Raw genomic sequence first — 115,343 nt, 5'->3', positions numbered from 1 at the left:
ATGACAGAGATGACGGAGATGGCGGCTGTGAGAGAGCAGCGGCCAAATCCGGAGAGGTCGTTGATAACGGCTATTTTTTTTGTCATTTTTTTCAATCCTTTCCGTTTTATGGGGCATGTACCATATGTCAAGCTACTCTATTGTATACCTGCACATGAGGGCAAGTCAAACGAAAACAGTATAAAAAGACCAGAGTGAAAACACTCTGGCCGGAGGGGGAAATTATGAAAAAGAAAATTGAATAAAGGTTTTGTTCCTTTGTTCGATTATTACTATACAGAGAAAATGTGATAAAAATGTGACTGTGATATTAAATATATGTGAAATGAAAAGCTGAAGAATATAAAAAACGAGTTCCCTTGCAGGAACTCGTCATTCAACGTGGGCAAGAGGATTCGAACCCCCGACCTTCTGGTCCGTAGCCAGACGCTCTATCCAGCTGAGCTATGCCCACATTTGCTGCGTATCTCTCACAGCAAAAATTATTATATTATACTTTGGCAGGACTGTCAAGAAAAAAATAAAAAAACTTAACTGTCCGCTGCAAACTGGCTGTAGTACAGGTCTGCGTAGAAACCCTGCTTTGCCAAAAGCTCCTGATGGGTGCCCTGCTCGATGATGCGTCCCTTGTTCATAACCAGGATCACATCCGCCGTCTGGATCGTAGAGAGGCGGTGGGCCACCACAAAGCTGGTGCGGCCCCGCATCAGCGTCTCAAAGGCCCGCTGGATGCGGATCTCTGTCATGGTGTCTATGGAAGAGGTGGCCTCGTCCAGGATCAGCATAGGAGGCAGGCAGAGCATGATCCTGGCAATGCACAGAAGCTGCTTCTGCCCTTGAGACAAGTTGCCGCCGCCCTCGGTGATGATGGTGTCATATCCCTCCGGCATACGCATGATAAAGCTGTGGGCGTGGGCCTTCCTGGCTGCCTCGATGATCTCTTCCAGGCTGGCGCCGGGCCGGCCGTAGGCGATGTTGTCCCGGATGGATGCGGATTTCAGCCAGGTCTCCTGGAGGACCATGCCGTAGCTGGTGCGAAGAGAGTGGCGGGTAATCTGGCGGATGTCGTGGCCGTCCACCTGAATGGAGCCCTTCTGCACATCGTAGAACCGCATAAGCAGGTTGATGAGGGTGGTCTTTCCGCAGCCTGTGGGCCCCACGATGGCGATCCGCTGCCCCGGCTTTACGGAGAGATTCAGATCCTGGATCAGGGGCACGCCCGGCGTGTAGGAGAAATCCACATCCTTCAGGAGAATGCGTCCCTCCGGCTCTGTCAGCACCACTGCGTCTGCAGGTTCCGCCGGAGCAGTCGGCTCGTCTATGAGCTCGAAAACCCGGGCGGCGGAGGCGATGGAGTTCTGGAACTCGGTCAGCACGCCGGTGATGTCATTGAACGGTTTGGTGTACTGGTTTGTGTAGCTCAAAAAGCTGGAGAGCTGTCCCACAGTGAGCATGCCCCCCATGACAGAAAAACACCCCGCAATGGCTACGCCTGCGTAGATGGCCGAGTACATGAAGCGGGTGGCGGGGTTGGTGATGGAGGAGAAGAAGGTGGCCTTCAGCGAGTACTCGGAGAGCCTTTTGTTGATCTCATCAAACTCTTTATTTGCCTCGTCCTGGTGGCCGAAGGCCTGGACCACCTTGATGCCCCCCAGCATCTCGTTGGTGAAACCGGTCAGTTCGCCCCGGGTTTCAGACTGCTTTTTGAACATGGTGAAGGATTTCTTTGAGATGAAATCTGCCACCAGAAAGGACATGGGGCTTAAGACGACAACCACCAGGGTGATCCATGGATTGATGCCCAGCATGAAAAGGATCGTTCCCACAATGGTGGCCACGCCTGTAAAGAGCTGGGTAAAGCCAAGGAGCAGGCCATCCGAGAATTGATCAATATCTGTGATGACACGGCTTAATAGATCGCCCGAGGAGTGCCGGTCTACATAGGACAGAGGCAGCTCCTGCAGATGGTTGAAGGCCTGAACGCGAAGGTCGCGGACAATGCGGTAGGTGATCTTGTTATTGATGTGGTTCATGATCCACTGGGCTGCGGCGGTGACAGCAATGGAGAGGAGGATCCCTGTGATCACGGCCATAAGTCCCGCGAAATCTACCTGCCCCTCCCCCACGATGTAGTCCACGCCCCGGCCGGTGAGGATGGGGATGTAGAGGGTCAGTCCCACGGTCAGTGCCGAGAGCAGGAGAGAGAGGACTACAAGAGCGGTGTAGGGCCGGATGTAGTGGAGGATCCGTCTCAGCGTTTTTTTGTTGTTCTTCTTTTTGTCTGATGTCTCTTTATGCATTTGCAGATGCCTCCTTTCCGGCAGACTGGGATGCGCAGATCTCCTGGTATACATGGTTGGAGGAGAGAAGCTCCTGGTGGGTGCCGTACCCGGCGGGACGCCCGTCATCCATGACAAGGATGTGGTCTGCGCTCTGTATGGCAGATACCCGCTGGGAGATGATGAAGACGGTCATGTTCCCTGTGTTCTCCCGGATGGCTTTGCGGAGCCTTGCGTCGGTGGCAAAGTCGAGGGCCGAGGCGCTGTCGTCCAGAATCAGGATATCCGGCTGCCCCACAAGGGCCCGGGCGATGGTAAGACGCTGCTTCTGCCCGCCGGACAGGTTGCTGCCTCCCTGCTGGATCACAAGGTCAAGCCCCTCCCTTTTGCTGTCCACGAACTCCCTTGCCTGGGCCGTGTCCAGCGCCCGGTAGATCTCCTCATCTGTGGCATCCCGTTTGCCCCACTGCATGTTTTTGCGGAGGGAACCGGAAAAAACAGTGGCCTTCTGGGGCACGATGCTTACCCGCTTCCGGATGGAGGAGGGCTTAAGGGACTGCACATCCTGTCCGAAAAGCCGGATGGTGCCGGAGGTGCAGTCGTAGAACCGGGGGATCAGGCTTGCCAGAGTGGATTTGCCTGAACCGGTTCCCCCGATGATGCCGATTGTCTCTCCGGGCATGGCGGAAAAACTGATGCCGTGGAGTGTCTCCTCTCGGGCCCCGGCATAGGTGAAGCCCACATTTTCAAAGGAAACAGCAGGCTGTCCCTCTTTGGCAGGGGAGAGTAAGGGGGCCTCCCCCTCGTCGGAAATGGAGGGCTCCACATCGAAGATGGCGCCTACCCGGGCGAGACTGGCGAGAGCACGGGATAAAAGTATGATGAGGTTGGCCAGCTTCACAAGCTCTGTCAGGATCTGGGACATGTAGTTGATGAGGGCGATGACCTGCCCCTGTGTCAGATCCCCTGCATCCACCTGCCGTCCCCCAAAATAGAGGACTGCGATGATCCCCAGGTTGATGATGACGTAGGTGAGAGGATTCAAAAGAGCAGAGATCTTCCCCACAAAGAGCTGTTTTTTGTACAGCCCGCACGTCTCCTGGCTGAACCGTTCTTTTTCCTCCTCCTGCCTTGCAAAGGCCCGGACAACCCGGATACCAAGGAGATTTTCGCGGGTCAGAAGGAGAACCCTGTCAAGCTGCCTCTGGACTTTCTTGTAGAGGGGCATGCTGACAAGGAGGATGGTGAAAACAACCACAAGAAGCACAGGGATAGTGACGGCAAAGGGAAGGGCCGCATGGACATCCACGGTGAAGGCCATGACCATGGCGCCCAGAACCACAAAGGGGGAGCGCAGGAACAGCCGGAGGAACATGTTTATTCCATTCTGCACCTGATTGACGTCATTGGTCATCCGGTTGATGAGGGTGGAGGTGCCGATGGTGTCGATCTCCTGGTAGGAGAAGGTGCCAATGTGGGCAAACAGGTCGCTGCGCATGGTCATCCCGGCACTGACAGCGGACTTGGCCGCAAAGTACTGGGCAGTCAGGGAGAAGGAAAAACCCACGATGCCCAGGAGGATGAGGAGAGCCCCCATCTTCCAGAGGTAGGGGACATCGTTTCCTGCAATCCCCACATCGATCATCTGGGCCACGACCAGAGGGACAAAGAGTTCAAAGGTCGCCTCCAGCATCTTGAAGAGAGGGGCCATGACGGTGATAAAAGGATGGGGCTTTAAATAACTGAGTAGACGCTTCATTGTTGTGATCCTTTCTCTGTTGGTATCAGTCTGCTTTTCTGCATGTTTCTTTCAGTTCTTCGTACATTTTTTCAGAGACAGGGGCAGCTGTGCCGAGCCGCCGGGCTTCCCGGACGATATAGCCGCTGAATGTTTCAAGCTCTGTGGGCCGGCCGGCATTGACGTCCCGCTGCAGGGAGCTGGTGGCATCATACTGGAGTTCGTAGTGGAAGCGGTGAAGGATAGCATCCCGGTGCGCCTTTGTGACGTGGATGCCTTTGGCCAGAGCCACATGCCAGGCCTCGTCCACGAGAGCCTCGTAGATAGCGGCTTTTTGTGGATCATCCCGGAGCTGGCCGATGGAATTGTTGTAGAGGGCTGTCTCTACATTGTAAGCGCAGTTTAATATGTATTTTTTCCAGATCTCTGCCTGGATATCCCGGGAGGCAGTGCAGTCCACGCCGGCTCCGCCTAAGAGATCTGTCACATCACAGCATTTCTTCCAGTCGGCAGGATCCGCATCCTGGATGCCCACATAGAGGTTGGCAAACTTATCCTGCTGGGTGACAGAGTAGTCGGCATTGGCAAAAGCCACGATGTAGATGAGGGAGTCAATGACAGTGGCCCGGGGCAGATACTCCCGCACCCGGTCGCCGGGATCAGCCCCGTTCATGACCGGGACGATGACCGTATCTTCAGACACACAGCCGGCCAGGGAGCGGCAGGCCTCCTCAAGAGAGTAGTTCTTCACACAGATAAAAATGTAGTCCTGGGTTTCCAGATCCGCCGCTGTCTCCACTACATTTTCCGGGTGAACGGTGCGCTCGCCCCGGTAGTCACTGTGGAGGATAAGCCCGTTCTCCCGAATAGATTTTCCCCGTTCTCCCCTGGCCACAAAGGTGACGTGGGGGTAGGCGTCCGCCAGCAGGGCTCCCACGTAGCCGCCTACGCCGCCCAGCCCCAGGACTGTGATCTTCTTGTCGTCTGATGCTCTCATAGGTACATGCCTTCTTTCCCGTTTTTTCTTTATTAAAATGAAAGTCCGAAAGCGCCGCCGCGCCTTCTGCCTGCATTTACATACGCATGAATTATAACACAGGCAGGGGCCGGCGGGGAATATTTTTTGGAAGGGGGAAAAGAGCGCTTGCAATTCCGGGCGGCTTGCCATATACTATATGTAATCCTTTCGGGCCATTCCGGCCTGGAAAAGCATTCTGTATGAAATCTGATCGTATCTGACTGTCAGAAACATCTTTCAGAAATCCAAAAGAAACCAGGTCAACCAATTAAAAAGAGAAACGCTCCCTGGCAGTTGGCAGAAGGCGGGAGATACAGGGGATAAAAACTGTCTTGTTTTTCCTGAGTTATGTTGATACAATGGCACTGTAGATATGTCCCGGAATGTGCTCCCGGCAACCCTGCCTGTCAGGAGAAGCTGTGAAAGGAGGAGCAATGGGGGACGCAAACAACAGAATACGGAACACGAAGCCAAAAGACAGCAGTGCAAAGCTGATCTTTGACGACCATGTCCTGTGTGCACAGTTCCTGCAGGACTATGTAGACGTGGGGATACTAAGAAATGTGGAGCCGGAGGATATTGAGGACATCTCGGAAAGATTTCCGCTATCCACCTATTCTCCCGGTAGTCTTTTATGATGGCTCCGGTGGATGGACGGCGTCCGCTGATTTTAAGGAGAGAGTGTATCTGGGTGATGTGCTTGGAGAATATATCCCGTCATTTCGCTATATGGTGGTGCGCCTGTCGGGATACTCGAACCAGGAACTGCTGGACAAGAGAAATGAGCTGTCGCTGATCATGCTGGTGGACAAGCTGCGGAGCGCAGCGGATTTCCAGACTCTCAAAGATATCCCGGAGGAATACTTTGAGGATATCAGCCAGAAAGCGCCTGAGACTGTCTTAAAACTGATCGGGAAGATCATTTCTGTCCTTTTGCTGCGGCTGAATGTTCCAAAAGGAGAGGTGGAGGAATTCACCGATCGTATTGAGCGGAGGGAGTTTCATATGCTATTTGAAAATTTTGAGGCATACGATGTGCAGGAGACCCGGAGAGTCAGCAAGGCAGAGGGAAAAGCAGAGGATGTGCTAGAGCTTCTGGAAGAGCTCGGCCCTGTGCCGGAAAAGGTCAGGGAGCAGATCATGAAAGAACAGGATCTGCCGACTCTCAGCAAATGGCACAAAGCAGCGGCAAAAGCCGGCAGCGTGGAGTGCTTTTTGGAGGAGATGGGGCTGGAGTGATCCACTCTTTTGATCCCGGTGCTGTGGAAGCGGGATAGACCAGGCGGGAAAACTGCCAGATAGACAAAGAGAGATGCCAAATGGACAGTCTGCATTGACGGCTGTCCATTTTTCTTTTACTTTATGCAGATAGATGCCGGGACTCAAGCGCTGCAAGGAGACATATCACCCCCTCTGGAAATCAGTTCTCTTTGCAGACAGCTTCTCCCGGCATCTGGATAATGGAGAGAAGTTTGAAAGAAATAATGACACAGTAAGGAGAAAAAAGGATGGACCTGAAAAGACAGAAGACAGAGCAGGCGGCTGCGGCCCACGGCTTTGTCATAGATACAAGGAGAGAGCTGCCGCAGATAGGGGCTGTTCTCTGGCAGATGCACTTTGCGAAAAACGGCGCCCGGCTTCTGTGGCTGGAGCGAGGGGAGGAGAACAAGACGTTTGCGGCGGCATTCAAGACGCTGCCGTCGGACGATACGGGGGTCTTCCACATATTGGAGCACTCGCTTTTGTGCGGATCCCGGAAATACCCGGTGAGCAAGCCCTTTGTGGAGATGATCAAGAGCTCCCTGCAGACATTTATGAACGCCTTTACCTTCCCGGACAAGACCATGTATCCGGTGAGCAGCCGCAACCAGAAGGATTTCCTCAATCTGATGGACGTGTACCTGGACGCTGTGCTGCACCCGCTCTGTCTGGAGAGGGAGGAGATCTTCCGACAGGAGGGCTGGCACTACGAGCTGGACAGCCCGGAGGGAGAGCTCTCCTGCAACGGCGTAGTCTACAACGAGATGAAGGGGATGTACGCATCGCCTGACACGCTGATCGACAGCGCCCTGAACCGGGCCCTCTTCCCGGACAACTGCTACCAGTTCCAGTCAGGAGGCGATCCTGCCTGCATACCCGCGCTCACCTACGAGGAGTACAGGGCACAGTACCGGAAATACTATCACCCGTCCGGCGCGTGGTTCCTCCTGGACGGGGAGATGGATATAGAGCCGGTGCTGGAAAAGATCGGGCAGGCGCTGTCCGGCTTTGAGCCGCAGCAAGAGGATCATCCCATCCCCCTTCAGAGCCCGGTACACCCAGATGAGACGCGGCTTCCCTATGAGACCGGGGAGGAGGATATCGCAAAGAAGACGATCCTGGCCAAGGGGTGGGTCTACGGGCGCTATGACGAGCCGGAGAAGGACCTGGCCTGCCAGGCTCTCTGCGAGATGCTCTGCGGCTCCAACGAGGCGCCTCTTAAGAAGGCGCTGCTGGAGAGAGGGCTGGCTGAGAACGTGGAATTTTCCAAGGTGGACGGCGTCCAGCAGCCCTTTGCCGTCCTGGTGGTGAGAAATGCTGCCGGAGACCAGGAGCAGGCGATCTGGGACACTGTGCAGAGCGTGCTGGAGAAGCTGGCCGACGGGGGACTGGATCACAGAAGGCTGGAGGCTGTCATCAGTCGGATGGAGTTCCGCTACAGGGAGAAGGAGACAGGAGGTTTCCCACAGGGGCTTGTCAACTGCATGAAAATGCTGGAGAGCTGCCTCTACGGCGGGGACCCGGCCCAGAACCTCTGTCTGTCCGGCGCCTTCCTGCGCCTGCGGGAAGGGATAGAAGGAGGTTATTTTGAGCAGTTTATCCGGGAAAATTTCCTGGAGAACCGGCACTGCGCCCGGCTGGCGCTCGTTCCCTCCAGGGAGCTGGGGGAGAGGAAGAGGAAGGAGGAGGCGGAGCGTCTCCGCAGGATAAAAGGCCGCTGGAGCAGCCAGGAGACGGAGCAGGTCATCCGGGGGCTGGCGGCTCTCAGGACGTTCCAGAGCACGCCGGACCGCCCCGAAGACCTGGCCTCACTGCCTGTGCTGGCCCTCGCGGATATAGAGGAGGAGACGCCGGACATCCCCCGGCAGGTGACAGAGGAGGCGGGAGTCACAGCCCTTTATCATCCTCTGGAGACAGAGGGGATCGCCCACCTTGTCTGGTATTTCTCCGCAGAGGATCTGACAGAGGAGGAGCTGCACCTTCTCTCCTTCCTGCAGACTCTGCTTGGGCAGACAAGGACAGCGCACCTTGACGTCCTGGAGCTTACGGCGGCGCTGGACGGGGAGCTGGGACGTTTCCAGACAAGCGCGGACGTGTTCGCGCAAAGGGGGGAGACAGAAAAGTGTAAGCCCTGCTTTACTGTCCACGTATCGGCCCTGGAGGAAAAGCTGGAGGAGGCAAAGGAACTGACAAAGGAAGTGCTGCTTGACACAGATTTCAGCGACCTTGCCTGCCTGAGAGCCCGCCTGCGCCAGCTCAGGCTGTCCCTGGAACAGCACGTCCTCATGCAGGGCGACAGTTACGCCTCCCTGCGCATTGCCGCCGGGTGCTCGGCGAAAGGGGCGGCCAGGGAAGCGCTGCGGGGCATCAGTATGCTGGACTGGCTGCGGGAGATGGACAGTCGGTTTGAGGAGAGAGGCAGAGAGCTTGCGGCCAGGCTGAAGGAGCTGTGCCAAAGGCTCTTTGTGAGAAGGCGGGCCGTCCTTTCCGTCACAGGGCAGATCCCGGACGAGGAGATCGCAGGGCTGGCCTCCAGCCTGCCTGAGGGGGAGGCCCCGGCGGAGGCGGCCTCCTGGTTCAGGAGAAGGCAGGTGAGGGAGGGCATCCTTGTCCCGGCCCCGGTGGGATTTGCCGGGAAGGGAGGGCACCTTGCCCAGTGCGGCGCCGGATACGGCGGAGCTATGGCAGTGGCGGCCCGCATCCTGTCCTACGGCTATCTGTGGAACACTGTCCGGGTCAAAGGGGGCGCCTACGGCACCCGGCTTGCCATCACGCCCGGCGGGGATGTGGCTTTTACCAGTTTCCGCGACCCTTCCGCCGCCGTCTCCCTGGCCGCATTTGACAAGGCCGGGGCGTCCCTTCGCGAGCTGTGCGCCGGCGGGCCGGAGCTGGTCCCCTATATCATCAGCGCCATCGCGGCCTCAGAGCCCCTTCTTACTGCGAGGCAGAAAGGCATGCAGGCGGCGGAGGACTACATGGAGCAGGTGACCGAGCAGATGCGTCGGGAAGACCGCAGGCAGATCCTTGCCACCACACCGGAGGATCTGGAGAAGGTCAGCCGCCTCCTGGATGAGATCTGCGAAAAAGGAGGCTCGTGCATCGTGGGCGGCCAGGAGATCCTTGCGGCGGCCGGGGATACCCTGCCCTGCAGAAGAAACCTGTAAAACTGCCAAACAGACAGCAAAAACATCCGAATAGACATGTCGTATTGTGCGGAAAAATGGAGACGTGTTAAGATTGTTAAAATTATTTCAGAAGGAATATGAGCAACAAAAAAAGATACAGTCGTCTAAGGAGAGTGGCAGAAGTGGAAAAAGAGGAAAAGGTTCAGGTGCAGGCAGAACAGGAGAAGCAGCCGGATGGACAGAAGAAGAAAATGAAGACAAGGACAAAGGTCATTGCAGGTGTCGCCGTAGCTGCCCTGGCCTGCGGCGTGGGGACAGGGGCGTACCTTATCACCAAGAACGGCGGGATAGAAGAGCTCCTGGAAGACTCGCCCCTGGCCGACCTGGCGGACAAGATCAAGGGAGATGACGTGGACGCCGGGAGCGCAGGAAATCAGGATAAAGACGGAGCCGACGGCGCGTCGGGAGCCGGCGGGGCCTCCGGAACAGACGGAGCTGTACAGCAGACAGGCTATGTGGACAACGGGGGCGCACAGGTGGGAGGCACCAGCGCCAGCAACAGCTACCCCATCAAGATGAGTGATCTTTGTACGTTCTCGGATCCGTCCGGGCTCAGCTTTGACACCAGGTACGTGCTCCATGGAGGCTCCGACTGCATCCCGGCCAAAAGAGCGAATGCGCAGGGGTATAGCTGCAAAGAAGCGTATGTGGTCCTTTATGCGAAGGGGGGCCAGGCGGCAGGCGAATATGTCTGTTACGTCATGAGTAGCGAGGCGGAGGCACAGAGGATGGCTTCGGCCTATGCGGGAGTATATAATGGAGGCGGACAGAGCGCCGGACGCTGGGGGGATGTCGTGTATGTGTACTCATCAGGAGACTACGTGCAGACTTCGATCCGGACATATTACGATCAGGGCGTTATCAAGTCCGAGACTCCGGCAGCTTACCTCGGCATGCAATTCTACTTCGGCGGCATGAGCGAGTACCAGCCGCCGGCATCCTCTGGAAACGGCGGCAATGGCGGGGGAGGCGGAGGAAGTACGCCGGGCGGCTCTACTCCAGGCGGAACCACACCGGGCGGCAACACGCCCGGAGGAAATACACCGGGAGGGGACACTCCGTCAGGCCCGGAAGGACCTGACCAGCCGGATGAGCCGGACGACCCGGATACACCTGATCCCTCCGGGGAGACGAGCGTGGCCGTGACGGATGAGCAGCTTACCGACAAGCTGGAGGAAGCTCTGGCGACGGCGGACAGCACCTTCCCGGTGGAGATCACAGACAAATATACCTTTGAAGATCCGGAAGGATTGGAGTATGATACAAGATATGTGCTCTACGGCGGAGAGGGCAGCGGGGCGGTCACCGCAGCAGGTCAGATCGGAAGTCAGGTCAATGGAGTCTATGAGATCTATTACCTGAAAGATGGGAAACTGGCGGCTGTATACCGGTGCTATGACGCGGCCAGTGCAGATGACGCAGCCCAGATCGAGAGCATGTACGGCGGCATGGGAGAAGTCAAAGTCACAGGCAGGGTGGCCTGTATCAACATGGATCTTGCCATGATGAAGAGCATGATGGAGATGTATGTGCAGATGGGCTACGCGGACGAGGCGACCCCGGAGGCGTATATGGCGGCCATTTGCGAGAACGAGGGCTACCAGTATTTTCGCAATCCCAACCCGGCAGAGGAGCCGGGGGAGCCGTCAGACGGACTGACAGGGACCACGCCGGAGGAGACATTCCCAATAAAGGTTACAGACCAGTATAGCTTTGAAGATCCGAAAGGACTGGCGTATGATAAGAGATACGTATTATATGCCGGAGAGGACAGTGGAGCGGTTACGGCAGCAGGGTATATAGGAAGTACCGTCAATGGGATATACGATATTTATTATCTCGCAGACGGAGAAATCGTGGATGCCTACCGTTGCTATGACGGGGCAAGCGAGACGGATGCGGGACAGATTAGCGCAACCTACAACGGTACCATGGGAGAAGTGGTGACCTATGACAATGCAGCGGTCCTGAAATGGGATTTGTCTATATTGGAGATGATGATCCCGGCCTATTCCCAGGACGGAACAGTGGAAGGATATATGAAAGGCCTGATGGAGACTGATGGCTACCAAGAATTTCAGCAAAGCCAGACAGAGGAGCCAGAAGAACCTCAGCAGCCATCAGGCGGCCTGACAGGCACCACGCCGGAAGAGGCGTTCAGCGTGAAAGTGAGCGACAGCTACACGTACGATGAAGCGCAGGTGCTGCCGCAAGATCTGGTGTATGATACGAGATATGTGATATACGGTGACTCCACTTGCCCGTGGGCAGCGCCGCTTCAGGGATATACAGCGCAGAACTATTATGAGATCATGTACTGTCTGGACGGAAAAGCTGTATATGAAGTGAAGATATACGGCATGGCAGATGAGAGTCAGGCAGTAGATTTAACAGAAGCTATGGGGATGGGAACCCTGGTATCTGGAGACGCCGTCCTGGTTACCAGTGACAGTATACAGGAGACGATCGATATGTATGCGGCTTATCTGGAGGAGCCTACCCCGGAGGCATATCTGAAAGCTCTGTTCCTGGACATGGGCATGACCGAAGTGACGGCGGACACAGGCACAGCCACAGTCTCCTGCGCGTCGTTACCCCAGGCAAAACTGAACCGCCTGCTCTACGAGGCGGAGGGACTGCTGGAGACGGGCGACGCACAGTGGGCGGAGCCGGAGCTCACGCCGGTGATCCCCGTGACGGGCGTTCTGGATCCGGAGGCTGAGAGCGTGGCCCGGGCCGCCGAGGAGGCGGAGGATTTTGATCCGGCAGACGCAGGAGTCGTCGCAGGGGAGACCGGCCAGCAGGAGGGCTTTGACCCGGCGGCAGCCGGAAATGCAGGCCAGGCGGCAGATGGTCAGCAGGCAGACAGTCAGCAGGCGGATGGCCAGAGCGAGGCAGGCCAGAGCGGAGACAGCGGGGCCCAGGCAGAGACATTTGATCCCTCCACGGCGGGCAGCGTGCCGGCAGGAACTGACGGGACGGGAGCAGCAGGAGCGGCGGCCGGGGCCGGCAGTGAGACAGCGGCAGACGGCGGGATGGCCGGAGAGTCCGCCGGGACAGCGCTGGCGGTCGGCAGCACGGCACAGTGGAGCGATGCGGACTTTGACGATGCGGCGGACCGGCTGATATCCGGCAGCACAGCAGCGCCTCAGGAGCTTCTGATCGCCGGGGGACTTGGCTTTGCGGATCCCCAGGATCTGGATTTTGACACGCGGCTTGTGTTCCGGGGAGATGCCCGGAGCGCCCTGGCGGCCCAGGTGGCAGGCCAGCGCCAGATAGCGGTGACCCAGGTGTACGAAATCCTTTACGCGAAGGATGGCCAGGCGGTGGCCCAGTACCGGTGTATCGTGGCGGGAGATCATATCTTCTGCCAGAGGATGAAGCCGGAAAAGCTGGCGGAGCGCATCAGCGCCCTGCCGGCCGGACAGCCGGCCTTTGAGGCCTCCTTGCAGGGATACACAGGATGGATGCAACAGATAGAACAGCTTGAGGAATATAAGGAAGGAGAGGAAACAAGATGAAGAAGAAACTGATCACAGTCCTGCTCTGTCTCACCCTTGGCCTGGCGGCCACAGCCTGCGGCGCCGGCAAAGACAAAGGGAGCTCTGACGCGGGAGACGCGGGGCAGGAGACAACGGTGGACAAGGATTTCAGCCTTGCCATGACGGACACTTATACTTACACAGACCCCCAGGATCTGGACTTTGACCAGCGCTTTGTGCTGAAGGGGGATGAGAGCTGCAAGCTTCTGTCAGATATGAAGAACTTTGGCTATACCGCTACGAATGTATACCAGATCATCTACGCCAAGGACGGGGAGGGCGCGGCGGAATACGACTACTACGTGACGCCGGACGAGGCGTCCGCCCAGGCGCTGGCCCAGTTCTACACCTCCCAGGGGCAGCAGGTGACGCAGGAGGGCAATGTACTCTACTCGGTGATGGACGGCGACACACTCCAGGCGACCATCATTACCCTGTCATCCCAGGGGGCTATGTCCGGTGACACAGTGGAGGACTATGCGGAGATGATGAAGAGCTCTTACGGACTGACAGATTATTAGGCACCTTCCGGACGGCGGGCAGAAAAAAAGAATGTTCTGTCTGCCGTCTTTTCATATACGGGATCTGAAAGGAGATACGACAGTGAGTAAAGTTAAAAAAGAGGGACACAAGGGCGGGGGAAACTGGAAGGATTTCTTCCATGTGATCCGGAAGATGCGCCTGCCGTGGCACTGGATCATCATCGCCTTCCTGTGCAATTTCCTGTACAACAGGGTCATGCTGGACCTTCCCACGGTGACAGCGGGCCTGATGAGCGGCAGCACGGACAGCCAGGCTCTGGTGGACGCGGTCTGGTTCTATGTGTTGTTCACCCTGGTGCTCTGCGGGGATGTGGCCCTGCGCTCGCCTGCCAGGCATGTGGCGGCCAGGAATATAAGGAGAGTGATCTGGAAGAAGATGCTCCGCATCCGCATGGATTACTATGACGGACACAATCCTTCGGATCTGATGAGCACTATGACAAACGACGCTACGACGGCGACAGAGTATCTGGTGGAGTTCCTGGTGGGCTTTCTTCCCACGATCTACTATGTGGCGGCAGCTCTGCAGACCATCTCCTCCTACAATGTGTGGCTGATGGTGTCGGTCTTTCTCCTCCTTCCTCTGAAGCTTATTTACGCAGTCTTTGTGGGAAGATGGCAGTACAGGACCCAGTTCGGCGTGTTTAAGGAGATTGGCAGCCTGACCGCGTACCTGGCGGAGAGGGTGCGCAACCTGATGCTCATCAAGACCTACACCAACGAAGAACGGGAGCTGAAAAACGGGGAGAAGACCTCTTACGGGCTTTTTGACGCCAACATGAAGGTCAATAAGCTGAACTGTGTGATCACAGCCCTCACCACCCTCCTTGGCATGGCCCAGGTGATGGTGGTCATGGTGTTCGGCGTATTGCTCCTGAAAAGAGGGGACATTGACATCCAGCAGTGGGTGGCTTTCTATATGTTTTCCGGCACGCTGTCTACTTCCTTCAGCAATCTGATCGACTACTGGATGAAGCTTAAAAGCGTGCAGGGAGCCATGGCCCGGACGGCGGAGCTTCTGCGGGCTCCTGAGGAGGAAGAACAAGAAGGAAAAAGGGAAGAAAAAGGCGCCGGCACCGAGGTGTGCTTTGACCATGTCTCCTTCTCCTACGGGGACAAGGAGGCTTTGAAGGATGTGTCCTTCACCATCCCGGAGGGCAGCTCCGCAGCGGTGATCGGCCTGTGCGGCAGCGGCAAGACCACCTCTTTAAGCCTGCTGGAGCACTTCTATGAGCCCCAGGAGGGGACGGTGTCCTTAGGCGGCGTATCGGTGGCGGACATCCCGCTTCAGGCGCTGCGGGGACGCATGGGCTACGTGCAGCAGGGGGCGGATATCTTCAGCGGCACTGTGCGGGAGGCTCTCACCTACGGGCTCCACCGGGAGGTGCCGGATGAGGAGATCTGGGCGGCAGCCCGCAAGACGGGCTTTGCGGAAATCCTGGAGAAATGGGACGCAGGCCTTGACACGCCGGTGGCCCCAGGCGGCACTTCTATGTCCGGCGGACAGAGGCAAAAGCTGGTGCTCACCAGGGAGTTCATGCGGGGCGCAGACGTGCTCCTCTTTGACGAGCCCACCTCAGCTTTGGACGCTGCGGCGGCCAGGATGGTACAGGATACGATCTTTGATACATTTCCAGATCAGACGAAGATCATTGTCACCCACGACCTGTCCCTTATCAGGCGGGTGGACCAAATCATTGTCCTGGACAGAGGCGTACTGGCCGGGTGCGGCAGCTACAGTGACCTGTATGGGAAGTGCGGGGCTTTCATGGAGCTGATCGCAGCCTGTCAGGCAGAGAAGGAGGCGGCAAAATGCTAAGACAGATCAAAGACTACACGAAGATATTTAAGGGGATCCGGCTGCCCTGGTTCCTCATCCTCCTGGTACTTGTCATCTCCATGATCAAGTCCCATGTGGAGGTGGAGGCCATCACGATCACGGCCTCCATCATCGACGGGACCCAGAACTCCATCAAGACAGACGAGCTGATCCGCTATATCGAGTTCCAGCTCATCACAGGGGGCATCACCATCGCTTTTACCTACCTGACCGGACTGCTCCTGCAGAAGATCAACCTGGCGGTGAGGCTGCGGATGTGGAACAAGATGATGCGCCTGCCCACCAGCTACTACGACTCAGACAATGTAAATGAGCTGGTGACCCGTGTGACCACGGACGCGGAGAGCGCGGGAAACTATTTCCAGCTCCTCATCGATATTTTTACCGCTGTGTACGCAGGCATCGTGGCCTACCAGAAACTGTTTGATTTCCAGTTCCAGATGGCTCTTGCCAGCCTGCTGGTGATCCCGGTCATGGTGTTTATCACCTGGCTCTACGGAAGGCTGACCTACACGGCGGGAGCTGCCGCCAGGACAAGGCTGGCCTCTGTCATGGGGTACCTGGCAGAGCACGTGCGCAGCATCCGCCTTATGAAGTCCTTCTGCATGGAGGGCGAGGAGCAGAAAAAGGCCAGGGGGCTTTTTGGCAGGCAGTGTAAGGCGGACATCCTTTTAAGCTACACGTCTATGATCCAGCTTGCCGGCATGGAGGTCATGGGATGCCTCAACATCGTCATCTCCTTTGTGCTGGGGAGCCGCATGATCGCCTCCGGCGACCTGACCGTGGGCAAGCTGATCGGTTTCTACACCCTGTGCGGCCTGGCGGTGACCCGGCTCGCCAGCCTGTGCACCAGCGTGGGGACTTTCTCCCAGAACGCGGGTATCATGAAGAAGATCGGGCAGGTCTTAGATGTGCCTGACGAGAAGGAGGAGGGCTGCGAGATGGACGTGGCGGACGAGGACATTGTCCTGGACCACGTGGACTTCTCCTACCAGAGCGCCAAAGTGCTGCGGGACCTGAACTGCTCCATACCAAAGGGCAAGGTCACAGCCATCGTGGGCACCAACGGCGCCGGCAAGACGACCCTCTTTAAGCTGCTGGAGCGGATGTACGACCCCACAGAAGGGACCATCCTCTTTGGAAAGCGGGATGTGCAGGACTTTAAGCTGTCCGCCTGGCGCAAGAGCTTTGCCATCGTGTCTCAGGATAAGCCCCTCCTATCCGGTACTGTGCGGGATAATATCCTCTACGGCGTGGAGCGGAAGGTGACAGAAGAAGAGCTTATCCATGTGGCGAAGATGGCCAATGTCTATGACTTTGTCATGGACACGCCGGGACAGTTTGACGCCCAGGTGGGGCCAGGCGGCTCCAACTTCTCCGGCGGCCAGCAGCAGTGCATCGCCATTGCCAGGGCCATGATGCGCAACCCGGATTACCTGCTCCTTGACGAGGCTACCAGCAACCTGGATGTGAAGAGCGAAAAGACGGTGACAGAGGCCTTAAGCAACCTGATGAAGGGCCGCACCACCATCCTCATCGCCCACAACTATTCCGCCACTGTGTTCGCGGACCAGGTGATCGTCCTGTGCGACGGCCAGATCGAGGCCTGCGGCACGCCAGAGGAGCTGCTGCGGACAAACGACTACTATCGGACCTTTGCCCACCAGGCGGCAGAGGCGGGGAAATAATATAGACAGACGGAAGGCGAACAGCAGAAAGGAAAGGATACAAGATGAGATCAAAGTTGACACAGTGTTATGACTACCGGCAGCTTGCGGTGCCGGAGGAGTTAAAGAAATGGCGTTTCCCGGAGAGCCAGATCGACGAAGAGCTTGAGGCCCTGGCCAGGGACCACTCCAGCGAGCAGCAGATGGAGGGGCCTGTGAAGGACGGGCACAGCGTGCAGTGCACCTGTCTGAAGGATGAAAAAGGAAACTGGGAGGGGCGCACGGTGCTCCTCTATCCAGGCCGCAGCCTGCCGGGGGCCCAGGAGGCAGAGCAGGCCGTGCTGGGCAAAAGACAGGGGGAGACCTTCTCCTGCCAGCTGAAAGCAAGGACCCTTGTGCTCAAGGTGGAAAAGGTAGTGGAGAAGCGCACCCTTACAGTGGGCGATACGCTGGTGGGCCTTTTGGGACTGCCAGGCGTGGAGACTGTGGAGGACTACCGGCGCTGGTACCACGAAAAGCACGACCAGGCGTACCGGGACAAGGCCAGCATCCGTATCTGCCAGTTCTGGCTGGAAGCGATCCTAAGGGAGAGCACCTTCGATGTGGACGAGGCAGAGAAGGCGGCCTGGTGCCATCACCAGGCCAAGACCCACTACGACGCCCTGGAGGCGGCAGGTGTGGACCCGAAGAAACAGCCGGACGGCACATCCCTCACAGAGGAGGAGACTATGAAGGTCATGGAACAGGAGCAGGAGAAATACTACCTTCCCAATGTCATCTACTGCTATTTCTGTGAGAAGGACGGCTTTTCTGTCACAGAGGAGGACATGGAAGAGATGGTCCGGCAGATGGCGGCAGAGAGAAAGGAAGATGTGGAGGAGCTTAAGAAACAGGCGGATTTTGAGATATTTAAGAGCGTGAAGCTCCAGGAGCACACATTCCATATGCTGATGAGAGAGGCCAATACATATCTGGAGGTGTAAGAAGATGGCAGTGATAGAAGCGACAGAGGAAAATTTTGACCAGCTGGTACAAGGCGCAGAGTACGTGATGGTGGATTTCTATGGGGACAACTGCGGGGCCTGCGTCGGCACGGCTCCCTACTACCGGGAGGTGGCGGACGATATGGCGTTCATCCGCTTCATCCAGGTGAACACGTCTGTGTACCGGAAACTGGCCAGGAGATACAAGATCATGGGCATCCCGGCCTTCCGCTATTTCCACAACGGGCAGGTGGTCCACCAGTCCGTAGGCGGCATGGACACAGAGAGGATCCACAGGGAGCTGGCAGAGCTTTTGTACCATGATGAAACGATTGAAAAGTAGCAGAGGGGATGCTATACTAAAACAGATTTAAGACAACGATCACAAACGAAGGAGGAGGTACCATGCTGATCGCCGATTATGCACTTCTTGGACTGGGCGGGGCCGTGTCATGCTTTGCGGCCCTGCGCTGGGAGAGGGAGAGAGCAGGGCGCAGCCTGGTACTTTCTTTTATAGGCGGAGCCGTCTGCGGGCTGGCCTGGTGCCTGGACGCAGGGATACGGCTAGGCAGCGTGGCCTGCCTTCTCTTTCTGGCCTCCTACATGGCGGTGCTACTGCGCCATGGGGCGGAGCAGGAGAAATCCCTGGTCGATATCCTGGCCGCTGTCTCCCTCTCCTGCGGCTGCTTTGGCATGCTGCGGGTGGTGGCGGAGGCGCTCCTTGGGATTTCCTACCTCTCCCCCTTCTTCCGGGTGATGCTGGCGCTGATGGCCTTTTTGGGGGTCTGCGCAGGCCTGGCCTATTTGTCCCGGGAGTTCCCGGAGGAAGGCTGGCAGCAGTACTTCTGTAAGGAGGGGACGCAGGATGGGGACAGGCCGGGGAGGCGTGCGCTGCTCTTTGCAGCCTTTGGCCTGTGCCTGTCGCTCCCCGTCCTGGGAAAATGCTCTCTGCCCACGGCAGCCCTCGCCCTTTTCGCCTTCTTCGGAGGCCTGCGGCTTTTCTGCCTGGTGGCGGCAGCCAGCAGGGAGAGGGAGTCCCTGCGCACGGAGAAACAGTACCGGGATGACATGCAGACCTACATGAGCGTGGTCCGCTCCCAGAGGCACGACTACAATTTCCACGTGCAGACCCTCCACGGCCTGCTCCTCAGGAAGGACTACGAGGCCTGCGAGAAGTATCTGGAGGAGCTTTTGCAGGATTCAGTGGCCATGAACCGGCTGCTGCCCCTAAAAGACGCCGCGGTCAGCGCCCTCATCCTCTCCTTCCAGAGCCGGGCCCAGCAGGAGGGCATCCGCCTGGAGATCACGGTGGAGAACGACCTGTCCCAGATCGCCACCAATGTCTATGAGACAAACAAGATCATCGGAAACCTTCTGCAGAATGCCTTGGACGAGACGGAGCGGCTGCCGGACCGGTCATTTGGCATCCATCTGACGATCCTAAAAAGAGGCGAGTTCTGCATCATCAATGTGGCCAACATGACGCGGCAGGGGGACCCCATGGCCTCCTACCAGGCAGGCGCCTCCTCCAAGAGCGGGCACGAGGGCATCGGCATCGCCTCCATCCAGGCCCTGGCGGCCAGGTACGGGGGCGTGGTGTACTCCCGCATGGAGGGCCAGGTCATCCATTTTGTGGCAAAGATCCCGCTTAGACTAGTGAAGGAGGCATCGTGATGTTTGAGGGAAAGATACTTCTGGTGGACGACCAGCCTGTGGCGGCGCAGGACTCCATCGCCGCCTTAGAGCATTTTGCAAAGCCTTCCCAGATCCTCTTTGCCGGGGACGCCAAGGCGGCCAGGCAGATCCTGGATACAGAGCCGGTCCGGCTGGCCTTCCTGGATATAGAGATGCCTGGCGGGGACGGCTTTTCCCTGGCGGCTTACATGGAAGAGAGGCATCCGGGGCTGCCCTATGTGTTCCTCACCGGGCACGCGGATTTTGCCCTGGAGAGCTACGAGTATGAGCCGGTGGATTTCCTCACTAAGCCAGTGGATATCCGGCGGATGGAGCGGACCTTTGAGAAGGTGCGGAAAAAGGCGGGCGCACCGAGAAAAGAGAAGATCGCTGTCAGGAGCGGGGCAGACTACCTGTTCCTGGAGCCGGATCAGATCCTCTACATCTGTAAGGAGAAGCGGAAAGTGCAGATCCACAGGAAGGACGGGGAAATCTGCCAGACCTCCCACACCCTGGAGGAGCTGGAGCGGATCTTCCTGGACTACCACTTCTTCCGCTGCCATCAGTCCTTCCTGGTGCCTCTTGCCAATATACAGGCAGTGGGCGCCAGCCGTTTCGGCCAGACCTACGAGGCCAAGTTGGAGGGAGGGACATCCGTCCCGGTCAGCAGAAGCCGGTACGGAAAGCTTAGGGAGGAGATGGAAAAACTGGGCATTTCCTTCCTGAGAGGAACGGGAAGAAAAGGAGAGACAGGACAAGATGGACCACATTCTGATCATAGACGATGACACAAATATCAATAATCTTTTAAGGGAGGCCCTGGAGAAGGGAGGCTATAGCTGCAGCCAGGCCTACTCCGGCACTGAGGCGCTTTTGCGCCTGGACATGGAGCCCTTTGACCTGGTCCTCCTGGACCTGATGCTGCCGGGCATGTCCGGGGAGAGGGTGCTGGAGGAGATACGCAGAAAGAGGGATATCCCGGTCATCGTACTGACTGCGAAGGACCGGCTGGACGACAAGGTGGACCTCTTAAAGAGCGGGGCGGACGACTATGTGACAAAGCCCTTTGAGATACGGGAGGTGCTGGCAAGGATCGAGGTGCAGCTGCGCAGGCGTGGGACAGCCGAGGCTGCCGGGAACACTCTGAGCCACAGGGAGATGACCCTGGACAAGGAGACCTTTAAGGTCTTTGTGAGGGGAAGAGAGCTGCCCCGGTTTACACGCCAGGAGTTTGCCATCCTGGAACTCCTCCTGTCCCACCCGGGGCGGGTCTACAGCAAGGAGGAGATTTTTGAGTACGCCTGGGAGGAGCCCTACATGGGGGAGACCAAGACACTGGACGTGCACATCAGCAATATCCGCAGGAAGATAAAGAGGGAGACGCAGGAGGAGTACATTGAGACTATATGGGGTATCGGCTACCGTATGCCCCGGTAAGCTTTACCTTTTCTTTAGATTTTATTTGCGAAGGATTAAGGAAAGGTCCTTAGAATGTAAGACAGATCGAGAGAAAAGGAGTGAGAAATATGAGTGAGATGCTGCTGCAGACAAGAGCATTGACAAAACAGTACGGCAGGCACAGGGCAGTAGACCAGGTGAGCATGCATATAAAGAAGGGGGCGATATACGGTTTTATCGGCAGGAACGGAGCGGGCAAGACCACTACCCTGCGGATGATCAGCGGTCTGGCCTCCCCCACGGCGGGAGAGATCGAGCTGTTCGGGTGCAGAGGCCGCGATCTGAGCCGGATACGCTCCAGGGTAGGCTGCCTCATCGAGGGGCCGGGCCTCTACGGAAGCATGTCTGCCAGAGACAACCTGAAAATGAAGAGCATGCTCCTTGGCGTGTACAAGAGGGGATACGAGGAGGAGCTTCTGGATATCGTGGGCCTTGGGGGCGTGGGCAAGAAGCCGGTGAAGAGGTACTCCCTGGGCATGAAGCAGAGGCTGGGCATCGCCCTGGCCCTGGTGGGAGAGCCGGACCTGCTGGTCCTCGACGAGCCCATCAACGGCCTGGACCCACAGGGGATCGCGGAGGTGCGGGATACGGTGCTGAAGCTGAACAGGGAAAGGAATATGACGATCCTCATTTCCAGCCATATCCTGGAGGAGCTCTCCAAGATAGCCACAGACTACGGGATCATCCACAACGGGACTCTTCTCCAGGAGTTGACGAACGAAGAGCTGATGGAAAAATGCAGCGAGAGGCTGGAGGTCACACTGGATGACCCGGAGCGGGCTGTTCCGGTGATGGACCGCCTGGGAATAAAACGATACCAGGTGGCAGACAGGGAGCACATCTACATTTTTGAGAGGCTGGAGGAGAGCGCGGCGCTCAACATGGCCTTCGCAAAGGCAGGAATCCCTGTGCGGGGCATCTCTGTCACAAACGAGGAGCTGGAGACCTATTTCTTAAAACTGACAGGAGGCGGCGCAGATGCTTAATATGATAAAAATGGAAATATATCGGATGCTCCACACAAGGAGCGCCTATGTGATCCTCATCGTGCTGACGGGGTGCGTGCTTTTTACTAATATCATGAGCCGGGATGAGTATCGGGCAGACACAAGGAAGGCGGCCGAGGCATCGGTGGATATGGTGCAGGTGAGTCCCTCCTCGCCGGATGAGAGCGGGGAGGAGACGCCCAACCTGGGTATGACTGTCACTCTCCCCACCACACCTGGAGAGCAGGTGACTGTGTTTGACCTGTTTGCGGCAAATATACAGGGTCGATTTATAGCTCTTTTTATTGCTATATTCACGATTTTGTTTTCCGGGGCGGACATGAGCAGCGGCTATGTGAAGAACACAGCGGGGCAGGTGAGGAGCCGGGCGGCCCTTGTGGCGGCCAAGGCGGTGGCTGTGATGGTGTACACAGTGTTTACCATCCTCTTTTTCGTGGCCATTGAGGCGATTTCTGATGCCTTGCTTTTTGGAACCCTGGCCTGGGGTGACCCGGGAGAGTTCCTCCCTTATCTGGGAGCGCAGACAGCACTGCACTGTGCCTTTATGGTGGTCCTGTGTGCCCTTACAGTGATCATACGGAGCAGTGTGCTGAGCATGGTGCTGGGGGTGCTGCTCTGCCAGAACCTGGCTATCATCCTGTACGGTGGGGCGGAGACACTGCTGCGCAGGATGGGGGCGGGAGATGTGGACATCATCTCCCACACCATCACAGGAAAGATTGCCATGCTCCCTCTGTCGCCCTCTGCGTCAGACGTGACAGGAGCGCTGCTGACAGCGGCCCTGTTCCTTGTCCTGGCGGCAGGCCTGGGGGCTCTCGTGTTCCAGAAGAGGGATGTGTAGGGGACAGGAGAAGTCAACAGGAGGAGCATTTACAGAAGGAGAGACAGGATGCTGACTATTATCCTTATAACAGGTATCGTGATCCTGGCGGCAGTGCTGTGGAAATACCAGCGGCAGATGAAGGACATCTGCCGCCAGATCGCGTTCCTGCGGGAGCACGACAGCAATATGCTCATCACGACCCAGATCCGGGCCGGCGGGGTGGGTGAGCTGGCAGAAGAGCTCAATGAACTATTGCTGGAGATGAAAAGTGAACACAGAGAGTACATGGAAAAGGAGGGAGAGATTGCCCGCATCTACACGGACCTGTCCCACGATATCCGCACGCCTCTCACCTCCCTGGACGGGTATTTCCAGCTCCTCCGGGAGACCAGGGACCCGGAGGAGCTGGAACGGTATATCCGCATCATCCAGGAGAGGATCGGCAGTCTGAAGGAGATGCTGGAGGAGCTGTTCACTTACACGAAGCTCCAGGACGGGCGCTATGAAATGGAAATGACGGTCTTTCGGCTGAACCGTATCCTGAAGGAGACGCTGCTTTCCTACTATGAGGAATGGCTGGCGCTTGGGATCAGACCGGAGTTTTCCATTCCTGAGGAGGAAATCTGTGTGGAGGCAGACCCCCGTGCCCTCAGGCGGGTCATCCAGAATCTCATTAAGAACGGGATGGACCACGGCGAGAAGAAGATCCGCATTGCGCTCAAGAGGCAGGGGGACAGGGCTGTCATGACCTTTGCCAACCAGGTGTCCTGTCCGGACAAGATTGATACAGAGCATGTGTTTGACAGGTTCTACAAGGCAGATGAGGCAAGGAGCCGGACCTCCACGGGCCTGGGCCTCTCCATTGCCAGAGAGCTGGTCCGCAGGATGGAGGGAGATATCGCCGCTCGCATGGAGGAAGACTGGTTTGTGGCTGAGGTGCAGCTTGCGGCGCTGCCATGTGGAGCAAAGGGGTATACAGAGGACGTGTGAAAAGAAAATAAAAAGGGCTTGACTTTTCTGCGTATCTCTGTATAATTTATTTCATAAATACTTTAGTGCTATAAAGTGTAGAAGTTTTAAGTGATAAAGCGACAGGAGGAAAAGGACATGAAGTTAAAAAAGGTAACAGCGATCTTACTGACAGCAGTCATGACAGCAGCACTTGCAGCCTGCGGAAGCAGCTCAGGAGACAGCTCTGGAAGCAGCGGAGATGACGCAGGCGGAAGCGGTACATATACTATAGGAATCTGCCAGCAGATGGAGCATGCGGCTCTGGATGCGGCCACGGAAGGGTTTCAGGATGCCTGCCGGGAGCTGTTTGGCGAGGACAATGTAGAGTTTGACGTGCAGAACGCACAGGGAGAGCAGACTATGTGCTCCACCATTGTTAATAATTTTGTTTCTTCTGATGTAGATTTAATTCTTGCCAACGCTACCCTGCCTCTCCAGACAGCAGCCCAGGCGACGTCAGACATCCCGATCCTGGGAACTTCCGTTACTGATTATGGCAGCGCGCTGGGAATAGATGACTGGACAGGAGCCACGGGAGTGAACATTTCAGGGACAAGCGACCTGGCGCCCATCGAAGAGCAGGAGGATATGCTGCTGGAGCTTGTGCCGGAGGCGCAGACAGTGGGGATCCTTTACTGCTCCGCAGAGTCCAACTCCAAGTACCAGGCAGAGCTTTTTGAGGCAGAGCTGGAGGCGGACGGCATTTCCTACAAAGAGTACACAGCTGCCGACTCCAACGAGATACAGTCTGTGACTCAAAACGCGGTGGAGGAGTGCGATGCCATCTACATCCCCACGGACAACACCATGGCGTCCAACACCCAGATCATCAACAATATCTGCCTTCCCGCCAAGGTCCCGGTGATCGCGGGAGAGGAGGGCATCTGCAGCGGCTGCGGCGTGGCCACGCTCTCCATCAGCTACTACGACCTGGGATACCAGACCGGCGAGATGGCATACAAGATACTGGCAGAGGGAGAAGACATTGCATCCATGGAGGTGGAGACAGCGGCCCAGGTGACGAAAAAGTACAATCCCGCTATCTGTGAGGAGCTGGGCATCACCATCCCGGAGGGATATGAGGCCATAGAAGCCGAGTAGAGGAAAAGCTATTGACTTTTCCTGGTAAAGTGGGTATATTGGAACATGTAAATTGCATAGGGGGGAGCTTGTAGACAGGCTGAGAGGAAGTTGGGAACTTCGACCCGGGAACCTGATTTGGATAATGCCAACGTAGGGAAATAGATGAGAGACTGCGGGAAATGGCATGATGCCATTTCCCTTTTCTTATTTTGCGGGCAGGTCAGGAAATTTACAGACAACAGAACAGGGCAGGACCATGTGAGTGAACAGTGAATGGATAAGGACGGTTCACGAAGGGGTGCACCACCGCGGGTGTATTCTTTCGTGAACCTTTTTTTCTTGGGACATATTTCTGCTGTCCCTTACCAGAGGACGACTGCCCGGAAGAAAGGAGGAGGGTTTTGTGATCACAGCGCGCATTAATGGACAGCCGGAGACGTTTGCGTCGTCCCTTTCTGTCAGTGCATTTCTGGAAGAAAAGGGATACAGGCCGGACCGGGTGGCCGTAGAGCAAAATGGCTCCATTGTGCCCAAAAGGGAGTATGAGAGCCGCCTTATCGAGGACGGAGATACACTGGAAGTCGTAAGTTTTGTGGGAGGGGGCTAGAGAAGATGCAGAACATCCAAGTAACAGAAGAGGAGATCCGGCAGGCCCTCGTAAGCCGCCACACAGAGGGCATCCAGGCACGGATCAGCGCCGCCCGGGTGGCGGTGGCGGGCCTTGGAGGTCTTGGGTCAAATATAGCGGTCAGCCTTGCCAGGCTGGGGGTGGGACATCTCCATCTGATCGATTTTGACAGGGTGGATGTGACCAATCTGAACCGGCAGCAGTATTTTGCTGACCAGGTGGGCATGCCAAAGACCGAGGCCCTTCGGGAGAATCTGCTGCGGATCAATCCCTGGCTGGATTTGCGGACAGACTGCCTGCGGGTGACAGAGGAGAACGCTGCCGGGCTGCTGCGGGACGACACCTATATCTGTGAGGCCTTTGACGTTGCGGAGCAGAAGGCCATGCTTGTCCGGACGGTGCTAGAGAAGCTGCCGGAGAAATATCTGGTGGCCGCCAGCGGCATGGCAGGGTACGGGGACGGCAATGAGATCCACACAAGGAGAGTTGCCTCCCGCTTTTACCTGTGCGGGGATGAGAAAACTGAGGCTGCAGCAGGACGGGGGCTTATGGCGCCCAGGGTGGCTCTCTGCGCGGCTCATCAGGCCAACATGGTGCTCAGGCTCATACTGGGTGAGAGTTAGACAGTTATCACAGGCAGAAACGAAAAGACGAAGAAATGAAAAAGCGCCGGCCAGGAAAGCCGGCGGGGAAGGAAAGAAAATGGAAACAAGGGTAGACAGCAAAAAAGACACATGGAAACTGGGAGATCACACATTTACATCCAGGTTCATCCTGGGATCCGGAAAATATTCTCTGGACCTGATCCGGGCGGCCGTGGAGCATGCGGGGGCTCAGATCGTGACTATGGCCCTGCGCCGGGCAAATGAGGGAGGACTTGCCAACATCCTGGATTACATACCGGAAGAGGTGGCTGTCCTGCCCAACACTTCCGGTGCGAGAAACGCCCAGGAAGCGGTGCGGATCGCAAGGCTGGCAAGGGAGGTCTGCGGCAGTGATCTGATCAAGATCGAGATCATGCGGGACACCAAATATCTGCTCCCGGATAACTATGAGACGGTCAAGGCCACAGAGATCCTGGCAAAAGAAGGGTTTACCGTCATGCCTTACATGTACCCGGATCTGAATATGGCAAGAGACATGGCGGAGGCGGGAGCTGCCTGCATCATGCCGCTGGGGGCACCCATCGGTTCCAATAAGGGGCTCTGTACAAAAGAGTTTATCCAGATCCTCATTGATGAGATCGATCTCCCCATCATCGTGGACGCTGGGATCGGGAAGCCCTCTCAGGCCTGTGAGGCCATGGAGATGGGGGCTGCCGCTGTTATGGCTAACACCGCCATCGCCACATCGGGAGACATCGCGGCCATGGCCGGCGCCATGAAACTGGCTGTAGAGGCGGGACGCGCCGCTTACCTTGCGGGGATGGGAAGTGTCCGGGCAAAAGGAGGAAGTGCCTCATCGCCGCTTACCGGGTATCTGAGAGATTAACAGTTGGCATAGAAGGAGGCTTGCGAAAATGAGCGCAGAAAATCATATAAATGAGAGCATTTTAAACGATGAGATCCGGGAGCATCAGCGGGAGAATCGGATCGACCATATGACGTACCTGCCGGATATGGAGGATATCGGCTCGGAAGTGATGGACAAAGTTATAGCTGAGATGGACCGCTATGACTACGACAGCTACACGGAAGCGGACGTGAGACGTGCGCTTGTAAAGGAAAGCCGCTCCCTGGAAGATTTCAAGGCCCTTCTCTCCCCGGCAGCTATGCCGCTCCTGGAAGAGATGGCCCAGGCGGCACAGGCGGAGACCAGGAAGCATTTCGGCAACTCGATCGCCATGTTCACGCCGGTGTACATCGCAAATTATTGTGAAAATTACTGCATTTACTGCGGATTCAACTGCCACAACAAGATAAAGAGGGCCCAGCTTGACGAGGCGGAGATGGAGAGAGAGTTTGCGGCTGTCGCAGAGACCGGGCTGCAGGAGATCCTGATCCTGACAGGGGAGAGCAGGAAGAAATCTACTGTGGAGTATATCGGAAAGGCCTGCCAGATCGCCAGGAAATATTTCCGTGTCATCGGGCTGGAGGTCTACCCCATGAACTCGGACGAGTACGCGTACCTGCAAACATGCGGGGCAGACTATGTGACGGTCTTCCAGGAGACCTACAATTCCGACAAATATGAGACTCTCCACCTGGCCGGACACAAGCGGATCTTTCCCTACCGGTTCAACGCCCAGGAGCGGGCCCTTATGGGAGGCATGAGAGGTGTGGGATTTGCCGCCCTTTTAGGGTTGGACGATTTCCGGAAGGATGCATTTGCCACCGGCATGCATGCATATCTGCTGCAGAAGAAATATCCCCACGGGGAGATCGCCTTCTCCTGTCCGCGGCTTCGTCCCATTATCAACAATGACAAGATCAATCCCATGGATGTCCACGAGGCCCAGCTTCTCCAGGTAGTCTGCGCCTATCGGCTGTTCATGCCTTTTGCAAGCATCACCATATCCAGTCGGGAATGTGCCAGAGTCCGGGATAACCTGGTGCAGATCGCTGCCACCAAGATCTCGGCGGGAGTCAGCACCGGTATCGGAGAGCACGGCGATGATGTGGCGGATCGGGGCGACGAGCAGTTCGAAATTTCAGACGGCCGGTCGGTTAATGAGGTCTATCATGCCCTGGAGTCCAACCATCTGCAGCCTGTCATGGCGGAGTACATCTATGTGTAGGAAAGAAATGGCAAAGAGAGGCCTTCCGGATGGGGACGTCCTGTCCCGGGTGGCGGTGGTGACAAATCGCCATCTGGCCGCACGGCCCTACCTGGAGCAGATCCGCCGGGTCTGTCAGTTACATCCGGCGGCTGTGATCGTGCGGGAGAAGGATCTGGAAGAGGAGGATTACGCCCGCCTGGCCGGACAGGTGCTTGCGATCTGCCGGGAGTACCAGGTGCCCTGCGTATATCATACATACCCGGAAGCTGCGCTATGTGCAGGGGTGGATGCCATCCACCTGCCGCTGGCGCTTATGAAAAGATACAGGGAAACGGGGATTTTAAAGGAATTTATTCATGTGGGAACATCGGTCCATTCTGTGCGGGAGGCTGAGGAAGCGCTGCGGCTGGGCGCCACCTGCCTGACTGCGGGGCATATTTATCTTACGGACTGTAAAAAAGGGCTGCCTCCCCGGGGAACCGCCTTTCTGCAGGAAATCTGCGCTCTGGCGGATGTGCCGGTGTGGGCCATCGGCGGTATACATATGGGCACGGGTCAGATGGAGGAAATCCTGTCCTGCGGGGCGGCGGGCGGCTGCATCATGTCGGAGATGATGCGGATATAACTGGAAGGACTTGTCAGCCTGTGGAAAAAGAATTAGAATAAAAACAATACCTCAGATGAAAGAGAACAGGAGGAATATATGGCTGAAGTCAGAAAAAAATTGAATTTCCGCGGGAGAGTGCAGGGCGTGGGTTTCCGTTACAAAGCCAAATACCTGGCCCAATCCCTGGGGCTGACAGGCTGGGTGAGAAATGAGATGGACGGGACCGTGACGCTGGAGATCCAGGGGAGGCCCCAGCTTGTGGACAAGCTCCTGTACAGTCTGAACCATGACAGCTTTATCGAGATTGACTGGGTCGACGGGAAAGACCTCCCGCTGGAGGAAGATGAGAAGAGATTTAATGTCCTGCTGTAATGTGAATACTGTTAAGTACTGCAATTCTGTAAGGTGAGGAGGGACAGGCATGGAGAATACACTCTGGAAAGAACTGAAATCTGTGCTGGAGCAGGAGGGGGCTGCGCTGGCAGGGTGCGGGGATCTGGCCGGAATCATGTCCCGGCAGGAGCATACCCCGCCATATCCTGTGGGCGTGGCCGTGGCTGTCCCGGTTCCGGAAAAGATCGTCCGGCAGATCCAGGACGGCCCCACGCTGGAATACTATGAGACCTACCATTCCCTGAACCGGAAGCTGAACGAGATCGTGCTGGCCGGAGAGGATTTCCTGAAAAACCGGGGATTCAGGGCCTATGCACAGACTACGGACAGAGTCAGCCAGGATGAGAACTGGATCACGCCGCTCCCCCACAAAACAGTGGCTACGAGAGCGGGGCTTGGATGGATAGGGAAAAGCTGTATCCTTGTGACGGAAGCGTTCGGGTCAGCCATCCGCCTTTCGTCGCTTCTCACGGACGCCCCTCTTCCCTGCGGACAGCCGGTCACAAGTTCCCGCTGCGGCGCCTGCAGGGCCTGTGTGGATAACTGTCCTGCACATGCCTTGAAAGGGACACTGTGGAGCGCAGGCATGGACCGGGAGGCATTGTTCGACAAGGATACCTGCTATAAGAAACAGGTGGAACTTATGCGGCAGCGCACCGGGATCGAGGCGGACTTGTGCGGAAAATGCTTTGTCGTGTGCCCTTATACCCGCCGCTATCTGGCAAGGGAAGACGCAGAAGCAGGCAGATAATTCAATAGGATAACAGACAATAAGGAAAGTATTCAGAGGTAAATACAAAATAACATACCAGTTACTGCAATTCCGGACGTAATACTTTTTAAAAGTATTACGTCCGGAATTGCAAAAAGGAGGACAATTATGAAACAATTTGTGATGGCGCTGGATGCCGGCACCACCAGCAACCGCTGTATTTTGTTTGACAAACAGGGGAATATATGCAGCGTAGCTCAGAAGGAGTTCACTCAGTATTTCCCGAAACCGGGCTGGGTGGAGCACGATGCGGATGAGATCTGGTCCACCCAGCTTGGGGTAGCGGTGGAGGCCATGAGCAAGATAGGGGCGGAGGCTACGGACATTGCTGCGATCGGTATCACGAATCAGCGGGAGACTGCCATTGTGTGGGACAAAAAGACAGGGGAGCCCGTCTGCAATGCCATTGTGTGGCAGTGCCGCAGGACAGCAGGTTTTTGTGACAAGCTGATAGCAGACGGCCTGGAGGATATGATCCGCCGGAAAACCGGTCTTAAGATTGACGCATATTTTTCCGCCACAAAAATCAAGTGGATCCTGGACCATGTGGAGGGTGCGAGACAGCGGGCTGAAAGGGGAGAACTCCTCTTTGGCACAGTGGAAACCTGGCTGATCTGGAAGCTGACAAAGGGAAAAGTTCACGTGACAGATTACTCTAACGCATCCCGGACCATGCTTTTTAATATCAATACCCTGCAGTGGGATGAAGATATCCTGAAGCTTCTTGATATCCCTGTTACTATGCTGCCGGAGGTGAAGCCTTCCAGCTGTATTTACGGGGAGAGCGATCCCTCCTACTTTGGCGGCAGCATCCCCATCGGAGGGGCGGCCGGAGACCAGCAGTCGGCTCTTTTCGGCCAGACCTGTTTCCAGCCCGGGGAGGCAAAGAATACCTACGGTACAGGCTGCTTCCTGCTGATGAATACAGGGGAAAAGCCAGTGTTCTCTGACAATGGCCTACTGACTACCATTGCCTGGGGACTGGACGGAAAGGTGAACTACGCCCTGGAAGGCTCCATCTTCGTGGCCGGAGCAGCTATCCAGTGGCTCCGGGACGAGATGCGTCTGATCGATTCCTCCGAGGATTCGGAATATATGGCAAATAAAGTGCCAGACACGAACGGCTGCTATGTGGTGCCGGCTTTCACGGGCCTTGGTGCGCCTCACTGGGATCCCTACGCCAGAGGGACCATTGTGGGCATTACCCGGGGAGTCAATAAATACCATGTCATCAGGGCTACCCTGGAATCCCTTGCCTATCAGGTCAATGACGTGCTGAAGGCTATGGAAGCGGATGCAGGCATTACCTTGAGCTCCCTCAAAGTGGACGGAGGAGCCAGCGCCAACAATTTCCTGATGCAGTCCCAGGCGGATATCAGCAATGCCCCTGTGAACCGGCCGAAGTGCGTGGAGACAACAGCCATGGGAGCTGCTTATCTAGCAGGACTTGCGACAGGATACTGGAAAAATAAAGAAGAAGTGCTGAAAAACTGGGCTATTGACCGGATCTTTACACCCGAAATTCAGGCGGAAGAACGGGAGAAGAAAATAAAGGGCTGGAATAAGGCGGTCCGCTATGCTTATCACTGGGCAAAGGATGAATAGTTGTGAAAATGTACAAAAAAATATTCTTTTGCTGGACAGATATAGCTAAATATACTAAAATAGGTATATTAAGAGCTTAGCGCCGGAAATGTACAGTGCCCGCCTGATCCGGGAGAGAGGACATGCGGCGCGATATTTAAAGGACGGAGGTAGCATAGCATGAAACGAAATGTAATCGTAGGTCAGTCTGGCGGCCCTACAGCCGCCATCAATTCAAGTCTCGCGGGTGTATACCGCACGGCGAAGGACCGCGGGGCAAATAAAGTGTACGGAATGCTTCACGGCATACAGGGCCTTCTGCAGGAGAGGTATCTGGATCTGTCAGAGTATATCACCACAGAGCTGGACGCAGAACTTTTGAAGAGGACGCCTGCAGCTTTCCTCGGATCCTGCCGCTACAAACTGCCGGAGATTCATGAGGATAAAGCGGTGTACGAGAAAATTTTTTCTATTCTCGACAAGCTGGATATTGAGGCGTTTATCTATATCGGTGGAAATGACTCCATGGACACCATCAAGAAACTTTCCGACTACGCTATTGTGACGGGACACCCGACCCGTTTTATCGGATGCCCGAAGACCATTGACAACGACCTGGCTCTTACGGACCACACACCGGGCTACGGAAGCGCTGCAAAATACATCGGCACATCTGTGAAAGAGATCATCCGTGACAGCTTCTGTCTGGAGTACAGCAAAGGTCTTGTGAGCATTGTAGAGATTATGGGAAGAAATGCAGGCTGGCTGACCGGAGCTGCAGCTCTGGCAAAAGGCGAGGACTGCGAGGGCCCGGATCTGATCTATCTGCCGGAGATTTCCTTTGACCTGCATGTTTTCAGCGATAAGGTAAAAGAGCTTCTGTCAAAGAAACCTTCTGTTGTCGTTGCCGTTTCCGAAGGAATACGGACAGCTGACGGTACTTATGTGTGCGAGCTGGGCAGCAGCATAGATTTTGTGGATGCTTTCGGACACAAGCAGCTTTCCGGGACAGCTTCCTATCTGGCCAGCTTTATTGCGGGCGAGATCGGATGCAAGACTCGTGCTATCGAGCTGAGCAGTCTTCAGAGATCCGCTTCCCATGCGGCATCCAGGGTGGATATCCTGGAAGCCTATCAGGTAGGCGGTGCTGCAGTGAAAGCAGCGGACGAGGGAGATTCCGGAAAGATGGTTGTTCTGCAGAGACTTTCGGACGATCCATACCAGTGCGGCACGGAAGTAAAGGACGTGCATAAGATTGCCAACGATGAGAAACTGGTGCCAAGAGAATGGGTCAATGAGGAGGGCACAGGCGTGACAGACGAATTTGTTGCTTATGTGCGCCCACTGATCCAGGGAGATGTGTCACCCGTCATGGTAGACGGAATTCCGCGTCATCTCTTCCGGCCATATAATCTGTAGAGTATAAGTATATAGGATATCATAACCTTAAGAGGGGACCCGGACGGAGAAGGCCGGGTCTTCTTATGTCCTGGAGAAAGGATGACTGTAAAAAAATACACGGCCGCCTGCCTTTACACCCCGGCTTTGGGGCGTTATAATACTTTCTGGACATGATCAGACAAAGAGAAGGAGGACATAAATTATGAAAAAGAGAATGAAGAAGCTCAGTGCGATCCTCATGGCCTGCGCCATGGCGGTATCCATGCTGACAGGATGCGGCAGCAGCAACGAAAGCCAGGATAATACAAAAGAGACGGAGCCTGTGGAAGTGAATGTGACAGCGCTGAAAGGACCCACTGCCATGGGAATGGTCAGTCTGATGGACGATGTGGACAATGGAAAAGTTGACAGCGAAAATTATAAGTTTACTATAGCAGCATCCATAGACGAGGTGACACCGGCAATATCCCAGGGAGAGACAGACATTGCCGCAGTGCCTGCCAATGTGGCCTCTGTTCTTTATAATAAACTGGAGGGCGGTGTTCAGGTTCTGGCCGTCAATACACTGGGAGTTCTCTATATAGTAGAGAATGGCGACACCGTCCAGTCTGCGGCGGATCTGAAAGGAAAGACCATCTATGCCAGCGGGAAAGGAGCCACGCCGGAGTATGCCCTGAATTATATTCTTCAGCAGAACGGCCTGGATCCGGCGGCGGATGTGACCATTGAGTGGAAGAGCGAACATTCTGAATGCGTGGCGGCCCTGGCCCAGGATCCTTCCGGCATCGCCATGCTGCCCCAGCCTTTTGTGACAACAGCCCAGATGAAAAATCCGGATCTCAGGGTTGCCCTGGATCTGACAGAAGAGTGGGACAAAGTGCAGGAAGACGCGCAGGAACCCGGCGCTTTGCTTACCGGTGTTGTGGTTGTGAGAACAGAATTTGCCAAAGAGAACCCGGAAGCAGTGTCCGATTTCCTTGAGAGATACAAAGCGTCCGTTGATTTTGTCAACGAAAATGTGGACGAGGCTGCACAGCTTGTAGGTCAGTACGACATTGTCACCGCGGAAGTGGCTCAGACAGCGATCCCCGAGTGCAATATTGTCTGCATTACAGGCGATGAGATGCAGGAGAAGCTGTCCGGATATCTTTCTGTTCTGAACGACCAGAATCCGGAAGCTGTGGGAGGAAAATTACCAGATGATGACTTCTACTACACCGGAGAGTAAGGAAGGAAAAAGAAAAGGAAAGATCAGGCTGTGGGCCGTTCTTGTCTGGCTGGCAGTGTGGCAGCTTGTCAGTATGTGGATAGGACAGGAGATACTTCTTGTGTCTCCTGTCACTGTTGTCTGTACTGTTGTAAAACTGGCGGCCACAGCAGAATTCTGGCTTTCCATCGCCTCCTCCATGATCCGGATTGTAGGAGGATTTCTCCTGGGTGTGATCCTGGGGGTGGTTCTTGCAGGACTTTCAGCAGCGTCAGTGCGGCTGCGGGAATTTCTGCTTCCATTTATTGTGACTGTCAAATCCATCCCGGTGGCATCCTTTGTCATTCTCGTTCTGATATGGGTGTCCTCCAGAAACCTGTCTGTGCTGATTTCATTTCTGATGGTATTTCCTGTGATCTACACGAATGTTCTGGACGGCATCAGCCAGGTGGACAGGAAACTTCTGGAGATGGCCAGAGTCTTTGAGATTCCCTTTGGCCGCCAGCTTCGCAGTATCTATGTCTCCCAGGTCCTTCCCTATTTCCGCGCCGGCTGCTCTCTGGCACTGGGGCTGTGCTGGAAGGCAGGCGTGGCGGCAGAAGTCATAGGAATTCCCCAGAACTCCATAGGAGAAAACCTCTACAATGCCAAGATATACCTGGACACACCGGCGCTTTTTGCCTGGACGCTTGTCATTATCTGTATCAGCGTCCTGTTTGAAAAAGGATTTCTGAAGGCCATCGGGTACTGTGTCCGCCGCCTTGAGCAACGGGGATGAAAATGAGCGAAAGAGAAGTGAGAAAATGCCTGAGATCATAAATATAAGCAAATCATATGGGGAACACAGAGTACTGGAACAGTTTTCACTTCATATACAGGAGGGGGAGACTACTTGTATCATGGGCAGATCCGGATGCGGCAAGACCACGCTTCTTCGTATTCTCATGGGGCTTGAGACGGCCGATGAAGGAGAGACCGGCGGACTGCCTTCCATGAAGAAGAGCGCTGTATTTCAGGAGGACAGGCTGTGCGAAAATTTAAGCGCCATGGCTAACATACGGCTGACATGCCCGGAAAGGACGGCAGAAGAGATCAGAAACGAGATGAAGAAGATTGACCTGGGAGGCTGTGAAAATCAGCCGGCCCACGAGCTCTCCGGCGGAATGCGGCGCAGGGTGGCTCTTCTCAGGGCTCTCCTTGCGCCCTGCCAGATCCTGTTTCTGGATGAACCGTTTAAAGGTCTGGACGACGAGACACGCAGGAAAACCATTGCGTATACAAAAGAGGCATGCCGGGGCAGGACTGTGCTTTTCGTGACCCATGATGAAAAGGAAGCAGAGTTGATGGGGGCGGCGAAAGTCGTGTCCCTGGATGAGGGATAGATGCGCTGAGATATCTGCCCGGTAAAAAACACAGATCCGGGCTGCCGGAAGACAAAGGTCTGACGGCAGGACCGGCAGATAAAGGAGAAACAAAAAAATGAACACACAGGTACAAAACCAGGAAAATCCGCTGGGATACAAAAGTATACCGGCGCTTTTGAAAAGCTTTGCCATACCAAGCATTATTGCCATGGTAGTGAGTTCCCTGTACAATATCGTGGATCAGATTTTTATCGGCCAGGGTGTGGGGTATCTTGGAAATGCTGCCACAAATGTAGCCTATCCTCTGACTACGATCTGTCTTGCCATCGCGCTTCTTATCGGTATAGGAAGCGCTTCGCGTTTTTCACTTCACCTGGGAGCAGGGGAGAAGGACAGGGCATGCCGCGTTGTGGGAAACGGCATCAGTATGATGGTTGTCTTTGGCATGATCTATGCGGTACTGGTGGAAATCTTCCTGCATCCGCTTCTTACTGCATTCGGGGCAACGCCGGATGTGATGCCCTACGCAATCGAATATACACGGATCACGGCGGTGGGAATGCCGTTTCTTATCGTGACAAACGGTATGAGCAATCTGGCCAGGGCGGACGGAAGTCCGAAGTACTCTATGACCAGCATGCTGATCGGCGCCATTGTCAACACGATTTTGGATCCGGTCTTTATCTTTGTTTTTCACTGGGGTGTAGCCGGCGCTGCCTGGGCCACGGTGATCGGACAGATCTGCTCGTTTGTGTCGGCAGTGATATACATAGGGAAATTTAAGAACATAGAACTGAAAAGGGAAGATATCCGTCTTGTCCCGCAGGAATGCCTGAAAACCGCATCACTGGGCATGAGCAACAGCCTGAATCAGGTAGCCATTACGTTTGTCCAGATCGTGCTGAACAATTCGCTGACATACTACGGGGCGTCATCTCCATACGGAACAGACATCCCCCTGGCGGCCTGCGGAATTGTCATGAAGACAAATGCCATACTGCTTGCATTTATTATAGGAATTTCCCAGGGAAGCCAGCCTATCATCGGCTTTAACTACGGGGCGAAGCAGTATGACCGCGTCCGGAAGACCTACAAGCTGGCCATCAGTGTGAACCTGGCCATTTCTGCCGTGGGATTCATTCTCTTTCAGTTTTTCCCGAGACAGATCATTTCCCTGTTCGGGACAGGAGATGAGATGTATTTTACCTTTGCTGTGAAGTTTATGAGGATCTTCCTTTTCATGATCATTGCAAACGGCGTTCAGCTTATTTCCTCAAACTTCTTTTCGGCTATCGGAAAACCGGTGAAAGGACTTCTTCTCTCCATGACGAGACAGGTCTTTTTCCTCATACCTCTTATTCTGATCCTTCCGCTGTTCTTTGGGCTGGACGGTATCATGTTCGCAGGGCCTGTGGCGGATTCGGCCGCGTTTGTGACGACTGTCATCCTGATTGTGCAGGAGATGCGGCATATGCGCGGGCTTGAGAAGGCTGCGGTGTCATAAAATTCAGATAATATAGAGGACTCTGACTGTATAAAGCGCAGTAATTTCCTGGCGGGAATTATTGCGCTTTATGTCTTGCATTTTCTCCCGGGCTGTGCTACTATCTACATAAGCTTCAAAAAGCGGTCGCTTTTTTATTCTTCGGCAGTTCGCCGGATTGATTCCTTAGCAATGAGTACAATACAGACTGGAGGTGTGCAGATGGAGCATCAGACAGAATATGACATCCTCAAGCTTGTGGAGAACCAGGGACGCTGTTATGTCAGTTCAGACTGTATGCCGGGAATGCTCCTGGCAACCTGCCTGAAATACCGGCCCAGCCTGCCCAGGGACCAGCTCCTTGCGTGGATGAGACAGATCCTGCAGGAGTTGGAGAAATTCCACCGGTGCAGAGGAAATCCGTGTTACCAGTATGTAAATCCCTACAGCATGGTGGTAGGGGATGACGGGAAGATCCACCTTCTCGATCTCTCCAGTGCAGGGCAGCAGGATCTTCGGAAAAAGCTGCAGAGAAGGAGTATAAGAGAAAGTTTTCTGATGCCGGACAACCAGCATTGTCAGCGGATGAGCCTGGCGGATGACATTTATGGGATTGGGAGGACGTTCCAGTATATGCTGGCAGCGGTGGAGGCGGTACCTCCCATCAAAGGGAACACAAAAAGAAAACTTCAAAAGATCATTTTCAGATGCCTCTGTCAGACTCCTGGTCAGGAGACAGGGGGCAGATCAAAGAAACAATATCATTCTGTTCACGAGATATCAGAACAATTTCCAAAAGACAGACAGGAACATAAAAAGACGAAAAAAGTGATAGTTGCCGCTGCGACTGCCCTGGCCCTGCTGGCTGTGGTAGCCGCAGGGGAAAGAACATTCTTTTCGCAGGAAACCATTTCCGATGGTGCCGAAACAGAGAATGCCGGCGCACGGGAGAGTATCTCCGCCGCAGAGAAGGATAGAGACGGGGAGGACAGTCTGAAATTTGATATGGCCATGCTCTACTTTCTTGAGCTGGAAGATTACGGGGAAAGCCGGAGGCTGTTCGGAGAGATGGCCGGCAGTGATCTTTTGGCAGCAGACTATGAGAAACTGTCCGCCTGTATGGAGGATGCCGATCAAATGGAGGAAAGCCAGATAAAGTCACTCCTGGCAGGTATGCAGGAGAGGATACCGGACAGGTCAGACTACAGATATTGTCTCAGCATTTTGCGGGGCTACTCGCTTCTGGGAAAAGGCAGTGCGAATGAGGAGATCATCCGCCTGGGAACAAAGCTCTTTTCTCTTCAGGACTGGACAGAGTCAGACTCTGACCACGAAAAAGAAAAAGAGGTCCGGTGGATGCTGGCGGGGGCTTTTGAGACTGCGGAAGATCCGGAGCAGGCAGTGGAACAGTACGGATCAATACTGGAACTGGAGGAGGACGAGGGCATCCGGGAACAGATATACAGCAGGCTGACCGCTCTGCACGGGGAAATGGGGGACACGGCATCTGCCTGGGAACTCTGCCGGCAGGGTCTGGAGGAGCTTCCGGACTCAAGACTGCTTCGGATACAGTATATCCGGATGCAGTGTGCCAACCCGGAAACAGACCGGCAGATCTGTGCGCAGACGATACAGGAATTTCTGCAGGAGATACCGGAGATAGCAGAGGAGCCGGAATTTATAAAACTGAAGGAAGAATATGAGATCAAAGTGGAGGGAGAGGAAGTATGGGTAGGAAAATAGTATGGCAGGTCTTTCTGCTGGTGGCGGTCCTGGCCGCTCTGTATGGCCAGCAGGAGATCTTTGCGCAGGAGGACGCACAGGCAATCTGTGAAGAGGAAGAGAAGGAGCCGGAGGAGGGGGAGGAGCAGGGAGAGGAGCAGGAAAAGGAGCCGCCTCTTCCCTATGAGGTTTCTTATGAGGAGGCGGACGGGGAGGAGAAGTACTATACGGTGAAACCCCAGGTGACCATCAGCCATCCCGGAGAAACAGGGGAGACTGTTTACACAGTGGAAAATGAGGCGGGAACTGTTCTGGAGGGAAGGATCAGCCAGCCGGGAGGGCAGGCTGTCATTGGGCAGGAGACATTTGCAGAGGGGGAAAACCGGCTCCGTATCTGGATTGAATACACGCCGTCGGGGCAGGAGAAAGAGCTGCAGATCTTTTATGAAAAAGAGCTGCTGTTTAAAGTTGATACGGCCCCTCCAGCCCTGGATATGTGGGTGGACGGAGGAAATATCTGGCATCAGTATCAGGCTGGTCTAGTGTATCAAGCAAGTGAAAATACTGAGGGAAGCGGGATTAAATACATCGTATGCTATGTAAATGGAAAGGAGCAGGAGAGGAGCGAAAAAGAGAAGGGATCCTTTGTGATCCGCCAGACTTCTAAGGGGGGACAGGGAATCCCTGTGGCAGCCGCTGCCTTTGACCGGGCCGGCAACCGGACGGTTTGGGAGGGGGAGGTGTATGTGGACGCTTCACCCCCGTCTGTGCAGATCAGCGGTGCCAAGGACTATCTGATCACCAGCAAAGACATTCATGCTCTCTGCGCGGTCTCTGACGACAATATGCTGGACTTTTGTGGCGTACAGACGATCTGGACTTCTCCGGAGGGAGAGGAGACCGTGCTGGATGGGGGAGAATGGAGCGGGGAAGGCGGCAGCAGGCAGGCGGAGCAGATCTTCCAGAATGACGGCATTTACCGGATCCATGTCAGGGCGGCGGATGCAGCGGGTTTTCATGCGGAGACAAAGGTTCAGGTCATTGTGGATAAGAACAATCCGGTTATCACTTATGTGGATGAGCTGGATGGGACCTGGCTGAAGGAATTCTGCTGGAACAGGCCTGTGTCTGAACTCATTACAGATTTTACCAGCTACACGTACAGGCTGACACTGGACGGCGTCCCCTATCTTCCCGGACAGACGATCCGAAAGGAGGGGCGTCATCTTCTGGAGGCTGAGGCAGTGGACGCGGCCGGCAACCGCTCCAGAGCTGCGGCAGAGTTTGCCATTGACCGAACGCCTCCGCAGATCCTGTTTGAAGATGTGGAAAATGGCAGGGCTTATGAGGAGAGAAGAACCTGTACGGTCCGCCTTGGGAACAGCGGGGACTGGATCCGCGAGATCCGTGTCAACGGGAAAAAGATAGAGCTGGATCCGGACACAGATGTGTACACTTGTACATTTGACGAGTACAGGGTCTACAAGATGGAGGTGGCCGCTGCGGACAAAGCAGGAAACAAGGCGGAGCGATCGGTTCTCTTTGAAATCGTGGCGAAAGAGTCCCTGGCCGATAAGCTGCTGTCTCCGGTCAGACAGTCTCTTGGACTGGAAGAGGAGCAATTTAAGCGTGAGAAAGAGACAGAAGAAAAAGAGTCGGCGCAGGATAGCTGGGATGAGACCGCTTTGCCGGCAGTCGTGGCGGCAGGACTTCTGCTTCTGCCGGGGCTTGTCTGCTTCAGACGTATCGTAAAAAAGAAGAGAGTGTGATAAAATAGGAAAAAACAGGCAAGGAGGAAAAAAGATGCAGGCGGTCGTATATAGAGGAAAAGGTGAGATCTGTATGGAAGATAGGCCGCTTCCACAGCTGGAAAAGGATACAGATGCCATTGTGAGAGTGACGCTGACTGCTATCTGCACCAGTGATCTTCACATTAAAAACGGCTCGGTGCCAAGGGCAGTGCCCGGAACCATCCTTGGGCATGAATTTGTAGGCGTTGTGGAGGAGACCGGGCGGAAGGTAAAGAGCGTACATGCCGGACAGAGAGTGGCTGTCAACGTGGAGACCTTCTGCGGAGAGTGTTTTTTCTGCAAAAGAGGTTTTGTCAATAATTGTCAGGATGAAAATGGCGGATGGGCGCTGGGATGCAGGATAGACGGCGGCCAGACAGAGTATGTGAGAGTCCCCTTTGCGGACCAGGCGCTGACGCCCATCCCGGACCAGGTGACAGATGAGCAGGCACTTTTTACAGGGGATCTGCTCTCTACGGGATACTGGGCGGCAAAGATTGGCGAGATCAGGCAGGGAGATACTGTCCTGGTGCTTGGGGCCGGACCAGCCGGTCTTTGTGCTATGATGTGTGCAGCTCTCTACAGGCCTGCCCGCATCGTGGCGGCAGATATAGACAGGAGCAGACTGGAATTTGCCAGAAAGCAGGGACTGGCAGACGAATTTGTGGATCCTTCTGAAGTCTCGCTGACAGAAGCACTGCGGGAGTGGACCCAGGGACGGGGAGCGGATGTGGTCATTGAGGCGGCAGGCGGGAAGGACAGTTTTCGGCTTGCCTGGCAGGCGGCAAGGCCCAATGCTGTGGTCGTCATTGCAGCCATGTATGAGGAAGAGCAGATCCTTCCCCTGCCTGAGATGTACGGAAAAAATCTGATCTTCAAGACCGGAGGCGTAGATGCATGCAACTGCAGAGAGATCCTGGAACTGACAGCCCGGGGAAAGCTGAAAGGTGAGTGCCTGATCACCCACAGGGCACCTCTGGCTGATGCCATGGAGATATACCGGCTGTTTGAAAATAAAGAGGAAGGAATCATAAAAGCGGCGCTGACCCCCTAGGGGCAGCGCCGCCAAAACTATCTTAATCTACATAGCCGGTTGTCTGGCCGATCATATAGGGAGTTCCGGTGCCGTCTACAATGTAGGCATCAATGTAGTAGACGCCCAGCTTGAAGCCGTAATTGGCCACATTGATATTGGCGCCGTAGCTGCCGTCACCCCGGTCTGTCAGCTGTATCCACTGCAGGTCACTCTGGTCTTCGTTGGTCCATACTGCGATCTGCACACTCTGCACCGTATCCGGAAGATTGACCAGATCTGTCACGGTCACAGGAATGCCGCCAATGTCGCGCAGATAGGGATCTGCATAGACTGTGCCGGTGGGAACGCGGCCCTCCCGCTCCATCAGCGACTGGGAGTCGTAGTCGATATCTGCCAGCTCCTCAATAAGCTGCGATTTTTTCTTCAGCTCAGCCGCCTCCGTATCAAGACCGAAGCGCTCGGTGAGAGTGGGCTCCGAGGAGAAAAGATTGGTCCCAAGGCCAAGCCGGTTGCCTTCGATCTGTACGCCCAGGGCAGCCAGGGTAGTGGGAAACTGGTCAAAAGTAGTGAAATCTCTCCTTGTCTCAGTCTCCTTCTGGGCAGCGGCATTGATGTAAGCCGTATAGGTCTTTCTGATGTAATCACCGTCCACATCTTCGCAGTAATCACTGTCCATGGTGGGATGGTCGCCGCACAGGACAATAGTCGTGTTTTCGTAAAAATCCTGCTGCTGAATCCAGCGGATGAACGAAGCTACCTGCTGGCTGGAACAGCGCATGACGTTGGAGTACTGGTCATCGCCGTAGAGCTTAGGACAGCCCTCGCACATATACCCGTCTTCAAAATGTGTGTCTACCGTGAGCATAGTCAGATTAAAAGGTTCCGGCTGGGCAGCCAGTTCAGTTACTTTCTGCTTTGCGAACTCGAACAGCTTCTGATCTTCATATCCCCACCACACAAGATAGTCCTCCGGGATCAGGCCATTCTGGGCCGCATATTTATAATCCATCATTTCGTAGCTGCCGTGTTCTGTAAAATACAGCTCCCGGCCTCCAAAAACCGCATCGGATCCGATGAGAAGAGTCTGGGAGTAGCCCTGGCTCTCCAGGATATCACCCAGAGTCACAGCGCCGGCAAAGAATGTATCCTGGGTGTCCATGTTGTTCCCGTCGATGGAGACGCTTAGCGGCAATCCGGCGGTCTGTCCGAACATGGCGCCGATGGTCCAGGTTGTGCCGGGCATGGAATAGCCGCCGTTCAGTTTGTCAGTCTCGCCGGAAAAGTCCTCGTTTTCCTGAGCGATCTGGGTCAGCTCCGGAATCACATTCTCGGTAAAAGCGCCGCCGTTTTGGGTGTCAGCGTATGTAGTTTCCATGGACTCCAGGAAGATGTAGATCAGATTTCGCTTTTCCTGGGGAAAGGTCATTTCCACATCTGCCGGGCTTACGTAGTTGTCGTCGATAAATGTAGAGTAGGTTCCTCTGTCTGCCACATAGTTTCCTACATCCAGGGCCTGCCAGGCGCCGTGGACCGACAGGGCGGATACAGATACGGACAGGACAATGGCTCCCGCCATGACAGCGTAGTACCGTTTCTTTTTCCGGAAAGCGGTTAAGATGACAGCCAGGACAAGCAGGATGACGACAGCAGGAACAATGCATTTGACAACGTATTCTTTGATCATGGCGTCATTTGTGCCCTCCAGCGGGGAGGTCAGGTGGTAGATGAGCTCGTCCATGGTGAGGTTGCTCCAGGTGTCGAACATCCACTTGAGACTGCAGGTGATGATCGTGGCAAGTACAGCCAGGAGTACAGCCAGGATCGTGAGCAGTACACGCAGAGCTCGCTTTGCATAAATAGATATTTTTCCCATTTTTTACACACATTTCTCCTGAATTTTACATTTCTCAACCTCTAATTATAACGGTTCTGGAGAAGGTCTTCAAGGAAAAACGCGTAAAAGTAAGGGGGAATGCAAAAGAAAATGCGTGTAGAAAGAAAAAATTCCTAAAAAGGGAGGATGCCGGGTGACCGATCTCTCAGTCCCCGGCATGTATTATGAAAAAGTTTATTCCAAATAGTATTTCTACTACGAAGCGTCTTGATTTATTTGATGATTTTAGTATAAGGCAGAGCTGTGAAGAAAAAGTGTTCAAGAAGTGAAACTTTTTTAAATGATAAATGAACAAATTATGAACAGGACAGATTTTACGCACTTTTTACAAGATCTTGATCTTGAAACAAGAAAAGAACGATATACTGTAGATAAATACAATCCGGAAAGGGGATACTCTATGGTAAAGATTTATGTACTTGATACGAATGTCCTGATCCAGGCTCCGTACGCTGCCGAGTGTTTTGAAGATAACCAGGTCGTGCTGCCCATGGCGGTACTGGAAGAATTGGACAATCTGAAGAAGGCGGAAGGGGAGAGAGGCGCAAGCGCCAGGCGGGCCATCCGATTCCTGGAGCAGATGCGGCAGAGGGGCGATCTGCTCTCTGGTGTGGAGCTTCCCGGTGGAGGAAGCTGCCGGGTGGAAAAGAATTATGTGGATGTCCAGCTGCCGCCGGAGCTCTCGGAGGAGATCATGGACAACCGGATACTGAAAGTGTGTCTTGGACTGAAAGAGACACACGAAGAGCAGGTGATCCTTGTGACAAAGGATATTCTTCTCCGTATCAAGGCACAGATCCTCGGGATATCTGCCGAGGACTTTACGACAGAGCAGGTGTTTGACAACGAAAACCAGTATAAGGGCAGGATCGAGGTGTACGTGCCAGAGGAACTTTTTAAGGATTTTAAAAAGAAAGGGATTCCTGTCCAGAGTGTGTATGTAACAGACGGGGAGGACGGCAGAATTGTCCCTGAACTTACAGAAAACCAGTTTGTCATATTGAAGGCGGACCAGTCAGTGAAAAAGACCCACCTGGGAAGGGTGGAAAACGGAGTGATCCGAAAGCTGGAGTACAGAAAAAGCATGCCCTATGGGATCCGACCGAGAAACGCAGGACAGTATTTCCTGCAGGAAGCTCTTATGCAGCCGGCCAAGACAGCGCCCCTTGTTATTGTCAAGGGAATGGCGGGGACAAGCAAGACATTTTACTCCCTGGCAGTTGGGCTTGAAAAGGTGCTGAATAATCCAACCGGGGAGTACAGACGGATACTGGTGTGCCGGCCCAATGCCCAGTTTGACTCAGATATCGGGTTCCTGCCGGGGGATGAGCAGGAGAAGATCTCGCCTCTGATGCGCCCTGTTATCGACAACCTGGAGCAGCTGATCGACTCCAATGAGGAGGAGCGGTATGCAGATGAAGATGAGCTGAGAGGAAAGATCGAAGAGATATTTGCCAGAGGGCTGATCCAGACAGAGGCCATGAACTATATCAGAGGACGCTCGATCATCAAAACTTACCTTATTATAGATGAAGCCCAGAACATGACGCCGAACCAGATCAAGGGCATTATCACCAGGGCGGGCAAAGACACCAAGATCATTCTTTTGGGAGATCCGGACCAGATCGACCGCCCCTTCCTGGATGAGAGGACCAATGGACTCAGCTATGCCTCAGAACATATGAAGGGCAGTCCCCTGTGCTGGCAGGTTACCATGACAGCACAGGAGTGTGAGCGGTCCGAGCTTGCCATGGACGCTATACGCAGGCTGTAAAGTGCACCGGCAGCCTGGAAGACATGGGGGCCGGGAAAAGGAGGATTTAAGTTTGTCAGTCACATATAAACAGATCAGAAGCGATGAGGAGATCGGGCTGCTGATCGAACATGGAAATACAATATTAAATGAGCTGGGATACACAGAACATTCCAGAAAACATGCCGCCAAGGTGGCGGAGACAGCAGGGAAGATCCTGAAGGAATTGGGATATGCAAAACACAAGGTGGAGTTGGGCAGGATCGCAGGCTATATGCATGATATCGGCAACTGTGTCAACCGGCACGACCATCCCCACAGTGGAGCGATGCTGGCATATCAGATACTGAAAGAGCGAAAGATGCCCTTGGGAGACGCCATGACCGTGATGACTGCTATTGGTCACCATGACGAGGGGACAGGGGCGGCTGTGGACGAGGTGTCGGCAGCCCTGATCCTTGCAGATAAGACCGATGTGCGGAGGAACCGGGTGCAGAACCCGGTTCCGGCTAATTTTGACATACATGACAGGGTCAACTACGCAGCCTTGTCTTCCAGTCTTGCGATAGATAAGGAAAAGCGTGTCATACGGATGGAGATCGAGCTGGACGACTCTATGTGCACAGTTATGGACTATTTTGAGATCTTTCTGCAGCGGATGATCATGTGCAGGAGGGCGGCCGAGAGGCTTGGGTGCAAATTCAAACTGGTTGCAAACGGCAGCAAGCTGTGCTGATCGGCCAGCGGCGGAGCGGTTTTGTGTTACCGGTTCTGCATGAATTCCAGAAACAACTTCATCTGGGGAGTCACATATTTATTCCGGTGGTAGGCAAGCTGGCTCCACATGACGATCCGGGGGCATTCTGTGTCCAGGATGGCCAGGCGGCCTTCTGCTACATCGTCTTTCACCACATACTCCGGGAGAAAAGAGATGCCTTTGTTTTTCAGCAGAAAGCGGGTGATCACGTCCGTGTTTCCCACCTCCAGCCGGGGATGCAGCTCGTAGCCGGCTGCGGCCAGGGTCTGCTCCATGGCATAACGGTAACTGATCCCCTTTTCAGTCAGATAGAGCGGTTCCTCCACCAGACGGCTGATGGGGATCTTCTTCATGCGGGCCAGAGGAGAGCTGGAGGAGGAGACGAAATAGATATTCTCCGGCTGCTCCATGACCTTGATCCACTCCGGAAAGTAAAGTTTTTCGTCCAGAAAGTACAAAATGTCAATGTCATTCTGGCGCAGCATATCGATCAGGTCGGGGACCGGAGCCGTGTGCGTGCTGATCTCCACACCGGGGCAGCGCTCTCCCATCTTCATGAAAACCGGAGGGAGAACACTGATGACGTAGGATTCACACGTGCCGATGCGCAGTTTCCCGGAGATCTGCTCCGGCTCCCGGGCAATGCTTTCTGCCTTGCCGGCTGCGCTTAGTATATCCAGGGCATAGGGCAGCAGGCGCTGGCCGGCCTGTGTCAGTTTTGCCTTCTTCCCGATCCTCTCAAAAAGCTGTACCTGTAATTCAGCTTCCAGCTGTTTGATCTGCATGGTGACGGCAGACTGGGAGTAGCCAAGCTGCTCTGCGGTTTTTGAAAAGTTCCGCACCTCTGCGATGCGGACAAAAGTTATGAGATTGCGTATTTCCATGACATCACCGTTCAAAAATTTTGAATGTTTCTATAAAAACTATGAATTTTACAGTGTTTCCCATCCATGTTAGCATGATAGTCAGAAGCGGTCAAGGAGGGAAACGATGAGACGAGAGATAAGAGAACAGAACAGACAGGTAGGAGAACTGCTGACAGAATTTATCAAAGAGACAGTCGGCTTTTACGATCATATAGAAAGGGAACCGGTCTGTCGGCCTGCCGCAAAGGACAGGCTTGCAGCTATACAGGAACAGACCATCCCGGATAAAGGGCGCCCGGTGGAAGAGGTGTTCCGGGAAATGCAGCGGGACATTTATTCCAGCACTATTCTGGGACAGCATCCCCGCAGCTTTTCCTGTGTCCCCTCCACCATGTCCCTCGTATCCTGGATGGGAGATGTGATGACAGGCGCGTATAATCCCCACGCAAGCTGCACGGTCAACGCCCCGGCGGCTGATCTGGTGGAGAAGAAACTGATCCGCTGGATGTGCGGCCAGGCAGGGTACCCGGAGGAGAGCGGCGGGCTCTTTGTGTCCGGCGGCTCCATTGCCAATCTGACGGCGCTGACAGCGGCCAGAGACGCGAAGCTGACCTGGGGAGAAAGAGGAAAAGCGGTGGTGTATGTCTCCGGCCAGACTCACTCGTCTGTGGCCAAGGGACTTCACATCATCGGCTTTGGCAGGGAGCAGATCCGGGTTCTCCCCGTGGACAGGGAGTTTTGCATGGATCTTTCCGCGCTTAGGTCCTCGGTCAGAAAAGATATGACGGACGGGAATATCCCTTTTGCAGTGGTGGCTTCCGCAGGGACGACAAACACAGGAAGCGTGGATCCGCTGGCAGAAATTTCCGCCATCTGCCGGAAGTACGACATGTGGATGCATGTGGACGGGGCGTTCGGGGCGTCGGCGCTTCTTTCGTCAGAGCAGAGAAAGAAGCTGGACGGCATTGAACTTTCAGACAGTCTGAGCTGGGATGCCCACAAGTGGATGATGCAGACGTATGGATGCAGTGCGGTACTGGTGCGGAACCAGTCCGATCTGGTCCGCAGTTTTGCCGCCCATCCGGAGTATCTGAAAGACGCGGAGACCTCGGAGGAGGGGGTCGAGTTCTGGGATCTGGGGCCGGAGCTGACGCGGCCGGCAAGAGGGCTGAAGCTGTGGCTTACCCTGCAGACAGAAGGCACGGAGAAGATGGGACGAATGATCGACCACGGCTGCAGGATGGCAGAGCTGGCAGGAAAGCTGATACAGGAGGAGCCGGAGTGGGAGATCATCTCTGGGCCATCTCTGGGAGTTGTCAACTTCCGTTACATAGCGGACGGCACCCTGTCTGAGGAGGAGCTGGACTCTGCTAACCAGCACATATCTGCAGAGATCACAGAGAGCGGATTTGCCCAGATCTTTACCACAGAGCTGGGGGGAAAAAAGGTGCTGCGCATGTGTACTATCAACCCAGAGACAACGGAGGAGGACATCCGCCGTACCATCGAAAAACTGACAAAAGCAGAGGCTGTCTCCTGTCTGGGAACAGCCCGGAATCAAAGCAGGACAGCGTAGCCTCCGGGCTATACTGTCCTGTATTTTTCTGAGATTTCTGTTTTTTGTTCCGGGTCTAACCTCTGCGGTAAGCGAAAAGAGGAATGCCGTTCTTTGTTGGCAGCTCCACATGTCCCTGGGTCAGAGGACGGACGTAATCAATAAAAGCGTCGCTGATATCCGAGCCGTCGCCTGTGATCCACTCCAGGGGAACACCTTTCTCCTTGTTGCAGATGATATTCACATCAGCTGTGCCGTAGGAGAGCTCATAAGGCACACTTTTGTTTCTTATGAAAGTGATCATTTTCCCGCTTTCGCCTGCAAGGGCTGCATGTACAGCATAAACGCCTGCGTTGACTGCCTCGTCCAGATCCACACGGGACAGGTGGGCGCAGGAACATCTCTGGCATACGTTCAGCTCTACGGAGCGGACTTTGACGCCCAGGCGCTCTTTGACAAGATTCTCCAGATATTTTCCAGAGCCTGTGAGCATCTTGTGGCCAAAGGTATCTGTTCCCACCTCGCTGGCGTACTCGCAGATGAAGGTTCCCTTTCCATCGTTGATACCCTCAGAGATGCAGACAACCAGATTGGGAGTGGTCTTCAAGGCCTCTTTTACTTTCCCGATAAAAGCCTCCTGGTCAAAAGCAACCTCCGGCAGGTAGATAAGCACAGGGTTGTCCCCCTTGAATTTGCGGGCCAGCATGCTGGCGGCGGTGAGCCAGCCGGCGTGGCGTCCCATGATCTCCACGATGGTGACGGACTGTTTGTTGTCGTAGACGGAGGCGTCGATGGCGATCTCGCGGACCGTGGTGGCCACATACTTGGCGGCGCTTCCGTATCCAGGAGTATGGTCTGTCTCCACCAGGTCGTTGTCGATGGTCTTGGGCACGCCGATAAAGCGGATAGAGCTGTTCATAAACCCTGCATACCGGGATAGTTTGCTCACTGTGTCCATGGAATCGTTTCCGCCGATGTAGAAGAAGTATCCGATGTTCAGCTCCTCAAAACGGCGGAACAGCTCCGGGTACACCGGATCGTGCAGATCTTCCGGCAGCTTGTACCGGCAGGAACCAAGGTAAGCGCCAGGTGTGGTGCGGACAAGCTCCAGCTCATTTGTCTTGTCCAGTGTGCCCAGATCCATGTAGTTGCCCTGGAGAAATCCCTCTATACCGTTGATCATGCCGTACACGGTACCGATCTCATCTGTCTTTTTGATCCCTTCAGATGCAACTCCGTAGAGGCTTCCATTGATGACTGCTGTGGGACCTCCGGACTGTCCCACAATGATATTTTTTTTCATGTTCTTTCCTCCAAATATTTGATCCCCGGCAAAGACCCTGCCGCAGCAGAGGCCTTTTGCTTCTACACATAACTATAACGGAAAACCATCCTTTTTACAATTGCGTGACGAAGATTTTGCAAAGTTTAAGTTGAAAAAAGAGAGGAATACTATATACTATAGAACAGAGGAGGAAGAAATTATATGAAGTACATTTCATTTGCGATCCCGTGCTACAATTCTCAGGACTACATGGCACATGCGATCGAGAGCATCCTTCCAGGCGGAGAGGACGTGGAGATCATCATTGTAAATGACGGCTCCAGCGATGATACATCAAAAATCGGGCATGAGTACGCGGAAAAATATCCGGGTATTGTGAAGGTAATCGACAAGGAGAACGGCGGGCACGGAGACGCGGTGAACTGCGGCCTTGCCAATGCCACCGGAAAATATTTCAAGGTGGTGGACAGCGATGACTGGGTGAAAGAAGAATCCCTGCACCGGATCCTCCAGGTGCTCAGAAATTTCGAGGAAGAGGGGACAGAGGTGGATATGTTCATCGCCAATTACGTGTATGAAAAAGTGGGCGTTGAGAATAAGAAGTGCATTCACTACCGGAACGTGCTGCCCCAGGATGAGATCTTTCACTGGTCGGACATCGGGCATTTCCATCTGGATCAGTACATTCTCATGCATTCGGTGATCTACCGGACAGAGCTTCTGCTTTTGTGCCAGCTTACGCTGCCGAAGCACACGTTCTATGTGGACAATATTTACGTGTATTATCCGCTGCCCCATGTGAGAAAGCTCTACTATATGGACGAGGATTTCTACCGCTATTACATCGGGCGGGAGGATCAGTCTGTCAATGAAAAAGTTATGATAAAGAGGCTGGATCAGCAGATCTTTGTCACGAAGAAGATGATCGATATGTATCATATGAAAGAGATCACCAACAAGAAGCTGAAAAAGTACATGATTAACTATCTGGCTATTATGATGACTGTTTCATCGATCCTCTGTATCCGATCCAAAGAGAAGGAAAACCTGGATAAGAAAAAAGAACTGTGGATCTATCTGAGAAAAAAGGACGCCGGAACTTATGTGAAGATTCGCTACGGTATCCTTGGACAGACTATGAATCTCCCTGGCAGATCGGGAAGAAAGATCTCATCCCTGGCCTACATGGTGGCCCGGCGGCTCATCGGCTTCCAGTAGGAAGAGGCGGATACCGATAAAACATTGCGGATAAGGTATAAAATAACTGTCATGGCACATACTCTATGTAAAAAGATAAAGGAGTATGTACCATGGCAGTTGATTTTTGTAAGAGCAGAACAAAAGAGAATCTGATGAAGGCGTTCGCCGGGGAAAGCCAGGCAAGAAACAGGTATACCATAGCGGCGGAAATGGCCAGGGAACATCACATGTACTCGGTGAGCCGGATCTTTCTTTTTACCGCGGAACAGGAAAGAGCCCACGCCCACCGGTACTATGAGCTTCTGAAGGAGGCGGAGGGAGAAAACATAGAGATCTGCGGCAGTTTCCCTGTGGACACCTTTGACTCTCTGACGGATCTTCTGCGTGCGGCGCAGCACAACGAGACAGAGGAGTACAAAGATGTGTACCAGTCCTTTGGAGATCAGGCCAAGGAGGAGGGGTTCCTGGAGGCGGCCTCTGTTTTCTATCAGACCGCGGAGGTGGAGAACACTCACGCAAAGCGGTTCGGGGCGATTAAGAAGCTGTTGGAGACAAACACCTACTTTGAGCTGGGCCAGGAGGGAGCCTGGATGTGCCTGAACTGCGGCCACATTCACAGGGGGACAAAAGCCCCGGAAGTATGCCCGCTCTGCAGGCATGAGAAGGGGTTTTTCATTCCGCTGTCCCTGGCTCCGTACACAGACGGCAGTATAGCGGTGATGTAAAGGAAACAGTTATAAAAGAAACTATAATAAGGAAGTGACAGCGGATGGCAGGACAGAAAATAGAGGATCTTCTGAATCTTGCTCTGGACGCTACACAGGAGGAGAGGGAGAAGTCCCTGGAGCTGGATGTGGGATATGATCCCATAGAAAGAGAGTGGGATGTGATCGTGAAGTACACCGGGAGTCTGGACAATGTCCGGAATGTAGCTGTGCGGTTGACAGACCTGCTCAATGAGTACGCCATTGTCACAGTGAAGGAGTCCAGGCTGTCTGAGCTGGCGGCTCTTAGGGAAGTGGAATATATAGAAAAGCCAAAGCGGCTGTTTTTTCAGACAGCGGACGGGAGGCGCGTATCCTGCATTGACGAGGTGCAGGATGCGCGCTTTTCTCTTTTCGGACAGGGGGTTCTGGTGGCGGTCATAGACTCAGGCATCGATTACATGCTGCCGGATTTCCGGAATGAGGACGGCTCGACCCGGATCCTGGCCCTGTGGGATCAGTCGGCGGCGCCCCGCCAGGAGGAGGGGGAAGCTCCCCCGGTCGGATACGCGGAGGGGACAGAGTATACCCGGGAGCGGATCAATGCAGCCATAGAAGCGCCGTCAGAAGCGCAGAGAAGGAGGATCATCCCCGGTACGGACACGTCGGGACACGGAACCTCCGTGGCTGCCATTGCGGCGGGAAACGGCGGAGGGGAGAGCCGGTACCGGGGCGTGGCGCCCCGCAGCAGCCTGCTGGTGGTGAAGCTTGGGGTACCCCGGACGGATGGCTTCCCAAGGACGACGGAGCTGATGGCGGGGATTGACTACGCGGTGAGAAAGTCGCTGGAATACAGGATGCCACTTGTCATCAATATCAGCTTCGGGAATACATACGGCGCCCACGATGGCACCTCCCTTCTGGAACGGTATATTGACGATGTGGCCAACCTGGGGCGGACCTGCATCTGCGTGGGGGCAGGCAATGAGGGGAATGCGGCGGGGCACACGGCAGGAAGGCTTGGACGCTACGAATCCGTGGCTGTCCAATTGGGTGTACAGGAAAGGCAGACGGCCATGAACCTGCAGATATGGAAAAACTATGCGGATCAGATACGCATAACGATTATCACTCCCTCCGGGGCGGGAAGCGATCCCATACAGGAGATAAGAGGAACTCAGAGACTCCGGATCGGCCCCACGGAGATCCTTGTCTATTACGGGGAGCCAAGTCCCTACAGCCTGGCCCAGGAGATTTTTATTGATCTTCTCCCCGTGGAGACGTACATTGCCTCCGGCGTCTGGACGATCCTGCTGGAAGCGGGGGAGGTGGTGGACGGCAGATACCAGATGTGGCTCCCCTCGGAGGCGGCATTGAACCAGGGAACGGGCTTCCTTTTCCCCTCAGAGGAGGATACATTTACCATCCCCTCCACCGCCTCCCGGGTGATCACGGTGGGTGCCTATGATGCCCGCACCTTTACGTACGCGGATTTCTCGGGGAGGGGAAGAGAGGGGGAAGGCTACCGGACAAAGCCGGACCTGGCCGCTCCCGGAGTAAATGTGATGACGAGAATGCCGGGAGGGACGGTGGAGGCAGTCACAGGAACCTCCTTTGCCACGCCTTTTGTGACAGGGGGGGCCGCCCTTCTGATGGAGTGGGGGATCATAAAAGAAAATGACCCTTATCTCTACGGTGAGAAGATAAAGGCCTATCTGCGAAAAGGAGCCCGGAAACTGCCGGGCCTTTCCCTGTATCCCAACAACCAGGTGGGGTACGGGGCTCTGTGCGTGCGGGACAGCATTCCGGAATAAAGACTATTCCAGGGGCATCTGCACCATCTGTCCGGACAGCAGCCGGTAGAGCTGGTCTGTCAGAACTTCCGGGTCCGTCCTGCCGTTTCTGCTGCTCTCGATGAGCACGCCGCCGATCCCGTATGTAAAGAAGTCCAGCGCTATGGACAGATCCCGGTAGCTCATGGACGCGTCCACGGCAGTGTGCTGGTAGAGGTTTTCCAGATAGCCGCGGAAATTTTTGTAGATGATATTTTCCATCTGCTCCCTCTGTCTGGAGTTGATCAGATGCTGGATGAAGTTTCTGTTTTCCAGGGCGAAATCTATAAAGAGCCGGAGCGCTGCCCTGGTATTTTCCGCCTGCAGACAGCGGTCCAGAAGCCGCTTGGCGCCCTCCTGGAGTATCCACTCTATGACGTCCAGGATATCCTGGAAATGATAATAGAAGGCCTGGCGGGAGATGCCGCACTCCTGTACCAGGTCTTTTCCGGGCCATGATCACCAGGTACGGCATGAGCGAGGCTTTTGACATGGTGGCCATGGAGACACAGACCAACCAGTACCTGGGAGGCGACACATCTCTTTCCTGTTCTGCCCAGACACAGGCGGAGATCGACAGAAAAGTGGTGGAGGTTGTGAAAGAGCAGCATGAGAAGGCAAGGACCATTATCCGGGACAATAAACGGAAACTGGACGAGCTGGCCCAGTACCTCTATGAGAGAGAAACCATCACAGGGGATGAATTTATGAAGATCCTGCTGAAGAAAGAGGAGGATCCCAGACAGATACAAGAGCAATAAATCACAATAACATGACAGAAATCCAGATTGCGCATGTCCGGCAGATAGAGTACTATAAATCTGTATATGTATTTACGTCAGAAAAAGGAGACTGTGTTTATGAGACCGGAACTGCGATTTGAGACAAAGAAAATGAGGGTGGCAGGGCTCGGAAAAGAGTCCTGCCTTCCTGATCTTCTGGGGGAGAAGATCCTGCAGAATGAGCTTGTCTTCCGCCTGGATGAGGAGGATGAACTCTACGAGGGATATGGCAGGAGAAAAAATGCCTATCCATACAGACAGTACAACTGTTATACAAGAAAGCTGGAGGAGAGGGACGTGGCAGTGGCAGTGTTGGAAAATGACTGCCTGCGGGCTGTCTTCCTCCCGGAGTACGGGGGACGCCTGTGGGAACTTTGGGACAAGGAGAGGAACCGTAATCTTCTCTATACAAATGATGTCCTTCAGTTCAGCAACCTGGCGGTGCGGAACGCCTGGTTCAGCGGAGGCGTGGAGTGGAACATCGGCGTCATCGGACATACCCCTCTGACCACGGAGCCTTTGTATGTGGCACAGACGGCCCTTGAGAGCGGGGAGCCTGTACTGAGGATGTATGAGTATGAGCGGATAAGAAAAGTGCCGTATCAGATGGATTTCTGGCTGGGAGAGAAGGACAGGTTCCTGAACTGTCGGATGCGGATCGTCAATGAGAGCAGTCAGGTCGTCCCCATGTACTGGTGGAGCAATATGGCCGTGCCGGAGTATGAAGGCGGGCGCGTCATCGTTCCGGCGGACAAGGCTTTTACCTACGCAGATGGCGCTGTGTACAAGGTGGATATCCCGGTTGTGGACGGGGTGGATGTGACAGAGTATCAGAACATTCCCCGGTCTGTGGATTATTTTTTTGATATCCCGGAGGAAGCGCCCAAGTATGTGGCCAACGTGGACAGGGAGGGGTCTGGCCTCCTTCAGATGTCCAGCAAAAGACTGCGCAGCCGGAAACTCTTTTCCTGGGGAAACCAGGACGGGTCAGACAGATGGCAGGAATTCCTGACGGACAAGGCGGGGCGGTACATTGAGATCCAGGCGGGGCTTGGAAAGACCCAGTACGGATGTCTCCCCATGGCGCCCCACACAGCCTGGGAGTGGCTGGAGCAGTACGGGCCGCTCCATCTCACGGAAGAGGAGAGAGCACTTCCCCATGCGTCAAGGAGCGCCCTCTTGACAGCAGCTGTACAGGAGGCCGGTGAGCCGGCGCGTATGGAGCAGATCCTGGCAGACACGAAAGCTATGGCGAAGAGCTCTGCACGGCTCATTTCCGGGGGAAGCGGCTACGGCGCTCTGAGAAGACAGGGGAAATGGACAGAGCATCTTGCCTTTCAGATACCGGGCGGACCGCTGGAAACATGGCAGAAGTTTTTTGAAACGGGCGTGCTCCCTGTGCCGGATGTGATGCAGCGGCCGGACGAGTTCCTGATCGACGGGGACAACATAGGATTTCTGGAAGATACACTTGCGGACTCCAACAATGAGAACTGGTATGCCTTCTATCAGGCCGGAGTCTGGCTGACGCAGGATGAGCAGGCGGGGAAAGCCAGAAAGATGCTGGAGACATCGCTGGAACTTGCAGAAAACCCCTGGGCTTACCATGCTCTGGCCTGCCTTAGCCTGCGTGAGGATCGTCAGAAGGAGGCAGAAGAGAAGATCTTACGGGGCATGGAGCTTGCTTCCGGCCTGGCGGAATGGGCGGATCGGCTTTCCTATATGAAGGAAGGCTTCAAAATGCTGTACATGATGGAGGCATCCGAAAAGATATGTAGATTTTATGAGAAGATGGAGGAGCAGCTTAAGGAGGAAAGCAGACTGAAATTCTACTATATTTCTGCGCTCCACAGACTGGGCCAAGACCGGGAGGCTTTGCGGCTCCTTGAGGAAAAGGGCGGTCTTCTGCTGGAGGACATCCGGGAGGGGGAGGACTCTATCGGTGAGTTGTGGCAGTCCCTTCACCGCAATGAGGCAGATGGGGAGAAGAAGCTGCCCCACCAGTACAACTTCTCTGCAAGTTGAATTTCCTCTCTAAATGATGTATGATAAATAGCGGATTATGTACTGAAACAGCAGAAAGGAATATTCCTATGAAAGAAGAAAACAATACAAAGAACAACCCGCAGAGACAGGAAGTGCTGGCGCATCTTCGGAACGCCAAGGAGCTTTTTGTCATCATCTCCCTGCACACGAAGATGCCTTTTGTTTTCTGTGACCCGGAGACTTTTGACGATGAGGTGCTCCTCTATAAGACGGAGAAAGAGGCGCAGAAAGGAGGAAAACTTCTCCTTGCGCAGAAAGACCCGGTCAATATAGCAAAGCTGGAGAACCGGCATCTTCTGTCCTTCTATTCCAATCTGTTCACCATGGGGGTCAATGCTCTGGCGGTGAACAAGGGGCTGGAGGATGAGATTCACCTGCAGCTGGGTGAACTGGTAAAACGGCCGGATATGGACAATCTTCCCGACGGGAAGAAATGGGTGGAAAATCCTCAGTTTCATCTTACAGCTCTCTATTTTATGCAGCAGATGCGTAAAGATCCGAAACAGCAGATGACAGAAGAGATGAAAGAGATGCAGGAAGAACTGCTTGTGGACCTGCAGCGAGGAAAGTTCCTTGTGGCGGTGGAGCCGGACAAAGGACTCCCTGTCCTGAAGCAGAAAGACGGGTCTGTGTTCCAGCCTATCTTTACAGATCCTGATGAGTTTCGTAAATTTAACAGAGAGAACAAATACAGGACCGCGGTGATTGAGTACGCTAAAATCCCGGACATCCTGGCCCCGGAGGCCAAAGGAGTGATCGTGAACCCTGTGGGAGTCAATGTTCCCTTCAACATCGCCCGGCCCAAAAAACAGGAGACGAAATAAGTCCTGCTGTCATAATATATATTAAATACAGTACGCGGAGGAGATAAAGGAATGATCTATGAGAATATACTTGAGGCTGCCGGGAATACGCCGCTGATCCGGCTGAACCATATGACCGGGCCGGACGATGCCCAGATCCTCGTGAAATTCGAGGCCATGAACGCAGGCGGCTCCATCAAGACAAGAACTGCCCTGAACATGATAGAGGCAGCGGAGGAAAAGGGGCTGATCCAGCCCGGAAAGACGACCATTGTGGAGCCCACAAGCGGCAACCAGGGCATCGGTCTTGCCCTGATCGGCGCAGTGAAGGGGTATAAGACCATTATCATCATGCCGGACTCAGTCAGTGAGGAGCGAAGGAAGCTGGTCAGACATTACGGGGCGGAAGTGAGGCTGATCCACGACGCAGGCAATATCGGGAAATGCATCGACGAGTGCATGGAGACCGCGCTGAAGATGGCGGCCGAGGATCCGGATGTGTATGTTCCCCAGCAGTTTGAAAATGAGGCAAATACACGGGCCCAGAAAGAACAGACGGGCCGGGAGATCCTGGAGCAGGCCGGGATACCGATTCACGGATTCTGTTCCGGCATAGGAACAGGCGGAACCATTACCGGTGTGGGAGAGGCCCTGAAGGAGGCCAACCCGGATATAGAGATCTGGGCGGCAGAACCGGAGCATGCAGCCATCCTCTCAGGAGGCGAGGTGGGCACACACCTCCAGATGGGAATCGGCGACGGAGTGATCCCTGCCATTCTGAATCAGGAGATCTATGATCACATCGCCATCGTGACAGACGAGGAGGCTCTTGAGACTGCCAGAGAGCTGGCGGCAAAAGAGGGGCTCATGTGCGGTATCTCCAGTGGAACCAACGTGGCTGTGGCAAAGCGCATGGCAAGAAAGCTTGGGAAAGGGAAGACAGTGGTGACGATCCTGGCGGACACAGCAGAGAGATATTTCTCTACACCGCTTTTTGAGGAGTAGGGGAGATGTTTCGGACACTGTTTTCGTATTTTAAGCCCCACATAGGCATCTTTCTTCTGGATATGTGCTGTGCGGTCCTGGTGGCGGCGGTGGATCTTGCCTTTCCGCTGGTGTCCAGACATGCCATGTACGATATGCTGCCGGAAAAGCTTTACGGCACCTTTTTCACGGTCATGGCCATTGTGGCGGCAAGCTACGTGCTGCGCTCTGTGTGCAACTACATCATGACCTACTGGGGACATACCTTTGGTGTCCGAGTGGAAGCGGATATAAGAAGGGATCTGTTCCGACACCTTCAGGAGCTGGACTTTGAATTTTATGATGCCAACCGGACCGGAAAGCTGATGAACAGACTGACAGGAGATCTCTTTGAGATCACGGAGCTGGCACACCACGGGCCGGAGGATCTGCTGATCTCTGTCCTGACCATCTTGGGAGCGCTGGGAGTCATGTTCTCCATTGAGTGGAGGCTGGCCCTTGTGGTGGCAGTGATTATCCCTGTCTTCCTGGTGGTAGTCATGTTCTGCAAGAGGAGCATGTCGGACGCCTCTCTGCAGGTGAAGCAGAAGATGGCCTCCATCAATGCGGACATCGAGTCCTGCATCTCCGGCATCCGCACCTCCAAGGCTTTTGCCAACGAGGATGTGGACCAGGCCCGGTTCGATCAGTCCAACGACATGTTCAAATCTTCCAAGAGCGGCTACTATAAAGCCATGGGGAGATTCAACGCCTCCCTGGAATTTTTCATGTGCATCATGCCTGTGGCAGTGATTACCTTCGGCGGTTGGCTGATCATGCAGGGGCGGATGAACTATGTGGATCTGATTACTTTTAATCTCTACATCAGCACTTTTATCACGCCGGTCCGTAAGCTCTCCAATTTTGCGGAGATCTTTACCAACGGGACAGCGGGACTTCGGCGGTTCCAGGAACTGATGGCCATACAGCCTGCGGTGAAGGAAAAAGAGGGAGCCGGGGACCTGTCAGTGGGTGAAGGGCGGATTGACATGGACCATGTCAGCTTTTCCTACAATGAAAATGCGGAAGTCCTGACAGACGTGGATCTTCACATACAGCCGGGCCAGACCGTGGCTGTGGTGGGGCACTCCGGCGGCGGAAAGACTACCCTCTGCCAGCTGATCCCGCGGTTTTACGATGTGACAGAAGGCTCTATCAAGATTGACGGGACAGATATACGGGATGTGAGAAAGAGGTCCCTGCGGGACAATATCGGTATCGTGCAGCAGGATGTGTTTATGTTCGCAGACACAGTCTATGAGAACATCCGCTACGGAAAGCCGGACGCCTCCTACGAGGAGGTGGTCAGGGCTGCCAGGAAGGCGGAGATCTTCGATGATATCATGGAGATGCCCAAGGGATTTGACACCTATATCGGGGAGCGGGGCACCATGCTCTCCGGCGGACAGAAGCAGCGGATCGCCATTGCCCGCATTTTCCTGAAAGATCCAAGGATCCTGATCCTGGATGAAGCCACCTCGGCTCTGGATACGGTGACAGAGAGCTATATACAGAAAAGTTTTGATGAGCTCAGGGCCGGCAGGACAACCCTCATCATTGCCCACAGACTTGCCACTGTGCGCGATGCGGACCGGATCATCCTGATCGATGACGGACAGATCCAGGAGAGCGGCACCCATGAGGAACTCATAAAAAAAGACGGGCAGTACGCCCGCCTGTATCATACACAGGAACTGAATTAACAGTTTTACAGGAGATTTTGCATGATCAGTGCGTAGATCTCCTGATTTTTTTTGCTCCAGTTGTTTGAGATCGTCTCCGCCTCTGCCTCTGAGGGGACGGTCAGGGTCAGATCAATGAGAGGCTGATTGTTTTCAATGACCTGACAGCGGACTGTAAATTCCATGCCGGAGCCCGGAAAATAGTCGGACTTCACGGACACTTCATTTTTCAGCTCATAGTTTTTTTCCTTCAGAAATTCATCGATATCTTTCTGGATGGCATCGGAAATCTTATTGCGGAAGAAGTGGATCGTCTCCTCCCCCTCCTCTGTCAGATGGTAGAATGTCCTGCTGTGAGTTGCCTCCTCCCGGATGAATCCGGACTCAGTCAGCTCGGAAAGAGCCTGCTGGAGTTTGAAATAAGTGGTGTAGCCCTTGTCCAGGATAAAGCCGGAGATCTGAGCGTTGGTCAGCGGAAAATCTACTTTGTCCAGCATGTACAGTATGATCAGCTTATAAAGTGTAAATGGTTCAGACATGTATATAACTCCTTCCCTGCCAGATGTTCTGGCGTTTCAGATAGGCGTGGAACTGATTCAGCACATACCGCTTGTCCCCTGTCCACAGGGGAGCTATAAGCAGCTCCTTTGGGCCGTCGCCTGTGATTCTGTGGATGACGATGTCCGGGCGCAGCAGACTTACGCAGTTTCCCAGCACCTGGAAATAATCCTCCATCTGCGGTATGTAAAAGGGGTGTCTCTCATAATAGTCAGCCAGATCTGTCTCTTTTAAAATATGCAGGAGCTGCAGCTTTATGCCCTGGATGTCCATCCGGTTCAGACATGATATGGTCTGGTACATATCGCTCTGCGTTTCCCCGGGGAGGAAGAGGATCACATGCACGATCACATCCAGCCCTATGGCCCGCAGGTCCCGGACGGCCTGCTCAAACACGGAAAATGGATATCCTCTGCGGATGAAGGCAGCTGTCCTCTCGTGGACGGTCTGAAGACCCAGCTCCACCCAGACCGGCTTAATGCGGCTGACTTCCCGGAGAAGATCCAGCACTTCCGGCCCCAGGCAGTCAGGTCTGGTGGCGATGGAGAGGGCGCGGATATCCGGGTGAGCGGCGGCCTCAAAGAAAAGCTGGCGCAGCCGGGAGACAGGCCCGTAGGTGTTGGTGTAGGCCTGAAAGTAGGCGATATAGCTGTTCCCATGGAATTTCCCGGCGGACTGCTGCTTTCCGGCTTCAATCTGCTCCGTGATGGACAGGCGCCGGTCCGTGGCGAAATCGCCGGAGCCTCCCCGGCTGCAGAAGATACAGCCCCTATTCCCCAGAGTGCCGTCCCGGTTAGGGCAGGTCAGGCCTGCGTCCAGAGAGATCTTGTAAAGCTTTTCCCCAAAAGTTTGTTTGATATGGTGATCCAGGCAGTGGTAGCGCCTGCCGCTCCAATATACAGGTTTTTCCACTAGATCAGTTCCTTCACAGCCTGGCTCACTGCATCTGCTACCCGGGGATCAAAGGCCTCCGGCAGGATGTTGTCTTCACTGAGTTCTTCCTCCGGCACAAGGCCTGCGATGGCGTGGGCGGCAGCCAGCTTCATTTCTTCTGTGATCTGGGTGGCCCGGCCCTCCAGGGCGCCTCGGAATATGCCGGGGAAAGCCACCACATTGTTTACCTGGTTGGGGAAGTCGGAGCGCCCGGTTCCCACAACCTTTGCGCCTGCCTCCTTAGCCAGATCCGGCATGATCTCCGGTACCGGGTTGGCCATGGCAAAGAGGATGGAGTCGCTGTTCATGGAAGAGACCATCTCTTTTGTCACGATGCCGGGGGCGGATACGCCCACAAAGATATCAGCGCCTTTCAGGGCGTCTGCCAGAGTGCCGGTCTTCTTTTCCAGATTGGTGACTTTTGCCATCTCTTTCTGCATCCAGTTGAGGTTCTCGGAGTGCTCCCCGATGATGCCCTCTTTGTCGCACATGGTCACATGGGGGAAGCCGTAGGTGAGGAGCAGCTTTGTGATGGCCACACCGGCGCTTCCGGCTCCGTTTACAACGACCTGTACGTCCTCTTTTTTCTTTCCGGTCACCTTCATGGCGTTGATGATGCCGGCCAGCACCACGATGGCTGTGCCGTGCTGGTCATCATGGAATACCGGTATGTCCAGAAGTTCCTTTAAGCGGGATTCGATCTCAAAGCAGCGGGGTGCGCTGATATCCTCCAGATTGATGCCGCCGAAGGCGGGAGCAATATTGACAACGGTCTGAATGATCTCCTCTGTGTCCTGGGTGTCCAGGCAGATAGGCACTGCGTTGACGCCTCCGAATTCCTTGAAGAGGACAGCCTTTCCCTCCATGACGGGCATGGCGGCCAGAGCGCCGATATTGCCAAGTCCCAGGACCGCGCTCCCGTCGGAAACGACAGCTACCGTGTTGGCTTTCATTGTGTAAGTGTAGGCTGCCTCCTTATCCTTTGCGATCACTTTGCAGGGCTCAGCCACGCCGGGAGTGTAGGCGATGGACAGGTCCTCCCGTGAATTTACATGTGCCTTGGCTGTTGTCTCCAGCTTTCCGTTCCATTCTCTGTGCATCTCGAGAGCTTTTTCCTGTAATGTCATATGAATTCCACCTTTTTCTTTCTATCTTTCATCTGGGAAATGCAGGGGGGCTGGACCGGCCAGTGTCCCTGCGCCCGAAAACATTTTTATACCGCTTATAATCATACCATCCATTTATTTACGGCGCAATAAAAATCATTTCGATAAATTGGGGGTTTAAAAATCAGAAAAGGTATTGTATAATAAGCCTATATTTCAGTTCGGTCATGTCAGACTAACAATCCCGAAGACACAAAGATAAGAAAACAGGAAAAGAAAGGATCAATTTGTATGCGAGAAAAGTATGAGTCTCTTTCCCTTGCCACGTTGAAGGATCTTGCCAAAGCGAGAGGACTGAAAGGCATCTCAGGCCTGAAAAAGGCGGAGCTTATTGAGCGTATGCTTGAGGAAGACGAAAAAGATAAACAGAAAACACAGGCGGGAGCTCCCAAAGGAGAGCGGCATGAGAGGTCGGAACAGCACCGGCAGGACGGCCACCGCAAGAATGCGAGCAGCAATGTGAACACAGGCCAGGTGAAACTGACAGAGGACAATGTAAAAGAACTGTCCGCCAACACAGGAGACAGGGAGATCCATGACATAGACCGGCTGGACAGCGGCGTTACAGCCCACGGTATCCTGGAGGTTATGCCGGACGGCTACGGCTTTATCCGGTGTGAGAACTATCTGCCGGGAGACAACGATGTGTACGTGTCGCCCTCCCAGATCCGCAGGTTTAATCTGAAGACCGGCGATATTCTGGAAGGAAACACAAGGATCAAGACACAGCAGGAGAAGTTCAGCGCTCTTTTGTACCTGTCAAAGATCAATGATATCCATCCCGCTGTGGCTGCCAGAAGACCGAATTTTGAGGATCTGACGCCTGTATTCCCCAACGAGAGACTGTCTCTGGAAAGCGGAAGAAGCAGCACAGCTATGCGCATCATGGATCTGCTCTCACCTATCGGAAAAGGGCAGAGAGGTATGATCGTGTCGCCTCCCAAGGCAGGTAAGACCACATTATTAAAAGAAGTGGCCCTCTCAGTAAAGAGGAATAATCCGGAGATCCACCTTCTGATCCTGCTCATTGACGAGCGCCCGGAAGAGGTAACAGATATCAAGGAGACAATAGAAGGGAAAAATGTGGAGGTCATCTACTCCACCTTTGACGAACTGCCGGATCACCACAAGAGGGTGTCCGAGATGGTGATCGAGCGCGCCAAGAGGCTTGTGGAGCACGGTAAGGACGTGATGATCCTACTGGACAGCATCACAAGACTTGCCAGGGCCTACAATCTCATCGTGCCGCCGTCTGGCCGCACGCTCTCCGGCGGCCTTGACCCGGCGGCTCTCCACATGCCCAAGAGATTTTTCGGAGCGGCCAGAAATATCCGGGAGGGCGGAAGTCTGACCATCCTGGCCACCGCCCTGGTGGATACGGGAAGCAAGATGGACGATGTCATCTACGAGGAGTTCAAGGGAACAGGAAACATGGAGCTTGTGCTTGACAGAAAGCTCTCCGAGAGGAGAATGTTCCCGGCCATCGATATTCCCCAGTCTGGTACAAGGAGGGAGGATCTTCTCCTTTCCAGGGAGGAGCAGGAGGCCGTCAATTCCATGCGCCGGGCGCTCAACGGCATGAGAGCCGAGGAGGCAGTGGACAACATCCTCAATATGTTTGCCCGCACCCGCTCCAACCGGGAGCTTGTACAGGTTGTAAAAAAGACAAAATTAATCTAGACAAGGCAGAAGTTTTATGATACAATTACAGAGCTGTTTAGAAAACGAATAAGATTATTGCGCTCTGGCGCGAGAGAATAAAGAAGAGGTGAAAGGCAATGAAAGAAGGAATACATCCAGCTTACTATCAGGCAACTGTAACATGCAACTGTGGAAACACATTTGTGACTGGTTCTACAAAAGAAGATATCCACGTAGAAATCTGCTCCAAGTGCCATCCATTCTACACAGGACAGCAGAAAGCCGCTCAGGCTCGCGGACGTGTAGATAAGTTCAACAAGAAATACGGCCTGGACAAATAAGACGACGGCGAAAGGGTTGAGATTTTACGATCTCAACCCTTTTTCATAACAGAGGATACGGCAGTGACAAGGAGGACATCTATGAAATCATCGAATATAGGCGGCCAGGCGGTCCTGGAAGGGATCATGATGAAACACAGGGAAGAGTACTCCGTGGCGGTGAGAAAGCCGGACGGACAGATCGAAGTGACGAAAGACCGCTATACCGGGGTTGCCGGGAGAGTGGGCGCACTGGCCAGGATCCCTTTTGTGAGAGGCATCTTCAACTTTATCGATTCCCTTGTGCTTGGCATGAAGACACTGACTTACTCCGCCAGCTTTTATGAGGATGAGGATGAAGAACAGAAAGAGCGTACAAGGGAGGAGGAAGAGAAGAAGGAGCGCCAGGAAAAATGGCTCATGCGCGGTGTCATGACCATTTCCATTGTGCTGGCGGTAGGTATATTTATGATACTTCCCTACTTCCTGTCCGGGTTTCTGAAACCTCTTGTTTCATCCTATCATGTACGGACGGTGATCGAGGGATTTGTGCGCATTGGAATCTTTATTATCTACATTCTTCTGATCTCAAGGACAGAGGATATACAGAGGACATTCATGTATCATGGAGCGGAGCATAAGTGTATCAACTGCATTGAGCACGGCCTTCCTCTGACTGTGGAGAACGTGCGGGCCAGCTCCAGACAGCACAAGCGGTGCGGCACCAGTTTTCTCTTCTTTGTCCTGCTGATCAGTATCATTCTGCTGCTTCTGGTCCAGGTGGAGTCACCGGTTATGCGGGTAGTGGTGCGTATCGCCCTTCTGCCGGTCATCGCGGGTATCTCCTATGAAGTACTGAAAGCAGCGGGAAACTCGGACAATCCGGTGATCAACCTGTTCAGCAGGCCCGGGCTTGCCATACAGAAGCTGACTACAAAAGAGCCGGATGACAGTATGATCGAGGTGGCGATCCAGGCGGTGGAGGCCGTCTTTGACTGGAGGAAATATGAAAGAGAAAACTTTGACGCAGACGAGGCAGCTTAGAGGGCTGATGCGGGAGGCGGCGGAGAAGCTGGCCGGGTGTGGGATAGAGGAAGCCCCCCTGGACGCCAGTCTTCTACTGGAGTACGCAGCCGGTGTGACTGCCCAGGACTATCTGATGGATCCTTTCCGGGAACTGCCGCAGGAGAAGGTCTGCGCCTTCTGGGAGGCGGTGGAAAAGCGGGCCATGCGGATCCCTCTCCAGCACATTACAGGCGTGCAGGAGTTTATGGGATATCCCTTCCGGGTCAATGAGCATGTGCTGATCCCGCGGCAGGATACGGAGACCCTTGTGGAGTGTGCCCTTGAGAAGCTGGAGCCGGGGATGCGGGTGCTGGATCTGTGCACCGGGTCCGGCTGCATTGCTGCCAGTTTATATTTAATAGGAAGAAAGCAAGGAAAAGTGTCTCGGGAGAGCCGGTTTGAAGGTGCGGATATATCGGAGGCAGCCCTGGAGACGGCAGGCGTGAACTGCCGGGAACTGGGAGCCGACGTCCGGCTTTTCAGAAGCGATCTTTTTGAGAAGGTGGAAGGAACCTGCGATATGATCGTGTCCAACCCGCCCTATATCCGGAGGGACGTCATAGAGGAACTGCAGGCGGAAGTGCGGCTCCACGATCCCTATATCGCCCTGGACGGCCACGAGGACGGTCTGTACTTTTACCGCAGGATTGCAGCCGGTGCAGGAAGTCATCTGAAGCAGGGGGGCTGGCTTATCCTTGAGATCGGACATGACCAGCGCGAAGAAGTGTCCCGGCTCCTCCGGGAGGCCGGCTTTACCTGTGTCCAGGGGAAAAAGGATCTTGCCGGACTTGACCGTGTTGTCATGGGCATGTACAATAAATAGAGTGTAAATGAATGCAGGAGGAAAGAACATGTTTGATAAATTGGATGATCTGCTTGTACGTTATGAAGAGATCATGAACGAACTTTCAGAGCCGGGTGTGGCAGACAACCAGGACCGCTTCCGGAAGCTGATGAAAGAGCAGAATGACCTGGCCCCCATTGTGGAGGCATATAAAGAGTACAAGGCAAACAACCAGGCCATCGAGGACAGCCTGGTGATGCTGGAGGAAGAGACAGACGAGGAGATGAAGGAGCTTGCCAAGGAGGAGTTAAATGAGTCCAAGGCAAGAGTGGAGGAGCTGGAGCAGAAGCTGAAGATCCTTCTTCTTCCCAAGGACCCTAACGATGACAAGAACGTAATCGTGGAGATCCGCGCCGGAGCCGGCGGAGACGAGGCGGCTCTTTTTGCGGCGGAAGTATACCGCATGTATGTCCACTATGCAGAAGGACGCAGATGGCGGACAGAGCTGATTTCCGTCAATGAGAACGGTATCGGCGGCTTCAAGGAGGTGGTCTTTATGATCACCGGGCAGGGGGCCTACTCCCGCCTGAAGTACGAGAGCGGTGTTCACCGTGTGCAGCGGGTGCCTGAGACGGAGAGCGGCGGCCGTATCCACACGTCCACTATCACAGTGGCCATCATGCCCGAGGCGGAGGAAGTGGATGTGGTCATCGACGAGAAGGATATCCGTATCGACGTCATGAGAGCCTCCGGAAACGGCGGACAGTGCGTCAACACCACGGACTCGGCCGTTCGTCTGACCCATTATCCTACAGGTATCGTGATCTACAGCCAGACGGAGAAATCCCAGCTCCAGAACAAGGAGAAGGCGTTCCGTCTCCTGCGGTCCAAGCTGTATGATCTGGAGATGGAGAAGCAGCAGGCATCCCAGGCGGAAGCGCGCCGCAGTCAGATCGGTACAGGAGACCGGTCCGAGAAGATCCGTACCTACAACTTCCCCCAGGGGCGCGTGACAGACCACAGGATCAAGCTGACCCTGCACAAGCTGGACAGCGTCATGAACGGGGATCTGGACGAGATCATCGACAGCCTGATCGCGGCAGACCAGGCGGCGAAACTGGCAAATATGAACGAAGAGTAAGAATGAGAATAAATAAGGACTGATATTTTATATGTTAGAATATGATTTTAAGCGGCCCCAGCTTGAGGATAAGGAGATCATCTCCCATTATTTCAAGCATCACACGAGCCGGAGCTGTGAGAGAACATTTGTAAATGTGTTTCTCTGGGCAAGATTTTACGGTGTAACCTACGCCATCATAGAGAACACACTGGTTTTCAAGAGTGAAAATGAAGACGGTTTTGCTTTCGCCTATCCGGCGGGGGAAGCTGCCGATGTGAAAAAGGCGCTGGACGTGCTTTGCCAGTACAGCGAAGAGCGCAGTGTACCGTTCCGTCTGTACAATGTGACGCCGGACAACTTCGAGCAGATCGAAGCCTGGTATCCGGATCGGTTCCAGGTGGAGTACAACGAAGATCTGGCGGACTACGTGTACGAGTCGGAGAAGCTCTGTACACTGGCAGGGAAAAAGCTGCACGGAAAGAGAAACCATATCAATAAATTTAAATCTCTTTACGAGGGGCGCTGGAACTATGAGACCATGTCGGACGACAATCTGGAGGAGTGCTTCCAGATGGCTCTGAAGTGGAGAAATTTAAACGGCTGCAACGACGATCCGGAGAAGAACTCCGAGATGTGCGTCACGCTGAATTCCCTCAGACTTTTCAAGGAACTGGAACTGACGGGAGGCATCCTCAGGGTGGACGGTCAGATCGTGGCCTTCACCATAGGGGAGCCGATCTGCTCCGATACCTTTGTGGTGCATATCGAGAAGGCATTTCCGGATGTACAGGGCGCCTACACCATGATCAACCAGCAGTTTGTGGAGCACGAGTGCATGGATTATAAGTATGTCAATCGTGAGGAAGACACAGGCGACGAGGGACTCAGAAAGGCAAAGAGATCCTACAGGCCTGTATTTATGGTGGAAAAAGGCGTTGTGAAGGAGAAGCAGTCTTAAGCAGAATAAACAGGCATAACAATAAGGAGGAATGAAGAAATGATCGCAGAGAAGATGAAAGGAATGGTGGCGGGAAGCTCAGCAATCCGTGCCATGTTCGAGGAAGGTACAAGAATGGCAGAGCAGTTTGGCGCGGAGAATGTGTATGATTTCAGCCTGGGTAATCCCAATGTGCCGGCTCCGGCCTCTGTGAAGAAGGCAATCATGGAGCTGCTTGAAGAGGAGGACCCGGTTGTCCTCCACGGCTACACCAACAGCAACAGCGGCTACGCAGATGTGAGAGAGACTGTGGCTGCGTCTTTGAACCGGCGTTTCGGAACCTCCTTTGAAGGAAAGAATATTATCATGACAGTGGGAGCGGCAGGCGGACTGAATGTCATCCTGAAGACACTGATCAATCCCGGCGACGAGGTGATCACCTTTGCCCCCTACTTCGGGGAGTACCGTTCCTACGTAAACAACTACGACGGCGTGCTTGTGGAGATCTCGCCGGATACAGACACCTTCCAGCCCAAGCTTGCAGAGTTTGAGGAGAAGATCACTCCGAAGACAAAGGCTGTCATTGTAAACACCCCCAACAACCCCACAGGCGTTGTGTACTCCGAGAACACCATCAAGAAGATGGCTGCTGTCATGGAGGCAAAGCAGAAGGAGTACGGCACGCAGATCTATCTGATCTCCGACGAGCCTTACCGCGAGCTTGTGTACGACGGGGCGGAAGTTCCCTATCTGACAAAGTATTACGACAACACCATTGTGGGCTATTCTTACAGCAAATCTCTGTCCCTTCCGGGAGAGCGCATCGGTTACCTTGTCATTCCGGATGAGGTGGCAGACAGCCAGACGGTGCTCTCCGCAGCCAATGTGGCTACCCGGATCCTGGGATTTGTCAACGCCCCCACCCTGCAGCAGAAAGTGGTGGCAAAATGCATCGACGAGGAGACAGATATCTCCTTCTACGACAGAAACAGGGAGACCCTCTACAATGGTCTGAAAGACTGCGGATTTTCATGCATTAAGCCGGAGGGCGCATTCTACCTCTTTGTGAAATCCCCGGTGGAGGACGAGAAAGAGTTCTGCGCGGCGGCGAAGAAATACCACATCCTTATGGTGCCGGGAAGCTCTTTTGCCTGCCCGGGCTATGTGCGGCTGGCCTACTGTGTGTCCCACGAGACCATCGTGAACGCACTTCCCAAGTTTAAAGAGCTGGCAAAGGAATATTTCTAAGGGGAGAAGCATGGAAGCATTTGAGAAGAATATACGGAGAGTAGAGCCATATGTGCCGGGGGAACAGCCTCGGCAGAAGGTGGTCAAGTTAAATACAAACGAAAATCCCTATCCCCCGGCGCCGGGGGTGGAGCGGGCACTGCGGGAGCTGGACACAGCGGACTTCCGCCTCTACCCGGATCCGGCCTGCAGCGTGCTGGTGGATGCCATTGCGGATTTTTACAAGGTGGGAAAAGACCAGGTCTTTGTGGGAGTGGGCTCCGACGATGTCCTGTCCCTGTGTTTCCTCACTTTTTTTAATTCTGATAAGCCGGTCTTTTTCCCGGATATCACCTACTCTTTCTACAAAGTGTGGGCGGAGCTGTACCGGATCCCCTATGAGTGCAAAAAGGTGGATGAGGACTTCCGGATCGTGAAGGAGGACTACTACGGGGCTAACGGCGGAGTGATCTTCCCCAATCCCAACGCCCCCACCGCCATCTATGAGAACCTGGAGTTTGTGGAGGATATCCTCCGGCACAACAGGGATGTGATCGTCATTGTAGATGAAGCTTACATAGATTACGCGGGACCTTCCGCCATAGAGCTTGTGGATCAGTATGATAATCTGATCGTGACCCAGACATTTTCCAAGTCACGGTCCATGGCCGGCATGCGTATCGGCTATGCCATTGCCAGCCCGAAGCTGATCCGGTATCTGAACGATGTGAAGTATTCCTTCAACTCCTACACCCTGAACCGTGCCTCCCTTGTGTGCGGCGCAGAGTCGGTGAAGGACCGGGAGTATTTTGAAAAGACGGTTGCAGAAATCGTCGGGACAAGGGAGAGAACAAAAGAGAGACTGGCGAAGATGGGATTTTCCTTTACAGATTCCAGCGCCAATTTCCTGTTTGTCACCCATCCGGAGTACGACGCCGGCGATATGTTCCGGGCGCTGAAAGAGGCGGGGATCTACGTGCGCTGGTGGGACAGCGACAGGATCCGTCAGTACATGCGGATCACGGTGGGAACGGAAGAGGAGATGGAGACGCTCTTTGCGTTCCTGGAACAATATGTGTCAAAGGAGAATTAAGAAATGCTGAAAACAATATTGCAGGGAGTTGTGGTCGGAGTGGCCAATATCATACCGGGAGTCAGTGGCGGCACCATGATGGTTGCCATGGGGCTGTATGACAAGCTGATCCACGCCATCACCCACATAAAGAGTGAATTTGGGAAAAGCATGAAACTGATCCTTCCCATATTGATCGGGGCGGCTCTGGCCATCGTGATCCTGTCCAGGGTGTTTGAGTTCCTTCTGGACACGTATCCGATCCCTACGAACTTTGCCTTCTGCGGACTGATCGCAGGGAGCCTTCCCTTTATCTTTGAAAAAGTAAAGGGGCACAGGCCTACTGTCAGCAGAATGATCCCTCTCCTGGTGTTTTTTGCCATTGTCATCCTGATGGCTGTCATGGGAGAGACCGGGGGAAAAGCCGCAGATGTGAGCTTCACACTGATCAACGAGATCAAACTTCTGCTGGTAGGCATTGTAGCTGCGGCCACAATGGTCATACCGGGAGTGAGCGGCTCCATGATGCTGATGCTCCTTGGATACTACGACACGATCCTGCGGACCATCAATCATTTTATGGACGCTCTGTTTGCTTTTGATGTGCCGGAGCTGCTGGTACAGTGTGGGATCCTGATCCCCTTTGGTATCGGCGTGCTGCTGGGAATCTTTCTGATTGCCAAGATCATAGAGTTCATTTTTGCCCGGGCGGAGATCCATGCCTACTATGCCATCATCGGTCTGATCGTGGCGTCTCCTGTGGCGATCCTTATCAAGATCGACTGGAGTACTTTCTCCGTGTTTACAATTGCCGCCGGCATTGTGGCATTTGTGGCGGGCTGGTTCGTGGCAGGACGCCTGGGAGGAGAGTAGACTGGTCTGCAGCAGACAGCCGGAGGTGCGTTTATGGAATACTCTCATGAGATCATAAGGCCCAATGAGGACATACCATTTAAGTTGTTTGTGTTCGAGGGCAGCGATGGAAATTACATAAGGCAGAAGCACTGGCATCGGTCCATAGAGATATTCGCGCTCTTTGAGGGAAAGCTGACGTTTTTCATCAATGAGCAGGAATATCCCTTAAGGCCCGGTGAGTTTATGGTGGTCAATTCCAATGAGGTGCACTCCATATTCGCACCGGAGGCAAACAAGACCATTGTGCTGCAGATACCGCTCTCTACGTTTGAAAACTATTACACAGATGAGCGGTTTATTTATTTTTCCCGCAGCTCCAGGCACCAGGATGAAGAGGTGATGAAGCTCATCGGGGACATGTTCCGCACCTACACGGAGAAAGCCTGCGGGTATGAGCTGAAGGTGCAGAGCCAGTTTTATATGCTGGTCTATCTTCTGGTGACAAAGTATCGCCAGACAGAGGTCAGCCCCGAGGTGGTCCGGCTGGGTAAGAAGCTGAACCGGCTGTCCGCCATCACGGATTACATGAAAAAAAATTACAGCAGGGATCTGTCCCTGGAGACCCTGGCAAAGACTTTCGGGTATTCGCCCACTTATCTTTCCAGGATGTTCCGGAAATATGCCCTGACAAACTATAAGACATATCTGGATGGGATCCGCCTGGAACACGCGGTGGAACTGCTGGAGAGAACAGACCAGTCCATCGGGGAGATTGCCCTGCAGTGCGGCTTTCCAAACAGCAAGGCCTTTTCCAGGGCGTTTAAGGAGAAATACGGAATGCTGCCAAGCGGATTCCGGAGAGGGGAAGGATAACGAATGAAGCGTTTTATGGATGACAACCGCCTTATGTATATTGTCATGGCAGCCACGGTTCTTCTCGTGCTGAGCATTATGATCGGTTTCAGTGTTTCCCTTGACCAGGATAAAAGCGGTTCAGATGAGGCCGGAGGGGAAGAGGGCAGCTATTCATACCATGTGGCCATGGTGGGAGGAGATCCGTCGGATGTGTTCTGGGAGTCCCTGTACGAGGAAGCGAGAACTGCCGGAGCCAAGGTGGGTATTTATGCGGAAGATTTCGGGGCGGCGCTGAATGAAGACTATTCCACATCCGAGCTTGTGCGCATGGCCATTGATTCCAGGGTGGATGGGATCGTCATAGAGACGGACGCCACGGAGGATATAGAAAGCCTGATCTCCCAGGCAGAGCAAGCCGGCATCCCTGTGGTCACGCTGATGGAGGATGTGCCTGACAGCGGCCGGATCAGTTATGTGGGGGCCAATGACTATACCCTGGGCGAGATGTACGGGCAGGAAGTGCTGAAGGCTGTGGAGAAGGACGGAGCCAGCGTGGATGTGCTTGTTCCGGTGAACGAGGAGGAGAGCTCCCCCAGCTTTATCTATACAGGGATCAGCGAGACGGTTGCCCAGACATCCAGAGATATCTCCGTGTCCACTGTGCGAACAGGGGAGGACAGGGAGTTTGTGTCCGAGGAACGGGTGCGGGGCATTCTCCTGGATGAAGAGAACCGCCCGGACGTGCTGGTCTGTCTCAATGTAGTGGATACCATCAGCGCTTACCAGTGTGTCAGGGATTACAATCTGGTGGGGAAGGTGAAGATCATTGGCTACTATTCTTCCCCGGAGATACTGGAAGGCATACAGAAAGGCGTCATCCAGTCCACCATTATGGTGAATGCGCAGGAGGCGGGGCGGCTGTGCATGGAGGCCATGGAAGAATACCTGTCCCAGCGGTATACAAGTGAGTATTTTCCGGTATCTGTGGAACTGATCAATGAGAAGAACGTAGAAGATTATATCCAGGAAGAAAGCGGTGAGTAAGAGATGGAAGAGTCCCAGTCAAAATCCATACGTGTGAAGCTGGTAGAGATTTTCGTCATGGTTTCCATAACCGTTTTTGTCATTGTAATCTTTATCTACTACAATCTGAATCGGACGATACGGGAGATGGACACCGTTTACAATAGTAATATTCAGTTCAATGACCTGTCAGCCAATGTAAGTGACATCCAGAATTCGCTCTATCAGTATCTGAATACAAAGAGTTCCGATGCGCTGGAGGATTACTACCGCTACAGCCAGGATTACCAGGAGCTTCTGGATGTGCTGAACCAGGAAGTCAGCAGCGATCCGGCAAAGCTGGCGGAGAAGAATATCTACTATCTCTCCCAGACATATCTGGAGATGACTGATGAGGCGGTGGAGAGAAAAAGAGGAAGAGACGCGGCGGGCGTCAGGGAGGCCTATCAGGAGACGGAAGAAATCTACGGCTTTATCCAGGCCAATATCAACAGCATCAATACATCTACGTTTGTGAGCAATGCCAGAAGTTATTCCAATCTGCGGGTGATCCTGAGCTACACCACCGGATTCAGTATCTGTGTTCTCTTTGCGGTCATTGCCATTGCGGTGGGCTGGATCATCATAATGACAAGGAGTATCACAAAGCCCCTGATCGAGCTGGCCAATGCTGCCACAGAGATTGCGCAGGGAAATATTGAGGTAGATTTCCCCATTGTGGAGACGGGAGACGAAGTGTCTGTTGTGGCGAAAGCCTGCAACAAGATGATCGGCAGTATCCGGAATTACATTGAAGAGACGAAGAAAAACTACGAGAGGGAGAACGAGCTGGCGGCCAATGAGCTGCGGATGAAAAACGACCTGAAGGAGGCCCAGCTTAAATATCTGCAGGCACAGATCAATCCTCATTTTCTTTTCAACAGTCTGAATGCCGGCGCCCAGCTTGCCATGATGGAGGGGGCGGAGAAAGCCTGCATGTTTATCCAGAATATGGCGGATTTCTTCCGCTACAATGTCCGCAAGATGGAAAAAGATGTGACGCTCCAGGAGGAGCTGCAGCTTGTAGACAATTATATTTACATACTTAACGTCAGGTTTGCGGGAGATATCCATTACAGCAGGCAGATCAACGAGAAGCTGCTGCATATTTCCATGCCCAGTATGATCCTTCAGCCGATCATAGAAAATGCGGTCAATCACGGCATCCGTGAGATGGAGGGAGAAGGCTGTATCCACCTGTCTGTCTTCGGCGAGGAGGACGAGGTGTGTATAGAGATCACGGACAACGGCGTGGGGATCGAACCGGAGATCGCTGAAAAAATCATGCGGGGAGAGAACGCTCACAGTATGAGCGGACGTGACTCGGAAGGAATCGGACTGGACAATGTAATCAATCGTCTGCGCAGCTACTACGGCAGACAGCATGTGTTCGAGATAAAAAGGAGAGAGACAGGAGGTACATCGGTGACGCTGTATATTCCGAAGGAAGGGAAGGAGAGAGAAGATGACGAAAATACTGATCTGTGATGACGAGGGTATTGTCAGACAGTCCCTTCAGTTTATGATCGAAAAGGCCTTTGGAGATGAGTGTGAACTGGAATTTGCCCGCAATGGGCGAACAGCCATAGAGCTGGCGGAGAGCTTCCACCCGGACATTATCCTGATGGATATCCAGATGCCGGGGATCAACGGGATCGAGGCCATGCAGGAGATCCGCAGAGAGGACAAGCATGTGATCTTTATCGTGCTGACGGCCTATGACAAGTTTGAATATACGCAGAAATCCATAGATATAGGAGTTCTCTCCTATCTGACAAAGCCCATCAATAAAGATGTGCTGACAGAGACGCTCAGAAAGGCCATGAAGCAGGTGAAAGACCGCAGGGAGAAGGCGAGGAATGACCTGCGGATCAAAGAGAAGCTGGAAGCGGTAGTGCCCATGATCGAGAGCGGGTTCGTGTACAGCGTTCTGATGGAGGGAAGCGGCAAGGAAGAGTATGCCGGTTACAGGGATCTTCTCAACGTAGAGGAGGACTACGGGTATGTGACGGTCATAGAGTGTGGGGATGAGCTTCGCAAAGGCGAGCTGACCAACACAGTGGGATCTGGTATCAAGCTTCAGAAACATTACATGATCTTCCGGGAGACAGTGAAGGAGGCCACCGGAGGGATCGTGGGGGCCCTCATGGCCAACAAAGTCATTGTGCTGATCCCCACCGGAGAACAGCAGGAGGAGTATAGCCAGCGTGTCATGAAGATCGAGAATACCCGGGCTCTTCTGCGCAAACTGGAGCAGCAGACGGAACTGAAGTTCAAGGCCGGCATCGGGACAGTGAGAAGCTGGAAGGATATGGAAGAGTCCTACAGGGAGGCGCTGGAGAGTGTACACCAGACTGTGGGGAAGGTGATCCACGCAAGTGATATCAGCACAAGCTGCGGCTACGCAGATGATTATCCCATTGATCTTGAGAAACAGCTGTTTGAAGCTGTGCGCGTTGGCGATGTGGAGAATACCCGCATCCTTGGAGAGCGCTACATGGACTGGATGCAGGGGTATGAGCCGAAGCTGAAAAATGTGGTTCGCCTGAAAGCCATGGAATTTGTCCTCTGGGCTGAGCATCTGGCCTACATGCAGGGCGGTCTGGCGGAGTACCGGTTTGAGGACCGGGAAGGGTATATGGAGCTTCTCCTATCTTTCAATTCCTACCAGGAGCTCAGATACTGGTTCCTGAAAAAGCTGGATGAGAGTGTCAGTCACATTGCCAGAAAGCAGCAGACCAAGACCGACAGTGTAGTGGAGCACGCAAAAAAGTATATTGGGGAACATTTTAATAAAGAACTGTCCCTTGAGGAGATGGCAAAAGAGGTCGGGATCAGCCCTTATTATTTAAGTAAACTCTTTAAAGAGTCGGAGGGAACCGGGTACATCGAGTACACCACAAAGCTGCGGATGGATTATGCCAAGGAGCAGCTTGGATCCACAGACAGAAGTGTCAAGGAGATCTGCCGTGATGCCGGGTATCAGGATCCGAACTATTTCAGCCGCATCTTCAAAAAATGGACGGGAATGACGCCGACGGAGTATCGGGGAGGGGGAACTGTATGATGAAAAAAAGAAGGTTTTCTGCAGCACTTATACTGGCGGCCATGCTTCTTCTGTCTGCCTGCGCAGATGCTTCGCAGGAGACAGTGCAGGAAGTCCCGGCAGATGCTGGGGAGGAAAAGGATGATGGCATCCGCATCGGTATTACTTTTGATACATTTGTGCTGGAGCGCTGGACAAGAGACCGGGATGTGTTTATGGATACTGCCCGGAAGATGGGGGCAACGGTGGATGTGCAGACGGCCAACGGGGATGTGGAGAAGCAGAAGGAGCAGGTTCGCAAGTTCACAGAGGAGAACATGGATGCCATCGTCATCGTAGCAACCGACTGCTATTCTTTGAAGGAAGAGGTAGAGGATGCAAGGAACAAAGGTATACAGGTCATTTCCTACGACAGGCTCATCCAGGGGGAGCAGACGGATCTGTACATCACAGTGGACAATGAGAAGGTAGGCACGCTGATGGCCCAGAGCATCAAGGAAAAGCTTCCGGAAGGCGGCAATGTAGTTATGATCTGCGGCCCGGAGGCGGACAGCAACAGCATGGATGTGGCGAACGGCTTCGAGACGGAATTGGGAGACGGACCCTGGAAGATCGTCTATAAAAGCCATGTGAAATCCTGGACACCGGAGAACGGCACCCAGGCTGTGGCGGACGCCTTTGCCGGGACAGAAGAGGAGATTGACGCAGTGATGTGCGGAAACGACGGGCTGGCGGGCTATGTGATTCGGTCCCTGAGCGAACGGCAGCTTGCCGGGGATGTGGTCGTGGTCGGACAGGATGCGGATCTGGAGGCATGCCAGCGGATCGTGGAAGGGACCCAGACTATGACAGTCTATAAGCCCATCAATGATCTGGCGAAAGAGGCGGCGGAATGTACGGTGAAGCTGGCAAGAGGCGAGCAGATCGTGGGGAATGTGCTGGATGTTTCTGATGTGAAGGAGAATGAGGACGGTCAGGAAGTTCCCTATTACGGGCTGGAACCTGTGGCTGTGACTGCTGAGAATATGGACAGTGTTATCATTGGATCAGGATTCCATTCCAGGGAAGAAGTCTATCTGAATGTGGAAAATTGACAAAAGGGGACATGAAAAACAGGTGTCAATAGGAAATTTTTAACAGGGACTAGCACAAAAATATGCTAGTCCCTGTTTTCATGTCTCAACTTTCATAAATTTGTACAGACCTTTGCAAACATGTCCAGATGCCATCCTGTTATAGTATAACCATCAAATAATTCTTAAATGAATGGAGGAACGAGATTATGAAAAACAGAACAAAGAGACTTCTGGCAATCGGCCTGATCGCTGCTATGACAGCATCTCTGGCTGCATGCACCAGCGAGGGAAGCGGCGGAGCTACCTCCGGTGAGGAGAAAGAGACAGAGGCTGGAACAGGTAAGATCGGTGTTGCCATGCCGACAAAGGATCTGCAGAGATGGAACCAGGACGGCGAGAACATGAAGAAACAGCTTGAGGAAGCTGGATATGAAGTTGACCTTCAGTTCGCGAACAACGACATCGCCACACAGGTTTCCCAGATTGAGAACATGATCTCCGGAGGCTGCGACCTTCTGGTTATCGGCTCCATCGACGGCGAGTCTCTCGGAACACCTCTGGCAACAGCAGAGGAGCAGAACATTCCGGTTATTTCCTACGACCGTCTGATCATGAACACAACAGCTGTTCAGTACTATGCTACATTTGACAACTACTTAGTTGGACAGAAACAGGGCGAGTACCTGGTAGAGGCTCTTGATCTTGAGAATCAGGCAGGACCTTTCAACATCGAGATCTTCACAGGTGACCCGGGTGACAACAACGTAAACTTCTTCTTCGGCGGTGCTATGGATGTTCTTCAGCCGTACATTGACGAAGGAAAACTGGTTGTTCAGTCCGGACAGACAACAAAAGAGCAGTGTGCTACAGCAGACTGGTCCACAGAGAAGGCTCAGTCCAGAATGGACGCGATCTTAAGCTCCAACTACGCAGACAAGCAGCTTGACGCTGTACTTTGCTCCAACGACTCCACAGCACTTGGTGTTGAGAACTCTCTGGAAGCAAACTACACAGGCGAGTGGCCGATCATCACAGGTCAGGACTGCGATATGCCGAACGTAAAGAACATTGTAGCTGGAAAACAGGCAATGTCCGTATTCAAAGACACACGTCTCCTGGCAGAGCAGACAGTTAAGATGGTAGACGCTATCATGGGCGGCGAGGAAGCTGAAGTAAATGATACAGAGTCCTACGACAACGGAACAGGTGTCATTCCTACATACCTCTGCGAGCCTACAGTTGTAACAATCGACAACTACGAAGAGATGCTGATCGACTCCGGATACTATGAGGCATCTGATATCCAGTAATCAGTGAAAATGTAACTTGTGAAAATGCAGGCGGGAAGTGAAAAGCCCGCCTGTTTTATGAAGGAAAGGGAGGGAGAAAATTGGCAAAAATCCTGCTGGAGATGAAAAATATTACCAAGACTTTCCCGGGCGTCAAGGCACTTGACAATGTAAATCTGCAGGTGGAGGAAGGCGAGGTTCACGCCCTCGTGGGGGAGAACGGAGCCGGAAAATCCACACTGATGAATGTTTTGAGCGGTATCTACCCGTACGGGAGCTACGAGGGGGATATCATATACAACGGTGAAGTTTGTAAGTTTAACAAGATTAAGGACAGCGAAGAAAAAGGGATCGTTATCATCCACCAGGAGCTGGCTCTTGTGCCGGAGATGACGATCGGCGAGAATATGTATCTGGGCAATGAGCAGGGGAAATCTTTTGCTATTGACTGGAGCAGGACATACGGGGAGGCGGACAAATACCTGGCGCAGGTAGGACTGAAAGAGTCATCCCGTACACTTATAAAAGACATTGGAACCGGTAAACAGCAGCTTGTGGAGATTGCAAAGGCCCTGGCCAAGAACGCAAAGCTGCTCATTCTCGATGAACCTACATCTTCTTTGAACGAAGAGGATTCCCAGGCGCTCCTGGATCTGATGCTGGAGTTCAAGAAGCAGGGCATGACTTCGATCATTATTTCTCATAAACTGAATGAGATTGCCTATGTGGCAGATAAAATCACAGTAATCCGTGACGGCTCTACCATTGAGACGCTGGATAAAAAGAAAGACACCTTCACAGAGGACAGGATCATCAAGGGTATGGTGGGACGTGAGCTGACGGACCGCTTCCCCAAGAGGGAAAAGAAAAATATCGGGGATGTGGCGCTGGAAGTGAAGAACTGGACTGTGCATCATCCTCTGTATTCCGAGCGAAAAGTCGTGGACAATGTTTCCATGTACGTAAAAAAAGGCGAGGTGCTGGGCATCTCCGGACTGATGGGAGCCGGCCGTACCGAGCTGGCCATGAGCATCTTTGGAAAGAGCTACGGCAAGAATATCTCCGGCCAGCTTTTTATCAACGGAAACGAGGTAAATCTTCACTCTGTCAAGGATGCCATCAAGCATAAGCTGGCTTACGTGACAGAGGACAGAAAAGGAAACGGACTGATCCTGAGCAATCCTATCCGTGTCAACACTACTCTGGCTAACCTTGAGGGAGTCAGCAGCCACGGTGTCATCGACAATGATAAGGAGATCGCCGTTGCGGAAGAGTACCGCCAGAAGCTGCGTACTAAGTGTCCCACGGTAGAGCAGAATGTAGGAAACTTAAGCGGTGGTAACCAGCAGAAGGTGCTCCTTGCCAAGTGGATGTTTGCAGAACCGGATGTCCTGATCCTGGACGAGCCTACCAGGGGTATCGACGTAGGAGCCAAGTACGAGATCTACTGTATCATCAATGATCTTGTGGCACAGGGTAAATCCGTGATCATGATTTCATCCGAACTTCCGGAAGTCCTTGGAATGTCAGATCGTATCTACATCATGAATGAAGGAAAGATTGTAGGCGAACTGGATGCAGCAGAGGCAACCCAGGAGCTCATCATGTCACGTATTCTGAAATCGAGCAAAGGAGAATAGCTATGGAAAAGGGTAAAGTATCAGAATTTTTAAAGAAGTATACAATGGTCATCGTACTGGTCATTGTGGTATTGTTTTTTACATGGCAGACAGGGGGAAGGATGATACTGCCGCAGAATGTTAATAACCTGATCGCACAGAACGCTTACGTGTTCATCCTTGCAACCGGTATGCTTCTGTGTATCCTGACAGGCGGTAATATCGACCTGAGCGTAGGCTCTGTAGTCTGCTTCGTAGGTGCCGTGGGCGCTACAGTTATGGTCAATATGAAGATGAATGTATTCATCGGCATTATCGTTATGCTGGCAGTAGGTCTGGCCATCGGCGTATGGCAGGGCTTCTGGATCGCCTACAGGCGTATTCCCCCATTCGTTGTAACACTGGCAGGAATGCTCATGTTCAGAGGCCTTTCCAATATCGTGCTGGACGGCTTCACCATTGCACCCATGCCGCAGGGGTACCTGAATCTGTTCAACAGCTACATCATCGACTTCTTCGGAGGACAGGGACTGAACATCACATGCGTGCTCATCGGTGTGATCGCGGCAGCCATCTTTATCCTCATCACTTTCAAGGGCAGGATGTCCAAGATAAAGAAGGGCTATGCAGTAAATAAGGCCAGCAACGACATCATCCGCTGCGCCATCATCAGTATTGTCATCATCGGCTTTATGTGGAGACTGGCACAGTACAAAGGTCTTCCCAATATGCTTCTCTGGATCGCGGTGATCGTCCTCATCTACGGCTACATCACATCCAAGACAACCATCGGACGTCATCTGTACGCTATCGGTGGAAATGAGAAGGCTGCACAGCTTTCCGGTATCAATACAAACAAGGTATACTTCTTCGCTTACGCAAACATGGGTCTTCTGGCAGCAGTTGCAGGTATGGTAACTATCGCCCGTCTGAACTCTGCTAACCCGACAGCCGGCGACAGCTACGAGATGGATGCTATCGGTTCCTGTTTCATCGGCGGTGCATCTGCATACGGTGGAAGTGGAACAATCCCGGGCGTTATCATCGGTGCTACACTGATGGGTGTTATCAACCTTGGTATGTCTATCATGGGTATCGATATGAACTGGCAGAAAGTTGTAAAAGGACTTGTTGTTCTTGCAGCTGTTATCTTCGACGTAGAGTCTAAGAAGAACTCCAGATAAGATGATAAAGAAAGAGGCAGGATAGATTTCCTGCTCTGAAAAGCGCTGTATCACAAATGGTTTTGCATTGTGATGCAGCGTTTTTTATAAGGTGGAAACAAATGAAAAAATGATTATGTAAAATATGGACTTTTCATTTTACGTGTGCTATAATCCATTTACTTACAAATTTACGTCAAACAGGAGGTGAACAGAATATGACAAGCCAGGAATTGCTGATCTCAATAGGGGAAATGCTGGAAGCAAAAATCAGCCCGCTTCGGAAAGATATCCGTGAAGTTAGACAAGATATGAGCGATGTAAAGCAGGATATCTGCGTCATGAAGCAGGAGATGGGATCCATGCGCCAGGAAATCGACGGCATGAAGCAGGAGATCGTATCTTTAAAGCAGGACATGGGTGTCATGCGCCAGGAAATCGATTTCGTGAAGGAAGAGACGGGTTCCATGCGGTCAGAGGTTAGTTCTCTGAGAGAAGAAATGGATGCAGTGAAGCAGAGATTGATTCTGATTGAAACTACATTGGAGAATGAGACAAACCGCGGGATCAGGATCATCGCAGAGGGGCATCTGGATCTGTCCAGAAAACTGGACGATGCGTTAAGGGTGGACAATGAGAAAGAATTGCTGCTCCTCAGGGTTACCCATCTTGAAAATGAAGTGCACACGATCAAAGAGCGTATGGCTCTCTAGTTCATGCTGCCAGAAAACAAAAGAAATCTGAAAATCTATTTATTTTTAATCCATTTTTTGATCCAAGACGGCATGTGCCGTTGTCTGAAGACGTGAAGAAACATTCTTTATTTTCCAAAAATGAAGCGCAAGAATGCAGCGACAGTTCTGCAGTGCAAAAAGTAAGTGCAAAAAGACAAGAAACTGCCATAAAGAGCGCAAGAAATTGGTGGTATTCAATAAAAAATGTTGATATACTGACCTTAGTGAATGAAAAAGGAGGAGATGGACATGCAGATCCAGAAAGTGACGGATGCATCGTTCAGGGCATATGGCAAAGTGCTGGAAGGCTATGACTTCAGCCGTCTGCTGAAAGAGATGGAGCACACTCCCCTGCCCTCTGACGATGTCATCTATGTGCCCTCTGTGGAGGAACTGGAGGCTCTCCCGGTAGCGGAGGAACTGAAAAACCGCGCATTCGGCGGTCTGCCGATCGAGATCGGATACTGCAATGGAAATAACAAAAAACTGAATGCGCTGGAGTATCACCGCTCATCGGAGATCAATGTGGCTGTATCAGACGCGATCCTGCTGATCGGAAAGCAGCAGGATGTGGAGCCGGATTACACGTACGACACATCAAAAGTGGAGGCATTTCTTGTTCCGGCAGGGACAGCCATCGAAGTGTACGCGACTACGCTGCATTATGCCCCCTGTACTGTAGACGACAACGAGGGATTCCGTGTGGTCGTTGTGCTGCCGAAAGACACCAACACAGAGCTTACTTTCCCTGTGGGAAAAGAGGGCGAGGACCGTCTGATCACAGCGAAGAACAAATGGCTCATTGCCCACGAGGATGCAAAGATCGAGGGCGCCTTCAATGGACTTAAAGGAGAAAACATTACACTGTAATCTATTTTTAAAGGAGGAATGAAACACTATGAACAACATGCCAGAAGTAAAGATCGGAGTTGTAGCTGTAAGCCGTGACTGTTTCCCGGAGAGCTTATCCGTGACAAGAAGACAGAACCTTATGAAAGCCTACACAGAGAAATACGGTTCAGAAGGGATCTATGAATGTCCTATCTGTATCGTAGAGAGCGAGATCCATATGGTGCAGGCTCTTGAGGATATCAAGAAGGCAGGATGCAACGCTCTGTGCATTTACCTTGGAAACTTCGGACCGGAGATTTCCGAGACACTGCTTGCAAAACATTTTGATGGACCGAAGATGTTCATCGCTGCCGCAGAGGAGTCAGGAAATGACCTTCTGGACGGAAGAGGAGACGCATACTGCGGTATGCTCAATGCAAGCTACAACCTGAAACTGCGCAACGTAGGCGCCTATATTCCGGAATATCCGGTAGGTGACGCAGAGGACTGCGCAGACATGATCCACGAGTTTATCCCGATCGCAAAGGCTATCGAGGGACTGAACAATCTGAAGATCATTTCTTTCGGACCTCGTCCGCTGAATTTCCTTGCATGTAATGCACCGATCAAACAGCTCTATAACATCGGCGTGGAGATTGAGGAGAACTCAGAGCTTGACCTGTTTGAGGCATTCAACAAACATGCAGGAGATGAGAGGATTCCGGCCCTCGTAAAAGAGATGGAAGAGGAGCTGGGAGCAGGCAATAAGAAACCTGAGATCCTGTCCAAACTGGCACAGTATGAGCTGACCTTAAAAGACTGGGTAGAGGAGCACAGAGGATACAGAAAATATGTGGCTATCGCAGGAAAATGCTGGCCTGCATTCCAGACACAGTTCGGCTTTGTTCCCTGCTATGTGAACAGCCGTCTGACAGCTCAGGGTATCCCGGTATCCTGCGAGGTGGATATCTACGGCGCACTCAGCGAGTTCATCGGAACAGTTGTGAGCAACGATACAGTTACACTGCTTGACATCAACAACAGCGTACCTAAGGATATGTACAATGAGGATATCAAGGGCAAATACGACTATACACTTCAGGATGTATTCATGGGCTTCCACTGCGGAAACACAGCTTCCTCCAAGCTGTCCTTCTGCGAGATGAAGTACCAGAAGATCATGGCAAGGACACTGCCGGAGGAAGTGACACAGGGAACACTGGAGGGCGACATCGTTCCAGGCGACATCACCTTCTTCCGCCTGCAGAGCACATCAGACAACATCCTCCGCGCTTACATTGCTCACGGGGAGGTGCTTCCGGTGGCATCCAGATCCTTCGGAGCGATCGGTGTGTTCGCTATTCCGGAGATGGGACGTTTCTACCGTCACGTGCTGATCGAGGGAGGCTATCCGCATCACGGAGCTGTTGCTTTCGGACATTATGGAAAAGCACTGTTTGAAGTGTTCAAGTATATCGGAGTTCCGGTAGAGGAGATCGGATACAACCAGCCGGCAGGCGTAAGATATCCGACAGAAAATCCCTGGAGATAACCGGACAGCAGTAAAACAACAGGGCGGGGAGACAGGATGGGATCCCCGCCTTTCTTTCTGAGGAGGTACATATGTTATATATCGGTGTGGATCTCGGCACATCAGCGGTGAAGCTTCTTCTGATGGACGAGACAGGAGATATCAAGAATATTGTGTCAAAGGAATATCCTTTGTTTTTCCCACATCCGGGCTGGTCTGAGCAGAACCCGGAGGATTGGTTTGAAAAGTCCATGGAAGGGATTAAGGAGCTGACAGAAGGCTTCGACAGATCAAAGGTGGCGGGCATCAGCTTTGGCGGCCAGATGCACGGTCTGGTAGCCCTTGACAAAGACGATCAGGTCATCCGCCCTGCCATTCTCTGGAACGACGGGCGTACAGGGGAGGAGACAGACTACCTCAACAATGTGATCGGCAAGGACAAACTTTCACAGTACACGGCAAACATCGCTTTCGCCGGATTTACGGCTCCCAAGATCCTCTGGATGAAAAAACATGAGCCGGAGAATTTTGCGAAGATCGTAAAGATCATGCTGCCAAAAGACTATCTGGCATACAAGCTGTCAGGCTCTTTCTGTACAGATGTGTCAGACGCCTCTGGTATGCTGCTGATGGATGTAAAGAACCGCTGCTGGTCCAAAGAGATGATGGATATATGCGGTATTACAGAAGAGATGCTTCCAAAGCTTTATGAGAGCTACGAAGTAGTTGGTACTTTAAAAGAAGATGTGGCCGGGGCACTGGGGCTTTCAGCCGATGTAAAGGTGATCGCAGGAGCTGGCGACAACGCCGCCGCCGCTGTGGGAACCGGGACAGTGGGAGATGGCATGTGCAATATTTCCCTGGGCACATCCGGCACGATCTTTATCTCCAGTGAGAAGTTCGGCGTGGACGAGAACAATGCGCTTCACTCTTTTGCTCACGCAGACGGCAACTACCATCTGATGGGATGTATGCTCAGCGCTGCTTCCTGCAACAAGTGGTGGATGGAAGATATCTTAAAGACAAAGGAATTTGCAAAAGAGCAGGAAGGCATTACGAAACTTGGGGAAAACAATGTTTTCTATCTTCCGTATCTGATGGGAGAGCGCTCCCCTCACAATAATCCGGATGCGAGAGCTATGTTCATCGGCATGTCCATGGATACCACAAGAGAGGATATGACCCAGGCTGTTCTGGAAGGAGTTGCTTTTGGACTTCGTGACTCTTTGGAAGTGGCAAGAAGTCTGGGCATTCAGATCGAGAGAACAAAGATCTGCGGCGGAGGCGCCAAGAGCCCTCTGTGGAAGAAGATCATCGCCAATGTCATGAACCTTAAGGTGGATGTCATTGAGAGCGAGGAAGGCCCGGCTCTTGGCGGCGCCATGCTGGCGGCGGTAGGCTGCGGGGAGTACCCGGATGTAAAGACCATCGCGGAAAAGATTGTAAAAGTTGTAGATACCGTGGAGCCGGAGGAAGAGCTTGTACGGAAGTACGAGGAGAAATATCAGAAGTTCCGCAAAATCTACCCCACAGTAAAGTGTCTGTATTAAAAAGAAGCAATGAAATATAGATAAAGCCGGACTCCGGAACCTTTATATGGTTCCGGAGTTTTTTGCCAGGGCAGGGGTCTGTTTTCATTTTCCATGGACTTGTTATTGAAGGCAAAAACGATTATAATAGTCCCGTACGGTTTACAGCAAAGATACAGACCGGACCAGCTTTTGAATGGAACATAAGAATTAGGAGGTGCTGCAATGCCTGCATTTTACGCACATGACCGGTTTGGAAAAAAGGTTTATTCCAGACTGGAAGGAGAGATAAAACAGACGATCAAAAACCATAGCCGCCAGTTTCGCATCGGACTGCAGGGACCGGATCTTTTTTTCTTTTACCGGCCCTGGCATTCCAACAAAGTTTCAAAATATGGGAACCATCTCCATGAGATATCCGCCTATCCATTCTTCAGACACGGAGCAGCCGTGGTCAGGGAAAAGGGAAGAAACAGTAAAGAATACGCGTATCTTCTGGGATTTGTGTGTCATTTTATCCTGGACAGTGAGTGTCATCCCTTTGTGGAGGCCTATATCAAGAAGAGCGGAGTCCAGCACCTGGAGATTGAGGAGGAGTTTGAAAAACTTCTCCTGAGAATGGACGGAAAAGATCCGTTTGCCTATCCTCTGGCAGATCTGGTGCCGGCGGATGAGACCACAGCGGAGGCCATCTGCCCCTTTTACGATGATATCACAGAGAAGACAGCTCTTCAGTCACTGAAGGACATGCGTCTGGTAAAGAAACTTTTTACAGCGCCTGGACGGCTGAAACATGACACCATCAATACGGTGATGAAACTGACAGGCAAGTATCCGTATATGAAGGGACTGATGAACCAGCACAGGGACAATCTTCGCTGCAGAAAGAGCAGCCAGGAGCTCCTGAGACGATTTGACGGTGCCGTGCACACGGCGGTTGATATGATCTACAGTCTGGATGAGACGATACAGACCGGGAAGGAGCTGAACAAGCGGTTTGACAGAACATTTGAATAAAAATGACAGATATGACAATCTGACAGGGAAATGTATGAGAAGAACGGCTGGTGCATTTTTTCTTGCACTGGCGGTTCTTCTCCTTTCGTCCTGTCAGGGAACAGAGTCCCTTACAGCTCCGTCTGTCGGCACGGTTTCTGTCACAGAGGAGGAATTGGCCCTTGGCGATATACCGGAGTACAGCGGAGACCCTTATGTGGAAGTGGAAGACAGTGAGCCTGACTTTACAGAGGAAGAGCTGACAGAGGAACCCTACGAGTCCTACAGTGAGCTGGATGGACTGGGAAGATGTCAGGAAGCACAGGCCTGCGTAGGAAAGGAGACCATGCCGGAGGGAGAGCGGGAGAGCATCAGCGAGGTGAAACCTACCGGGTGGCAGTCCGTGGAATATGAGGAGGTGGACGGGAGATATCTCTATAACCGCTGTCACCTTATCGGCTATCAATTGACTGCGGAGAATGCCAATGAGAAAAACCTGATCACCGGCACGAGGTACATGAACACAGAAGGCATGCTTCCCTTTGAGGATGAAGTGGCAGACTATGTGAAGGAGACCGGCAACCATGTCATGTACCGGGTTACGCCTGTGTTTGAAGGAGAGAATCTGGTGGCTTCCGGCGTGTGGATGGAGGCTGAGTCCGTGGAGGACAATGGACAGGGGGTGTCCTTTAACGTATACGTCTACAACGTGCAGCCCGGTATAGAGATCGACTATGCCCAGGGAGACAGCTGGGAGGCAGCAGATGACGGCCAGTCGAGGAGCGGCAGCGAAGATAGCCAGCCAGAAGATGCAGGGGAGGAAAATGCCTATATCCTTAACAAGAATACCCGCAGATTTCACAAGCCGGACTGCTCCAGCGTGGAAGACATCAAAGAAGAAAATAAGGGAGAATTTAGAGGAGACAGACAGGAGCTGCTGGATGACGGGTATAAGCCATGCGGCAGATGTAATCCATAAAAAATGAAAAAACCCTTGTGTTATTTATAATAGGTGTTATAATATACATGTAACAAAAAAACATACTTAACTGACCTCTTTGTTTTGCAAAGTCGAAGGCTGCTAAGCATCATCAGATTTTGGAGGAAAAGATAAATGAATACTTTAAAAGCTGAAAAGAGAAACATGCAGACAAAAGCAAAGAAATTAAGAAGAGAAGGATTTGTTACCGGCAATGTGTTCGGAAGGGAAATGAAAGAGTCCATGCCGATCCAGATTTTGAAGGCCGATGCAGAGCGTCTTGTAAAGACCCATGGCAAAGGCAGCCAGATCATGCTGGAAGTGGATGGGCAGACCATGGATGTCCTTGTAAAGGAAATCGACCTCAGCCCTCTCAAGACGGAGATCTATGAGATTGATTTTCAGGCACTGGTAAGCGGTGAGAAAGTACATTCTGTCGCAGAAGTTATTCTGCTGAACCATGAGAAGGTTAATACAGGACTGGTCAACCAGACGCTCCACGAGATCGCTTTCAAGGCTGTACCTGCCGCTCTTGTAGAGAAAGTTGAGATTGATGTGGGAGATATGAAGCTGGGTGATTCTATCCAGGTAAAAGATCTGGATATTGCCAAGAATAAAGATATTGATCTGATCACTAATCCGGAGACAACGGTTGTGGCTGTTACAGAGATCCATAACCAGTCGGTTGACAGTGGAGAGGAAGAAGACGCTGCGGAAGAATAAGATCCAGAAGTATGAGGTTGCGATAAGTTTGAAGGGTTCTGCTCTTGATGAGCAGGGCTCTTTTTTATACTCCTGTTGCCACAAATGCCGGTTTCTGTGATAATATCTAAAGAAGCAGAGGAAAGAAGCTGCAGCAACAGATGAGAGAAATCAGGAGGTGTCAGTATGTTCCCGCATATGGTGCTCATCCACAATCAGGAGTACAACAGCCAGAGACTTGAAGATGTGGAGAAAGAATTTGAAAAAGGTTTTGAAAGCCTTAGGCTTTCTGCGGAAGAGATCAGAGGAAAGAAAATAGGCATTGCCGTGGGGAGCCGGGGCATTGACAGGATACAGCAGATCGTCCGCATGACTGTGGAGGCAGTGAAGGCTGCGGGAGGGAAGCCCTTTATCTTCGGAGCCATGGGCTCCCACGGAAATGGAACGGCCCAGGGACAGAGGGAGATCCTGGCCTCCCTGGGAGTGACGGAGGAGGAGACGGGCGCTCCGGTGCTCTGCAGCGCCCAGACAGCTCTGTGGGGTGCGACCGGACAGCACGGATATAAGGTGTACGGCAATGAGCTTTGTGACCGGTTTGACGCCATTATCCTTGTCAACCGGGTGAAGATGCACACGGATTTTGAGGATGTGACTGAGAGCGGCGTTCTCAAGCTGATGGCCATCGGCATCGGCGGCCCGGCGGGATGCCAGAATGTACACACCCTGGCCCTGAAGGACGGCTACGGGACCGTCATCCGGGAGACAGCGGCCTTTATGATGGAGAAGCTGCCGGTGCTCTTTGGAGTTCTCCTGACAGAAAACGCAGTCCATGAGCTGGACGGCATTTACATGGAAAAGCCGGAGAAGTTTCTGGAGACAGAGAAGCGGCTGCTGGAAAATGTGAAGAGGGGCCGCATGAAGCTGCCCTCTGACAGCATTGACGTGCTGATCGTGGATGAGATGGGGAAAAATATCTCCGGCTCCGGCATGGACACAAAGGTCATCGGTCGGGTGTATGTGACCGGGCAGGCAGAACCAAAGGATCCCAGGGCATCCAGGGTGGTAGTCCTGGGGCTGACAGAGGAGTCCCATGGAAATGCCATCGGGATTGGTCTGGCAGATTTTTCCACAAGAGAAGTGCTGGACAAAATTGATTTTGCGGCTACGGCAAAGAATGCAGTGGCCTCCATGGCTCCGGCCCAGGGCAAGATTCCCTGTATCCTGGAAAATGACAGGGAAGCCATCCGGGCTGCACTGGATACAGCTGCCATTGAGGATATGGAAAAGGCCAGGGTGGTCCGCATACAGAACACCAATCAGATTGCCCGGCTCTATGTATCTGAGGCGTTGTATGAGGAACTGCGTGAGAACCCGAAGATTCAGGTTATGGAAGGACCGGCTCCCATGGCATTCGACGGGCAGGGAAAGATGGCACCTGGACATTACGGGAAAGGAGAGGAATGAGGATGGAATACATTTGCAGTTACAGATCACCTATCGGAGAGATGATCATGGCTTCAGACGGGGAACATCTGACAGGGCTCTGGTTTCAGGGACAGAAATACTTCGCAAGCACCCTGGGGGAGAAATATACGGATCTGCAGGGAGACGGCAGCCATCTGCCCGTGTTCGCTCAGACAAAAAAGTGGCTGGATGTCTATTTCGCAGGAGAACAGCCTGCTTCCCTTCCGCCCCTCGCACCGAAGGGCTCTGCTTTTCGCCGGCAGGTGTGGGAGATTCTGCTGGAGATCCCATACGGTGAGACTGTAACTTACGGAGAAATAGCCAGGAAAGTATTTGGCGGCGGGAGAGAGGATGGCGAGGCAGAAAAGAAACGGGGAATGTCTGCACAGGCTGTGGGAGGCGCAGTGGGACACAATCCCATTTCAATCCTCATTCCCTGTCATCGGGTTCTTGGAAGCAGCGGCCAGCTGACAGGATATGCTGGCGGGCTGGATAAGAAAGAGTATCTGCTTACACTGGAAAGAAAGAGCAGATCAGAAAAATGATGGAGCCAGCGAATGCCAGCCATCAAGCCCGGATGTATTCTTTATAAGATTCCTGCTTTCTGTGTGGCCTTTCGCACCGCGTTGTCCTGGAATCGGAAATAATCCGGCCGATGGCGAGACTGAGTGAACTCAAACATGACGCCGTCGCTGTTATAGGTGTGGCTGCTGACAACAGCCACGCAGTTGTAATCATTGACATTCATTTCCAGATATTTTTCGTCAATCTGAGTGATCTTTTCTACGGTCATGATACGCTGGCTGTTGACAATGGTCATGTGGAGATGGTTCTCCAGATATTCGTAGATGGAGTCGGAGGCGATCTCGGGGGTCAGTCCGGGGACAGCGCTTTTCAGAAAGTAGTTGTGATTTATGATGAGGGGCCTGCCGTCCAGATAGTGGAGGCGCTGTATGTAATATAGTTCCGTTCCGGCAGGGAACCCCGTGCGCTCTGAGATCTTCTCGTCAGCAGTCAGTTCCATGAACTGGAGAACTTTCGTAACGCCCCATTTGTGGTTCCTGGCAGATGACTCTTTAAAGGATTCGATGCCGCCGATGGTAAAGGCCGTCTGTTCCACGGGACGGTAGATGTTCCGCACGCCTTTCCCTTGCAGTGTCTGTACATATCCGTCTGATGCCAGCTGGGCAATGGCCCGGCGCACAGTGTTTCTGGAACAGTTGTATTCCTGTACAAGAACGTGCTCAGAAGGGAGCAGGGACTGGCAGGCAAACTCGTTATTTTCTATTTTTTCTTTCAAATCTCTGTAAATAGCTTCATATTTACTTTTTGGCATTTTTTTCACATCCTGTCATGTATGATCCTGTTTAAACAACTTAATATTATTATAAGATAGAAAAAAGAAGGAAGTCAAGGATATTTGCCAACATGTTTAAACAAGTTTTGCTTGACATGTTTAAACAAGTGTGATATTTTAAACTTGTTCAGACAAGTTGGAACGGATTATCTTGGAAAAAGGAGAGGAAACAATGGCAAAGTATGAAAATGATGTCAGAGAACTTTTGACTCTCATAGGAGGGAAAGAAAACATCCAGGCTGTCTCCCACTGCATGACAAGGATGCGTTTTGTTCTGGTGGATCCGAAGAAAGCAGACGAGAAGGCCATCGAGAAAATTCCCAGTGTGAAGGGAACATTCACGCAGGCAGGACAGTACCAGGTCATCATCGGAAATGATGTATCCGTATTTTACAATGAATTTACCGCATATGCAGGAATTGAGGGGGTCAGCAAAGATGCGGTAAAGGCGGCGGCTAAGACTAACCAGAACCCGGTTCAGAAGATCATGAGCGCTCTGGGCGAGATCTTTGCTCCTCTGATTCCGGCGCTGATATGCGGCGGTCTTTCATCTTCTGCCGGTAGGAATTGTGTGGTCCATTACAAAGAAGATGGGAACAACCCAGATCCTTGGTATCGTCCTTGGACTGACGCTGGTGTCCTCCCAGCTTCTTAACGGTTTCAGCGTGGCGGACACAGCGGCGGCAGACATCCCGGTGTGGGATTTCGGCTTTGCAAGAGTGGAGATGATCGGCTACCAGGGACAGGTTATTGCGGCCATGATGGCGGGCTTTGTCCTTGTGTATCTGGAGAAATTCTTTAAAAAGCACTGCCCGGAAGTGATCAGCATGATCGTAGTTCCCTTCTGCTCCCTTGTTCCGGCAGTCATTATTGCCCACACGGTTGTAGGTCCCATCGGCTGGAAGATTGGCGATGCCATCGCAAATGTGGTATACAACGGTCTGATGTCGCCTTTCGGTGTGGCTTTTGCAGGTCTTTTCGGTCTTCTGTACGCCCCTGTCGTAATGACAGGTCTTCACCATATGACAAATGCGATCGACTCCCAGCTTACAAGCCTCTATGACGGAACCATCCTGTGGCCCATGATCGCCCTGTCCAACATCGCCCAGGGATCCGCGGTGCTTGCCATGTCTGTTCTCCAGAAGAAAAATGAGAGAGCGCAGCAGGTCAACATCCCGGCGTGCATCTCCTGCTACCTGGGCGTTACAGAGCCTGCCCTCTTCGGTGTCAACCTGAAATACGGCTTTCCCCTGGTGTGCGGCATGATCGGCTCCGCCATCGCGGCCATGATCTCCGTGGGAAGCGGCGTGCAGGCTTTCAGCATTGGCGTAGGCGGCCTTCCGGGCATCCTGTCCATCAAGCCGGAGTTCTATCTGTACTTCCTGCTTGCCATGGCAGTGGCTATTGCGGTCCCCTTCATCCTGACCATGATCGTGGGAAGCAGGAAGCTTTCAAAAGAAGCCCTTTATGGTGAGAATGTTACAGTAGAACTGACGGCCGCATCAGTGACAGAGTCTGTGCAGATCCATGAGGAGTGTGCAGATGAGACGACAGATGAGACAGCAGTCCTCACAGAGCTGAAGGCTGGACTTACAGGAAGGGTTGTTCCTCTCGATGAAGTACCGGACAATGTGTTTTCCCAGCATGTTATGGGAGATGGCATTGCCATTGAGCCTGCGGGGGACACGGTGGTGGCTCCTGCTGATGCAACAGTAAGCGCAGTCATGGCAGACACTGGCCACGCCTGCGGGCTGACATTTGCCAACGGTATGGAACTGCTCATTCATATCGGCATAGATACAGTGGATATGAATGGAGACGGCTTTACTGTACTCATAGAAGAAGGGCAGAAAGTAAAAGCAGGTACGCCTCTGATCCGGTTTGACAGGGAGAAAATCCATGAGGCGGGACATCCTTCCGTGACAGTATTTATTGTTACAGATGAAGGGGATGCAAAGGAGATCCAGTATCTGTCTGGTATGGACGCAGAGGCAGGGCAGACGACTGTGATCCGTTTTCAGTAGATGAGGAGGATGAATAACATGGCAGATTTCAGAAAAAGTGTTGTGTATCAGATCTATCCAAAGTCTTTTTACGACACAAACGGTGACGGACTCGGAGATCTGAAAGGCGTGACAGAAAAACTGGATTATATAAAAGAACTGGGCGTGGATTATATCTGGATGACTCCTTTCTTTGTGTCTCCCCAGAACGATAACGGCTACGATGTGGAGGATTACTACAATATTGACCCCAGGTACGGCACTATGGAGGACTTTGAGGAACTGTCCAGAGAAGCGGACAAAAGAGGCATCCGGCTTATGCTGGACATGGTGTTCAACCACACGTCCAGCCGCCATGAGTGGTTTCGTAAGGCTTTGGAAGGAGATCCGAAATACAAGAATTACTACATTTTTAAAAAAGGAAAAGAAAATGGCGGGCCTCCCACAAACTGGGAAAGCAAGTTTGGCGGAAACGCCTGGGAGTATGTGGAGAAGTTTGACGAGTATTACCTGCACCTTTTCGATGTGTCACAGCCGGATCTGAACTGGGACAATGAAGAGGTAAGATGCGAGATCCAGAAAGTGGTGAAGTTCTGGATGGCCAAGGGCGTCAAAGGGTTCCGGTTTGATGTCATCAATCTGATCAGTAAGGACAAATTTGAGGATGACTATGAAGGAGACGGCCGCCGCTTCTACACCGATGGGCCAAATATCCACAGGTACCTCCAGGAGCTCAATGAGGCCACCTTCGGTACGGACGCGGAGATCATCACCGTGGGAGAGATGTCCAGCACCACTATGGAGAACTGCTATCAATATGCAAATGAGGACGGGAAAGAGCTGTCCATGGTGTTCAGTTTCCATCATCTGAAGGTGGATTTTATGGGAAATGAAAAGTGGGTCATTGTTCCCTTTGATTTTCTGAAACTGAAAAATATTCTTTTTGACTGGCAGACCCACATGGCAGAACATCATGCCTGGAACGCGGTGTTCTGGTGCAACCATGACCAGCCAAGAGTGGTGTCACGATTCGGGAACGAAAAGAAATACTGGAAAGAGTCAGCTAAGATGCTGGCGGCATCCATCCACTGCCTGCGGGGAACGCCCTACATTTATCAGGGCGAGGAACTGGGCATGACTAACGCCGGATTTACAGACATTTCCCAGTACAAAGATGTGGAGAGTCTGAACCATTTCCGGATCCTTCAGGAGAAGGGCTTAAGCCAGGAGAACGCCTATCAGATCCTGCAGATCCACTCCCGGGACAACAGCCGCACGCCCATGCAGTGGACAGCCGGGGAAAACGGCGGTTTCACAGAAGGGAAACCCTGGATCGAGGTGAATAAAAACTGCAGCACGATCAATGCCCGGGCAGAGCTCGCAGATGACACTTCCGTGTTTGCTTTTTATAAAAAGCTGGTGCAGTTAAGGAAAGATTATGACATCATTGCGTACGGGACGTTTGAGCCGAAAGCCGAAAAAAATCTTTCTATTTTTGCCTACAAGCGATATTATAAAGGCAAGGAACTTCTGGTCATCAATAATTTCTACGGCATACAGACACGTTGGGATGCAGGCGAGGATCTTACAGCTTACGAATGTTTGCTTGGCAATTATGATCAGCAGGATACATGCGGAACAGAAGTGGTTTTAAAACCATACGAAACAATGATTTTGTATAAGTAAGAGAGGAGAAAGAAAAATGAAAACATTCAACTACACCATCAAAGATGAACTTGGTATCCACGCAAGACCGGCGGGACTTCTTGTGAAAGAGGCGAAGAAATTTGAGTCTAAGATCACTCTGGAAGGAAACGGCAAGTCTGCTGAGGCAGGAAAGCTTCTTGCTATTATGGGAATGGGATTAAAGCAGGGCGCAGAACTTACAGTGACCGCTGAGGGACCGGACGAGGATGCAGCTATCGCGGCTATGCAGGCATTCCTGGAGAGTAATTTATAAATCCAGAGCCAGAGCAGGTAAGTAAGAAGAAAGGAGTGCGCCATGAAAACTTATCAGGGTAAATCCATACTGAAAGGAACTGCCATTGGAAAGATCCTTTACTATTCCAAGGAAGAGCAGATGGTGCAGAGAAAAAGCATAGAAGATCCGAAGGCGGAGCTGGAGCGCTACGAGGCGGCCAAAGCCCAGGCGGGAGAGCAGCTGAACGCTCTCTACGAGAAGGCATTAAAGGAAGTGGGCGAGCAGGGAGCTGCCATTTTTGAAGTGCATGGCATGATGCTGGAGGACGACGACTTCAACGACTCCATCAAAAATATGATCGAGGCCCAGAAGGTCAACGCGGAGTATGCGGTTGCCACCACCGGGGACAACTTCTCCATGATGTTTTCTCAGATGGAGGACGAGTACTTCAAGGCCAGGTCCGCTGATATCAAGGATATAGCGGAGCGGGTAGTGGGTATCCTCCAGGGAAGGCATGCGGCGGGAGACCTGGGCGACGAGCCCGTGATCCTGGCGGCAAAGGATCTGGCTCCCAGCGAGACTGTGCAGATGGACAAGTCCAAGCTCCTTGGATTTGTGACAGAGCTTGGCTCCGCCAACTCTCACACAGCCATCCTGGCCCGCACCATGAACATCCCGGCGCTGATTGGTATTCCGGTGGATGCGGATCTGGACGGGAAGATGGCTGTCATTGATGGCGTGAAGGGCGAGCTGATCGTGGATCCGGACGAGGAGACACTTGCTTATTATCAGAATAAGAAAGAGGAAGAGCAGAAGCAGAGAGAGCTTCTTCAGCAGTTAAAGGGAAAAGAAGATGTCACTCTGGATGGAAAGAAGATCCGTCTCTACGCTAATATAGGAAGCGTGGGCGACGTGGCCAGGGTCCTGGCCAACGATGCCGGCGGTATCGGTCTTTTCAGAAGTGAGTTCCTCTATCTTGAGAAGGACACCTTCCCGACAGAGGAGGAGCAGTTTCAGGCCTACCGCACAGTGGCGGAGACCATGGCAGGAAAGAAAGTGATCATCCGCACACTGGACATCGGTGCGGACAAGCAGGCAGACTACTTTCACCTTGCTCACGAGGAGAACCCGGCCATGGGGTACCGTGCTATCCGTATCTGCCTGGATCAGCCGGAGATCTTCAAGACACAGCTGCGGGCGCTTCTTCGCGCCAGCGCTTTCGGCAACATCGGCATCATGTTCCCCATGATTATCTCTGTGAAAGAGGTACAGCAGGCAAAACAGTATGTGGCTGAGATCAAGGCGGAGCTGGATGAGAAGGGCATCCCCTACGGAGATGTGGAGCTGGGCGTTATGATTGAGACGCCGGCGGCTGTCATCATCAGTGAGCAGCTTGCGAAGGAAGTGGATTTCTTCAGTATAGGGACTAACGATCTGACCCAGTATACACTGGCCATCGACAGGCAGAACGCAAAGCTCGACAATATTTACGACTCCCATCACCCGGCCGTGCTGGAGATGATCCGCATGACGGTGGAAAACGGCCATAAGGGCGGCTGCTGGGTAGGTATCTGCGGTGAGCTTGGCGCGGACATCACGCTGACGGAGACCTTCCTCAAGATGGGCGTGGACGAACTGTCCGTGACACCGGGAAGCGTGCTTCCCATCCGTGAGATTATCCGGAATACATCCGTGAAATAAAAAGTAAAAGCCACTGTAGGAAGGCAGGGGGTAAGAGAGGGCAGGAGAGCGTCTCCTGCTCTTTTTGATTTACAAAAAAACCGTCCGGAGAGGTGCGCAAAGGTTCTTTGCGTGACTTTTCTGCTGGAACCGGCTATGATGAAGATAAATGGACAGGCATTATGGAAGGGGGAGAAGGAGATGGCGGTCCGGACCAGGTTTGAGATGCCGGGCATCAGCCTGTTTATGAAATTTACAGGGTATCCTGTCCTGTTTCTGTGGGCTGGCAGTGCGGCGACTTCCTTGATTATGGCATTGACAGGGGGCACCGTCCCTTTTTCCGTCCGAAAAAATATTGTCCACAAGGCAGTTCTCGTGCCCTTTGCCGGCGGTCTGCTTTTTATGGCGCCTTTTTCTATCTCATTTATAGCGATAAAAATCTGGAGCTGGGCAGATGTTCTGCTGTACCCGGAAAAAACCATGCGCAGCTACGGCTTCAGTTTTGGCCCTGTGCTGAACCGGATCTATTTTGAAATGCAGGAATTTATCTTTGCATATTCTTCCGGCATATACATGTTATGCTTTGCAGCCGGCTGCGTACTATGGCTGACAAAACCAGAGAAGAAGAAAACCAGGCGGCCGTGGGGCGGGGCAGATCATTCAAATCTTCTGTCATAAAGCAGCGCGGCGATCAGCACGACGAAACAGGAACCCGCATTGTGCACCAGAGCCCCGGTGGTGGGTGTCAGCACTTCCATAAGGGACAGCACGATCGCCGCAAAGTTGATGCACATAGACAGGGTGATGCTGGCCTTGATGGTCCTGACCGTGGCATTGGACAGCCGTTTCAGGTACGGGATCTTTGAAATGTCGTCGCTCATCAGCGCAACTTCCGCAGCGTCGATGGCAATGTCGCTTCCCATGCTCCCCATGGCAACGCTCACGTCAGCCGTCTTAAGAGCAGGAGCGTCGTTGACGCCATCTCCGATCATGCAGACTTTGTGGCCTTCGGCCTGTAAGTCTTCGATGCTCTGCACCTTTTCTTCCGGCAGGAGCTCTGCCCGGACCTCGGAGATGCTGACTTGCCGCGCGAAATATTCGGCCGTTTTCTGATGGTCGCCGGTGAGTAAAACGGTGCGGGTGTGCATATCCGAGAGACGGGAAACCATGTCTTTCGCTTCCGGCCGCAGCACATCAGAAAGTGCGATGACACCAATACACTTTTTGCTTTCCGCGACGAGAACAGACGCTTTTCCCTGGGCGCGGAGCCGTGCCAAAGCGGATTGGATCCGGTTATCAATTGAAATACCGTTTTCCGTGAGGAACTTTTCGTTGCCGCAGAGCAGCCTGCGATTGTCCGCCTCTGCAAAAATCCCCTTGCCGGTCGTCATCCTGAAAGAGGCTGTTTCCGTCAATGGCACTTCTTTTGCCTTTGCATACGCCACGATCGCCTTCCCCAGCGGGTGTTCGCTTTTTGCTTCAGCGGAAGCGGCCAGAGAAAGCAGTTCGGTTTCGCTGAACGCTCCATCAAAGGAGATGACGTCGCTGACATCCAGGCGGCCGCAGGTCAGGGTACCGGTTTTATCGAAAGCAATTATATCTGTCTTTCCCATTTTTTCAAGGGCTTCTCCTGACTTGATGATCACGCCGTGCTTTGTCGCCTGCCCGATCGCCGCCATGATAGCGGTAGGCGTTGCCAGCACAAGGGCACAGGGGCAGAACACCACCAGAACGGTCACTGCGGTGACGATATTCCCGGTGGATACATAGGCGAGAACTGCGATGAGCAGGGCAACCGGCACCAGCCAGCTGGCTGCTTTGTCGGCGATCCTCTGCATGGGCGCCTGTTTGTTCTCCGCGTCCTGCACCATGCGGATCAGCTTTTGCAGGGAACTGTTCTTCCCTACTTTCGTTGCCAAAATGTCGATTGAACCAAAGAGGTTAATGGTACCGCAGAACACTTCCTCCCCCATGCCCTTGTCAACCGGCAGGGACTCTCCCGTCATAATGGACTGGTCGACCGAAGTTTCGCCGCTTATAATGGTGCCGTCAGCCGGAACCGTCTCACCGGGCAGGATGCGCAGGATATCGCCCTGCCGGATCTCCTCTGCGGGTATCATTTCTGATTTCCCGCCTGTGAGTCTGCGGCCTTTTGCCGGCGCAAGGCTGATCAGGTTTTTCAGGCCCTTTTTTGCCCGGTTTGTGGTGGCCTCTTCTAAAAGCGCGCCGATTGCCATGATAAACACGACTTCTCCCGCCGCAAATAAATCTCCGATCGCAATGGCGGCGGACATGGCAATACAGATCAAAAGGGCAGACGATATTTTGCTGATGCCGGGATTGTGGATGACCCGCCATATTGCCAGGTACAAAAGAGGGATACCGCTGATGACGACAGTGACCCACGCCGGGTCAAAGGGAAGAAAAGAAAGCGGTGCCGGAGAGCCGCCAAGCTCCTCCATTAAGTGCGGGACCAGGTCCAGCAGCAGGAATACGCCGGCCACGATCGTCATGGGAAGTCCGGCCAGAAAATCGTTGAATTTCTTTAGCATAATGCCCCTCCGATCCGCACGGCATTTCAAACAGGTTTGTTCTTGACGGTTGTTCGCAGCTGCCGTACAATAAATTTGATAACGAACACTTTGTTCGCTTTCATTGTAGGCAAGACACAGAGGGAATACAATGGATAAAATTGCTTCCATGTTTCGTATGGAACATTTTTGAAAAATTGTACGGAAGGAGCTATTATGGACAGACGGCAGCAAAAAACAAGGGCGGCTATTTTCACTGCCTTCAGCACGCTTTTAGCGAAAAAAAGCTATAGCAGGATCACGGTACAGGAAATCATAGACACTGCGAATGTAGGCCGGACAACCTTCTACGCTCACTTCGAGACAAAGGATGATCTGCTGAAGGCCTTATGTGAAAATCTCTTTGGACACATTATCAGCAGCGCGGTGGACTGTACTCACACGCACGGCCTGTACTCCGACAGAAGTGCGCCGGAGTCTGTGTTCTGCCATCTGCTGCAGCATCTGCAGGAGGATGAGAATAATATCCTCGAGCTGCTTTCCTGTGAAAGCAGCGAAGTTTTTCTGCGGTATTTCAAGGACAGTTTAAATGAATTGATAAAGAACCAGTTCGTCGTTCAGAACAGGAAAGTCAATATGGATATCCCGCAGGATTTTTTAGTCAATCACATCTCCGGCAGCTTTGTGGAAATGGTGCTTTGGTGGATAAGAGGGCGGATGAAGCAGACACCGGAGGAACTGGATCGGTATTTTCGGGCAGTCATCGAGCCTGTCCTGTAAGGCGCCATCAGATGGCCCGGGTCCACGCGGATTTACAAGTGATTTTCGGCATGCTAAAATGTAGAAAGGATGCGAAAAGTGTATGCGGCGGCATACTGGGGAAAGAAGTAAAAAGAGAGGGAGGAAGAGAATATGCATGAACTGACAAAACTGATCCGGGAGGACATGAAGCCGGCTCTTGGAGTGACGGAGCCGGGAGCCATTGCTTTTGCGGCGGCGAAGGCCCGAAGCTGTGTTCCGGGGGAGGTGAAGAGCATCAAGGTTTCCATGAACAGCGGCATGTACAAAAATGCTTTCACCTGCGGCATACCCGGCACCGACCAGGTGGGGAGCGCCTACGCGGCAGCACTTGGGACGGTAGCCGGAGACCCGGAGAAGGGGCTGGAGTGCCTGGCCTGCGTAACGGAGGAGGACAATGCGAAGGCCCGGGAGCTGATCCGGGAGGGAAAGGTAAAGACGGACCTTGACAGCATATCCAGCCGCATCTTTATTGAGGCCAGGGTGGAGACGGAGACGGGAACCGCTGCCGTGACCATACGGGACACCCACACCCATATCGTAAAGATTACTGTGAACGGAGAAACGGTCTTTGAGACGGCCAAAGAAGAAAGAGATGAGCAGGGAGACAGCGGCTTTGGCGGTGAAGAGCACACGATCCATAGATATACGCTGGCGGAGCTGGCATCTTATATAGAGACAGTGGATGCACAGGAGCTGGCATTTATCCGGGAGGCATATGAAGTCAACCTGCGCCTATTTAACCTGGGACTTGAGAGTTCTAAAACGACCTTTGCCCGCCACCTTCTGAAACTGAATGGAGGTAAGGTGATCTCCGATGATGAACAGGCTACCGCCTCCCTTCTGTGCAACGCGGCTATCGAGGCCAGGGTCATCGGGCTGGATGCACCTGCCATGAGCATCACTGGCTCCGGGGCCCACGGGATCATTGCCACCATGCCTCTTTACGCGGCGTACAAGGTGAATGACTACACGGAAGAGCAGCTTCTTAGGGCTACGGCGCTGAGCTACCTTGTGTGTATGTATATCAAAGAGTACTCGGGAAAACTGTCCGCTTTCTGCGGATGCGCCATAGCGGCCGGTTCTGGTATGGCCTGCGCCCTTGTGTGGCTGCGGGGCGGGTCTGTGGACGATATGACCCACACCCTCGACAACATGGCCAGCAGCATTACCGGCATGATCTGTGACGGTGGAAACCAGGGCTGCACCATGAAGGGGATCGCAGCGGTGGATGCGGCCTACAAGTCTGTGGAGTTCGCCATGAACGGCATCTATATAGCGGATGTACATGGTATAAACGGAAAGACGCCGGAGGAGACCATGCGCAATATGGGGCGGATCGCCTCGCCGGGAATGACCGGGACAGAGAAGACTATTGTGGAGATTTTTGACGCCAAGCAAAAGAAAAGAGGCGGAGATGTCTAACTGTGGATCTGCCCCTTTGTCTGTGAACGGCTCAGGGCGATGATGGCTCCGGTCGTGAGGAACAGGCCGGCCACGGAGAGAGCAGAAGGCGTCTCACGGAAAAACAAAAAGCCAAACAGCATAGCGGCGGCCGGTTCGCTTGCAGCCAGGATGGAGGCAATGCCCGCATCGATGCGGGAGATGGATGTTGTGTAGAAGATATAGGGCAGAGCGGAGGTCACAAGGGAGTGGAGCAGCATGAAAAAGGGCATGCCAATGCCTCCCTCTCTGAGTACCCGCCCGATGCAGCCGGGGTCCGTGCCCGGGATCAGAAGAAGGAGTGATGAGACCAGGCAGTAGAAGGTGATAGTGAGAGCGTGGTATCCTTTCCCCGCCGCGGCTTTGCTGAAAATACTGTACAGGGCGTAGAAGAAGGCGGAACCAATGCCGCAGAGGATGGCAAGGGGAGAGACAGAGGAAGAGGCCCCGCTCTCCAGCACTTCACTTACCAGGACACAGCCAAAGAGAGCAGCGGCCATGCAGAGTGTTTTCTGTATGGTCATTTTTTCGTGGAAAAGCAGGGCGGACAGAGAGACCACGAAAACGGGCGACATGGAGAGCAGAACGGAGGCCAGGGCCAGTGTGCCGTGCTTGATGGCTTCGTTGTAAGTCAGATTGATCCCGAACATTCCCAGAACGCCCCCGCCCAGGAAAATCCACAGGTCAGCTGGGTGAACCCTGAGAAGACTCCTGTCGTACACAAAGAGAAAAATGCCAAGGATAGCCACAGAGACGATGATCCTGGAAAAGAGCATGGTGAAATTATCCATGCCAAGGGCGTCAAAGGTGCGCACGAATATACCGCCGGATCCCCACATAATGCCTGAGAGGACCGGCATGAGAAGAATCAGTTTTTCTTTTACAGACGCCTTTGTATCCATAGTTCTATTCCCATCCTTTGTATCCTGCTGCTCCTTGCGAGCGCTGTTATTATCATAGCACCTGAGGGGAGGAGGCACAAGACAGAATATGCTGTTCCAAGCAGCCGAAAATAAGAGATTCCCGGTGTTCAGATTCCCTGTTTTCTGTTATAATAAAAACAAATCTTTGCCGGGAGGGAAGGAAGATGAGCGGACAGAAAAAGCCCCCTCTTTATAAGAGTTTTGGCTTTGCCTTTGAAGGCATTTTTGCCGTGGTAAAAAAAGAGAGAAACATGCAGATACACTGCTGTATGATGGTTCTTGTCATCCTTGCAGGGCTGTTTTTTCAGATTTCAGCGGTGGAATGGTGTATCTGTTTTGTGCTTTTTGGTCTCATCATGTCCCTGGAGCTGGTGAATACAGCCGTGGAGTCGGTGGTGGATCTGGTGACAGAGGAGCGTCGCCCTCTGGCAAAGCTGGCAAAAGACGCGGCGGCAGGAGCAGTTCTGATCGCCTCTATCATGGCGGCTGTGGCCGGGCTGATCATCTTTCTTCCGAAAGGATGGGAGTTCCTTGTGGGAGTGATGGGATAAACCGCGGAGAAAATGGTAACTTTACAGTAAGACAGATGTGTGAAGGGAGAGATTTCTATGGAAAACTTTGGAGATGGCATAAAAAAACTGCTGCTGGCAGGCATCGGAGCTGTGGCTGTGACGACGGAGAAGTCCAAAGAAGTGCTGGATGAGATGGTGAAAAAGGGCGAGCTGACGGTGGAGCAGGGAAAAGCTCTCAACGAAGAGTTAAAGCACAATATCAAGAAGACCATGAAAGATAAAGTCAATGTGTCTGTAAAGGCATCTACCCCGGAGGAGCTGGACGAGCTTCTGGACCGGATGTCCCCGGAACAGATTGAGGCTCTGAAAGAACGTATTCATGCCATGGAGTCTGAAGAAGCAAAGCCGGAGGAAGAAGGAGCCCATGAGTAGGCAGGAAGCTGCAGACCGGGAAGAGTATGCAAAAGGACAGGAAGGAGCCGGCGCCCAGGAACCGGGACAGTACAAGAGCCGTCTTAGGGAGATGACAGCGGTCCTTCATAAATATGAGATCACCAAGGGGCTGACGCCGGAGAAGCTGCGGATGATCCTGGAGGACTTAGGCCCCACCTTTATCAAGATCGGGCAGATCATGTCCATGCACTCAGACATTCTTCCAAAAAGGTACTGCGACGAGCTGATGAGACTCAGGTCAGACGTAAAGCCCATGCCTTTTTCGGAAGTCTCGGAAGTGCTGGAGGAGTCCTACGGCTGTTCCTGGGGAGCCATTTTCCGGGAGATCAATGAGAAACCGCTGGGGTCTGCCTCCATTGCCCAGGTGCACAAGGCTGTTTTGAAGGACGGTTCCCCGGTAGTCATCAAAGTACAGCGCAAGGGGATCTACGGCATCATGGCCAGGGATATCGCCCTTCTCAGGAAGGCTGTGCGCCTTCTCCCGCCGGTGAGCATCAAGGGCATGGTGGATCTGGATATGGTCCTGGGCGAACTGTGGGATGTGACCCGGGAGGAGATGAACTTTCTGACCGAGGCCGCCAACATGGAGGAGTTTGCCCGGAAAAATGAAGGGATTGCCTATGTCGGTTTTCCGGTACTCTACCAGGAGTACACAACCATTCATGTGCTTGTCATGGAGTATATCGATGGCTTTAATATTGATGATAAAGAGACGCTGCTGGCAAACGGCTACGATCTGAAAGAAGTCGGAAGCCGCCTGGCAGATCACTACATGAAGCAGGTCATGGAGGACGGCTTTTTCCATGCAGATCCCCACCCCGGCAACCTGCGGGTGAGAGACGGAAAGATCATCTGGATCGACATGGGGATGATGGGACGCCTCACTGAGAGGGACCGGGAGTATATTGCCCTGGCCGTCCGGGGTGTGGCGGTGAACGACGTGGGGCTTATACAGGAAGCAGTGATGGCTCTGGGAGAGTTTAAGAAGAACCCGGATCCAAGCCGTCTCTACGAGGATATCAGCAGTCTTCTGACAAAATACGGCACAGTGGACATGGGACAGATCGATGTGGCGGAGGTCATGATGGATCTCATGGAGGTCATGAAGGAGAACGGCATCATCATGCCCCACGGGCTCACCATGCTGGCCAGGGGACTGACCCACATGGAAGGGGTGCTGGCAGATATTGCTCCGGAGATCAACATGGTGGAGATCGCGGCAGGCCGGATCAAAGAGAACATCATCAGAAATTTCGACTGGAAGAAGGAGCTGAAAAGCGGCGGAAAGACGCTGTACCGGGCAGTGCAGAGAGCGCTGGACATTCCGGTACTTGTCTCGGATGCTGTGCAGGGCTATCTGAAGGGACAGACAAAGGTGAACCTGGATCTGCATGCTTCGCCGGAGCTTGCCAGGCTTTTGAGAAGGATGGTCCAGAATATTGTCATGGGCCTGTGGGTCATGGCGCTGCTCATAAGCTCCAGCATTATCTGCACAACGGATATGAAGCCGAAGATCTGGGGCATTCCCGCCCTGGGAGCGTTCGGGTATGTCATCGCCTTTGGCATTGTCATGTATGTATTTCTGAAACATCTGTTTTCAAAGAAATAAAGATATGTGAAAAAATCCTCTCCTTATCTAGGAGAGGATTTTGTGAATGACAGGGGAGAGCCTTCGTGCCGTCAGCGATGCCAGGACGCACAGGAGGAAATCTCCCGAAGCTGTCAGAATAAAACAGTTAAAGATCACCACGCTCCAGGGAACGGGGGTGCTGAGTATGTAATTGCTGACAAAGTAGTAATACAGATTACCGGACAGATACATGACCACAAAGCCTGCCATGGAGATGGCCAGGTAGGAAAGGATGTGTCTGGGATGAAAAATCTCCGTCAGCCAGCCTACCACGGCCGCTGTGAACAGAAAGCCCAGCAGAAAGCCGAAGGTGGGCCGCAGCAGATAGGAGGGGCCGCCTCCGGAGGCGAAGATGGGAACGCCGCAAAGTCCGATGAGGAGGTAGATCCCCACACTCAGACTGCCGTGTTTTCCTCCCAGAATAAACCCTGCCAGCAGGGCAAAATAAAACTGCAGGGTAAAATGCATGGGCAGAGGCTGTACAGGGATCGTGATCTGTATGAAAGCCCCGATGGCTACAAGGGCGGTGAAAAGACCGCAGAGAGTCAGTGTCTGTACTTTTTTGTCCGCTTTCGGGACAGAGTTTCCGTTGTTGTAATTCATCAATTTTATACACCTGCTCAGTAAAAATCCAATGGTTCCATGTGTGCAGCCTGTAGGAAAGCTGCATACTTTTTTATTATAGGAGGGGCCATTCTGATTGTCAAGAAAAGCAGCGCCGTCCTCAGACAGCACTGTTTTTCTTTTTTTCTTTCATGTTTGCCAGGGCCGTGATGAGAAAGGCCAGAACCGCAGCCACCAGCATACAGATCAGAAACTGGATCCCGTGCCCCTCATTTGCCATGGCAGGTGCTACCACAGAGGGGACGTAGGCTGTGCCCCGCACGTTGAAAAGTCCCACCAGGGCGCCGGATGCACAGGCGCTTATAAGAGCTCCGGCAAATACGATCCGGCTGGAGAACATAAAGGGGTAGGCGGCCTCCACAAACGTACCGAAGCCTACGTTTACAAGAAAGCCGGGGAGAGCTGCCGCTGCCTGCCCTTTGTCCCTGGGGAACAGCACATTTGCCAGGGTGATGCCGGCAGACACCATGACAAGCCCTGTCATGTCAATGGCTCCCAGGAAGCTGAAGCCTGCCTCCTCCATCTCCAGAAGAACGATGGGGAGGATGGCTGCATGGTATACGCCGCCGATGATGGCGGGCCAGATCAGCACGCCGGCCAGGGCTCCTGCCAGCACCGGATTGATGTCAATGGCGGCATTGATGACATCGCAGATCCGGTTCCCAAGCCACAGAGCCACCGGGGAGATAAGGTACATGCCGATGAGTCCCGCTGCCAGACCTCCCAGGCCCCCTGCGGCGATGTTGGCCGTTGTTCCCGGAATGTTGTGGCGGAAACAGAAGATACTGATATAGTAGGAGAAGACGCCGGCCACGATACCGACAACAAGGCCTCCTATGATGCCGCCGTCCACAGCCAGTACGCCGGAGACGATACCAGCTACCACGCCCACTTCATCCAGGCCGGACACCTGCTTTGCCGCAATGGCACAGATGACTACGGGGATGGCAGCCACCAGGGTGTCAAAGACACTGGAAAGGTCGGTGAAAACGGGGATCCGGCTGATGGCAAGACAGATGGCCATGGCGATGAAGGCCGGCAGGCTTGTCATCATAATGCCGCGAAAGTTGATCCGCTTCCATATATTGGCCTGGAGATTTTCTGCCGCCTGCGCCCCTGTCTTTCCGATGACCGGGCGGTAGCGGACGCCCCACTCTTTGGCAAAGGCGGTGGTGAAAGCCACGGCCCTTGTGCGGTTTGTGGTTCCGGTGGTGCCGGAGGCAGAGAGAACTTTCCCGCCCATGTTCTGTACCTTTGCCACAGAGCTGCCGCCGGTGCCTGCCAGGGGAAGCCCCTCCTCTATGGCAGCCTCAAAAGCCAGGTGGTTGATCTTTTCCGGCTCTGCGCTGACGAACATGACACCGTCGATCTGTCCGGCCCGGATCTGCTCTGCAATCTGTGCGTCCACTGCAAGGGCTGCCTCATTGATCCGGGAGAGTGTACCTTCCTTCTCCAGGTACAGGTTGCCGTCCCTCCATGTATACAGCTTGGCGGGGCTGTCCGGAGACGCTGTGTCCAGGCTGGCGGACGCCAGTATGTACTGGACGGCTGCCAGTTCCATCTCCGCTGCGCGGGCCTGCAGGAGGATCTCCTTCATCATACCCTGGATGTCGCTGCCGCCCTGTTTGAAAAGATTGCCTCCGCTGCTTCCTATAAATGCAATTTTTTTCATACACTTTTCTCCTCTACTACTTTATCATGATAAAACACTAACAACTTAAACAGTATAACATAGTGAATGAAAGGACGCAAGACTTTATCGTGTGTCCAGGATACTCTGGACAGGTCGGAACTGAAGATAGTATAATGGAAAACAGTAAGAAAGACAGAAGAAAGAGAAGCAAAGGAGGCAGAAGGAAGCATGACAGGTTCTGAGAGAAGAGCGGACATTGTCCGCCAGATCAAGGAGGCCCGCAGGCCGGTTCCGGCAAAGAGCCTGGCAGAGCTCTATCATGTGAGCCGGCAGGTTATTGTACAGGACGTTGCACTGATCCGGGCGTCCGGCTATGACATCATTTCCACCAACCGGGGGTATATACTGACCGGGCCGGAGAGTGTCAGCCGGGTGTTCAAGGTGAACCACACGGATGAGCAGCTTGGTGAAGAACTGTGCGCCATTGTGGACCTGGGAGGAAACGTGGAAAATGTCATGGTAAATCACAGAGTTTACGGACATATGGAAGCGGAGCTGCATATCAATTCCAGAAGAAGAGTAACAGAATTTCTGAATGACATTGAAAGAGGAAAATCCAGTCCTCTTAAAAATATTACATCTAATTATCACTATCATAAAGTTACGGCGGACAGCGAGAAGACGCTGGATATGATAGAGGAAGAATTAAGGAAAAGAGGATTTCTTGTAGAACAAAAGGAAGATACAGGAGAGAACAATGACGAGACTTAGCACGCTCTGTTACATTGAGCAGGATGGAAAGTATCTGATGCTTCACCGAACGGTGAAGAAAAATGATGTAAATAAAGACAAGTGGATCGGTGTGGGCGGCCATTTTGAGGAGAAGGAAAGTCCCGAGGAATGTCTCCTGCGGGAAGTGTGGGAGGAGACAGGCTATACGCTCACCTCCTGGCAGTACAGGGGGATCGTTACCTTTGTCTATGGTGAGGACACCGTTGAGTACATGTCCCTCTACACGGCGGACGGATTTACAGGGGAGGCTCATCCCTGCGACGAAGGACAGCTTGAATGGGTGGATAAGGAGGAGGTGCTCCGTCTCAATATCTGGGAGGGAGATAAGATCTTCTTCCGTCTTCTGAATGAGGGATGGCCTTTCTTTTCCTTGAAGCTGGTCTACGACAAAAGCGACACGCTTCTTGAGGCGGCTCTGGACGGAGAACCCCTGGAACTTTTCGATATCTTAAATGAAGACGGGACGAAAACCGGCCTTGTCAGGGAGAGGGGAGTGGCTCACCTGGAGGGGAGTCTGCATCCTACCTCCCACGTCTGGATCGTCCGGGAAAATGACCGAAGTGGTTGGGATCTGCTGCTTCAGAAAAGAAGCGCCTGCAAGGACTCCAATCCCGGGTGCTGGGATATTTCCTCCGCAGGACATGTGGAGGCCGGGAATGACTATCTCCCTGCTGCCCTCAGGGAACTTTCCGAGGAGATAGGCATCCGTGCCCGGGCGGAAGAGCTGCACTTTGTGGGTATGCGGCGCGCACGGTTTGAGGATGTCTTTTACGGCAGGCCTTTCCGGGACAATGAACTGAGCGCCATCTACATTTACCGGGAACCGGTGGACGAGAAGGCCCTCACGCTGCAGGCCTCGGAGGTGGAAGAGGTGCGGTGGATGGACTTCAAAGAGTGCTGGCGGCAGGTGGAAGAGGGAACCCTGCCAAACTGCATGTATCTGGATGAGCTGAAAATGGTGGGCGACTGCCTTTTTAACAGAGGAAAGGAGAAGTAAGAAGATGACAGGACAGGAAGACATCAGGATCCGGCTGGAAAATGAAATGCTGGAGGCACAGATCGGCCTGCACGGAGCAGAGCTGAAATCTTTAAAGAAAAAAGCGAAAGGCACAGAATATATGTGGTGCGCAGATCCCGCTTACTGGGGAAGGACATCCCCCGTTCTTTTTCCCTTTATAGGCAAGGTGCGGGATCAGAAATACAGGATCGGTGATACGGAATATCCAATGGGACAGCACGGCTTTGCCCGGGACAAAGATTTTGTTCTGGCGAGTGTGTCACAAAAGGAGGCCTGGTTTGTCCTGGAGGATGATGAGGAGACGAGAAGCGTGTATCCGTTTCCTTTCCGTCTGGAGATCGGATACCGTTTGGATGAAAAGGAGATCTGCGTGATGTGGCGGATCACAAATACCGGAGACAGTGACATGTATTTTTCCATCGGAGGGCATCCGGCCTTCTGCTGTCCTCTGCGAGCGTGGGAAAAACAGACGGACTACAGCCTGTGCATCCGGGACAGAGAGGGCAAAAAGATGGGATCCTTTGTCAACCGGGTATTCGGGCAGAACGGACTTGCCACGGAGCAGGAAGTTACATATGAGCTGAAGGACGGACTTCTTCCAATCGAAGAACACCTTTTTGACGGGGATGCGCTGATCCTGGAAAACGGACAGGCCGGCAGCGTCTCTTTTGTGGACCCGAAGGGAAGAGAATATCTGTCCCTGTCCTTTGACGCGCCCCTTGTGGGCCTTTGGTCCCCGCCGAAAAAGCAGGCTCCCTTTGTCTGCATCGAGCCCTGGTACGGCAGATGCGACAGAGAGGGCTTTGACGGGGAGCTGAAGGACAGGGAGTGGGAGAACAGCCTGGAGCCGGGAAAGGCCTTTGAGGCGGCGTACCGTATCAGAATTGCATAACAGGAAGACCCCTGCAGGAGCATGGATGCCCGCAGGGGTCTTCGTTTGTCTTACTTTTCTTCGTTGAAAGAGAGGATGTAGCAGTAGTTATGGTTATAGTCTGGCGCGTCAGCATCAGACCATTCGTCCTCTTCCAGGCTGTACTCCCGGGTGTCCTCCTGCACCCTGGCCTCGATGTCCGCCGGGGCGTCTGGGATGGTCTCACCCTTCTCGTAGAGAGGCAGGATTCGACCTCCTTTTCCCACAAAATAGACGCCGTCGGAGGTCTGGCGCGTCAGTTTTTCCTCCGCTGTCACAGGATCTTCCCGGTAGTAGGAGAGCTCTTCCGGCACAAGGAAGTAGAAGGAAGAAGAGTAGCCCTCTGCTTTGGTGAAATCCGACCAGTACCGCTGCAGGGAGATCCCGTTGGTATTACCTCCGAATGCGGAGAAATCCACTTGGGGGCTGCCTTCATCCTTCACCACATACTGGCGGTCAAAGGCGGAAATGTAGGAGTCCACGGTGAAGGAGCAGTAGATGGCGCCGTTTTCCAGCCGGTATACATCCTGGACCTTCACGTCATCCACGGGGATCCTTTTGTCCAGAAATGGCACAGCCTCCGTCACTTTCTCCCTGGCAGAGACGATAAAAGGAGCGGAAGAGGTGCAGAGCGTGTACAGGGTAAGCAGGATCACAGCAGCCACGCCGCCGATGATGAGCTGCCGGAATGTCAGCTTCCGGGATGCTTTTTTAAAAAAGTCCCAGTCCGCCTTTGAGGGATCCCCCGCCTCCTCAGGGGGGACGATCTCTGGCAGCTCTGTATTCATCTGCTCATAGTATTCCTGGCAGTCCTGGCAGACGGAGAGATGATCTTCCACCATGTCTTTGCTGGCATCGCTGCACACATTGTCTTTGTAGAGGGGCAGCAGATCCCGTATGATGTCGCAGGAAATTTTCATAATAAGCACATCCTTTCTGTTTATTTAAGGCAGGCTGCCATCCGGCAGCTCTTTTAAAATCTTCATTCTTGCCCTGTGGTAGGTGACCCTGGCCCAGCTTTCCTGTTTCCCGAAAATGTCTCCGATCTCCCGGAAACTGAGTTCCCCCAGCGTCCGCAGGATAAAGACCTCCTTGTAGGGCTCATCCAGACAGTGGAGGATCCGGTAGATGGAGAGGGCATCCTCTTTCTGGATACAGGTCTCGGCCACGTCCGAGGAGGGGGACTGCCGGGAAGCAAGGCTTTCTTCCACATCGCTTTCCGGCAGCAGGCGCCGGTTTTTCCGGAGCTGGTCCAGATAGAGATTTCTGGCGATCTGGCACAGCCAGGATGTGACGGAGCAGTTGCCTCTAAAATGCCGGATCTCTTTTAAGGCCCGGAAAAAGGTTTCCTGGGTCACTTCCTCTGCCGTGTGGGGATCCCTGCTCATGGAGAGGACGAACAGATACACATCCTTGAAAAATCGCTGATAAAGTTCTTCAAAATCCGCTTTCACTGTGCCGTCACCTCCCCTCTTTGTCTGTTAGACGTACAAGACCCTACTTTTGTTACAGATTTCTGGAAAAAAGTTTTCTTTTTTTACAGGAACCGTCATATATGGTATGATAGCGGCAGCATAGTATTTTGTCTACAGTGAGATGCGGAAAGAAAGTGACAGTGAAGAAAGGAGGATGACAGGGTGAAGATCGGGATCATAGAAGATGACCAGCTCCTGGGACAGGCACTGGAGATTTTCCTTGAAAAAGAGGGATTTGAGGCAGTCAGAGCCCGCTCCTGCCGGGAGGCTTTGCAGACGGTGGACCCTGGCGTGTCGCTCCTCCTTGTGGACATTACCCTTCCCGACGGGGACGGGATCAGCCTGTACCGGGAGATGCAAAAAAGAGGACATATCCCGGCTATTTTCCTCACTGCACGGGACGAGGAGGACGACATGCTGGCAGCTTTTGACGCGGGGGCGGACGATTATGTGGTAAAGCCGTTCCCTATGAAGGTGCTGTTAAAGAGGATCCGCGCTGTCCTTAGGCGGACAGCCGGACAGGATACCCTGACATTCCGTGACCTTACGCTCTGCCCGGAGAAGAAGGAAGTGTACCTGGCCGGGGAGAAGGTTGCCCTTACGCCCAGGGAGTACAGGCTCCTGGAACTTTTTATGAGAAATAAGGGGAGAGTGCTGGAAAAGGAGAGTATCCTGGAGCAGATCTGGGATATGGACGGACAGTTTGTGGGAGAGGGGACAGTAAGTGTTACTGTGAACCGGCTCCGCAGAAAGATTGATACACGGCCGGGGCAGGAAAGCTATATTACCAATGTCTTTGGCTTTGGCTACCGTTTCGGGGAGTAAAAGGGAGGCGGTTTTTATGTGGCTGTGGATGGCAGCAGGAGCAGTCATCGGAGCAGGAGGCACCCTGCCTCTTGTTCTGTATATACAGAGAAAAAGGAGAGCGGCAGAGCTGGAAGCCCTGTCCGGCCTTATCAAAGATGTGCTGGATGAAAAGGAGATACAGGAGACAGGGGCGGGGGAGGAGACGCTGTACGCCCGCATGGAGCATATGCTTGTGCGGATCCAGCGCATGTCCCGGGGGCGGCAGCAGGAACTCGAGGAGAGCCGCAGCCGGATCCAGAAGCTGATCACGGAGATCGCACACCAGATGCGCACCCCGCTGGCAAACGCAGGGACTTATCTGGAACTTCTGGAGGGGGAGCTTTCGGACAGGAAACTTCCGGCAGACTCTCCGGCCCCGTTCTACCTGGATGCAGTCCGCACTTCCCAGGAAAAATTGCAGTTTCTCACAGAGGAATTTATTAAGATGTCCCGGCTGGAAAACCGGATGATCCGTATACGAAAAGAAGAGACGGATATTGGAGGGACACTGGAGTGCGCTCTTGACCGGCTGCATATAGCGGCAAAGAAAAAGGAACTTACAATCTGTGCGCAGATACCGGAGGGCCTGTCCTGTCCCCATGACCCGGGCTGGCTGGGGGAGGCTCTGTGGAATGTGCTGGACAACAGTGTGAAGTACAGCCATGAAAAAGGAAGGATCTGGGTGGAAGTCTCCTTAAGTGAGATGTATCTGACCATCCAGGTGGCGGACGAAGGGATCGGCATGGAAGAGGGGGAGGAAACCCTGGTGTTCCAGCGGTTTTACAGAGGCAGACGGACAACCTCTTTTGAAGGCTTTGGTATCGGCCTTTATCTGGCCAGGGAAATCATCCTGCAGCATGACGGTTTTATGACTATCCGGCGCAGGGAACCTGGAGTGGAGGTGAAGATCTGCCTTCCAGTTGTATAAATAAGTTGACAATAAATGTTTCCATAATCTATAATGAATTACATAAATAGTAAACATATGAAGAGGAGGAAAGCCTATGTCATCGTTTTATGAAGAACTGGAAAAAAGAGGAGAAGAGCTGGGAATGGCCCGGGAGGAGATGGCTCTTTACGCGGCAAAAAGGCAGGGGGAGTTTACGGTGGAGGATTACCGCAGGCTTCCGGACGAGGTGAGGGCTGAGCTCATAGACGGGGAGCTGATCTATATGGAGGCGCCCGGCTACACGCACCAGGAGCTGATTATGGAACTGTCTGTTGAGCTTGTGAATTATATCAGAGCTAACAAAGGATCCTGCCGGGTCGTCCAGTTCCCTCTGGATGTACAGCTTGACTGTGACGACAGGACCATGGTGCAGCCGGATCTGTGTATAGAGATCCTGTCCCCCTCCACCAGAAAGAAAGACTGTACGTTGAAGGTGCAGAAATATATGAACGCCGGAGTCCGGGAATACTGGATCGTGGATCCGGACAAGAAGGCAGTCATTACCTATCGGTTCGAGGGGGAGGATATTCCCGGCATTTCCATGTACACTTTTCAAGATAAAGTGCCTGTGGGAATTTTCGAGGGCAGCCTTGAGATCGATTTCCAGGAAATCTTAGGGAGACTTCGCTTTTGTTAGGAGATTGTAAGATTTGTCCTCTATACTGAAAACAGAATACGGCGGCAGGAGTGTGTGTCCGCTCCTGCCGCCTTTTGCAGTATGACGGGCATGCCGTCAGTCTGTGGTGAAAGTCCACAAGGGGCGTAGTTGCCGACGAACCCCAGAGCGACTCCCAAGGTTTGTATCGTGAGGTACAGGCGAGAAGAAGGGATAGCGAAATCGTAGCCTGACGGACAGAAACCTGATATAAGGCGTACATGGCGGATAAGCTGCCCGCAGACAGCGAAGTCCAAAAGGCAATCGTAACCCATGTGCGTAGATCAGGCAGGTAGACGAGGAAAGACTGGCAGGCTTATCCCGTGAGGTCTCACAGGCGGGGAAATCTCACCGTAGTAACAACGAACTGTGAGAAGTCAGCAGAAGCCGTAGTAGGCAGAGCCTTGAGATAGGCGTTGCTGAAGGGCTGAACAATGTAACCGTGTAATCAAATGTATGCTCCATGGAATACCTGACAGCAGAAAGGGCGAAACGTAAATGAGCAGGTACTGCACAACTTATGGCGAATCCATGGAAACGGAAAGGAGAAAAGCACACAAGGCAATGTCAGAACTGTTGGAAAAGATATTGTCCAAAGACAACATGAACGCCGCATACAAAAGAGTCTGCGCCAA

Annotated in this window: 102 protein-coding genes, 1 tRNA gene, 2 pseudogenes and 1 riboswitch (1 of these 106 running past the window's edge); of the genes and pseudogenes, 86 read left to right on the top strand and 19 right to left on the bottom strand. The window is 53.3% G+C overall.

What is annotated here, in order from left to right:
• From INF30_RS10090 to INF30_RS10070, 5 genes are all read right to left on the bottom strand, one after another.
• Nucleotides 1–86: the start of a pyridoxamine kinase gene (locus INF30_RS10090; RefSeq protein ID WP_076778425.1), read on the bottom strand. Its footprint begins 820 nt before the window's first position; only the first 86 of its 906 coding nucleotides appear in the window; its start codon is at nt 84–86; the stop codon falls past the left edge of the window.
• A 294-nt stretch (nt 87–380) separates the two neighbouring features.
• Nucleotides 381–454, bottom strand: a tRNA-Arg gene (locus INF30_RS10085).
• Nucleotides 455–530: 76 nt separating this feature from the next.
• On the bottom strand, nt 531–2,300 hold the full coding sequence (locus INF30_RS10080; RefSeq protein WP_226395096.1) for an ABC transporter ATP-binding protein: 1,770 nt from the start codon (nt 2,298–2,300) through the stop codon (nt 531–533).
• Nucleotides 2,293–4,038, bottom strand: coding sequence for an ABC transporter ATP-binding protein (locus INF30_RS10075; protein ID WP_076778421.1), 1,746 nt, complete (start codon nt 4,036–4,038; stop codon nt 2,293–2,295). Before INF30_RS10075 ends, INF30_RS10080 begins: the two co-directional genes overlap by 8 nt.
• Before the next feature lie 25 nt (nt 4,039–4,063).
• Nucleotides 4,064–5,014 (bottom strand): ketopantoate reductase family protein, encoded by a 951-nt coding sequence (locus tag INF30_RS10070; protein ID WP_076778419.1) that lies wholly within the window; start codon nt 5,012–5,014, stop codon nt 4,064–4,066.
• Between the two features lie 440 nt (nt 5,015–5,454).
• Between INF30_RS10070 and INF30_RS10065 the strand changes: the two genes are divergently transcribed.
• The 32 genes from INF30_RS10065 to INF30_RS09910 all read left to right on the top strand — a co-directional run bounded on the left by INF30_RS10065 (nt 5,455) and on the right by INF30_RS09910 (nt 41,834).
• Nucleotides 5,455–5,673, top strand: coding sequence for a hypothetical protein (locus INF30_RS10065; protein WP_226395095.1), 219 nt, complete (start codon nt 5,455–5,457; stop codon nt 5,671–5,673).
• Nucleotides 5,597–6,274 carry an Rpn family recombination-promoting nuclease/putative transposase gene (locus INF30_RS10060; RefSeq protein ID WP_226395094.1) on the top strand — a complete coding sequence of 226 codons (678 nt, stop codon included), beginning with the start codon at nt 5,597–5,599 and terminating at the stop codon, nt 6,272–6,274. Before INF30_RS10065 ends, INF30_RS10060 begins: the two co-directional genes overlap by 77 nt.
• Before the next feature lie 269 nt (nt 6,275–6,543).
• The gene (locus tag INF30_RS10055) at nt 6,544–9,459 is read left to right on the top strand and encodes an insulinase family protein (RefSeq protein WP_226395093.1); all 2,916 of its coding nucleotides are present in this window, start codon (nt 6,544–6,546) and stop codon (nt 9,457–9,459) included.
• Nucleotides 9,460–9,602: 143 nt separating this feature from the next.
• Complete coding sequence (locus tag INF30_RS10050) at nt 9,603–13,001, top strand: hypothetical protein (protein ID WP_226395092.1); 3,399 nt, start codon at nt 9,603–9,605, stop codon at nt 12,999–13,001.
• The gene (locus tag INF30_RS10045) at nt 12,998–13,543 is read left to right on the top strand and encodes a hypothetical protein (protein WP_226395091.1); all 546 of its coding nucleotides are present in this window, start codon (nt 12,998–13,000) and stop codon (nt 13,541–13,543) included. The genes INF30_RS10050 and INF30_RS10045 overlap by 4 nt, the downstream gene beginning before the upstream one ends.
• 82 nt (nt 13,544–13,625) lie before the next feature.
• A complete protein-coding gene (locus INF30_RS10040; protein ID WP_226395090.1) occupies nt 13,626–15,383 on the top strand; it encodes an ABC transporter ATP-binding protein in 1,758 nt (585 codons plus the stop codon).
• Nucleotides 15,377–17,092 (top strand): ABC transporter ATP-binding protein, encoded by a 1,716-nt coding sequence (locus INF30_RS10035; protein WP_226395089.1) that lies wholly within the window; start codon nt 15,377–15,379, stop codon nt 17,090–17,092. Before INF30_RS10040 ends, INF30_RS10035 begins: the two co-directional genes overlap by 7 nt.
• Nucleotides 17,093–17,136: 44 nt before the next feature.
• Nucleotides 17,137–18,054: a trigger factor gene (locus INF30_RS10030; protein WP_205148126.1), complete on the top strand. Its 918-nt coding sequence runs from the start codon at nt 17,137–17,139 to the stop codon at nt 18,052–18,054.
• A 4-nt stretch (nt 18,055–18,058) separates the two neighbouring features.
• Nucleotides 18,059–18,397: a thioredoxin family protein gene (locus INF30_RS10025; protein ID WP_087173603.1), complete on the top strand. Its 339-nt coding sequence runs from the start codon at nt 18,059–18,061 to the stop codon at nt 18,395–18,397.
• A 62-nt stretch (nt 18,398–18,459) separates the two neighbouring features.
• Complete coding sequence (locus tag INF30_RS10020; RefSeq protein WP_226395088.1) at nt 18,460–19,728, top strand: sensor histidine kinase; 1,269 nt, start codon at nt 18,460–18,462, stop codon at nt 19,726–19,728.
• Nucleotides 19,728–20,516 carry a LytR/AlgR family response regulator transcription factor gene (locus INF30_RS10015; protein WP_226395087.1) on the top strand — a complete coding sequence of 263 codons (789 nt, stop codon included), beginning with the start codon at nt 19,728–19,730 and terminating at the stop codon, nt 20,514–20,516. Before INF30_RS10020 ends, INF30_RS10015 begins: the two co-directional genes overlap by 1 nt.
• Nucleotides 20,488–21,165 carry a response regulator transcription factor gene (locus tag INF30_RS10010; RefSeq protein WP_205148129.1) on the top strand — a complete coding sequence of 226 codons (678 nt, stop codon included), beginning with the start codon at nt 20,488–20,490 and terminating at the stop codon, nt 21,163–21,165. The genes INF30_RS10015 and INF30_RS10010 overlap by 29 nt, the downstream gene beginning before the upstream one ends.
• An 89-nt stretch (nt 21,166–21,254) precedes the next feature.
• Nucleotides 21,255–22,172 (top strand): ABC transporter ATP-binding protein, encoded by a 918-nt coding sequence (locus INF30_RS10005; RefSeq protein WP_205148130.1) that lies wholly within the window; start codon nt 21,255–21,257, stop codon nt 22,170–22,172.
• Nucleotides 22,165–23,034: an ABC transporter permease gene (locus INF30_RS10000; RefSeq protein ID WP_226395086.1), complete on the top strand. Its 870-nt coding sequence runs from the start codon at nt 22,165–22,167 to the stop codon at nt 23,032–23,034. Before INF30_RS10005 ends, INF30_RS10000 begins: the two co-directional genes overlap by 8 nt.
• A 48-nt stretch (nt 23,035–23,082) precedes the next feature.
• On the top strand, nt 23,083–24,006 hold the full coding sequence (locus INF30_RS09995) for a sensor histidine kinase (RefSeq protein WP_226395085.1): 924 nt from the start codon (nt 23,083–23,085) through the stop codon (nt 24,004–24,006).
• Nucleotides 24,007–24,123: 117 nt separating this feature from the next.
• Entirely contained in the window at nt 24,124–25,128 is a 1,005-nt protein-coding gene (locus tag INF30_RS09990) for an ABC transporter substrate-binding protein (RefSeq protein WP_076778388.1), read from the top strand.
• A gap of 50 nt (nt 25,129–25,178) precedes the next feature.
• Nucleotides 25,179–25,285: riboswitch (TPP riboswitch) on the top strand.
• A 228-nt stretch (nt 25,286–25,513) separates the two neighbouring features.
• On the top strand, nt 25,514–25,717 hold the full coding sequence (thiS, locus tag INF30_RS09985) for a sulfur carrier protein ThiS (RefSeq protein ID WP_076778386.1): 204 nt from the start codon (nt 25,514–25,516) through the stop codon (nt 25,715–25,717).
• A 5-nt stretch (nt 25,718–25,722) separates the two neighbouring features.
• Nucleotides 25,723–26,361 (top strand): sulfur carrier protein ThiS adenylyltransferase ThiF, encoded by a 639-nt coding sequence (gene thiF, locus INF30_RS09980; protein ID WP_226395084.1) that lies wholly within the window; start codon nt 25,723–25,725, stop codon nt 26,359–26,361.
• 79 nt (nt 26,362–26,440) lie between these two features.
• Complete coding sequence (locus tag INF30_RS09975) at nt 26,441–27,229, top strand: thiazole synthase (RefSeq protein ID WP_076778382.1); 789 nt, start codon at nt 26,441–26,443, stop codon at nt 27,227–27,229.
• Between the two features lie 28 nt (nt 27,230–27,257).
• Nucleotides 27,258–28,475: a 2-iminoacetate synthase ThiH gene (gene thiH / locus INF30_RS09970; protein WP_076778379.1), complete on the top strand. Its 1,218-nt coding sequence runs from the start codon at nt 27,258–27,260 to the stop codon at nt 28,473–28,475.
• Nucleotides 28,468–29,082: a thiamine phosphate synthase gene (locus tag INF30_RS09965; RefSeq protein WP_226395083.1), complete on the top strand. Its 615-nt coding sequence runs from the start codon at nt 28,468–28,470 to the stop codon at nt 29,080–29,082. Before thiH ends, INF30_RS09965 begins: the two co-directional genes overlap by 8 nt.
• A gap of 78 nt (nt 29,083–29,160) precedes the next feature.
• Nucleotides 29,161–29,436, top strand: coding sequence for an acylphosphatase (locus INF30_RS09960; protein ID WP_226395082.1), 276 nt, complete (start codon nt 29,161–29,163; stop codon nt 29,434–29,436).
• A 49-nt stretch (nt 29,437–29,485) separates the two neighbouring features.
• Complete coding sequence (locus INF30_RS09955; protein WP_226395081.1) at nt 29,486–30,208, top strand: 4Fe-4S double cluster binding domain-containing protein; 723 nt, start codon at nt 29,486–29,488, stop codon at nt 30,206–30,208.
• 129 nt (nt 30,209–30,337) lie between these two features.
• The gene (glpK, locus tag INF30_RS09950; RefSeq protein WP_226395080.1) at nt 30,338–31,834 is read left to right on the top strand and encodes a glycerol kinase GlpK; all 1,497 of its coding nucleotides are present in this window, start codon (nt 30,338–30,340) and stop codon (nt 31,832–31,834) included.
• 159 nt (nt 31,835–31,993) lie between these two features.
• The gene (locus tag INF30_RS09945; RefSeq protein WP_226395079.1) at nt 31,994–33,232 is read left to right on the top strand and encodes a 6-phosphofructokinase; all 1,239 of its coding nucleotides are present in this window, start codon (nt 31,994–31,996) and stop codon (nt 33,230–33,232) included.
• Between the two features lie 184 nt (nt 33,233–33,416).
• Complete coding sequence (locus tag INF30_RS09940; RefSeq protein WP_330601307.1) at nt 33,417–34,442, top strand: ABC transporter substrate-binding protein; 1,026 nt, start codon at nt 33,417–33,419, stop codon at nt 34,440–34,442.
• A complete protein-coding gene (locus tag INF30_RS09935; RefSeq protein WP_330601306.1) occupies nt 34,414–35,199 on the top strand; it encodes an ABC transporter permease in 786 nt (261 codons plus the stop codon). Before INF30_RS09940 ends, INF30_RS09935 begins: the two co-directional genes overlap by 29 nt.
• A 25-nt stretch (nt 35,200–35,224) precedes the next feature.
• The gene (locus tag INF30_RS09930; protein WP_226395078.1) at nt 35,225–35,803 is read left to right on the top strand and encodes an ATP-binding cassette domain-containing protein; all 579 of its coding nucleotides are present in this window, start codon (nt 35,225–35,227) and stop codon (nt 35,801–35,803) included.
• A 97-nt stretch (nt 35,804–35,900) separates the two neighbouring features.
• The gene (locus INF30_RS09925) at nt 35,901–37,289 is read left to right on the top strand and encodes an MATE family efflux transporter (RefSeq protein ID WP_226395077.1); all 1,389 of its coding nucleotides are present in this window, start codon (nt 35,901–35,903) and stop codon (nt 37,287–37,289) included.
• Nucleotides 37,290–37,490: 201 nt separating this feature from the next.
• On the top strand, nt 37,491–39,011 hold the full coding sequence (locus INF30_RS09920; RefSeq protein ID WP_226395076.1) for a serine/threonine-protein kinase: 1,521 nt from the start codon (nt 37,491–37,493) through the stop codon (nt 39,009–39,011).
• Nucleotides 38,996–40,759 carry a hypothetical protein gene (locus tag INF30_RS09915; RefSeq protein WP_226395075.1) on the top strand — a complete coding sequence of 588 codons (1,764 nt, stop codon included), beginning with the start codon at nt 38,996–38,998 and terminating at the stop codon, nt 40,757–40,759. Before INF30_RS09920 ends, INF30_RS09915 begins: the two co-directional genes overlap by 16 nt.
• A 34-nt stretch (nt 40,760–40,793) precedes the next feature.
• Nucleotides 40,794–41,834 (top strand): alcohol dehydrogenase, encoded by a 1,041-nt coding sequence (locus tag INF30_RS09910; RefSeq protein ID WP_226395074.1) that lies wholly within the window; start codon nt 40,794–40,796, stop codon nt 41,832–41,834.
• Nucleotides 41,835–41,856: 22 nt separating this feature from the next.
• Here the strand turns inward: INF30_RS09910 and INF30_RS09905 are convergent, their stop codons facing one another.
• Entirely contained in the window at nt 41,857–43,689 is a 1,833-nt protein-coding gene (locus INF30_RS09905; RefSeq protein ID WP_226395073.1) for a GBS Bsp-like repeat-containing protein, read from the bottom strand.
• A 421-nt stretch (nt 43,690–44,110) separates the two neighbouring features.
• Here INF30_RS09905 and INF30_RS09900 point away from each other — a divergent pair, with 421 nt between their 5' ends.
• Together INF30_RS09900 and INF30_RS09895 are read left to right on the top strand one after the other, a co-directional pair.
• The gene (locus tag INF30_RS09900; protein ID WP_226395072.1) at nt 44,111–45,484 is read left to right on the top strand and encodes a PhoH family protein; all 1,374 of its coding nucleotides are present in this window, start codon (nt 44,111–44,113) and stop codon (nt 45,482–45,484) included.
• 52 nt (nt 45,485–45,536) lie between these two features.
• On the top strand, nt 45,537–46,199 hold the full coding sequence (locus INF30_RS09895) for an HD domain-containing protein (protein WP_076778353.1): 663 nt from the start codon (nt 45,537–45,539) through the stop codon (nt 46,197–46,199).
• Nucleotides 46,200–46,225: 26 nt separating this feature from the next.
• On the opposite strand, the gene INF30_RS09890 is transcribed toward INF30_RS09895, so the two are convergent.
• The gene (locus tag INF30_RS09890) at nt 46,226–47,104 is read right to left on the bottom strand and encodes a LysR family transcriptional regulator (protein ID WP_226395071.1); all 879 of its coding nucleotides are present in this window, start codon (nt 47,102–47,104) and stop codon (nt 46,226–46,228) included.
• Between the two features lie 106 nt (nt 47,105–47,210).
• Between INF30_RS09890 and INF30_RS09885 the strand changes: the two genes are divergently transcribed.
• Complete coding sequence (locus INF30_RS09885; protein WP_226395070.1) at nt 47,211–48,662, top strand: pyridoxal phosphate-dependent decarboxylase family protein; 1,452 nt, start codon at nt 47,211–47,213, stop codon at nt 48,660–48,662.
• Between the two features lie 55 nt (nt 48,663–48,717).
• On the opposite strand, the gene INF30_RS09880 is transcribed toward INF30_RS09885, so the two are convergent.
• Nucleotides 48,718–49,944: a 6-phosphofructokinase gene (locus INF30_RS09880; RefSeq protein WP_076778338.1), complete on the bottom strand. Its 1,227-nt coding sequence runs from the start codon at nt 49,942–49,944 to the stop codon at nt 48,718–48,720.
• Between the two features lie 183 nt (nt 49,945–50,127).
• Here INF30_RS09880 and INF30_RS09875 point away from each other — a divergent pair, with 183 nt between their 5' ends.
• The 3 genes from INF30_RS09875 (at nt 50,128) to INF30_RS09865 (ending at nt 53,644) form a co-directional block, all read left to right on the top strand.
• Nucleotides 50,128–51,144, top strand: coding sequence for a glycosyltransferase family 2 protein (locus tag INF30_RS09875; RefSeq protein ID WP_076778336.1), 1,017 nt, complete (start codon nt 50,128–50,130; stop codon nt 51,142–51,144).
• Nucleotides 51,145–51,236: 92 nt separating this feature from the next.
• On the top strand, nt 51,237–51,851 hold the full coding sequence (locus tag INF30_RS09870; protein WP_076778334.1) for a rubrerythrin family protein: 615 nt from the start codon (nt 51,237–51,239) through the stop codon (nt 51,849–51,851).
• Nucleotides 51,852–51,895: 44 nt separating this feature from the next.
• On the top strand, nt 51,896–53,644 hold the full coding sequence (locus tag INF30_RS09865; protein WP_226395069.1) for a S8 family peptidase: 1,749 nt from the start codon (nt 51,896–51,898) through the stop codon (nt 53,642–53,644).
• Nucleotides 53,645–53,647: 3 nt separating this feature from the next.
• Here INF30_RS09865 and INF30_RS09860 read toward each other — a convergent pair whose 3' ends face one another.
• On the bottom strand, nt 53,648–53,920 hold the full coding sequence (locus INF30_RS09860) for a TetR-like C-terminal domain-containing protein (RefSeq protein WP_311136018.1): 273 nt from the start codon (nt 53,918–53,920) through the stop codon (nt 53,648–53,650).
• Here INF30_RS09860 and INF30_RS09855 point away from each other — a divergent pair.
• From INF30_RS09855 to INF30_RS09830, 6 genes and pseudogenes are all read left to right on the top strand, one after another.
• Complete coding sequence (locus INF30_RS09855) at nt 53,912–54,121, top strand: hypothetical protein (protein ID WP_226395068.1); 210 nt, start codon at nt 53,912–53,914, stop codon at nt 54,119–54,121. The two genes, INF30_RS09860 and INF30_RS09855, sit on opposite strands and share 9 nt — an antisense overlap.
• Nucleotides 54,112–54,423, top strand: a pseudogene (locus tag INF30_RS09850) (ATP-dependent zinc metalloprotease FtsH); the annotation flags it as partial. The gene INF30_RS09855 and the pseudogene INF30_RS09850, both read left to right, overlap by 10 nt.
• Nucleotides 54,424–54,522: 99 nt before the next feature.
• On the top strand, nt 54,523–56,469 hold the full coding sequence (locus INF30_RS09845; protein WP_226395067.1) for a DUF5107 domain-containing protein: 1,947 nt from the start codon (nt 54,523–54,525) through the stop codon (nt 56,467–56,469).
• A gap of 68 nt (nt 56,470–56,537) precedes the next feature.
• Nucleotides 56,538–57,314, top strand: a complete 777-nt coding sequence (locus INF30_RS09840; RefSeq protein ID WP_076778320.1) for an SseB family protein — start codon at nt 56,538–56,540, stop codon at nt 57,312–57,314.
• Nucleotides 57,315–57,365: 51 nt separating this feature from the next.
• Nucleotides 57,366–58,298 (top strand): cysteine synthase A, encoded by a 933-nt coding sequence (gene cysK, locus INF30_RS09835; protein ID WP_076778318.1) that lies wholly within the window; start codon nt 57,366–57,368, stop codon nt 58,296–58,298.
• A 5-nt stretch (nt 58,299–58,303) separates the two neighbouring features.
• Complete coding sequence (locus tag INF30_RS09830; RefSeq protein ID WP_226395066.1) at nt 58,304–60,019, top strand: ABC transporter ATP-binding protein; 1,716 nt, start codon at nt 58,304–58,306, stop codon at nt 60,017–60,019.
• Between the two features lie 5 nt (nt 60,020–60,024).
• Here INF30_RS09830 and INF30_RS09825 read toward each other — a convergent pair whose 3' ends face one another.
• Genes INF30_RS09825 through INF30_RS09815 form a run of 3 tightly spaced genes read right to left on the bottom strand, consistent with a single transcriptional unit; the run spans nt 60,025 to nt 62,616 of the window.
• Nucleotides 60,025–60,537 (bottom strand): DUF4364 family protein, encoded by a 513-nt coding sequence (locus tag INF30_RS09825; protein ID WP_076778315.1) that lies wholly within the window; start codon nt 60,535–60,537, stop codon nt 60,025–60,027.
• A complete protein-coding gene (locus INF30_RS09820) occupies nt 60,530–61,468 on the bottom strand; it encodes a TIGR01212 family radical SAM protein (RefSeq protein ID WP_226395065.1) in 939 nt (312 codons plus the stop codon). The genes INF30_RS09825 and INF30_RS09820 overlap by 8 nt, the downstream gene beginning before the upstream one ends.
• A complete protein-coding gene (locus INF30_RS09815; RefSeq protein WP_076778310.1) occupies nt 61,468–62,616 on the bottom strand; it encodes an NAD(P)-dependent malic enzyme in 1,149 nt (382 codons plus the stop codon). The genes INF30_RS09820 and INF30_RS09815 overlap by 1 nt, the downstream gene beginning before the upstream one ends.
• A gap of 270 nt (nt 62,617–62,886) precedes the next feature.
• Here INF30_RS09815 and rho point away from each other — a divergent pair, with 270 nt between their 5' ends.
• From rho to INF30_RS09685, 26 genes are all read left to right on the top strand, one after another.
• Nucleotides 62,887–64,335 carry a transcription termination factor Rho gene (gene rho / locus INF30_RS09810; RefSeq protein ID WP_226395064.1) on the top strand — a complete coding sequence of 483 codons (1,449 nt, stop codon included), beginning with the start codon at nt 62,887–62,889 and terminating at the stop codon, nt 64,333–64,335.
• Nucleotides 64,336–64,433: 98 nt separating this feature from the next.
• Nucleotides 64,434–64,637 carry a 50S ribosomal protein L31 gene (gene rpmE, locus INF30_RS09805; RefSeq protein WP_033124288.1) on the top strand — a complete coding sequence of 68 codons (204 nt, stop codon included), beginning with the start codon at nt 64,434–64,436 and terminating at the stop codon, nt 64,635–64,637.
• A gap of 81 nt (nt 64,638–64,718) precedes the next feature.
• Nucleotides 64,719–65,660, top strand: coding sequence for a DUF1385 domain-containing protein (locus tag INF30_RS09800; RefSeq protein WP_226395063.1), 942 nt, complete (start codon nt 64,719–64,721; stop codon nt 65,658–65,660).
• On the top strand, nt 65,623–66,504 hold the full coding sequence (gene prmC, locus INF30_RS09795; protein WP_330601304.1) for a peptide chain release factor N(5)-glutamine methyltransferase: 882 nt from the start codon (nt 65,623–65,625) through the stop codon (nt 66,502–66,504). The genes INF30_RS09800 and prmC overlap by 38 nt, the downstream gene beginning before the upstream one ends.
• A 28-nt stretch (nt 66,505–66,532) precedes the next feature.
• Entirely contained in the window at nt 66,533–67,606 is a 1,074-nt protein-coding gene (gene prfA, locus INF30_RS09790; protein ID WP_087174695.1) for a peptide chain release factor 1, read from the top strand.
• 31 nt (nt 67,607–67,637) lie between these two features.
• The gene (locus tag INF30_RS09785; RefSeq protein WP_226395062.1) at nt 67,638–68,546 is read left to right on the top strand and encodes a DUF2156 domain-containing protein; all 909 of its coding nucleotides are present in this window, start codon (nt 67,638–67,640) and stop codon (nt 68,544–68,546) included.
• A 39-nt stretch (nt 68,547–68,585) separates the two neighbouring features.
• Nucleotides 68,586–69,773: a pyridoxal phosphate-dependent aminotransferase gene (locus INF30_RS09780; protein ID WP_226395061.1), complete on the top strand. Its 1,188-nt coding sequence runs from the start codon at nt 68,586–68,588 to the stop codon at nt 69,771–69,773.
• 10 nt (nt 69,774–69,783) lie between these two features.
• A complete protein-coding gene (gene hisC / locus INF30_RS09775) occupies nt 69,784–70,845 on the top strand; it encodes a histidinol-phosphate transaminase (protein ID WP_226395060.1) in 1,062 nt (353 codons plus the stop codon).
• 3 nt (nt 70,846–70,848) lie between these two features.
• Nucleotides 70,849–71,697: a DUF368 domain-containing protein gene (locus INF30_RS09770; RefSeq protein ID WP_226395059.1), complete on the top strand. Its 849-nt coding sequence runs from the start codon at nt 70,849–70,851 to the stop codon at nt 71,695–71,697.
• A 33-nt stretch (nt 71,698–71,730) separates the two neighbouring features.
• A complete protein-coding gene (locus tag INF30_RS09765) occupies nt 71,731–72,552 on the top strand; it encodes an AraC family transcriptional regulator (RefSeq protein WP_076778291.1) in 822 nt (273 codons plus the stop codon).
• Nucleotides 72,553–72,555: 3 nt separating this feature from the next.
• Nucleotides 72,556–73,578 carry a sugar ABC transporter substrate-binding protein gene (locus tag INF30_RS09760; RefSeq protein WP_226395058.1) on the top strand — a complete coding sequence of 341 codons (1,023 nt, stop codon included), beginning with the start codon at nt 72,556–72,558 and terminating at the stop codon, nt 73,576–73,578.
• Between the two features lie 3 nt (nt 73,579–73,581).
• Nucleotides 73,582–75,084 (top strand): sensor histidine kinase, encoded by a 1,503-nt coding sequence (locus INF30_RS09755; protein WP_226395057.1) that lies wholly within the window; start codon nt 73,582–73,584, stop codon nt 75,082–75,084.
• Entirely contained in the window at nt 75,062–76,663 is a 1,602-nt protein-coding gene (locus INF30_RS09750) for a response regulator transcription factor (protein ID WP_226395056.1), read from the top strand. The genes INF30_RS09755 and INF30_RS09750 overlap by 23 nt, the downstream gene beginning before the upstream one ends.
• A complete protein-coding gene (locus tag INF30_RS09745) occupies nt 76,660–77,736 on the top strand; it encodes a sugar ABC transporter substrate-binding protein (protein ID WP_083582546.1) in 1,077 nt (358 codons plus the stop codon). The genes INF30_RS09750 and INF30_RS09745 overlap by 4 nt, the downstream gene beginning before the upstream one ends.
• Before the next feature lie 188 nt (nt 77,737–77,924).
• Entirely contained in the window at nt 77,925–79,028 is a 1,104-nt protein-coding gene (gene chvE / locus INF30_RS09740; protein WP_226395055.1) for a multiple monosaccharide ABC transporter substrate-binding protein, read from the top strand.
• Nucleotides 79,029–79,108: 80 nt separating this feature from the next.
• Nucleotides 79,109–80,647, top strand: a complete 1,539-nt coding sequence (mmsA, locus tag INF30_RS09735) for a multiple monosaccharide ABC transporter ATP-binding protein (RefSeq protein ID WP_226395054.1) — start codon at nt 79,109–79,111, stop codon at nt 80,645–80,647.
• 2 nt (nt 80,648–80,649) lie between these two features.
• On the top strand, nt 80,650–81,810 hold the full coding sequence (gene mmsB, locus INF30_RS09730; RefSeq protein ID WP_076778277.1) for a multiple monosaccharide ABC transporter permease: 1,161 nt from the start codon (nt 80,650–80,652) through the stop codon (nt 81,808–81,810).
• 197 nt (nt 81,811–82,007) lie between these two features.
• On the top strand, nt 82,008–82,502 hold the full coding sequence (locus tag INF30_RS09725) for a hypothetical protein (RefSeq protein WP_226395053.1): 495 nt from the start codon (nt 82,008–82,010) through the stop codon (nt 82,500–82,502).
• Between the two features lie 270 nt (nt 82,503–82,772).
• A complete protein-coding gene (locus INF30_RS09720; RefSeq protein ID WP_226395052.1) occupies nt 82,773–83,393 on the top strand; it encodes a DUF4867 family protein in 621 nt (206 codons plus the stop codon).
• Between the two features lie 28 nt (nt 83,394–83,421).
• Nucleotides 83,422–84,906, top strand: a complete 1,485-nt coding sequence (locus tag INF30_RS09715; protein ID WP_226395051.1) for an L-fucose/L-arabinose isomerase family protein — start codon at nt 83,422–83,424, stop codon at nt 84,904–84,906.
• 71 nt (nt 84,907–84,977) lie between these two features.
• Entirely contained in the window at nt 84,978–86,435 is a 1,458-nt protein-coding gene (xylB, locus tag INF30_RS09710; RefSeq protein WP_076778271.1) for a xylulokinase, read from the top strand.
• A 204-nt stretch (nt 86,436–86,639) separates the two neighbouring features.
• Nucleotides 86,640–87,431, top strand: coding sequence for a zinc dependent phospholipase C family protein (locus tag INF30_RS09705; RefSeq protein WP_226395050.1), 792 nt, complete (start codon nt 86,640–86,642; stop codon nt 87,429–87,431).
• 34 nt (nt 87,432–87,465) lie between these two features.
• The gene (locus tag INF30_RS09700) at nt 87,466–88,389 is read left to right on the top strand and encodes a DNA/RNA non-specific endonuclease (RefSeq protein WP_408639754.1); all 924 of its coding nucleotides are present in this window, start codon (nt 87,466–87,468) and stop codon (nt 88,387–88,389) included.
• Between the two features lie 135 nt (nt 88,390–88,524).
• Nucleotides 88,525–89,112, top strand: a complete 588-nt coding sequence (locus INF30_RS09695) for a 50S ribosomal protein L25 (protein WP_226395048.1) — start codon at nt 88,525–88,527, stop codon at nt 89,110–89,112.
• 165 nt (nt 89,113–89,277) lie between these two features.
• Nucleotides 89,278–90,555, top strand: coding sequence for a nickel pincer cofactor-dependent isomerase, group 22 (locus INF30_RS09690; RefSeq protein WP_226395047.1), 1,278 nt, complete (start codon nt 89,278–89,280; stop codon nt 90,553–90,555).
• Between the two features lie 2 nt (nt 90,556–90,557).
• The gene (locus tag INF30_RS09685) at nt 90,558–91,100 is read left to right on the top strand and encodes a methylated-DNA--[protein]-cysteine S-methyltransferase (RefSeq protein WP_226395046.1); all 543 of its coding nucleotides are present in this window, start codon (nt 90,558–90,560) and stop codon (nt 91,098–91,100) included.
• 41 nt (nt 91,101–91,141) lie between these two features.
• Here INF30_RS09685 and treR read toward each other — a convergent pair whose 3' ends face one another.
• Complete coding sequence (treR, locus tag INF30_RS09680) at nt 91,142–91,891, bottom strand: trehalose operon repressor (RefSeq protein WP_226395045.1); 750 nt, start codon at nt 91,889–91,891, stop codon at nt 91,142–91,144.
• Between the two features lie 193 nt (nt 91,892–92,084).
• Between treR and INF30_RS09675 the strand changes: the two are divergent.
• The 5 genes and pseudogenes from INF30_RS09675 (at nt 92,085) to INF30_RS09655 (ending at nt 98,194) form a co-directional block, all read left to right on the top strand.
• A pseudogene (locus INF30_RS09675) lies at nt 92,085–93,936 on the top strand (glucose PTS transporter subunit IIA).
• 18 nt (nt 93,937–93,954) lie between these two features.
• Nucleotides 93,955–95,601 (top strand): alpha,alpha-phosphotrehalase, encoded by a 1,647-nt coding sequence (treC, locus tag INF30_RS09670; protein WP_226395044.1) that lies wholly within the window; start codon nt 93,955–93,957, stop codon nt 95,599–95,601.
• A gap of 16 nt (nt 95,602–95,617) precedes the next feature.
• Entirely contained in the window at nt 95,618–95,875 is a 258-nt protein-coding gene (locus INF30_RS09665) for an HPr family phosphocarrier protein (RefSeq protein WP_226395043.1), read from the top strand.
• A 42-nt stretch (nt 95,876–95,917) separates the two neighbouring features.
• Nucleotides 95,918–97,537: a phosphoenolpyruvate--protein phosphotransferase gene (ptsP, locus tag INF30_RS09660; RefSeq protein WP_226395042.1), complete on the top strand. Its 1,620-nt coding sequence runs from the start codon at nt 95,918–95,920 to the stop codon at nt 97,535–97,537.
• Between the two features lie 135 nt (nt 97,538–97,672).
• Nucleotides 97,673–98,194, top strand: a complete 522-nt coding sequence (locus INF30_RS09655; RefSeq protein ID WP_226395041.1) for a hypothetical protein — start codon at nt 97,673–97,675, stop codon at nt 98,192–98,194.
• On the opposite strand, the gene INF30_RS09650 is transcribed toward INF30_RS09655, so the two are convergent.
• The gene (locus tag INF30_RS09650) at nt 98,173–100,068 is read right to left on the bottom strand and encodes a heavy metal translocating P-type ATPase (protein WP_226395040.1); all 1,896 of its coding nucleotides are present in this window, start codon (nt 100,066–100,068) and stop codon (nt 98,173–98,175) included. The genes INF30_RS09655 and INF30_RS09650 overlap by 22 nt on opposite strands.
• A 195-nt stretch (nt 100,069–100,263) precedes the next feature.
• Here INF30_RS09650 and INF30_RS09645 point away from each other — a divergent pair, with 195 nt between their 5' ends.
• Together INF30_RS09645 and INF30_RS09640 are read left to right on the top strand one after the other, a co-directional pair.
• The gene (locus INF30_RS09645; RefSeq protein WP_076778241.1) at nt 100,264–100,827 is read left to right on the top strand and encodes a TetR/AcrR family transcriptional regulator; all 564 of its coding nucleotides are present in this window, start codon (nt 100,264–100,266) and stop codon (nt 100,825–100,827) included.
• 132 nt (nt 100,828–100,959) lie between these two features.
• A complete protein-coding gene (locus tag INF30_RS09640) occupies nt 100,960–102,270 on the top strand; it encodes an L-cysteine desulfidase family protein (protein ID WP_226395039.1) in 1,311 nt (436 codons plus the stop codon).
• Here INF30_RS09640 and INF30_RS09635 read toward each other — a convergent pair.
• Nucleotides 102,267–103,190, bottom strand: a complete 924-nt coding sequence (locus INF30_RS09635) for a DMT family transporter (protein WP_226395038.1) — start codon at nt 103,188–103,190, stop codon at nt 102,267–102,269. The two genes, INF30_RS09640 and INF30_RS09635, sit on opposite strands and share 4 nt — an antisense overlap.
• A gap of 185 nt (nt 103,191–103,375) precedes the next feature.
• Here INF30_RS09635 and INF30_RS09630 point away from each other — a divergent pair, with 185 nt between their 5' ends.
• The 3 genes from INF30_RS09630 to INF30_RS09620 all read left to right on the top strand — a co-directional run bounded on the left by INF30_RS09630 (nt 103,376) and on the right by INF30_RS09620 (nt 105,785).
• A complete protein-coding gene (locus INF30_RS09630; protein ID WP_226395037.1) occupies nt 103,376–103,762 on the top strand; it encodes a diacylglycerol kinase family protein in 387 nt (128 codons plus the stop codon).
• A 57-nt stretch (nt 103,763–103,819) separates the two neighbouring features.
• The gene (locus tag INF30_RS09625) at nt 103,820–104,155 is read left to right on the top strand and encodes a phasin family protein (RefSeq protein ID WP_076778235.1); all 336 of its coding nucleotides are present in this window, start codon (nt 103,820–103,822) and stop codon (nt 104,153–104,155) included.
• 91 nt (nt 104,156–104,246) lie between these two features.
• Entirely contained in the window at nt 104,247–105,785 is a 1,539-nt protein-coding gene (locus INF30_RS09620) for an ABC1 kinase family protein (protein WP_076780947.1), read from the top strand.
• A 27-nt stretch (nt 105,786–105,812) separates the two neighbouring features.
• Here the strand turns inward: INF30_RS09620 and INF30_RS09615 are convergent, their stop codons facing one another.
• On the bottom strand, nt 105,813–106,409 hold the full coding sequence (locus INF30_RS09615; RefSeq protein WP_076780945.1) for a biotin transporter BioY: 597 nt from the start codon (nt 106,407–106,409) through the stop codon (nt 105,813–105,815).
• Between the two features lie 121 nt (nt 106,410–106,530).
• On the bottom strand, nt 106,531–108,102 hold the full coding sequence (locus tag INF30_RS09610) for a PTS sugar transporter (RefSeq protein ID WP_226395036.1): 1,572 nt from the start codon (nt 108,100–108,102) through the stop codon (nt 106,531–106,533).
• A 189-nt stretch (nt 108,103–108,291) separates the two neighbouring features.
• On the opposite strand from INF30_RS09610, the gene INF30_RS09605 reads away from it, so the two are divergent.
• Genes INF30_RS09605 through INF30_RS09595 form a run of 3 tightly spaced genes read left to right on the top strand, consistent with a single transcriptional unit; the run spans nt 108,292 to nt 110,765 of the window.
• Nucleotides 108,292–108,834, top strand: coding sequence for a transcription repressor NadR (locus INF30_RS09605; protein WP_076778230.1), 543 nt, complete (start codon nt 108,292–108,294; stop codon nt 108,832–108,834).
• A complete protein-coding gene (locus INF30_RS09600) occupies nt 108,821–109,852 on the top strand; it encodes an NUDIX domain-containing protein (RefSeq protein ID WP_226395035.1) in 1,032 nt (343 codons plus the stop codon). Before INF30_RS09605 ends, INF30_RS09600 begins: the two co-directional genes overlap by 14 nt.
• Before the next feature lie 4 nt (nt 109,853–109,856).
• Complete coding sequence (locus INF30_RS09595) at nt 109,857–110,765, top strand: aldose 1-epimerase family protein (protein ID WP_226395034.1); 909 nt, start codon at nt 109,857–109,859, stop codon at nt 110,763–110,765.
• A gap of 50 nt (nt 110,766–110,815) precedes the next feature.
• Here the strand turns inward: INF30_RS09595 and INF30_RS09590 are convergent, their stop codons facing one another.
• Both INF30_RS09590 and INF30_RS09585 read right to left on the bottom strand, forming a co-directional pair.
• The gene (locus INF30_RS09590; protein ID WP_226395033.1) at nt 110,816–111,703 is read right to left on the bottom strand and encodes a zf-HC2 domain-containing protein; all 888 of its coding nucleotides are present in this window, start codon (nt 111,701–111,703) and stop codon (nt 110,816–110,818) included.
• A 24-nt stretch (nt 111,704–111,727) separates the two neighbouring features.
• Nucleotides 111,728–112,237 (bottom strand): RNA polymerase sigma factor, encoded by a 510-nt coding sequence (locus INF30_RS09585; protein WP_226395032.1) that lies wholly within the window; start codon nt 112,235–112,237, stop codon nt 111,728–111,730.
• A gap of 183 nt (nt 112,238–112,420) precedes the next feature.
• Between INF30_RS09585 and INF30_RS09580 the strand changes: the two genes are divergently transcribed.
• From INF30_RS09580 to INF30_RS09570, 3 genes are all read left to right on the top strand, one after another.
• The gene (locus INF30_RS09580) at nt 112,421–113,083 is read left to right on the top strand and encodes a response regulator transcription factor (protein WP_226395031.1); all 663 of its coding nucleotides are present in this window, start codon (nt 112,421–112,423) and stop codon (nt 113,081–113,083) included.
• 16 nt (nt 113,084–113,099) lie between these two features.
• The gene (locus INF30_RS09575; protein ID WP_226395030.1) at nt 113,100–114,032 is read left to right on the top strand and encodes a sensor histidine kinase; all 933 of its coding nucleotides are present in this window, start codon (nt 113,100–113,102) and stop codon (nt 114,030–114,032) included.
• Between the two features lie 76 nt (nt 114,033–114,108).
• Complete coding sequence (locus INF30_RS09570; RefSeq protein ID WP_226395029.1) at nt 114,109–114,690, top strand: Uma2 family endonuclease; 582 nt, start codon at nt 114,109–114,111, stop codon at nt 114,688–114,690.
• Nucleotides 114,691–115,343 lie beyond the last annotated feature (653 nt).

This window comes from Claveliimonas monacensis (assembly GCF_014982975.1).
Lineage (GTDB): Bacteria > Bacillota > Clostridia > Lachnospirales > Lachnospiraceae > Claveliimonas > Claveliimonas monacensis.
This window is presented reverse-complemented; position numbering and strand designations above follow the sequence as displayed.

What these genes read in the sequence shown, in the direction of transcription:
- INF30_RS10080 (WP_226395096.1), bottom strand. Translation starts at nt 2,300, where the DNA reads ATGCATAAAGAGACATCAGACAAAAAGAAGAACAACAAAAAAACGCTG.
- INF30_RS10075 (WP_076778421.1), bottom strand. Translation starts at nt 4,038, where the DNA reads ATGAAGCGTCTACTCAGTTATTTAAAGCCCCATCCTTTTATCACCGTC.
- INF30_RS10070 (WP_076778419.1), bottom strand. Translation starts at nt 5,014, where the DNA reads ATGAGAGCATCAGACGACAAGAAGATCACAGTCCTGGGGCTGGGCGGC.
- INF30_RS10060 (WP_226395094.1), top strand. Translation starts at nt 5,597, where the DNA reads ATGTGGAGCCGGAGGATATTGAGGACATCTCGGAAAGATTTCCGCTAT.
- INF30_RS10055 (WP_226395093.1), top strand. Translation starts at nt 6,544, where the DNA reads ATGGACCTGAAAAGACAGAAGACAGAGCAGGCGGCTGCGGCCCACGGC.
- INF30_RS10045 (WP_226395091.1), top strand. Translation starts at nt 12,998, where the DNA reads ATGAAGAAGAAACTGATCACAGTCCTGCTCTGTCTCACCCTTGGCCTG.
- INF30_RS10035 (WP_226395089.1), top strand. Translation starts at nt 15,377, where the DNA reads ATGCTAAGACAGATCAAAGACTACACGAAGATATTTAAGGGGATCCGG.
- INF30_RS10030 (WP_205148126.1), top strand. Translation starts at nt 17,137, where the DNA reads ATGAGATCAAAGTTGACACAGTGTTATGACTACCGGCAGCTTGCGGTG.
- INF30_RS10025 (WP_087173603.1), top strand. Translation starts at nt 18,059, where the DNA reads ATGGCAGTGATAGAAGCGACAGAGGAAAATTTTGACCAGCTGGTACAA.
- INF30_RS10020 (WP_226395088.1), top strand. Translation starts at nt 18,460, where the DNA reads ATGCTGATCGCCGATTATGCACTTCTTGGACTGGGCGGGGCCGTGTCA.
- INF30_RS10015 (WP_226395087.1), top strand. Translation starts at nt 19,728, where the DNA reads ATGTTTGAGGGAAAGATACTTCTGGTGGACGACCAGCCTGTGGCGGCG.
- INF30_RS10010 (WP_205148129.1), top strand. Translation starts at nt 20,488, where the DNA reads ATGGACCACATTCTGATCATAGACGATGACACAAATATCAATAATCTT.
- INF30_RS10005 (WP_205148130.1), top strand. Translation starts at nt 21,255, where the DNA reads ATGAGTGAGATGCTGCTGCAGACAAGAGCATTGACAAAACAGTACGGC.
- INF30_RS10000 (WP_226395086.1), top strand. Translation starts at nt 22,165, where the DNA reads ATGCTTAATATGATAAAAATGGAAATATATCGGATGCTCCACACAAGG.
- INF30_RS09995 (WP_226395085.1), top strand. Translation starts at nt 23,083, where the DNA reads ATGCTGACTATTATCCTTATAACAGGTATCGTGATCCTGGCGGCAGTG.
- INF30_RS09990 (WP_076778388.1), top strand. Translation starts at nt 24,124, where the DNA reads ATGAAGTTAAAAAAGGTAACAGCGATCTTACTGACAGCAGTCATGACA.
- thiF (WP_226395084.1), top strand. Translation starts at nt 25,723, where the DNA reads ATGCAGAACATCCAAGTAACAGAAGAGGAGATCCGGCAGGCCCTCGTA.
- INF30_RS09975 (WP_076778382.1), top strand. Translation starts at nt 26,441, where the DNA reads ATGGAAACAAGGGTAGACAGCAAAAAAGACACATGGAAACTGGGAGAT.
- thiH (WP_076778379.1), top strand. Translation starts at nt 27,258, where the DNA reads ATGAGCGCAGAAAATCATATAAATGAGAGCATTTTAAACGATGAGATC.
- INF30_RS09965 (WP_226395083.1), top strand. Translation starts at nt 28,468, where the DNA reads ATGTGTAGGAAAGAAATGGCAAAGAGAGGCCTTCCGGATGGGGACGTC.
- INF30_RS09960 (WP_226395082.1), top strand. Translation starts at nt 29,161, where the DNA reads ATGGCTGAAGTCAGAAAAAAATTGAATTTCCGCGGGAGAGTGCAGGGC.
- INF30_RS09955 (WP_226395081.1), top strand. Translation starts at nt 29,486, where the DNA reads ATGGAGAATACACTCTGGAAAGAACTGAAATCTGTGCTGGAGCAGGAG.
- glpK (WP_226395080.1), top strand. Translation starts at nt 30,338, where the DNA reads ATGAAACAATTTGTGATGGCGCTGGATGCCGGCACCACCAGCAACCGC.
- INF30_RS09945 (WP_226395079.1), top strand. Translation starts at nt 31,994, where the DNA reads ATGAAACGAAATGTAATCGTAGGTCAGTCTGGCGGCCCTACAGCCGCC.
- INF30_RS09940 (WP_330601307.1), top strand. Translation starts at nt 33,417, where the DNA reads ATGAAAAAGAGAATGAAGAAGCTCAGTGCGATCCTCATGGCCTGCGCC.
- INF30_RS09935 (WP_330601306.1), top strand. Translation starts at nt 34,414, where the DNA reads ATGATGACTTCTACTACACCGGAGAGTAAGGAAGGAAAAAGAAAAGGA.
- INF30_RS09930 (WP_226395078.1), top strand. Translation starts at nt 35,225, where the DNA reads ATGCCTGAGATCATAAATATAAGCAAATCATATGGGGAACACAGAGTA.
- INF30_RS09925 (WP_226395077.1), top strand. Translation starts at nt 35,901, where the DNA reads ATGAACACACAGGTACAAAACCAGGAAAATCCGCTGGGATACAAAAGT.
- INF30_RS09920 (WP_226395076.1), top strand. Translation starts at nt 37,491, where the DNA reads ATGGAGCATCAGACAGAATATGACATCCTCAAGCTTGTGGAGAACCAG.
- INF30_RS09915 (WP_226395075.1), top strand. Translation starts at nt 38,996, where the DNA reads ATGGGTAGGAAAATAGTATGGCAGGTCTTTCTGCTGGTGGCGGTCCTG.
- INF30_RS09910 (WP_226395074.1), top strand. Translation starts at nt 40,794, where the DNA reads ATGCAGGCGGTCGTATATAGAGGAAAAGGTGAGATCTGTATGGAAGAT.
- INF30_RS09905 (WP_226395073.1), bottom strand. Translation starts at nt 43,689, where the DNA reads ATGGGAAAAATATCTATTTATGCAAAGCGAGCTCTGCGTGTACTGCTC.
- INF30_RS09900 (WP_226395072.1), top strand. Translation starts at nt 44,111, where the DNA reads ATGGTAAAGATTTATGTACTTGATACGAATGTCCTGATCCAGGCTCCG.
- INF30_RS09890 (WP_226395071.1), bottom strand. Translation starts at nt 47,104, where the DNA reads ATGGAAATACGCAATCTCATAACTTTTGTCCGCATCGCAGAGGTGCGG.
- INF30_RS09885 (WP_226395070.1), top strand. Translation starts at nt 47,211, where the DNA reads ATGAGACGAGAGATAAGAGAACAGAACAGACAGGTAGGAGAACTGCTG.
- INF30_RS09880 (WP_076778338.1), bottom strand. Translation starts at nt 49,944, where the DNA reads ATGAAAAAAAATATCATTGTGGGACAGTCCGGAGGTCCCACAGCAGTC.
- INF30_RS09875 (WP_076778336.1), top strand. Translation starts at nt 50,128, where the DNA reads ATGAAGTACATTTCATTTGCGATCCCGTGCTACAATTCTCAGGACTAC.
- INF30_RS09870 (WP_076778334.1), top strand. Translation starts at nt 51,237, where the DNA reads ATGGCAGTTGATTTTTGTAAGAGCAGAACAAAAGAGAATCTGATGAAG.
- INF30_RS09865 (WP_226395069.1), top strand. Translation starts at nt 51,896, where the DNA reads ATGGCAGGACAGAAAATAGAGGATCTTCTGAATCTTGCTCTGGACGCT.
- INF30_RS09855 (WP_226395068.1), top strand. Translation starts at nt 53,912, where the DNA reads ATGCTGGATGAAGTTTCTGTTTTCCAGGGCGAAATCTATAAAGAGCCG.
- INF30_RS09845 (WP_226395067.1), top strand. Translation starts at nt 54,523, where the DNA reads ATGAGACCGGAACTGCGATTTGAGACAAAGAAAATGAGGGTGGCAGGG.
- INF30_RS09840 (WP_076778320.1), top strand. Translation starts at nt 56,538, where the DNA reads ATGAAAGAAGAAAACAATACAAAGAACAACCCGCAGAGACAGGAAGTG.
- cysK (WP_076778318.1), top strand. Translation starts at nt 57,366, where the DNA reads ATGATCTATGAGAATATACTTGAGGCTGCCGGGAATACGCCGCTGATC.
- INF30_RS09830 (WP_226395066.1), top strand. Translation starts at nt 58,304, where the DNA reads ATGTTTCGGACACTGTTTTCGTATTTTAAGCCCCACATAGGCATCTTT.
- INF30_RS09825 (WP_076778315.1), bottom strand. Translation starts at nt 60,537, where the DNA reads ATGTCTGAACCATTTACACTTTATAAGCTGATCATACTGTACATGCTG.
- INF30_RS09815 (WP_076778310.1), bottom strand. Translation starts at nt 62,616, where the DNA reads ATGACATTACAGGAAAAAGCTCTCGAGATGCACAGAGAATGGAACGGA.
- rho (WP_226395064.1), top strand. Translation starts at nt 62,887, where the DNA reads ATGCGAGAAAAGTATGAGTCTCTTTCCCTTGCCACGTTGAAGGATCTT.
- rpmE (WP_033124288.1), top strand. Translation starts at nt 64,434, where the DNA reads ATGAAAGAAGGAATACATCCAGCTTACTATCAGGCAACTGTAACATGC.
- INF30_RS09800 (WP_226395063.1), top strand. Translation starts at nt 64,719, where the DNA reads ATGAAATCATCGAATATAGGCGGCCAGGCGGTCCTGGAAGGGATCATG.
- prmC (WP_330601304.1), top strand. Translation starts at nt 65,623, where the DNA reads ATGAAAGAGAAAACTTTGACGCAGACGAGGCAGCTTAGAGGGCTGATG.
- prfA (WP_087174695.1), top strand. Translation starts at nt 66,533, where the DNA reads ATGTTTGATAAATTGGATGATCTGCTTGTACGTTATGAAGAGATCATG.
- INF30_RS09785 (WP_226395062.1), top strand. Translation starts at nt 67,638, where the DNA reads ATGTTAGAATATGATTTTAAGCGGCCCCAGCTTGAGGATAAGGAGATC.
- INF30_RS09780 (WP_226395061.1), top strand. Translation starts at nt 68,586, where the DNA reads ATGATCGCAGAGAAGATGAAAGGAATGGTGGCGGGAAGCTCAGCAATC.
- hisC (WP_226395060.1), top strand. Translation starts at nt 69,784, where the DNA reads ATGGAAGCATTTGAGAAGAATATACGGAGAGTAGAGCCATATGTGCCG.
- INF30_RS09770 (WP_226395059.1), top strand. Translation starts at nt 70,849, where the DNA reads ATGCTGAAAACAATATTGCAGGGAGTTGTGGTCGGAGTGGCCAATATC.
- INF30_RS09765 (WP_076778291.1), top strand. Translation starts at nt 71,731, where the DNA reads ATGGAATACTCTCATGAGATCATAAGGCCCAATGAGGACATACCATTT.
- INF30_RS09760 (WP_226395058.1), top strand. Translation starts at nt 72,556, where the DNA reads ATGAAGCGTTTTATGGATGACAACCGCCTTATGTATATTGTCATGGCA.
- INF30_RS09755 (WP_226395057.1), top strand. Translation starts at nt 73,582, where the DNA reads ATGGAAGAGTCCCAGTCAAAATCCATACGTGTGAAGCTGGTAGAGATT.
- INF30_RS09750 (WP_226395056.1), top strand. Translation starts at nt 75,062, where the DNA reads ATGACGAAAATACTGATCTGTGATGACGAGGGTATTGTCAGACAGTCC.
- INF30_RS09745 (WP_083582546.1), top strand. Translation starts at nt 76,660, where the DNA reads ATGATGAAAAAAAGAAGGTTTTCTGCAGCACTTATACTGGCGGCCATG.
- chvE (WP_226395055.1), top strand. Translation starts at nt 77,925, where the DNA reads ATGAAAAACAGAACAAAGAGACTTCTGGCAATCGGCCTGATCGCTGCT.
- mmsB (WP_076778277.1), top strand. Translation starts at nt 80,650, where the DNA reads ATGGAAAAGGGTAAAGTATCAGAATTTTTAAAGAAGTATACAATGGTC.
- INF30_RS09725 (WP_226395053.1), top strand. Translation starts at nt 82,008, where the DNA reads ATGACAAGCCAGGAATTGCTGATCTCAATAGGGGAAATGCTGGAAGCA.
- INF30_RS09720 (WP_226395052.1), top strand. Translation starts at nt 82,773, where the DNA reads ATGCAGATCCAGAAAGTGACGGATGCATCGTTCAGGGCATATGGCAAA.
- INF30_RS09715 (WP_226395051.1), top strand. Translation starts at nt 83,422, where the DNA reads ATGAACAACATGCCAGAAGTAAAGATCGGAGTTGTAGCTGTAAGCCGT.
- xylB (WP_076778271.1), top strand. Translation starts at nt 84,978, where the DNA reads ATGTTATATATCGGTGTGGATCTCGGCACATCAGCGGTGAAGCTTCTT.
- INF30_RS09705 (WP_226395050.1), top strand. Translation starts at nt 86,640, where the DNA reads ATGCCTGCATTTTACGCACATGACCGGTTTGGAAAAAAGGTTTATTCC.
- INF30_RS09700 (WP_408639754.1), top strand. Translation starts at nt 87,466, where the DNA reads ATGAGAAGAACGGCTGGTGCATTTTTTCTTGCACTGGCGGTTCTTCTC.
- INF30_RS09695 (WP_226395048.1), top strand. Translation starts at nt 88,525, where the DNA reads ATGAATACTTTAAAAGCTGAAAAGAGAAACATGCAGACAAAAGCAAAG.
- INF30_RS09690 (WP_226395047.1), top strand. Translation starts at nt 89,278, where the DNA reads ATGTTCCCGCATATGGTGCTCATCCACAATCAGGAGTACAACAGCCAG.
- INF30_RS09685 (WP_226395046.1), top strand. Translation starts at nt 90,558, where the DNA reads ATGGAATACATTTGCAGTTACAGATCACCTATCGGAGAGATGATCATG.
- treR (WP_226395045.1), bottom strand. Translation starts at nt 91,891, where the DNA reads ATGCCAAAAAGTAAATATGAAGCTATTTACAGAGATTTGAAAGAAAAA.
- treC (WP_226395044.1), top strand. Translation starts at nt 93,955, where the DNA reads ATGGCAGATTTCAGAAAAAGTGTTGTGTATCAGATCTATCCAAAGTCT.
- INF30_RS09665 (WP_226395043.1), top strand. Translation starts at nt 95,618, where the DNA reads ATGAAAACATTCAACTACACCATCAAAGATGAACTTGGTATCCACGCA.
- ptsP (WP_226395042.1), top strand. Translation starts at nt 95,918, where the DNA reads ATGAAAACTTATCAGGGTAAATCCATACTGAAAGGAACTGCCATTGGA.
- INF30_RS09655 (WP_226395041.1), top strand. Translation starts at nt 97,673, where the DNA reads ATGATGAAGATAAATGGACAGGCATTATGGAAGGGGGAGAAGGAGATG.
- INF30_RS09650 (WP_226395040.1), bottom strand. Translation starts at nt 100,068, where the DNA reads ATGCTAAAGAAATTCAACGATTTTCTGGCCGGACTTCCCATGACGATC.
- INF30_RS09645 (WP_076778241.1), top strand. Translation starts at nt 100,264, where the DNA reads ATGGACAGACGGCAGCAAAAAACAAGGGCGGCTATTTTCACTGCCTTC.
- INF30_RS09640 (WP_226395039.1), top strand. Translation starts at nt 100,960, where the DNA reads ATGCATGAACTGACAAAACTGATCCGGGAGGACATGAAGCCGGCTCTT.
- INF30_RS09635 (WP_226395038.1), bottom strand. Translation starts at nt 103,190, where the DNA reads ATGGATACAAAGGCGTCTGTAAAAGAAAAACTGATTCTTCTCATGCCG.
- INF30_RS09630 (WP_226395037.1), top strand. Translation starts at nt 103,376, where the DNA reads ATGAGCGGACAGAAAAAGCCCCCTCTTTATAAGAGTTTTGGCTTTGCC.
- INF30_RS09625 (WP_076778235.1), top strand. Translation starts at nt 103,820, where the DNA reads ATGGAAAACTTTGGAGATGGCATAAAAAAACTGCTGCTGGCAGGCATC.
- INF30_RS09620 (WP_076780947.1), top strand. Translation starts at nt 104,247, where the DNA reads ATGACAGCGGTCCTTCATAAATATGAGATCACCAAGGGGCTGACGCCG.
- INF30_RS09615 (WP_076780945.1), bottom strand. Translation starts at nt 106,409, where the DNA reads ATGAATTACAACAACGGAAACTCTGTCCCGAAAGCGGACAAAAAAGTA.
- INF30_RS09610 (WP_226395036.1), bottom strand. Translation starts at nt 108,102, where the DNA reads ATGAAAAAAATTGCATTTATAGGAAGCAGCGGAGGCAATCTTTTCAAA.
- INF30_RS09605 (WP_076778230.1), top strand. Translation starts at nt 108,292, where the DNA reads ATGACAGGTTCTGAGAGAAGAGCGGACATTGTCCGCCAGATCAAGGAG.
- INF30_RS09600 (WP_226395035.1), top strand. Translation starts at nt 108,821, where the DNA reads ATGACGAGACTTAGCACGCTCTGTTACATTGAGCAGGATGGAAAGTAT.
- INF30_RS09595 (WP_226395034.1), top strand. Translation starts at nt 109,857, where the DNA reads ATGACAGGACAGGAAGACATCAGGATCCGGCTGGAAAATGAAATGCTG.
- INF30_RS09590 (WP_226395033.1), bottom strand. Translation starts at nt 111,703, where the DNA reads ATGAAAATTTCCTGCGACATCATACGGGATCTGCTGCCCCTCTACAAA.
- INF30_RS09575 (WP_226395030.1), top strand. Translation starts at nt 113,100, where the DNA reads ATGTGGCTGTGGATGGCAGCAGGAGCAGTCATCGGAGCAGGAGGCACC.
- INF30_RS09570 (WP_226395029.1), top strand. Translation starts at nt 114,109, where the DNA reads ATGTCATCGTTTTATGAAGAACTGGAAAAAAGAGGAGAAGAGCTGGGA.